Raw genomic sequence first — 115,343 nt, 5'->3', positions numbered from 1 at the left:
GGAATGGCGCCGTGCCATGGGCCCGCTCTTCGCCCGAACCGCTGATGGCGGAGCCAGCACCGTGCGCGAGGTCGCTGCCGCGAGCGCGCAAGCGGCGGGTTCGAACCGAGCCTCGCTCCCTGAACACCTCCGACGTGTGTTGGTGCGATTGACGTCGGTTCGAGCAGCCGTCCAGCACTCACCGGCGTTCGAGGCGGCGCTGGACGTCGCGATCGGGGAGCTCGGTGCCGTGCACGATGCATCGCGCCGGGCGCGCGGTGCGCGCCGCGCGGAGATGCTGGAGCGCCTCGTCGACGTCGACTCTCGCCTGATGGTGGCAGCACGCGCCGCGCTGCCGGCGTCGGAGAGCGCCCGGTGTGAGCAAGAGGCCGAGGCGCGGTTGGCCTCGCATCGGGATCACATGTCGGCCGAAGACTACCGACGATTGCGTGACGCGGCGGTGGAGAAGCTGGTGCGCGACCATCTGCAGCTGCCGCTGATCGCGCTGGGCTGACGACGCGGGAGCCTAAAGGCCCCGCGCTACGTACTCCACATTTCGTTTGTAGCGCGCGAATGTAGGAACTCCAGGGGCGCGGCTTTGGCCGCGCCAAATCCAAACTGTGCTGAAGCCGGGCGATCTCGTCGAGCTGACGATCCAGAAGCCTGTCGTGGGAGGCCGCATGATGGCGCGGTCTTCGGACGGCGTCGTGCTCGTTTCCGGTGCGATTCCGGGCGAGCAGGTGCTGGCGCGCGTCGAGCGCACTACGCGCGACGTTGCGCATGCCATGACCGTGCAGGTGATCGAGGCGTCCGCCAATCGGCGGCCGCTTGCCAGGGATCCCGCCTGTGGTGGGCTCTCGTATGCGCACATTGCCTATCCAGCGCAGGTCCAGCTCAAACGGGAGGTGATTGCCGACGCGCTGTGGCGGATCGGCCGCGTGCAGCTTGCAGATCCGCCATCGGTCACCCCATCGTCGGAGCAGGCGTACCGGCTCCGGGCGCGCTTTCACGTCCGTGGCGGACGGGCCGGCTGGTTTCGCGAGGGCACGCACGTTCTCTGCAGCGCGCGCGGCAGCGGCCAGATCATGGACCAGGCCCTCGACGCCGTCGATCGGTTGGTCTCACGCCTGCCCGCGTCGGTTCGAGACACCGTCGACACGATCGAACTTGCCGAGAACCTGCCCGCCACGTCGCGTGTATTGCACCTCACCCCGAGACGTGGCGCACGCTTCGGACCAGGGCTGGCGTGGCGTGAGGCGTCCGGACCGGACGTCACGGGAATCTCGTGGTCGCGCCAGCGGGACGACAGCGTCGAAGCGTTGTGCGGCGAGCCTTGGGTGGCGGATGCCATCGAAGCCATCGTGCCGGGCGCGACCAGCTCGACGGGGCTCGAGGTACGGCGTCACGCGCCGTCGTTCTTTCAGGCGAACCGTTACCTGCTGCCGGCGCTCGTGGACGCTGTGACGCGGTGGACAGGTGATGGTCTCCTCGTCGATCTCTATGCGGGTGTCGGGCTGTTTGCCCTGGCTGCCTGCGTGCGCGGGGCAGCGGAGGTGATTGCCGTCGAGGGTGATGCGGTGAGCGCGCGCGACCTCGAAGAGAACGCGCGCCCCTTCTCTCCTAAGCTGCGAGTGGTACACGACCCGGTCGAGCGCTTCTTCGCTGGCGCCCAGGGGCTCGGACCGCGTTCCACGCTCATCGTCGATCCGCCACGAACCGGCATCTCTCGGCCGGCCATGCAAGGCATCATCGCTGCCAATGCCCCGCGCCTCGTGTACGTGTCGTGCGATGTTGCAACCTTCGCGCGTGACGTGCGACGTCTCCTGGACGCCGGCTATGCGCTAGCCCACCTGGAAGGATTTGATCTGTTTCCAAATACCGGGCATGTTGAGGTCGTAGCGGCCCTCGAACGAGGTTAGACCGCTGCACGCCCGAACCTAAAGGTCGGGCCTACATGCGCATCGTCTGGTCAAATCAAGTGTAGGCCCGACCTTTAGGTCGGGCGTGCGGTTTCGTGGTTTTCACATGCGCGGCGGCACGGCGGCGCCCATCAGCTCGAGGGCGCGTGTCATTTGGCGCCGGAAGTAGCTGGCGGCGGCGGCGCGCCAGATGCGTCGTTCCGGTTGCTCTTCGTTGAGGATGGGATACTTGTGGTACCAGGCGTTGAACATCTGCGCGACCGAGAACGCATACTTCGCCAAGACCGAGAGCTCGAGCGTTCGTAACGCTTGCTCCACCACTTCGTCCAAGCGAGCAGAAGCGAGCACGAGATCCCACAGCTCGTCGGCCTCCGATCCGCTTTCCAGCACGGTGGCCGGCGTCGCCTGGATCGAATCGGCAATGTCGTCTTCAGTCACACCGTCCCGGTCGCGCAGCTTGTTGAAGATGTTGTTGGCCCGAACGACCGCGTACTGCACGTAAGGCCCGCTCTCACCCTCGAAGCTGAGCGCCTCGTCTATGTCGAACGTAATGATCTTGGTGCGCGAGAACTTGACCATGAAATAGCGCAGAGCCGCGACCCCGATGACCTCTGCAGTCCGCCGGACATCCTCGGCGGAGAAGCCGGGGTTACGTCGCGTTACTTCCTCGGCTGCTTTTTGAACGAGGCGATCGAGGAGGTCATCCGCTTTGACGCCCCGTCCTTTGCGGCCAGACACCTCGACGAATGGCTTGCCCTCGTCGCTGGCCTGGTAGCCGAGCTCGCGGGCCGTGCGGTGCGACAGCGCCACCATCTCATAGGCGAAATGAATGGACCGCTCCGCCTCCCGCACGTGCCCCATCGTCTTCAATGCTTGCTTGAGCAGCTTCTGCAGATAGGACTGACGCGTATCGATCACGTTGTATGCGATTGCTGCGCCACCAAACGATGGCGACGTGGCACCACTCGTCGGCGCTGTTGCCGTGGCCCACACCGTGCCGCTGTCGAGGCGGGAAGCGAATGGTCGATAGTTGAAGTCCGCTCCGAGCAGCCCGAACTTCCAGAATTGATACGCGATGTCCTTGCCGACATACGTGACGGTGCCGTCCGAGCGCACGATCACCTTCTCACGCGTCTCCGCTTCATCCTGAGCGTCGTCAACGCGAGCTTGGTCGGCGTAGAGGTCTGCCGCATCTACCTCGCCGGGGCTCACGTTCGTGTCGACGTCCTCGTCGATGCGCATGACCCAACAGCCGACAAGACGCCCCTCCTGCTGCAGGAAGATCACGCCCTCTCGTTTCAACGTTTCAAATGCGGTCGCCCAAAACTTCAGGCGCAGAATGTCGCCTTCCCACGTCAGCAGGTCATAGTCGACGCCGAGCCGCCCCATCGTCCGCAGGTGCGCACGGACAATGTGTTCCGCGATGAAGGCGGCCATGGCTGGCGCGTCACCCCCGCCGTGCTCGATGGCGTGAAGCGTGGCCGAGCGCTTCGCGAGGCGCGCGCGATCCTCCTCGTACCATTCGGTCACCCGCGCATAGAGATCCCAGCAGTAATAGTCGAACCGCGCTTCCTCCGCCAACCGGCGAACATCGACGAGCGTCTTCTGTTCCAGCTCACGAAAGCCGACGACGACATCTGCGACTTGTACGCCGGTGTCGTCGATGTAGTTGTGCACCTCGACGGGAGCACCAAGGAAGCGGAGGAGGCGCACGAGCGTGTCGCCAATTGCTGCGTTGCGGAGATGGCCGATATGGGCCGCCTTGTTGGGGTTGATGGACGTGTGCTCGACAATCGTCTTGACCTGGGGGACGGCGCTGGAGGACGAGGTGGGCTCCGTAGCGCTGGCCAGGCCGGCTCGCAGGAGGATGGCCCGATCGAGGAATACGTTCACGTAGCCGTTGGGTGCGGCGACAGCGCGGGCGATGCCGTCGAGGGGGCCGAGCGTATCGACGATCTCCTGAGCGATCACGCGCGGTGGCCGCTTGAGCCGGCGCGCCAGCTCGAATGCCACGGGCAGGGCAAGATCGCCGAACGCGCGTCGTGGCGGCGCTTCGATAACCAGCGCAGGAAGGTCGTTGGCGGAGAGCTCGTACCGGCGCCTGAGCAGTTCCGTGAGCCGGACGCGAATCTGCTGTTGAATCGGTAGGATCATGGAATCAGGAATCGGGAATCAGGATTCGGGAAACGGGAAACAGGAAACAGGAAACGGCCCTTCGAATGGTTTGACTCACGTTGCGTCATGCGGGTACGATGCCCGCCAATCAGGTCCGCACGCGGTCAAGGCGCGCGCGTAGTCGAACGGTGTGTTGACGTTGAGCAGGAGCACACCGTCCGGGTCATGCTTGCGAAGCGCCTCTGGCTCGAGCTCGTGGACCTGCAGCGAGCCGAGCAAATCGCGGAACGACAAGTGGCCAGCCTCGAGCAGCTCGCGGACCGTCTCGTGACATGTCCGCGCAATCGAGGCGCAGACGGGATAACGGCCGTCAGGCGCTCGAGGCACCGCGATTGGGGCATCGCGCCCGGCGCACATCAAATCCGCCACGAACGCGCTGTGGAGAAAGGGCATATCGCACGCCACGACGAGCAGCTGCGAGGCGTCGCTTGCCGCCAGCGCCGCCTCGATGCCGGCCAGCACGCCGCGGCCCGGCAGCCGGTCGGCAATCGCAGGCAGCCCCAACTCTGGATAGGCTCCCGGCACGTTCGTCACAATTGCCAGATGCCGAACGTGCGGGCCGATGGCCGCAACGAGTCGATCGATCACCCGCGTGCCGCCGACGAGCAGCTGCGCCTTGTCGCAGCCGCCGAGCCGACGGCTCCGGCCGCCGGCCAGGATCGCTGCGTCCCAGTCGTTTGTCGGGTGATCGCTGGGCCTGTCAACCAAGGGCGGATTGCCAGCAGCACATTGGTCTCGTACGTAGCGCGCGGCCCTCGAGCCGCGCGTGCGAGCGGGCCCTGAGCTTGTCGAAGGGGCCCCTCGCTACGTACTGTGGTCGTCGTAACACTATCAAAGAATGGGTGAAGGGAGAATCGACCGTCTCGTCGCGGCGAGCATCCACCAGGCGATCGCCGACTGCCTGCCGCTGCAGCTCGAGTTCTACGAGACCTGGCTGAAGCCCTTCAATTGGCGGAAGAGCGAGCTGAGCGTCGCTTCGGTCTCCGCCGTTCTGAGCTTTCTCCGACAGGAGGGACACGCGTACCGCGAAGTCGTGAAGACTGCCGGTCGGTACGCCGCCCAGTGGACCTACGATGATCTCCCTTGGTCGACGCGGGTCCTCGGCCAACGGCTGGTGCCGCGCGCGTTCCGCATTCGCAGGCTGCTGCGCCTGGCGAGTCAGCTCGTCGGAACGACCTCACGCGAAGGGCGCCTGACGGTTCGCATGCGTGGCCAGGTGCCGGTGATTGAGCTCGCCGGCTCGGTATTTTGCGAGGTGCGCCGCGTGTCCGGCGCACCCTTGTGCGCTTACTACGCCGACGCCATCGAGCATCTGTTTCGACTCGACCGTTTTCACTGCACCGTGTCCATCGTCACCTGCCGCGCCATGGGTGCCGGCTGTTGCACATTGACAATAACTGTCGGCGACCGTACGGCGACCGACGTGCCACGGCAGCAGCCTGCGGAGCACGGTCGTCTGATCCAAGCAGGGGAGAATGTTTCGTGATCCGGATTGGTAGAGTGGGCTCTCTTCGGACCGTCGCGAGCGCATTGGGGCTGCTTGCGGCCTACCTCGTCACGCCCGCCGGCACGTGCGCTCTTGCGGCGCCGAACCTAACTGTTCCGGCGGACATGGGCCACGACCTCGTCGTTGCCTTCGAGGGAGCGGGCGACGATCCCCGCCTCGTCTGGCTGGGCGAGGGGGTTGCCACGCTGGTCGCCGACGGCCTCAGGAGGGCCGGTCGACCGACGTACAGCGGGCGCGAACGGGCTCGCATCTTGGAGGGCATGCAGTTGCCGACGGGAGCGCGCTTGAGCTACGCCACCGTCGTGCGTGTCGCAGAGGTGGTGGGTGCCGCCAGTCTCGTCACCGGGACAATCGAGCTCGACCAGGAACGCTTGATCGTCCGCACCAGGAGCCTGGACGTTGACTCTGGTCGCGCAGAGCCGGAGATTGTCGAGCGGGGTCCGGTGTCAGACCTTTTCGCGATCACCGAGCGGGTGGTTCGACGGCTGGTTGGCCGGGCCGTGGAGCCGTCCATTACCCAGTCGTCAGGACCTGATGCACCGCCGCCGCTGGACGCGTTCGAGTCCTACATCAAGGGGCTGATTGCGGAGAGTCCCGAGACGCGCGCGAAGTTCCTCGAAGCGACGCTCAAGCGTCATCCCGGGTATGCGCGCGCCCAGATTGCCCTGTGGGACGTGTACACGGAGCAGCAGGATCACGAGCGCGCGCTCGAAACCGCCACCGCGGTGCCTGGCCACTCGCGGCTCGCCCGCCACGCTCGATTTCTGGCGGCCCGCTCCCTCATCTCGCTCTCTCGCTACGACGACGCCATTGGCGCGTTGAAGGACCTTCTGGGGGCGCAGCCCACGGCGGCACTCTATAACGACCTTGGCATCGTCCAGGTACGGCGTGAGACGCCTCCGCCCGAGACCGAAACGCCCACCGCATATTTCAGCAAGGCGGCAAAGCTCCAGCCCGAGAACGCCGACTTCTTCTTCAATCTAGGGTATGCCTTCTGGCTCGAGCGCGACATGCAGGCCGCCATCTATTGGCTGCGCGAAGTGGTCCGGCGGAACCCCGCCGACGGCGACGCCCATTACGTGCTCGCCGCGGCGTTGGACGAGAGTGGCCGAGCCACGGAGGCGGCGCGTGAACGGGAGCTTGCCCGGCAGCTGTCATCCACGTACGTCCAGTGGGAACGCCAGGCCAGTGGCGGGACGGGCAATCCCGTGCCAGGCGGTCTCGAGCGCCTGAGCGAAGGGCTCGACGACGTGCCGACGCGCCTCTTGGACAGCGTCGTGGTCCAGGCGAGTCAGGAGGAGCATGCCGAGCTTGCGCGCTTCCACCGCGATCGCGGGCGGCGCTTCTACGAGCAGCAGCACAATCGCGAGGCTCTAGCGGAGCTCCGGAAGGCGCTGTATCTGGAGCCGTACGAGGCCTCCACCCATTTGTGGCTCGGACGAGCGTTAACGCAGGCGGGCCGGCTGCGAGAGGCCATCGACAGTCTAAAGATTTCGATTTGGAGTCGCGACAGTGCGGCTGCGCGGATTGCGCTCGCCACGGTGCTCGTGGAGTCGGGCGACTCGGGCGGGGCGCGGGAGCACGTCGAGCGAGCCTTGCAGCTGGATCCCACCTCCGAGGAAGGCGCCGTGCTGCGCGCACGGATGAACCGCGCTAAGTGATAGAATAACGCGAGGTTTCGCGTATGGCGTACGACCCACAGGATGACGGCTTCCACGAGATTCAACTGAGCGGGAAGCAGCTCGTGTTCCTGTTCATGGCGACCACGGTCGTTTCGATCGTGATCTTCCTCTGCGGCGTCCTCGTTGGGCGCGGAGTGCCGGGAGATACCGAGGCCAGCGGCATGGCGTCGGACGCCGCGCTGCAGGCTGGCGGCGAGTCGGGCTCGTCGGCGGCAGGGGGCGCAGGTGGTGCCGCTGCCGATGCCTCGATACCCTCCCCGGCCGAGACGCAGCCAACGTCGGAGGCGGGGCTCAGCTATCCCGACCGTCTTGCCGACCCGCAGCCGCCAGCCGAGGAGTTGAAACCGCGCGCAGAAGTCAAGCCTGCGCCCTCGGAAGAGCCGGCCCCTGAAAAGCCGGCCCCTGAAAAGCCGGCGCCTGATAAGCCCGAGCGGGCCGAGTCGAAGCCCGCCGAGACACCCGCCACCGATGCCGAAGAGGAACCGGCGACGGAAGCGTCCGAGGAAGCGCCTTCACCCTCGACGCCCGCGACACTGGCTGACAGCGCCACCGGAAAATCGGCCAAGCCGGTCCCAACGAAAACATCGGCCGAGAGTGGGTCCGGCAATTGGACGGTCCAGGTCGCAGCGCTCAGCAAGCGCGACGAAGCGGAAGCCGTTGCTAAGCGTCTGCAATCCAAAGGGTATCTTGCGTTTCTCGTCGGACCTTCCGGTGGGGGCGCGCAAATGTACCGCGTACGTGTCGGGAACTACAGCGACCGGGCGGATGCCGAGCGCGTGATGCGTCGACTGGCCCAAGAAGAGCGGTTGAAGCCCTGGATTACGCGTTAGAGTCCCCTCCCGCTGAGCCGCGGCATGAGTTGCGGCCTCGGCATCCTTCTCCTACCCCAGCCAATCGCGCCCGGGGCGGCTCGATCCATGCGCGCACTCACTGGGACGCGGCGTTGGCCCTCCTGTCGGGCCTACTCCTGACACTCAGCTTCCCCAAGTTTGGTCATCCAGTCTTTGCGTGGATCGCCTTGACACCGCTGCTCGTCAGCGTGGCGTCGCCGGCGGTGTGGGCCCGTGAGTCCAGTCTGCGAGCGTGGATGTTGGGCCTCGTCACGGGCTTTGCGTACTTTGCGGGGACGATTTATTGGACTGCCGATGTGCTCGCCGTTTATGGCGAATTGTCACGGATCGTGTCCATCCTCCTTGCCGCTCTGCTCGTGGCCTATCTCGCACTGTTTCCTGCTGCGTTCGCGCTCATCGTCGCGCGAGTGGCTGTGGCGTCGGGCACAGCGGTAGCCTGTTTGACGGCGCCCGCCGTCTGGGTGGCCAGCGAGTGGATGCGAGGCGTCTTACTGAGCGGTTTTCCGTGGGTGCTGCTCGGCTATAGCCAAACCGACGTGCTGTCGATAGCGCAGCTCGCCAGCGTGACCGGGGTCTACGGCCTCTCGGGGCTGGCAGCCGCGAGTAGTGCGGCGCTGGCCTGGGTCGTCTGCTCACGGAAGCGCCACGCCTGGGCCGCTCTTGGCCTCGTCGGCGTCGTCGTCTTGTTCGTCGCACTCTGGGGACGGGCGCGCATCGCGTCCAATGAGTGGACCGCAAAGGGACAGCGGCTCATGGTAGGCATCGTCCAAGGCAACGTGCCGCAGGATCAGAAGTGGGACCGGGCTCATGCCGTGGAGATCTTCGATCGTTATCTCAGGATGAGCCGACAAGCGGTACGGGATGGCGCGACGTTGGTCGTGTGGCCGGAATCCTCGACGCCCTTCATGCTGGAGGAAGACCCCGTTGGGCGACGGCTGATCGCCGAGGTGGCGTCGGAGGGTGGCGCGGACATGCTGATTGGCAGTAGCGAGGTCGTGCGTGGCGACGGTACAACGCCCCGCTACTACAATGCGGCATTCATGGTGTCGCCGCGTGCCGTAAACGAGACGCCCGTCTATCGCAAGATGCATCTGGTGCCTTTCGGTGAGTACGTGCCCTTTCGACAGCTGCTCTTCTTCGCCCGTCCGCTGGTCGAAGGTGTCGGAGATTTCACACCGGGGGAGGCGGTAACGCTCCTACCGATCAGGAGGGGGCGGGTCTCGACCGCTATCTGCTACGAGATCATCTTCCCGCCGCTCGTGCGAGAGGCTGTTGTGCGCGGGAGCGAGCTCCTGACGACGATCACGAATGATGCGTGGTACGGCGACAGCTCTGCTCCCTATCAGCACTTCGAGCAAGCACGGCTGCGATCCATCGAGCAGGGACGGTATCTGGTCCGTGCCGCGAACACGGGTATCAGCGGAATCGTGGATCCGTACGGCCGCGTTGTGACGCGGACACCGCTCTTTCAGCCCAGAGTGGCTGTCGGCGAGGTACGCCTCATCACAGACAGAACGTTGTATTCGCGTATCGGCGACCTTTTCGCGTATGCTTGTCTGTTGCTCACGGCGCTCGTGGTCGTCATCAGCGTCAAGCCGCGCGCTGCGTACGGAGATTGAGAAAACGCGCTATCCCGAGGATTGCAATCATGCCTGTTAGTCCTGAAGATCTGGTTCGACGTTACGAAGAGCTCCTCACACGGGCCGCCGGTCTCAGGAGCTATCTTTGACGCTGCAAAGCTCGAGCAAGAGTTGTCGCGGTTAGAAGACCGCGTTGGCGTGCCCGATTTCTGGAAGGACCAAGCCGAAGCGCAGAAGGTGCTACAGCGCCGGCGTCGCCTCGAGCAGGATCTTGCGCTCGTGACGTCGCTGAAGAGGCGGAGTGACGACTTGGGCGTGCTGGTCGAGTGGCTCGAGCACGGCGAGGACGTGGGCGCCGATGTCGAGCGCGTCCTGGACGAGCTCGAAACCGAGGTCGAAGCGGGCGAAATCAAGAAGATGCTCGGCGGCGAGCACGACCGCAAGAATGCCATCATCAGCATTCACCCCGGCGCTGGCGGGACCGAGTCGCAGGATTGGGCGGAGATGCTGCTGCGAATGTACTTGCGCTGGGCCGAGCGGCGCGGCTTCACGCGAGAGGTGCTCGACCTGCAACCTGGCGAAGAGGCGGGTATCAAGAGCGCGACCGTGGCCATCACGGGAGAGTTCGCCTACGGTCTCCTGTCGGCCGAGGCAGGTGTCCATCGTCTGGTCCGTATCTCGCCGTTCGACGCCGCCGCGCGACGGCACACGTCATTCGCGTCGTTGTATATCTGGCCGGAGCTGCCCGAGGACGTGGGCATCGAGATCGACGAGAACGATCTTCGCATCGATACGTTTCGATCGAGTGGCGCAGGTGGTCAGCATGTCAATGTCACGGACTCAGCCGTCCGCATCACCCACTTTCCCACGGGCATCGTCGTCTCCTGCCAAAACGAGCGGTCACAGCACAAGAATCGTTCCTCGGCCATGAAAGTGCTGAAGGCCCGGCTCTACGATCTCAAGCTCAAGGATCAACAAGCGGAGCTCAGTCGGATCGGGGGAGAGAAGAAGGAGATTGCGTTTGGCAGCCAGATTCGCAGCTACGTCCTGCATCCATACCAAATGGTGAAGGACCATCGCACCAAGTACCAGGTCGGCGACGTGACGCGAGTGCTGGACGGCGATCTTGACGAGTACATCAAGTCCTATTTGATGGCGCGGGCTAGCGGGACGCTCGAGGCGGTAGGGGCTGGCGACGAAGACTAGGGATAACCACGAAGGACGCGAAGGATTTAACCAGGAAGGACACGAAGAAGATTCAACCACGAAGAACACGAAGAGCACGAAGTCTGACGAACACGAAGAGCATGAAGTCTTTGATTTGAATTTTCTTTCTTCGTGAGCTTCGTGTCCTTCGTGGTTGATCCTTCGCGTCCTTCGTGGTTAGCCTTGTCACCCGCCAGTTTCTCCGAACGCTGCGCCTGGCTGCGTGCCCGCGATGAAGGCTTCGCGGACGCCGTTATCGAGCTGAACGAACACGATGTTGCCCGGCGAGGCGAACGCTGGCTTGGGCTGGCCCTTGTGCCGTGCGACGTGTGCTTTCATCACATCGAGCCATATGGGCAGCGCCGCGACCGAACCGGTCATGGAGGCCCCGAGCTTCTTCTTGGCGTCGTAGCCCACCCAGACGCCAACCGTGATGTCGGGGTCGAAGCCAACCATCCAGGCGTCCGTATAGTCGTTGGTCGTTCCGGTCTTCCCTCCGAGCGGCCAGCCAAGCGATGAGGCGCGTGCCGCCGTCCCCCGGGCCGTGACGCCCTGGAGCAGGCTCAACATGACATACGCGGTGTCCGCCCGGATGGCGGCATGCGGCTCCGGCCGGTTCTCCTGCAGCACGCTTCCTGACCGATCGGCTATCCGCAGGACAGAGTACGGCTGCATGCGTACGCCCTGGTTGGGGAACACCGAGAACGCGTTCACGACTTCCAGCAAGGTCGCTTCACTCGACCCGAGCGCGCTCGAGAGATACGGGCGGACCTCTGACGCGAAGCCCAGCCGGCGCGCGTAGTCTGCCACCTGGCGCGGGCCGAGGTCGTGCATCAAGCCAACTGTCGGCACGTTCCGTGACTGCTCGATCGCACGGCGAAGCGTCACCACCCCCTCGTACTGGTGGTCGTAGTTCTCGGGAGCATAGAGCGGCTGTCCCGGGCCCACCATGTACCAGACGGGCTCATCTTTCAGCTGGGAACGCGCGGTATAGCCGCGATCCACCGCAGCGGTGTAGACGATTGGCTTGAAGGTGGATCCGATCTGTCGCTTGGCTTGAACGGCGCGGTTGAACTTCGTGCGATCGAAATCCGAGCCGCCAACCATCGCGAGCACCTGACCCGTGTCATTGTGCAGCGCGAGCACCGCGCCTTCAACGGCGGGATCCTTACGGCCCTTGTTGAGACGCGCGAGGCCGGCCCCGAGCGCTTGCGTCGCAGCCTCTTGGAGCTCCAGATCGAGCGACGTGTGAACCTGCAGTCCGTTTTCGTAGAGTTGCTTGGCGCCGTACTCTGCCTCCAGCGCTTGGCGAACCTCTTCCACGAAATACGGTGCAGGCGAGTCGGGCCGCTGCAGGCCGCCGCGTGTGACGATCGGCTTCTTCTTGCTCGCATCCGCTTGTGCGTGCGTGATGAACCCTTCGTCTGCCATGCGCTGCAGCGTGTAGTTGCGTCGCCACACGGCGGCCCGCATGTTCACGTAGGGGCTCTGGCGAACGTTTCCTTGGAGGATACCGGCAATGAGCGCCGCTTCTTCGAGGTTCAGATCTTTCGCGGACTTGTCGAAATACAGCCGCGACGCTTGCTCGACGCCGTGTGCGCCATGCCCGAAGTACATCTTGTTGCAGTACATCGTGAAGATTTCTTCCTTCGTGTACCGCTTCTCAATCTGAATGGCCAGGATGGCCTCTTTGATCTTTCGCTCCCAGGTCTTTTCGAGCGTGAGGAAGAGCTGTCGGGCAAGCTGCTGCGAGAGCGTGCTTCCACCGGCATACAGCTCCCGCTTGATGATGTCCCTGATGAGTGCTACGACGATGCTGGGGATGCTCAATCCGATGTGTGTGAAAAAGCCGGAATCCTCCGCGGCAACGATGGCGTTTCTGAGCACCGGTGGGATTTGGTCGTAGCGGACGATGACACGCCGTTCGGTGGCGAACTCGCCAATTACTTTGTTATCGGTCGCGTAGATACGCGAGATCGTTGGAAGCGCCTGGTCGTCGAGCGCCGAGATCTGCGGCAGGTCGCCTGCGTAGACGAAGAGAACGCCGCAGGCGGCGCCGAGGGCAATCGCAATCACGAACGCCAAAGCAATCGTCAGTTGACGCGCTGCACGAATGACGTGATTTGTCATCTCTTAATCAGGGATCAAGGGATCGAGGATCCCTTGATCCCTTGACCCTAGCCTCCTACCTCTTCCGCCGGACGGCCCGGCGTTCGCTGCCGCCCCGGTTGCCTTCCGCCTTGGACTGGCGCGGCGGAGCGGACCGCGCCCTTGCCGCCTCACGTGACCGCGGTGCCGAGCGCACCTGCGACGATCCCCGTGGCGACGGTGACGCCGAGCGCGCCCGCGACGATCCCCGTGGCGACGGTGACGCCGAGCGCGCCCGGGAGCGTGCCTCGACCCGCGTGTCTGGTGCGGCTCGAGGCACCGCCCGCCGCAGGCTACGCCGCTCAGAAGCTGCGCTGGGCCGATCGAGTCTGTCCGTGCCCCGCCTCTCACGAGACGACGGCGTCGGCGAGACCGTTCGGTCCGCCCTCGGGACGGCGCGACGCCGTGCGAGGTCCCGAGACTGCGAGCTGTCCATCCTGCGGGACCGTTCCAGTGTCGATGACACGGCGTTCGGCGCGCGTGGCTGTGCGCGGCGGCCGCTCACTACCGCCGACTCACGCGCAGCGCGCGTGCGCGCCCGCTCTGAGTTGCGCGGCGCGGCCACGTACGAGCCACGCGCGCTCGACCTGCGCGCGGCTGCAGAGGACGAGACGATCCGGTCACGACGGACAGCTGTTCCCGTGCCGCGGCGTACGGCCACCGAGCGCGATGCATAGCTTCGCGTGACCGCACGCGGCAACCGACGGCCTGCCGTCACGCGCGAGCGACTCCAATCGACGTCCGTCACCCGCACCGCGTACCGGCGATCCAAGCGCCGGTGCCCGAAGTGGTCCCAGCGGACGACGCTCCAGGCGTGCCGGCCGTCGAAGTATCCATCACGATATCCGCGCCGGTGCCCACGAACGTACCCGGAGCGCCACGAGCCAAACGCGTAGAGCGGCCGTCCGTTCCAGCCAAGCGGGCTCCAGCCGACATAGCTCGGTGTCCAGGCCCAGGAGACCCAAGCCCCCGACCAACGTCGCGCAGGAATCCAGAACCAGGCGCCGCCAACACCGACGCCCCAGCGTCCGTAGTGATGTGTGACCCAGCCCCACCGTGACCCAACGATCCAGGTCCACCCGTATGTTGGGTAATAGCGCCATCCACCATCGAAATACGGACGCCAACCGGAAGACGCGCGTGGGTACCAGACCGAGCCATATGTGGGGTCGCGGCGCCAGGTGCCGTGTGTGTCGAACGACGGCCCATAGGGTTCGAGCTCGGACGGCAGGTGCTCCGCCGAGGCACTGTCCTGGCGATTACGCTGGCGCGCATCCACCCACGTGTCGAAGGCGTCGAAGCGTGCCACGTTGTACGTCATGGGCGCCAGCGGCTCATCGGCACGCGCCACGACGCGCTCGCCAGCGATCAGCGTCACCTGATCGCCATCACGAACGACGTCGACTTCTCCGCGGAGCACCGCGACCATCGTTTCGCCGGCTCGCTCGTTCCCCGTTGCATCGATACGGTAGTCGCCCCCGTCCTGCATCTGGACGGTGACGTCAGGGGTATCGACACGGAACGGAGCGGCTCGCCCGTTCTGCTCGGTGCGGTCGCGTAGTGCGAGCTCCACGCGGAGGCCACCCGCGACCAGACGAACCAGATCGTCCGACAAGAGATCGACGCGAGAACCCTCGTCCAGCGACAGGATGCTGCCGTTCCCCCAGACAAGCTCGACGCGACCTCTGTCGGTCGCAATCGAGTCGCCGGCGAGCAACGGACTGCCGATGGACACCGACTCCTCTTCGCCGCGGCGCACCAGCCTCGCGCTGCCATCGACGTCTGAAACGGATGGCGGTGGCACATCCACGGACACCGGTTCCTGCGTGTACTCGTCCACACGAGGAACGCCGTCGCCCTGCTCGATTGCCCCGCTGTCTCGGAGCTGAGCGAAGGCTGGAGCCTCGAGCCCGAGCGCCAACAGGGCGGCCAGACAAACGACGGATCCTAGTGACAGAGATAGAAGGGCACGGGGACGCATGAAGCCCTCGACGTGTACTCAGGCAGGCTGACAGGTTCAGTGTAGCAGAAAAGCGAGAGCGTTCAGGGAAATCTCGTGCGGAGGACTGACGCTCGCCGAACGCGCCGTGCAACGGCCTGCCGCCGACGGTGGCCGTGGCGAGGGATGGCATTGACAGGATGACACTCATATTTTATGCTAGTCGCTATGTTAATGGGACCTCCGGTGAGCGCCCGAGGGCGTGGCCGGCCCACGCCCGAGCCTGCGCCGCGCCAACGGCGGGCACGCTGAGCCGTGCCTTCTCGGGTAGTCACAGAGGAGCGAGGATCAATAGCTATGAGCAAGATCATTGGCATCGACTTGGGTACAACCAACTCGGTGGTGGCGGTCATGGAGGGCGGCGAGCCGACCGTTGTCACCAATCAGGAAGGGAGTCGGCTGACCCCGTCGGTCGTGGCGTTCACCAAGTCGGGTGAGCGTCTCGTCGGCCAGGTGGCCAAACGGCAGGCGGTCACCAACCCGGAGAACACGGTGTTCTCCATCAAGCGCTTCATGGGCCGTCGGTACGACGAAGTCTCGGAAGAGATGAAGATGGTGCCGTACAAGGTGGCGCCCCTGGGGCAGGACGTGCGTATCGACGCTGGGGCTCAGAAGTGGGCGCCGCCGCAGATCTCGGCCATGGTGCTGCAGAAGCTGAAGCAGGCGGCGGAGGACTATCTCGGACAGCCGGTCGCGAGGGCCGTCCTTACCGTGCCTGCCTACTTCAACGATGCGCAGCGCCAAGCGACGAAGGAAGCCGGCGAGATTGCCGGTCTCGAGGTCGTACGGATCGTCAACGAGCCGACGGCCGCGGCGCTTGCGTATGGCCTCGACAAGAAGAAGGACGAGAAGATTGCGGTCTACGACTTCGGCGGCGGCACGTTCGACATCTCGATTCTCGAGGTGGGCGAAGGCGTTGTCGAGGTCAAGGCGACCAACGGTGACACGCACCTCGGCGGCGACAACCTCGACCAGCGCATCATCGATTGGATCATCACCGAGTTCAAGAAGGCCGAAGGCATCGATCTCGGCAAGGACCGTATGGCGCTCCAGCGATTGAAGGAAGCGGCCGAGAAGGCCAAGATGGAGCTGTCGACGTTGATGGAGACCGAGGTCAACCTGCCCTTCATCACGGCGGATCAAACCGGGCCCAAACATCTCTCGATGAAGCTCACGCGGGCGAAGTTCGAGTCGCTCGTCGATGACCTGCTGCAGAAGACGGTTGGCCCGTGCAAGCAGGCGCTGGCCGATTCAGGACTCCAGCCGTCCGCCATCGACGAGGTCGTCCTCGTGGGTGGCTCCACGCGCATTCCACGCGTGAACCAGATCGTCAAGGAGCTGTTCGGCAAAGAGCCACACAAAGGCGTGAATCCGGACGAGGTCGTGGCGGTCGGGGCGGGGGTCCAGGCAGGCGTCCTGGGCGGGGAGGTGAAGGATCTGCTCCTGCTCGACGTGACGCCACTGTCTTTGGGCATCGAAACGCTGGGCGGCGTCATGACGACGCTGATCTCGCGGAACACGACGATTCCGACTCGCAAGAGCGAGGTCTTCTCGACAGCGGCCGACAGTCAAACGAGCGTCGAGGTGCACGTGTTGCAGGGCGAGCGTCAGATGGCGCGTGATAATCGAGCGCTGGGACGGTTCATCCTGGACGGCATCCCGCCAGCGCCGCGTGGCGTGCCACAGGTCGAGGTGACCTTCGACATCGACGCGAACGGCATCGTCAACGTCTCGGCGAAGGATCGCGCGACCGGCAAAGAGCAGAAGATCACCATTACCGCATCGAGCGGCCTCAGCAAGGACGAGGTCGAGCGGATGCGCCAGGATGCGGAGCTCCACGTCGAAGAGGACAAGGCGCGGCGTGACGAGGCGGAGACCCGCAATCGTGCCGACCAGGCCGTCTATGTCGCCGAGCGCGCGTTGCAGGATGCGGGTGACAAGGTGCCCGCTGCGGATCGCGCGACGGTCGAAGCGGCCATCAACGACGTCAAGAAGGCGCTCGAGGCCAACGACGTCGCCGCGACGAACAAAGCCATGGAGCGTCTGACTCAGGCACAGCACGCGCTCGCGTCACATCTGTATCAGCAGACGGCCGGGCCGGCGGACACGCCTGGTGGTGATGCCGGCCCGGGTGCCGGCGGTGCCACAGACCGCGGCGATGGGGAGGTCATCGACGCCGAGGTCGTCGACGAGAAGTAGGCCCGACCCGAGTAGTGGTCAGTGGCCACTGATTGTCATGAACCTGTATGCCATCCTCGGGGTGCCGGCGGACGCAACGCTCACGGATGTGCGCCGGGCATATCGTCGGCTTGCTCGCCGGTATCATCCCAACATCAATCCGGGTGATGAGGCGGCGGCAGTGCGCTTTCGCGTCGTGACCCTCGCGTACGAGATTTTGAGCGATCCGAATCAGCGGCGCGAGTACGACCAGCGCGGGGACGCGATGTTGGCGCAGGCGGGCGGGGTGACGTTTGCGTTCGAGCGCTTCGACTTCAGCGCGTCGGCGGAGGGGATGGCAGCCTCGACGTTTGGTGAGCTGTTTGCGGACATGTTTCGGCCGCAGCAGCGAGGCTCTGCCAGGGCACCGGAGCGCGGGGCCGATCTGCACGTGGAGATCACCGCGCCCTTCGAGACAGCCTCCGCCGGCGGCCAGCACTCGGTCACCGTGACACGCCACGACCCATGTGATGCCTGCTTTGGTGCGGGCTGGATCGCGGTGCCCGAAGCCGTTTGCCCGAGGTGTCGTGGTGAGGGCATCGTCCGTGGGGCTCGTGGGCACATGGTGTTTTCCAAGACGTGCTCACAGTGCCATGGTGATGGGTACCAGCGAGCGGCGCGCTGCCAGGCGTGCCACGGCGAAGGTGTGATCACGCGCAGTCACGCGAGGGAGGTTCCCGTGTCGCCTGGCGTTGCCGACGGCGACGAGATCACCGTGAGCGCCCAGGGACATGCCGGGCGCTACGGTGGGCCGCGCGGTGACCTGCGGGTGCGCGTACGTGTCGCGCCGCACGAGCTGTTTCAGCGCGACGGGGACGATTTGGCGCTGGAGCTCGCGGTGGGCGTGCACGAGGCCGCCTTGGGTGCGCGCCTGGAGGTGCCCACACCGGACGGTACCACAATGCTGCGCATCCCGCCGGGCACGCAGGGGGGCCAGCGGTTTCGCGTGCGCGAGCGTGGGATGCACTCCTTGCGGCTCGGTCGCCGGGGGGATCTCATCGTGCACGTCCGACTCGTGCTGCCGCCGCTGGTCGATGAGCGTGCGCGTGCGCTCATGCGCGAGCTTGCGTCGATTTGGAACGAAGAGAGCAGGAAGGGGCATAGCACCTAGCTATGGCCAAACACGGCAAGGCGTACTACATGATTAGCGCGGTGGCGAAGCGGTACGATATTCACCCGCAGACCCTCCGTCTGTACGAGCGCGAAGGACTCCTCAAGCCGTCGCGGACCGAAGGCAATACGCGGCTCTATTCGGACGAAGACCTCGAGCGGCTCGAGACCATCTTGTCGCTCACGCGCGAGCTCGGCGTGAATCTCGCCGGTGTCGAGATCATCCTCAACATGCGCGAGCGGATCGAGCAGATGCAGCACGAGGTCAACGAGTTCATGGAGTACGTCAAGCGCGAGCTGGCGCGCGGTCTGGGTGACTGGGAGCAGCGGCTCTCGACGGCCCTTGTCCGCTCCACACCAACGACGCTCGTGCGCGCGTCGCACCCCCCACCCGCACCTCGCGCCGATCAATCGACGCAACCGACCATTGATGTCGAGACGGTCAGGACTGAGAAGTGACGAGTGACGAGTGACGAGCCGCGAAGCGCCGGCTCGTGACTCGTCACTCGTCACTGATTTTGATCTGCTGTATCATCGTCCCCATGGCGTGCCCACTCTGCGACGACACGGGTTGGCGGCCGATGGAAATCGACGGCGTGCGTCGCGTGATGCGATGCGAGTGCTGGAAGCGCGATGCCTCCATGCGGTTGCACGAGCAGGCGAATGTGCCGCGACGATATCAGCACTGTACCCTCGACAGCTTCACCCCGTACAATGAACGGCTGCGTGTCGCGCTCAAGCATGCGCGGACGCTCGTCGACCAGGGGCCGCTGGCTGAGAAGGGGTTGTTGCTACTCGGTCCCCCGGGTGTCGGCAAGACACACTTGAGCGTCGGTGTGCTTCGCGAGCTCGTGCTGCGCTACGGGTTGCGTGCAACCTTCTATGACACGCGCGATCTCTTGCGTCTCATTCGCAGCACCTACGGTTCGAGCGTTCATGCCACCGAGCCAGAGGTGCTGCGGCCGGTCATGGAGAGCCAGGTGCTCGTTCTGGACGACCTTGGCGCCGAAAAGACGTCCGAATGGGTCGACGAGACTCTCAATCTCATCGTCAACAACCGCTACAGTAACCAGCGACTGACACTCTTCACGTCGAACTATCCCGACACGGGCGATCTGGTCGATCCGGATTCGCTCCGCGCCCGTATCGGCTTCCGCATGTACTCGCGCTTGCTCGAGATGTGCGAGCCGGTCCATCTCGAAGGGCTCGATTATCGCGAGCCGCGTCCGCCCAATGCCGATGACGAGGAAAGCTTGCGGACGATGTGGGAGATGCGAAAATCGACGCTGAGACGATTGCCTTCGCGCACCAGCGCGCAAGTTCGGGCGCAGTTGCGCGCCACCCGCGCACAGCTACCGGCAGAGCCGCTGGACGTCAAGTGGCCAGGTGGCCGGGCAGGGTCGTAACGGGTGACAAGGTGAACGGGGTGACAAGGTGATGGGGGTTGTTTCAGCGTATGTGGGCTAGCGTCGAAAGCTGCGGTACCGCACACGACTTCAACCCCGCTCAGCGGATCGCCTCTCACCCGCTCACCTGGTCACCCCCTCACCTTGTCACCCCGTCACCGAATTGCCCCGTGCTCCCATCACCCTCGGGCCCCGCGCCTTTAGGGGCGTACATCCACGTCCCCTTTTGCAGCGCGATCTGTCATTACTGTAACTTCAATCGCGGTTTACTGGACGCGGCGCTCAAGGCGCGGTACGTGCGGGCGCTCGTTGACGAGATCCGTCGCGCGGGGGGGCCAGATCCGATCGATACGATCTACCTGGGCGGTGGCACGCCGTCCCTCTTGGAGCCTCATGAGCTCGAGGCGATTCTCGACGCATGCCGCCGTGCGTTTCGTGTCGCGGCCGACGCGGAGATCACGATCGAGGCGAACCCGGAAACCGTGTCGAAAGATCGTCTGGCGGCGTTCAAAGCGGCGGGCGTCACGCGCCTCAGCTACGGCGTGCAATCGTTTCGAGACGAAGAGCTGCGCCGGCTCGGCCGACTCCACGATGCCGCGCGAGCACGCGCCGCGTACGACACCGCGCGCGCGGCTGGGTTCGACAACATCAGTCTCGATCTGATGCTGTGGCTACCCCAGCAAACCGTCGCGCACTGGCTCGAATCGGTTCGTGCCCTCGTCGAGCTCGAGCCGGAGCACGCCTCGCTGTACTTGTTGGAGCTGTACCCAAATGCTCCGCTCAAGGAGGACATGGCGAGGGGCGGTTGGAGCCAAGCGCCGGACGAGGACGCCGCCATGATGTACATGGACGGCCTGGCTTACCTCGACGCCGCTGGTTACGAGCAGTACGAAATCTCGAACGTGGCACGGCCGGGCCGTGCCTCTCGCCACAATCTGAAGTACTGGACCGATGGCGAATGGCTCGCGTTCGGCTGTGGCGCACATGGAACGCGAGCGGGCACACGCTGGTGGAACGTCCAGTCCACCGCGGAGTACGTTCGGCGCGTGGAGGCGGGTCAGCCGACGGCCGTCGAGAGACGGGTGCTCGAGTCCGAGGTGGCGGGATCGGAAGCGATCATTACGGCCTTGAGGTTGACGAGTGGTGTAAACACCGCGCGAATCCGGGAACGTTATGGTATCGATGTTCAGCAACGCTACGCTGCGGCTCTGCAGCCGTTCCTCGAAATGGGTTATTTGCGCCTCGAATGGCCCTGCGTCCGGCTCACTCGCGCCGGCATGCTCATTGCAAACGAAGTCATGGAGCTGTTTGTGTAGCCTCTTGCGGCTGGGGTAGAGTGTCTCGCCCCCACGATCGCAACATCACCGTGTAGGAGGAAAACGAGAATGCGTTTGACCAATCACCCGCCGGCACGCCGCGTTGCCGGCACGTCCGTTGCCGTAACGCTGGGCCTACTACTAAGTGTGGGCACAATGGCACGGGCTCAGACGAATGACCAAGGACAGGATCCCGCCACCGTCCAGGCGCCTGACGGACAGGAGCCGCCGGCTGGTCAGGAGCCGCAGCAGCCTGCCCAGCCCACCGAGCCGGGGCAGGAGCCTGCGGCGCCGGCGGAGCCCGGCCAACAGTCTCAGGGCCAGGAAGGGGCGAAGCCGCCGCAACTGACGTTCAGTAGCGATACGGTGATGATCTTCTACCAGGTTCTAGCTGATAAGACACAGCAGTTCGAGCAGGTGCTCACCAAAGTCAAGGAAGCCATGCAGAAGAGCGAGAACCCGGCGCGGAAGCAGCAGGCCGAGGGGATGCGGTTGCTGAAGAGTGCCAAGCCCTCGCCGGACGGCTCGGTGCAGTACGCCGTCATTGTCCATCCGGTGATGAAGGACACGGAGTACGAGCCCGGGATGCTCGTCTATGAGGCGTTCCCGGACGAAGCGAACAAGCTGTTCTCGGACTTCGAATCGTTGGTGAAGAAGGACGGCATGACCGGCGTCATGGAGTTCGTTCCGGTCTTCGAGTTCGGCTCGGGCGCCGCCGGCGGAGGGAACTGAGGGCAGACAGGTCGGCGAGGCGTCGCTACCTTTCCCCGTCCGGTGGGAGGGCGCGTTCGGCGAAGGCACCCTCTGGTCCCCAGGCACGTTTTGGAGAAACGAGATCGCGAGTCGCACAGTCGTTCGGCCGGAGCAGGTCGAAGGCGACTTTCGCTCTCGTTTTTCTGTTTGTGGGGCGATTGGCCCGTGGCCAAGGTTCAGAGATCTTGCAGCGGTTTGTGTAAGATCTGACGTTGACGTAGAGTATCAACCTCGCACTGCGACTTCATGCTGTAGGAGGAGACAAGAATGCGTGTGACGACTAACTTGCGGTTGCGCCGTGCTGCCGGTACGTCCGCCGCTCTGACGCTGGGCCTGTTCCTGGGTGCGGGTCTTTCAGCACATACCGAGACGGGCGACCAAGCCCAGAGCACCAGTGCGGCTCAAACGCCGGATCAGGAGCCGACGCAGCCCCCGCAGCAGCCTGCCCAGCCGACCGAGCCGGGGCAGCCCGAGCAGCCGGCGTCCCCGTCGCAGCCTGGTCAGAAGGCGGGCGCCGATCAGCCGCCACAGCAAACGTTCACGAGCGACACGGCGATCATCTTCTACGCGGTTCTCCCGGACAAGGTGACGCAGTTCGAGCAGCTGATGAACAAAGTCAAAGAGGCGATGCAGAAGAGCGACAATCCGAGCCGGAAGCAGCAGGCGGAGGGGATGCGGTTGTTGAAGGCGAGCAAGCCTGGCCCTGACGGGTCGATTCAGTACACCCTCATCGTCCACCCGGTGGTGAAAGACACCGAGTACGCCCCCGGGATGCTGGTCTATGAGGTGTTCCCCTCAGAGGCCAACAAGCTCTTCGGGGAGTTCACGTCGCTCTTTAAAGAGGGCGGCCTGACCGGCGCCATGGAGCTCGAGTCGGTCCTCGAGTTCAGCAAGTGAAGGTTTGAAGTTCGAGGTCCGAGAACGAGGTCGAACCACGAAGGACGGAAAGGGCTGACCACGAAGGGGTACGAAGAATCAACCACGAAGAACACGAAGTTCACGAAGAAAACCATTGAGCTTTCTTCTTCGTGAACTTCGTGTTCTTCGTGGTTGATTCTTTGTGACCTTCGTGCCCTTCGTGGTTGAGCCGAGGCTTAGAAGCCTAGGTTCACGCCGGCGTAGACGCGGTGTGCGTGATCGTACAGCGGATCGCCGTGCAACGTGAAGTAGCGATAGTCGAGTCGTAGCCGGAGTGGGCCGGCAAGACCGACCTTCACGCCGCCGCCGATGTTCGAGGTCACGCTGGTCTCTTGGTGAAGCTTCGTGCCTTCGTCGTCATTTAGCCGTTCGCGATAGAAACCCCAACCGAGCGCGCCGTAGAACTGCATGCCGGCGATGGGAATCGGCGTCTGCAAGTAGACGTTGCCCGTCGTGGTGGTCAGTGAGGGCGCCTCGTCTTCGACATCTTCACTCGTTCTGCTGTATTCGATCTCCCAGCCGACGATTACGAATCCACCTCCAACCGCCGCCCCCCAGTTCGTTCTGGCGTTCGGAGTCGTGTTGGCGCCGAGAAAGATCGTGGCGTCGGCGCGCGCTGAGGCTTCGCTCGCAACCAGGAAGAAGAGCACCAGCGCAAACAAGTGTCGCAATTTCACGGTGGTATTATCACGCATGGTTGTCCTTTCCCCCGCCGCCAGCTGTAGAGACGGGGGTTGCTCTGCCGGCATGCAAGATTGAGGCCCCGCAGGAGAGGCGCCATGGCTGCGTCGGATACACACGCTGATGCGGCCTGAAACCGAATCCATGGATTTTCGCCTCAGTGACGAACAGCAGTTGCTACGCCGGAGCGTGCGGGAGCTCGGCGAAGCCGAGATTCGACCGCACGTGATGGTGTGGGATGAGGCCCAGGCCTTTCCGCCGGCGCTGTTCGGGCGGCTCGCAGAGCTCGGCTTGCTGGGGATCCAGATTCCGGAGGACTACGGCGGCGCTGGTCTCTCTGCCGTGGACTACTGCATTTGCATCGAAGAGCTCGCGCGTGTCGATCCTGCGATTGCGCTCAGCGTTGCGGCGCACAACGGTCTTTGCACAGCGCATCTGTTCCGATTCGGCACCGAGGCCCAGAGGCGCCGGTTCGTGCCTGCGCTTGCGCGGGGCGAGCGGCTCGGCGCGTGGGGGCTGACCGAGCCGGACGCAGGAAGCGATGCCGCCGGCATGCGTACGGTGGCCTCGCGTGACGATGATGGCTGGGTGATCAACGGCGCCAAGACGTTCATGACGCACGGCGCGATCGCCGGTCTCCTCGTCATCATGGCGGTCACCGATCGTGCCCTCGGTAATCGCGGCATCTCGGCGTTCATCGTCGAGCGAGGCGCGCCAGGGATGGCCGCCGGAAAGAAGGAGAACAAGCTGGGCATGCGCGCCAGCGATACGAGCGAGGTCGTGTTCCAGGCCTGCCGCGTGCCGCACGATCACCTCCTGGGCGAGCAAGGCGAGGGCTTCATCAACGCCCTGCAGGTGCTCGACGCCGGTCGCATCAGCATCGCCGCCCTGTCGGTCGGCCTGGCGCAGGGCGCGTACGAAGCCGCGCGTCGCTACGCGCTCGAGCGCCGACAGTTCGGTCGCGCGATTGCATCCTTTCAGGCCATTCGGTGGAAGTTGGCCGACATGGCCACGCGCATCGAGGCGGCGCGGCTGCTCACGTATCGGGCGGCATGGCTCAAGGACAGGGATGCCAGGATGACGCGCGAAGCCGCGATGGCCAAGTTGTTCGCCAGCGAGATGGCCGTCCGCGCCGCCGAGGAGTGCGTGCAGATCCACGGGGGCTACGGCTTCGTCAAAGACTATCCGGCCGAGAAGTACTATCGCGACGTCAAGCTCCTCACAATTGGCGAAGGCACGAGCGAGATACAGCGGCTCGTCATTGCTCGGCAGCTCCTGACGTGAGTGACTCTCTCTTCGAACGGCTGATCAGCGGAGACGCGCGTGCGCTCGCGCGGGCGATTAGCCTCATCGAAGACGAAGCCCCGGAGCGTGATGCGCTGATCCGGGCGGTGTTTCCTCACACGGGACGCGCCTACTTGATTGGCGTAACGGGCCCACCGGGCGCCGGGAAGAGCACGCTGGTGGATCGACTCACGGAGGTGCTGCGGCAGCAGGGCCAAACGGTCGGCATCATTGCCGTCGATCCCACCAGCCCCTTCACCGGCGGCGCCATCTTGGGTGACCGTGTGCGCATGCAACAGCATGCCGGTGACCCTGGCGTGTACATCCGGAGCATGGCCACGCGCGGACACCTGGGCGGTCTGGCGCGCGCGACGAGTGACGTGGCGCTTCTCTTGGACGGCTCGGGGCGTGACCTGGTGCTCATTGAGACCGTGGGCGTCGGACAGGATGAAGTCGACGTCGTCCGTACGGCCGATGTCTCGCTCGTGGTCGTCGTGCCGGGGGCCGGCGATGACATCCAGGCGCTCAAGGCTGGGATCATGGAAATTGGCGATATTTACGTCGTGAACAAGGCCGACCGAGAGGGCGCGGATCGCACCGTGGCCACGATCGAGGCAATGCTTGGCCTACAGTCCTTCGGTCCGCGCGACTGGCGTCCGCCCGTCGTCACCACTGAGGCTGTTACCGGACGCGGCGTTGCGGAGCTGGCACAAACGGTTGAGCGATTCCGCGCACACACGGCTGCACAGGCGCCGGCGCGCGCCCGCGCTCGTGCGGCCTTTCGGCTGCGTGACCTGCTTGGGGATCGCTTGCGGCAGCATGTCGAGCACGATGTGCTGGAGCCCAACGAGCTGGATCGATACGTGGAGCGAATCGCCGAGCGGACACAGGATCCGTACGGCGCCGTGGACGAGATCGTGCAGCGGGCGTTGAGCCAACGCCGTTCGTAATGTCCTCGCATGAAAGCAGTCCTTGACCACGTCGGCATTGCCGTCCGCGATCTGGAGCAGGCCTTCGCGTTCTTCCGAGACACGCTTGGCCTGGAGCTCGAGCTCTCCGAGGAGGTGCCGCCGCAGGGTGTGCGCGTCCATTTCTTACGAGCCGGATCCGCTTCGTTGGAGCTCGTCGAACCTCTCGGGCCGAGCTCACCGGTGGCGGGCTTTCTCGAGAAGCGCGGACCAGGCATGCACCATGTTGCGCTACGGGTGGACGACATCCGCGCGACGCTGGCCGACCTCCGGAGCCGCGGCGTGCGTCTGATTGACGAGGAGCCGCGACCTGGTGCCGGTGGCGCGCTGATTGCCTTCATTCACCCGTCGAGCACGCACGGGGTGCTGGTGGAGCTCAAGGAGGGAAGGACGGGTGACAGGGTGACAGGGTGAAGGGGTGACAGGGTGAAGGGGTGAAGGGGGTGACGGTGGTTGACGTTGCCGCGGCGTTCGACGTTAGCCACACACGCTGAAACTGCCCATCACCTTGTCACCTTGTCACCTTGTCACCTTGTCACCTTGTCACCCCTTCACCCTGTCACCCTGTCACCCCTTCACCCCTGTCACCCTGTCACCCCGTCACCCTGTCACCCTGTCACCCTGTCACCCCCTCACCCCCTCACCCCCACCCGCTCACCCTGCGGTATGGTATAGTGCCTGTCGATTTGGCCTTACCGACCCCCCGCGGAGCACGAACGAACGTCCCATGACAGTCGAGATTGGAATCATTGGTGGAAGTGGTCTGTACGAGATGCCGGAGTTGGTGGATCGAGAAGAGGTGCCAGTCGAGACACCGTTCGGGGCACCATCCGGACCCTACATCCTGGGCACGCTCGCCGGGCGTCGCGTCGCGTTCTTGTCTCGGCACGGCGTTGGTCATCGGCTCCTGCCGTCGGAGCTCAACTTTCGGGCGAACATTTATGGCTTCAAGACGCTCGGCGTGCAGGAGATTCTCTCCGCGAGTGCCGTTGGCAGCCTGAAGGCAGAGTACAAGCCGCTCGATCTCGTGCTGCCAGATCAGTTCTTCGACCGGACGAAGGGGCGTGTGAGCACCTTCTTCGGTGACGGCTTGGTTGCTCACGTGGCGTTCGCACACCCGATCTGTGACCGCCTCGCCCGCGTGGTCGAGGGGGCGGCGTCCGCCATGGACGTGACGACACACCGCGGGGGAACATATGTCTGTATGGAGGGGCCACAATTCTCGACGCGCGCAGAGTCGCTGTTGTATCGCTCGTGGGGAATGGATGTCATCGGCATGACCAACCTCCAGGAAGCCAAGCTCGCGCGTGAGGCGGAGATCTGCTATGTGACGATTGCGCTGGTCACGGACTACGATTGTTGGCATCCCGACCATGACGCGGTGACCGTGGACATGGTGGTGGGCAATCTGCTGCAGAATGCGCGCGTGGCCCAGAAGGTCATCGCAGGTGCCACCGAACGGCTCGCTACCGAGCCGCGCACGTGTGGCTGCGGCACCGCGCTCGCTTCGGCGATCATTACCCAGCCGAGTGCTGTGCCTCCAGAGACGAAGGCCAAGCTCGCGCCGATCGTGGGAAAGTATCTTCAACAGTGATCACTGGCCACTGGCCACTGACCACTACTCATAATGAAAATCATTGTTACCGGCTCGATCGCGTACGATTATCTGATGTCGTTTCCCGGCAGCTTCACCGAGCACTTCCTGCCGGAGCACCTGTCCCGAGTCAGCTTGAGCTTTCTCGTCGATCGCATGGACAAGCGACGCGGCGGTTGCGCGCCCAACATTGCGTATACCCTTGCGCTGCTCGGTGAGCGGCCGATGCTGATGGGCACCGCAGGCCAAGACTTCGAAGAGTACCGGCAATGGCTCGACGCCGCAGGTATCGAGACCTCGCTCATCAAGCAGATTCCGGGCAAGTTCACGGCATCGTTCTTTTGCAGCACGGACCGCGAGAACAATCAGATTGCGTCGTTCTATACGGGGGCGATGGCCAACGCCGGCGAGCTCTCATTTCGCACGGCACGCGACTGCGACCTGGCGATCATCTCGCCAAATGATCCAGACGCGATGATTCAGTACGCCGAAGAGTGCCGAGCGCTCGGGATCCGTCATATCTTCGACCCAGGCCAACAGTGCGCTCGATTGAGTGGAGAGCAGCTCAAGGCGGGCCTCATCGGCGCGAGCATCGTCATCTGCAACGACTACGAGTTCGAGCTCATTCGGCAGAAGACCAGCCTCGGTGAGGCGGAGATCCTGGAGAAGAGCGAGGCCCTGGTGATCACGAAGGGAGCGAAGGGGTCGAGCATTCATCTGCCGGATCGGGTCTTGGACATTCCCGCGGTTCCCGAGGAACGTGTGGTGGATCCCACGGGCGTGGGCGATGCGTTTCGTGGAGGCCTGATGAAAGGGCTTGCCATCGGGGCGTCGTGGGAGGTGAGTGGACGGCTGGCCAGCGTCGCGGCAACCTATGCGCTCGAGCACCTCGGCCCGCAGAGTCATGCGTACACGTGGCAGGATTTCAAGACGCGTTACGAGGCACACTTCGGGCCGCTTTCAATGTGAGTTCGCCTTATGTGGCGCCGCACAGCGGTCGCGCTCTTGCTCGTGACATCCATAGCGTGGGCCGCGGCGATTGTCGCGGCGCCGCTCCTGCTCACGCGTGGCGGAGACGGGGAGACAGTCCCCCGCCTCGTTCCTCTCATGGTGTACGTCGTTGGGAGCTTCGTCTGCCACCAACGGCCAGAGCGCTCGTTTCACGTGCATGGATCACCCGTGCCGGTCTGCGCGCGCTGCTTGGGACTCTATGCGGCGGCGCCGATTGGCTTGGCGGCCGCCCTGGGTGGCTTGGGTCTCGGGTTGGCTCGCGTATCGCCGCGCGCGGGCTTGCTCCTCGCAGCCCTGCCGACAGTGGCCACGCTCGCGGTGGAGTGGGCGGCGATAGCCGAGCCGGGCAACGTCGCGCGATTCGCGGCCGCGCTGCCGCTGGCAGCCGTCGGCGCCTACCTGATCGGACGCGGCCTGCTGGCGGAGTGCTAGACTGGCGGGGCGATGGTAGCGACGACGACACGTGATGAGGCTGGTCGCACGCAACTGCTCCTCCTGTGCCTGGCGGCCTGGCTCCTGCCGGGTAGCGGGCACCTGCTGCTGGGCCGGCGGCAAAAGGGTGCGGCCCTCTGCCTGGTGCTGCTCTTCATGTTCGTGTTCGGCTTGGGGCTGAGCGGCCGGCTGTTTCCCTTCCACGTCTTCGAGCCGCTCGTCGTGATGGCAGCGATTGCCGATCTGGGGTTGGGCCTGCCGTGGGTGGTCGCCAAGCTCCTTGGCTATGGTGCCGGCGATGTCGTCGCCGTGACCTTCGAGTACGGTAACACGTTCCTGATTGTCGCCGGGCTGTTGAACATGCTCGTCGTGCTCGACACGTACGACATCGCGGTGGGACGGAAGGAGGGCGGGGCGTAGGGCATGGCGGATCATCTTCTCCTGCTCGTCGTCTTCGCCTCGTGCGTGTCTACTGTGCTGGCGGTGCTGCAGCGCGATACGCCGGGCGCACAGGTACGCTTCGGTCTGTGGCTCGCCGGCGCATTCGTCGGGTCCGCGCTCATCCTGGGCTGGTTGATGTACCCCTTCCCGTTGTAACGCATGCAGGGTCGCTTGCGAATTCCTGTGTGTCTGTGGTCTACCTCCTTGTCACCTTCGGACGTCATGCGTGCTTTCGTGTCGTGGATCTGGGTCGTCGCGTGGGCGGCAGTGATTTTCGTGCTCTCCTCGTTCTCGGAGCTGCCCAAGATACCCTCCGATTCCGGCGACAAGTACGCGCACTTCATTACCTATGCCGTGCTGGCGTCGCTCACGGCGCATGCGCTTGCGTCGGGCATCTGGGGCGCCGTGAGATGGCGGCATGCCTGCCTCGCGACCGGATTTGCCGTGCTCTACGGTTTGACCGACGAGCTGCACCAGGTGTTCGTGCCGGGGCGCCACCCGTCGTGGAGTGATCTGGCCGCGGATGCGGCTGGCGCCCTCATTGGCGTAGGGCTCCTGTGGGCGTGCGCTATAATCGCTGCCACCCGGCGTCGTTCGTCCTGACGCGTCAGTCGGACACCATCCAGGATCGCCTCATGGCGTACGAGCATGTGCTGGTCGCGCGCGAGGGCGCGACGGCAACGATCACCGTCAACCGGCCCGCTGTGCTCAACGCGCTCAGTCGCGCAACGCTCGAGGAGATCGAGACCGTCGTAGGCGAGCTCGGCGCGGATGACGCCGTCCGCGCGGTGATCGTGACCGGCAGCGGCACCAAGGCGTTCGTTGCCGGGGCTGACATTCGTGAGCTCGCCGATCTCTCGCCGGTGATGGGCTGTGCGTACGCGCGGCGCGGCCAACGCGTCTTCGAGGCGCTCGAGCAGCTCGGCAAGCCGGTGGTCGCCGCAATCAACGGCTACGCGCTCGGCGGAGGGCTCGAGCTGGCGATGGCCTGCACCTTCCGCCTGGCGGCGGACACGGCCAAGCTTGGCCTGCCGGAGGTGACACTCGGCCTGATCCCTGGCTACGCCGGCACGCAGCGGTTGACGCGGCTCGTCGGACGCGGCCGTGCGCTCGATCTGATCCTCACCGGACGGCAAGTGACCGCGGAGGAGGCGTTGGCGATGGGCCTGGTGACCCGGGTCGTGTCGGCCTCTCGCCTCCTCGACGAGGCGCAGCAGCTCGCGGCTGACCTGGCGAGCCGCGCTCCGGTCGCGCTCCGCTGTGCCATGGAGGCCATTCTCCGCGGCGGGGACCTGCCGCTCGCAGACGCGTGCGCCTACGAAGCGACACTGTTTGGCCTGGTTGCCTCGACCGACGACATGAAGGAAGGCACACGAGCCTTCCTGGAGAAGCGCCCGCCGCGGTTCGAGGGGCGGTAAGAGATGGCTTCTTGAGCATTCTGCATTCCGATCCCCGGGCCATGCCTCCGCTGGAGCAGGCGCGCGGCTTGCGCGTTGCCCTCGTGGTGTCGCGCTTCAACGAGTTCGTGACTGATCGGCTGCGCCTCGGGGCGCTCGAAGCGTTGAAGGCGGCCGGCGTCGGCGCAACACAGGCGGAGGTCTTCGAGGTCCCGGGTGCGTTCGAGATTCCGTTTGCGGCTCGTCTCGTGGCGGCCACCGGCCGTTTCGACGCCGTGGTGTGCTTGGGATGCCTGATCCGCGGTGAGACGCCACACTTCGAGGTCATCGCGTCTGCGGTGGCGCACGGGATCACGGAGGCATCGGGGGCGACCCATGTCCCGATGACCTTTGGCGTGCTGACCACGAACAGCGCGGACGAGGCCTTGGCGCGCGCGGGCCAGGGCCCGGCCAACAAAGGCTATGAAGCGGCCGCCGCCGCAATCGCCGTTGCGTTGCTCGTGCGCCGCGTCGGCGGCCGTGAGCTGCCGCTGCAGGGCCAGGGCGGGTGACCGCTGGCGCGCCCGATCCGCGGTCGCAGGCGCGCCGAAGCGCTCTGCAGATGCTCTACGGCTGGGAGCTCGGCCGTGTCGATCTGGCCGACGCGATCGACGGCTACCGGTTGCTGCAGCTCGAGCCGCCGGACGAGAAACGCGATCACCTGGCGCGAGCGCTCGTCCGTGGCACCGTGGCGGCGCTCGATCGCCTGGACGCGCTCATCGCCGAAGCCGTGCACAACTGGCGCATCGAGCGGCTGTCGATTATCGATCGACTCATTCTCCGGCTCGCCGTCTACGAGCTGGTCGCGCGGCCCGAGGCGCCGGCACCTGTCGTCATCGACGAGGCGCTCGATCTGGCACGGGCCTTCAGCACCGAGGACGCCGTGAAGTTCATCAACGGCGTGCTCGACGCGATTCGGCAGCGGCTCGAATCAAAGAGTGACGAGTGACGAGTGACACGCCCGACCTAAAGGTCGGGCCTACATGCGGATCGTCGAGTGGTCGTGTAGGCCCGATCTTTAGGTCGGGCAAGCTCCGTAGATCAGACGTTCGCGTATCGATCTTCTATGCATGAATCGGATCAAGTAGCGCAGCGCCGTGCGAAGCTGCAGGAGTTGGAACGACTCGGCGTGCCGGTCTACCCGCATCGTTTCGACCAGACGCATACGGTGCATGCGCTCGTCGACACCTGTGGGACGCTCGACGGCCCGACGCTCGACACGCGGCAGGTGCAGGTCGCGACGGCGGGCCGTATTCTCGGCGTGCGGACGTTTGGGAAGGCCAACTTCTTGGTGCTCTCCGATGGTCTGGCGCGCATTCAGGTGTACGTGCGCCAAGACTCCGTGGCCGCGCGCGATTTCGAGATGCTGAAGCAGCTCGATTTCGGGGACATGATCGGTGTCGAGGGCCACATGTTCCGCACCAAGACGAACGAGCTCACGATCTGGGCTTCGCGGATCGAGTTCCTCGTCAAATGTCTTCTGCCGCTCCCGGAGAAGTGGCATGGCCTGCAGGACGTCGAGATCCGCTACCGGCAGCGGTATCTCGATTTAATCGTCTCGAGCTCTTCGCGCCGTGTATTCGAGATACGCAGTCGAGTCATCAAAGCGATTCGGAGCTTCATGGAGGCGCGAGACTTCCTCGAGGTCGAGACGCCGATGATGCAGGCGGTCGCAGGCGGGGCGCTGGCGAGGCCGTTCGTCACGCATCACAATGCGCTCGACATCGATCTGTACTTGCGCATTGCGCCGGAGCTCTATCTCAAGCGCTTGGTGGTCGGCGGCATGGAGCGTGTCTACGAGATCAGCCGCAATTTCCGCAACGAGGGGATCTCGACGCAGCACAATCCCGAGTTCACGATGCTGGAGTTCTACCAGGCGTACGCGGACTATCAGTCGTTGATGGTGCTGACCGAAGAGATGCTGGCGTTTGCGGTGCGTGAAGCCACCGGTGGCACTGAAGTCACGTTCGAGCCGCATCAGATTTCCTTTGCGTCCCCCTATCGGCGGCTCGCTCTCCGCGCGGCAGCAGCCGAGCGTGCCAGTGAGCGTCTTGGTCGACCGGTGACCGAGGCGGAGCTCCGATCGGCGGAAGGGGCACGGGCCGTCGCCGACCATCTCGGGCTCGACGTGCCACGTGACCAAGGGGCCGGCAAGACAGCCCAAGCGATCTTCGAGCACTTGTGGGAGGCAGAGCTGATCCAGCCCACCTTCGTCTACGACCTTCCCACGGAGGTGTCGCCCTTTGCCAAACAGAAACCTGGTGAGCCGGAGACGGTCGAGCGTTTCGAGCTGTACGCCGGAGGGTTCGAGCTGGCGAACGCGTTCAGTGAGCTGAACGATCCCGCGGAGCAGCGCCGCCGGTTCGAGGCGCAGCTGGCCGAACGGGCGAAGGGAGACCATGAGGCGCACGCCATGGACGAGGACTACATTCGCGCGCTCGAGTATGGGCTGCCGCCGACCGGCGGCGAGGGGGTGGGTATCGATCGTCTGGTGATGGTCCTGACCAACAGCCCGTCGATTCGCGACGTCATTTTGTTTCCGCAGATGCGACCTGTGAAGGGTGACAAGGTGAGGGGTGACAAGGTGACAAGGTGACAAGGTGAACGGGGTGCTTCCGAGTGCGGTGGGAACGTCGGCTGCGTCTGTAACTTCGTTGGCGATGTTCGAAACGAGACGAGAAGACGACTACTAGTGTGTTGTGGCCTTCATGGCGTGAATGCGGGCGAAATCGCCCTAACGCTGGACGGTCACCTAGACCAACGGAGTAACCACCTTCACCCTGTCACCCGGTCACCCCATCACCCGGTCACCTACCAACCATGCCCTTCGAGCTGTACATTGCCCTCCGCTACCTGCTTGCCCGCCGCAAGCAGGCGTTCATCTCGCTCATCTCGTTCATCTCGACCCTGGGCGTTGCGGTGGGCGTTATGGCTCTCATCCTGGTGCTTGCGCTCATGACCGGCCTGCAGGATGAGCTGCGACGCCGCATTGTCGGCTCGCAACCACACATCTACGTGTACAGCATGGCTGGCGCTACCGATCCGGCCGCGGATCTGGCGAGACTCGAGCAGGTGCCTCATGTGACCGGTGCGGCGCCTGGTGTGCTTGGCAAAGCGATCCTGAGATCGGACGTTGCTGACGCGGTTGTCACGCTCAAGGGGATCGACCCGGATCGTGAGAGGCAGGTCACGGATCTGGAGGGCGCGATGCAGGCTGGCGAGCTGAACGGGTTGACGCCGCGCGGCGACGGCTCACTGGACGGCGTGGTGATTGGCGATGCGCTTGCCGAGACGCTCGGGGTCGACGTGGGGGAGACGGTGACAATGCTGACGATGCCGGGGTCGCTGTCGCCGATGGGCGTGATGACCGGCTTCAGACGGCTCCGGGTCGCCGGCATCTTCGAGTTGGGGTATTTCGAGTTCGATTCGGCGTGGGCGTTCCTCGCCATGCCCGTGGCGTTGCGTGTCGTCGGCCGCGAGGCGCAGCCGTTCGTGCAGCTCCGGGTCGACGACATGTTTCGTGCGCCCCAAGTAGCCGCTGACATCGTCGGACGGTTCGGCGTGCAGCGGTATATTGCTCAGAATTGGGCCGAGGTCAACGAGTCCCTCTTCTCGGCACTGTGGCTGGAGAAGACCGCCTTTGCGATCGCCGTTGGTCTCATCGTGATTGTCGCGGCGCTCAACATCGTGGCCTCGCTCGTCCTCTTGGTCATGGAAAAAACACGTGACATCGCCATTCTCAAGACCATGGGCGCATCGAAGCGGAGCGTCACGTGGATCTTCATCCTGCAGGGCCTGGTCATTGGCGTGACGGGCACGCTGGTCGGTGCCGTGGGAGGCGTGGGCATGGCGCGGGTGCTCGATCGCTACCGGCTCATCACGATCCCATCGGACGTCTATCAGGTATCGTACGTGCCGTTCGAGGTGCAGACCGGCGACCTCCTGGTCGTGCTCTGCGGCGCGGTGCTCGTCTGCTTCCTCGCGACCATCTATCCCTCGCGGCAAGCAGCACGACTCGACCCGGCGGAGGCGCTGCGCTATTCCTGATTATGTCGTTCATCCAGGTTTCTGCCCTTTGTAAGGGATATCCGACCCCGACCGGCCGCATCGACGTGCTGCGCGAGCTCGACGCGGAGGTCGCAGCGGGCGAGCTGGTGGCGGTCGTGGGCGCCAGCGGCGTCGGCAAGAGTACGTTGTTGCACGTGCTCGGCGGGCTGGACAGGGCGGATGCGGGGCGGATTCTCATCGAGGGCACCGACGTGGCCGTCATGTCGGACCCCGAGCGGGTGGCGTTTCGCAACCGACGGATCGGCTTCGTGTTCCAATTTCACCACCTCTTGCCGGAGTTCAACGCGCTCGAGAACACGGAAATGCCGCTCCGCATCGCGCGCTTGCCGTTGGGTGAGGCACGGGCGCGCGCCGAGCGGCTCTTGCGCCGCGTCGGCCTCGGCGAGCGTCTCACCCACCGGCCGGGGCTGCTGTCCGGGGGGGAACAGCAGCGCGTGGCCATCGCGCGGGCGCTGGTGATGGAGCCACGGTTGCTGCTGGCCGACGAGCCGACCGGCAACCTCGACGAGCACACGGCCGATGCGCTCCACGATCTGCTCCGAGAGATGCAACACGAGCAGGGTGTGACCTCGCTCATCGCCACACATAACCCGCGCCTGGCCGCCGTGTGCGATCGCGTGCTGCGTCTCGAGGACGGCCGACTGCACGCCGCTTGATACTGCATCCGATTTCTCGGATCTCGGATGGCGGATGCTCGGTTGCTGGCAGGTGGAGCTGAACCTCGAGCAGGGGTGAGGCGTTCGGACGGACTCGCGACGAAAATGTCTCCCCGCTGCCCGTTCCCTTTTTCGACGCGACAATCCTGCACGATTCGAGTGAAAGGAATGCCAGGCCGTCCTGCCATCGCTCGAGGTCGCACCCGTGTGCGGCTCGAGGCATTCGGTTGGGGGTCGCGGCATCGTTTGTGCAGTACAGGGCCGCATGAACGGCGCACGTGTCTGCGACGAGTCACGCCTCGGCGGCGCGTGTGCCAGGCGCAGAACCTGGCGGGTTGGATGGTCATCGGTTCCGCCGTATAATGTGAACATCGTGCGAGCAACGTTGACGGCGGATCACGACTGACGTAGGAACGCGGATGTTCGAACGGTACACGGAGCGGGCGCGCCGCGTGCTCTTTTTCGCACGCTACGAGGCGAGCCAGTTGGGCAGCGTCTCCATCGAGACCGAGCACCTTCTGCTCGGGCTGATCCGCGAAGGTAAGGGGCTGACGAGCCGTATCTTTCAGCGGAGTCACCTCTCGCTTGAAGGCATCCGGAAAGAGATCGAGGGCAGGGCAGGATTTCGCGACAAGGTCTCGACGTCGGTCGAGATCCCGTTCAGCGCGGAAACCAAGCGTGTCCTCACGTTCGCCGCGGAGGAGGCCGACCGGCTTCTTCACAACTACATCGGCACCGAGCACCTCCTCTTGGGGCTCCTGCGCGAAGAGCGGTCAGTGGCGGCCAACATCCTGATTGAAAAAGGGATGCGGCTCAACACCGTTCGCGATGACGTCATCGCCCTCCTGAACGAAAAAACGACACTCACACGCGGCAACAAGGAAACGCCGCTTTTGTCCGAGTTCAGCCGCGATTTGACGGAGGCGGCGCTCAAGAACCAGCTCGATCCGCTCGTTGGGCGTGAGACGGAGGTGGAGCGGGTCCAGCAGGTGCTCTGCCGCCGCACCAAGAACAACGCGGTGCTCATTGGCGAGCCTGGCGTCGGCAAGACCGCCATCGTCGAGGGGATCGCCCAGAAAATCGTCTGTGGCGATGTGCCACACTTCCTCGCCGACAAGCGCATCCTTGCGCTCGATATCTCGCTCATCGTTGCCGGGACCAAGTATCGCGGCCAGTTCGAGGAACGCCTCAAGGCGATCATGAAGGAGCTGGTCGAGAACCCGAACATCATCGTGTTCATCGACGAGTTGCACACGCTGGTAGGTGCCGGCTCCGCCGAGGGCTCGCTCGATGCGGCCAACATCCTGAAGCCTGCGCTCTCGCGCGGTGAGATTCGCTGCATCGGGGCGACCACGCCGACCGAATACCGGAAATACATCGAAAAGGATCGCTCGCTCGAGCGTCGCTTCCAGGCGGTCAGGGTCGAGGCGCCAGCCCCGGAGGAGACACTCGAGATCCTCATGGGCGTCAAGGACCGCTACGAAGGGTTCCACAACGTCGACTACACGCGGGACGCGATCGAGGCCGCTGTCTATCAGTCCAGCCGCTACATCACCGACCGCTTCCTTCCCGACAAGGCCATCGACCTCATCGACGAAGCCGGTGCGCGGGCCAAGCTGCGTGAGGCGGGCTATAGCGAGGAATTCGGCCAGATCAACAAGAACATCCGCATTGCCACCGAGCAGATGGAACATGCGGTCGCCCAAAAGGACTTCGAAAAGGCCCAGTTCTATCGCGACCAGGAGCTCGTGGCCCGCGAGAACCTCCAATACGTCCGCGAAAGGTTCGAGGTCCCTGGGCGCCGGATCGTTGTCGTTCGCCAGGACATCGATGAGGTGGTTTCCAAGTGGACGGGCGTCCCCATCACGTCCATTAATGAGGACGAGGGGAGCAAGCTCCTACGGATGGAGGAGGAGCTGCACAAGCGGGTCGTCAGCCAGGAGCGGGCGATCTCGGCGCTCTCGCGAGCGATTCGCCGCTCGCGCGCCGGCCTCAAGAACCCGAACCGGCCCGTGGGGAGCTTCCTGTTTCTCGGTCCGACCGGCGTCGGCAAGACCGAGCTGGCCCGCGCGCTGGCGAGCTTCTTGTTCGGCAGCGACAACGCGCTGATCCGCTTCGACATGTCCGAGTACATGGAAAAGCATTCGGTGTCGAAGCTCATTGGCTCGCCGCCGGGTTACGTCGGTCACGAGGAAGGCGGTCAACTGACCGAAAAAGTGAAGCGGCACCCGTACTCTGTCGTACTGCTCGACGAGATTGAAAAGGCCCATCCGGACCTGTTCAACATCCTCCTGCAGGTGTTCGAAGACGGGCATCTGACCGATGGCCTCGGCAATCGCGTGAACTTCAAGAACGCGATTATGATCATGACGTCGAACATCGGCGCACGCTACATCCAGAAGAAGGCGGCCGTCGGCTTCCAGGCGGCCGACACCCGGGAGATCACGAAGTCGGTGTCGGAAATGGTCCTGGGTGAGGTCAAGCGAACGTTCAACCCGGAGTTCATCAACCGTCTCGACGAGATCATCGTCTTCGAGGCGCTGACCGACGAAGACCTCCAGAGAATCGCGCAGTTGCTCGTCGAGCAGATCAACATCAACCTGGCCGATCGCCAGCTTCGCATCGAGCTCACGGGAGACGTGGTGGACTGGGTGATTCACATCACCTGCAACGACCGGACGTATGGCGCCCGACCGCTGCGTCGAGCCATTCAGCGCTTCATCGAGGATCCGCTGTCGGAAGAGCTGATCCGTGGACAGCTCAAGCAGGGTACCAAGGTGGAGGTGTACCTCGAGGATGGCGTCTTGGCCTGGCGCCCCTCCGGCAGCACCGAGGTCGGGCGGAAGCTGCCGGCCCGGAACTAGGACTAGGGTGACAGGGTGGGGGGGTGACAGGGGGGTGACAGGGGGTTTTTCGGAGCTTGGGCAAGCACATCTCATGAAATGGGAGCGTCGCCCCGGCCCATCCTCTCCCGAGGCCCGATCACCCTACCCCTGCCAGCGCCTCACCCCCTCACCAGGTCACCTTGTCACCGTTCACCATCTTCCCCGGCGCCCGTTCCTTCCCTGCCCTCGGCCACGGCCTGTTCAGGAACGTCTAACATCCTGTAGACTGAACGCTTGGCTGGCTCCCTAAGGAGTCCTGTATTTTCGGACGAGTCCTGGGGGCGGTCTTGTGAGTCTTGGCGCCTCCAGCGGCTTGCCGTGAGCACGGTCGCGCGCGGGCGGCTGTGCAGCCCGAGGGCGTGAAGGCGTGTACGCAGACACTTTTTTTCTTGAAATCCGCTGGGAGTCCGCCGAGGCGCGAAGTGCGAAGGTGGGCGTTGCGGATAGGATCTCACGATGTTGAGACGGGTCGAGGTGGTGCTGGCGGCGGTCGGCTTGTTCTTGGCAGCCGGCCTCGCTAGCGCCCAGACACAGCAAGCGCCGCCGACCAGTCAGGGGCAATCCCAACCCCAGCCCACGCAGGAGTCCCCGCCCACGGAGCCGGCCGCCTCTCAGGGCCAGGTGGTGCAGGTCAAGGGGCCGGTCAACATTTGCGGCCAGAAAGCTATCCCGCCGGACAACCTACCGCCGGCCGGATCACCGCCGGTCTTCTGGCTGATCGTCCCCTGCTTCGAGGCGCAAGGGGGGCAGCCTGTGGTCGACGCGCAGACGTACGTCTACTACATCCAGAGCCTCGGGAAGATCAGTCGGCCTTCGCAGAACCAGTGGACGCCCTGGAGTGAACAGATCGAGCAGAGCCTCATTGGCGACTTCCGCCGTCTGTGGGGGACCAACTTTCTCGACAACCTGGCAGTCGAGGTCCGCGACTACGCGTTCGAGAATGGGGTGGTGGGGAAGGTCGCGCTCATTCAAATGGAGGAGCGCCAGCGGGTGAAGATTGTCGACTATCAGGGCACCGAGGCGCTCAACAGCACGGACATCGACGACAACCTGCGTGAAGCGGGCGCGATGATTCGGCTGGACACCTTTCTCGATGAGGGGGGCATCCGGCGCGTCGAAGGCCTCATCCGCAGCATGCTGGCGGAGAAGGGACACCTGGATGCGAAGGTGACCCACAGCCTGACGCCGTTGAAGACCGGGCCGAAGCTCGTGCACCTGACGTTCAGCATCGAGGACGGCCCGAAGGTCAAGATCGACCGCATTACGTTCCTCGGCAACGAGGCCGTGTCCGACCGGAAGCTCCGGGGCAAGATGGAGCACAACAAGCAACCGGGCTTCTTCCGGTTCATCGGCATCGGCGGGGGCACCTACAAGGAAGAGCAGTTCGAAGAAGACGCCCAGCGGATCATGGCCTACTATCGCGAGGAGGGCTATCTCAAAGCGAGCGTCGGGCAGCCCGAGATTCGATCGCTCAGCGCCTCGAAAGATGGGAACAAGCGCTCGGTCGAGGTGCGGATTCCGATCACGGAGGGCCGACGCTACCGCGTGGGCAAGTTCGACTTTGCGGAGAACAAGGTCGTCAAGCAAGATGCGCTGCGGTCGCTCTTTTCCATCGACGAAGGCGACTACTACGACGAGGACCGAATCCGGAAAGGGTACGAGCAGGCGACCGAGCTCTATGGGTCCGGTGGCTACTTCGAGTTCACAGCCTATCCAGAGTTCAGCTACGAGGACACGAAGGATCCGAACGCCGCGCCGGTCGCAGCGAACACGGACGAGAGCAAGCCAGCCGTCGTCGATGTGACGATGCACATCGAGGAAGGCGAGCAGTACTTCATCAACAAGATCGCGTTCCAGGGCAATACGACGACGCGCGACCACGTCATTCGGCGTGAGATGCGGCTGTTGGAGAGTGGCGTCTTCAACACGGCGGCGCTGAAGCACAGCGTCAGGCGACTGAATCAGCTTGGCTACTTCACACCGCTCGAAGAGCAGGAGGACATCGAGGTCGAGAAGACGCCGAACGAGAAGAACAAGGTCGACGTCACGCTCAAGGTGGAGGAGCAGAACCGCAACCAGATCACGTTTGGTGCCGGCGTGTCGCAGTGGGAGGGTGTGTTCGGTCAGCTCCAGTTCCAGACGGCCAACTTCATGGGACGCGGTGAGACGCTCTCGCTGATGCTTGCGGCCGGGTCGCGATCGGCCAACTACCAGCTTGGCTTCACCGAGCCGTTCATGTTCGACCGGCCCATCACGGCCGGCTTCGAGCTCCACAGTCGTTACGTCCAGTACATTGGTGCGTTCACGCAGCGATCAACGGGCGGCAACGTGAGCTTTGGCTTCCCGGTCGCCGACTTCACGCGGACGTTCTTGACGTACAGCTACGAGCGAATTCGCGTCGTCGATCTCAATCCGCTCTACGAGCAGTTGGTCGCAAACAACCCGTTTCTCGCGGAGGCTCTGCTGCTTGACGATGAGGGGACGCGCGTGGTGAGTCAGATCACGCCAACGATCCGGTTCGACACCGTCAATCACCCCATCTTTCCCACCATGGGAGCGCGGTTCCAAGCTGGGGTCGATGTTGCCGGCATCGGCGGGAACGTGAACTTCATCAAGCCGGTGCTCGAGGGTACGTGGTGGATTCCGCACACGAGCCGCACTTCGATTGGCGTGCACGGGCAAACGCAGTTCATTGCGCCGTACGCGGGCACGGAGTCGCTCCCCATCTTCGAGCGGCTCTGGCTGGGCGGTGAGTACAGTGTGCGTGGCTTCGACTACCGTACGATTGGCCCACGTGATCAGGCGACCGGCGCGGTCCTGGGCGGCAACAAGAGCCTGCTGTTCAACGCTGAGTATGCGATCACGATCGCGGAACCCGTCCGCCTCGTCTTCTTCTATGATGCGGGTCAGGTGCGGGACTCCAACGAGACATTTCGGATGGATGAGTTCAAGACGTCGACCGGCGCCGAGGTGCGGTTCTTCATGCCGGTCCTGAACGTGCCATTTCGGCTCATCTTCGCTTACAATCCGCAGCGGGATGGTGTGCTCGACAACAACAACGAGCCGCAGCGCGAGTTCCAGTTCCGCTTTGCAGTCGGGTCTACTTTCTGACGATGAGTAGTGGTCAGTGGCCAGTGATCAGTGGCCGGCCGGTGCACCACCGTCTGGGGGTTGACGTCGATTGCCGACGAAAGGACGCCGCGAGCCCCCGACCGGAGGTAAACCGGCTGACCACTGGCCACTGACCCCTGACCACTGTGAAAGGACGCGTGTGCATGAAGAGCGTGTTGACGACAGTGGCTCTCAGCCTGACGCTGACGGCCACTCCTTTGTTTGCCGGAACCAGCCCGCAAGAGACCGATCAAAAGCCGGCGGCCGAAAAGCCGGCTGCCGAGAAGCCGGCGGCCGAACCGCCGCAGCAGCCTGTCGAAGCGCCAGCGATTGAGCCGCCCGTCCGGCCGAGCCAGCCACCACGCCCATTCCCTGAGGGGTCGAAGGTGGCCTATGTAGATGTGCAGGCAATCGTCAGCGAGTCCGCGGAGGGCAAAGCGGCGTCGGGTCAGATTCAGTCGTTTGCTGACAAGATGAATACCCAGCTGCAACCAAAGACGAAATCGCTGCAGGACACCGAGCAAAAGCTCGAACAGGGCGGATCGGTGCTGAGCGAGGAGGTGCGCGCGCAGTTGCAGCGGTCCGTGGAACAACAGCGCGTCGAGCTGCAACGCGCTCAGCAGGACGCACAACGGGAGTTGCAACAGCTCAACGCCGACATCCAGCAGAAGTTCATCCAGAAGCTGCTGCCGGTTATTGGGAAGGTGGCTCAACAGAAGGGGCTTCACTTCGTCTTGAGCCTCACCCCAGACGTGCTGTTTGCCGATAGCGGTCTCAACATCACACCGGATGTCATCAAGGCGCTCGATGCCGCGGCGGGAACCAACACGCCGCCGAAGAAGTGAGCAGCGCCGGGCACGTGGTGAGCCCGTACACACGGTATCCGGAGAGTGCTCGGAACCACGAGACCGTGTCGATCGATATCCCGCAAGTGCTCGAGCGGTTCTGTTACCGGTATCCCTCGCCCCTGGTTGATGCCGTCACAGAGTTCCGGCCCGGTGAGCGCGCCGTGGCGGTGAAGAACGTCACCGTCAATGAGGAGTTCTTTCAAGGACACTTTCCCGGGGCGCCGCTGATGCCGGGAGTGCTGATGATCGAAGCGCTGGCGCAAGTAGCGGCGTTGCTCCTGCTCGGCGGTAGGGCGGGTTCGCCGAACGCGCCGTCTGGACGCCTCGGCGAGGCGTCCCTACCTGAAGCTACAGCGAAGGTCGGCGAAGCCATGCGACGCCGGGCCCATCTGCGCGGCGTCAACCGCGCGAAATTCCGCCGCCAGGTCGTGCCGGGTGATCAGGTGCACCTCGAGGTCACCCTCGTCCGTGCGCGGCGGAGCCTCGCGAAAGTATTTGGCGCTGCCCATGTGGGCTCACAGCTCGTGGCCGAGGCGGAGCTGCTGCTCGGCCTCCAGGCCGAGCCGGTGCAGATTCACCCAGCAGCGATCGTGCACCCGAACGCGCGCATCGGCGAGGGCACGATCATCGGGCCGAACGCGGTGATTGGCGAGCATGTCGAGATCGGCCGCTCCTGCCGCGTGGGTCCCAACGCCGTGATCGAGGGCTGGACAGAGCTTGGCGATCACAGCGAGGTCTTCCACTCCGCGTCGATTGGGCTCATCCCGCAAGACTTGAAGTTCAGCGGCGAGCAGACGCGGCTCGTGATAGGGGTCAACAACGTCTTCCGCGAGTTCGTGACGGTCCACCGCGGAACGCGCGGCGGTGGCGGCGTCACCTCGATCGGCGACCACAATGTCTTCATGGCCTGCGCCCACGTGGCGCACGATTGCCACGTCGGCAATCACACCATCTTCGGAAATGGCGCAACGCTCGGCGGACACGTGCTGGTCGAGGACTTCGCGACCATTAGCGCCTATTCCGGCGTGCACCAGTTCTGCCGCGTGGGGCGTCACGCGTTCATTGGCGGGTATTCGGTCGTCACCAAGGATGCGCTGCCCTACGGGAAGACGGTAGGGAACCGCGCGCGATTTTACGGCCTGAACACGGTCGGTCTGATTCGTCGCGGCTTTCAGGAGGATGTGATCGCGCGGCTCAAGCGGGCGTATCGCTATCTCATGCTCTCGAAGCTCAACGCATCCCGCGCGCTCGCGCAGATCGAGCAAGACGGGCTGGTGGAGTGTCCCGACGTGCGGTATCTCGTCGAGTTCATCCGCGACTCGAAGCGAGGTGTGATCCTTCGCCGTCCGACTCGGCGGGTCGAAGAGATGCTGGTAGAAGAGTGACCACGAGGTTCGCGTGCTTCGTGGTTGAATCTTTGTGATGCTCTTCGTGGTTTTGCGACGCTGCTGGCCTTTGACGCAATCTCGCTGACCGCCAACCTCGGCATACGATGACCATCGGTCTAATCGCCGGAAACGGGCGGTTCCCATTTCTCGTGCTCGAGGCCGCCCGGGCGCTGGGGCACCAGGTCGTCGTGGTGGCCGTCAAGGAGGAGGCAGCGGCGGAGCTCGAACAGGCCGCGCAGGGCTGCGGCGCCTCGCTGCACTGGGTATCCCTGGGACAGCTCGGGCGGGCGATTCGTATCCTCGAAGGCGCGCGTGTCCAACAGGCGGTGATGGCCGGGCAAGTCAAGCACGTCAAGATCTTCTCTGACATCGTTCCCGATTGGACGCTGTTGCAGGTGCTGGTGCGGCTCAAGGCGAAGTCGACCGACGCGCTGATCGCTGCGGTAGCGGATGTGTTGCGCGATCACGGTATCGAGCTGCTCGACTCGACGACGTTTCTCCAGCCGCTCATGGCGGGCCCGGGGACCCTCAGCCGACGAGAACCCAGTAGCGAGCAGCAGGACGATCTTGCCTTTGGCTACCGCATGGCAGACGCGATCGCCGGCCTCGACATTGGCCAGACCATCGTCGTGAAGAACTGTGCCGTCGTGGCGGTCGAGGCCATGGAAGGGACCGACGAAACCATCGTGCGCGCGGGCCGCCTGGCTGGACCTGGGACCTGCGTCATCAAGGTACGCAAGCCACGCCAGGACATGCGCTTCGACGTGCCGGTCGTTGGCGTGCGGACCGTTGCGAGCATGGCGCAGGTGGGTGCAGAAGTGTTGTCCGTGGACGCGGAGAAGACGCTCGTCTTGGATGGCGATGAGTTCTACCGCGCCGCGGATGCTGCCGGCATCGCGGTGGTCGGACGCCCACACGGGGGTGCGGGATGAGCGCAGACATCCGGCGCGTGCAGGTGGCTGTCGTTGGCGTTGGCGCTCTGGGCCGCCATCATGCACGCATTCTCGCCGCGCTCGATGATGCGGTCCTCGTGGCTGTTGTCGACTCGAACGCAGCACGGGCAGCGGAAGTAGCCGAGGCGTACGGCACCCGAGCCTTCACGGATGTCGCGGCGTTGACCGATGTCGACGCTGTCACGATCGCAACGCCAACCGCATCACATCACGACCTGGCGCGCCACTTCCTGGATCGTGGAACCTCGGTGCTGGTGGAGAAGCCACTCGCGCGCACCCTGGCCGAGGCTGAAGAGCTCGTAGCGGTAGCAAGCCGTCGCGGCGTGCCGCTTGCGGTTGGCCACACCGAGCGCTTCAATCCTGCTGTGGACGCCGCGCTGCCGTTTCTCACGCGGCCTCGCTTTGTCGAGGTGCATCGTCTCGGCACCTTCAGTGAGCGAAGCCTCGATATCGATGTGGTCTTCGACTTGATGATTCACGACCTCGACCTGTTGCTGGCCACGCTCGGTGACGAGGTCGTGAGCGTCGACGCGGTGGGCATCCCGGTACTCAGCAATCGAGTGGACATCGCGAACGCGCGGCTCCGGTTCGGCTCCGGATGTATCGCCAACGTGACGGCGAGCCGCATTAGCAGGGAGAAGGTGCGCAAGATCCGGTTCATGGAGCCCGCGGCCTACGTCTCCATCGACTACGCGAGCCAGGAGGTCGAGTGCTGGCGGCTCGTGCGCCGTGATGGTGGCCGTCCCCAGATCGAGGGCGGTAAGATCGATGTGCAGCGAGAGGAACCGCTCAAGCGCGAGCTAGCGGACTTCGTAGCGGCCACCCGCGATGAGCGGTCTCCTCGTGTTACGGGCGAGGATGGTCGCCGTGCGCTCGCCCTGGCCGATCGCATCAATCGCGAGATGACCCGTCATGGCCACTGAGATTTTGTCGGAGCTGGCGGCGAAGGTGGCAGCCGGCGCTCGCTTGACCGTCGACGATGGTCGCGCTCTCTTGGAGACGCGGGATCTGATTCAGCTTGGCATGCTGGCGAGCGACGCGCGGAGCCGGCGCCATGGCGCGCGTGCGACGTTCGTTCGCGTGTGTGACGTGCCTCTTGCGCACGCCGGGACCGCAGCGCTGCCACTGGCAACGGCGGGCGAGCTGCGCTTGGTGGGTGAGCCAGCGAGCGCTGCGGAGTCCCTCGCAGCGGTGCATGCCCTTGTGGAGCGCGCGGGCGAGGTGCCGGTCACTGGATTTGCCTTGCATGTGCTCGGCGGTCTGGCTGGGAGCGACCGAGCCCTGACCGAGTTGCTCGTCTCGCTGAAGGACGCCGGGCTTGCCGCCGTCGCAGAAGCCAGTGCCGAGCGTCTGAGCGACGGAGGCGCCGCACTCGCGCCGCTAGTCGATGCGGGCGTGCTCCTCGCACGCCTGGTTGTCGAGCATCCCCTCGACCCGACAGGCGCGCCGGCCTGGCTGGACGGCCTGCGACGCCTGCAGGAAGAAGCGGGTGTCATCCGTGCTATGGCGCCGCTGGCGCGGCAGCAGCCGCCTGACGCGCCGACGACAGGGTACGACGATGTGCGCGTGGTTGCGCTGACGCGATTGCTCTTGGACAACGTCGAGAGCATCCAGACCAACTGGCGCCGCTCGAGTGCAAAGCTCGCGCAGGTGACGCTGATGTTCGGGGCCGATGATCTCGACGATGTGCCGGCGCAGGATGTGACTGACCTGGGCCCGCGCCGCAGCTCACTCGAGGAAGTCCGGCGTAACATCCGTGCCGCGTCGCTCGAGCCCATCGAGCGCAACGCCCGTTTCGAAAGGCTCATGCGATGACGCGCGTCCGGCTAGGCGCGGTCGGCTATCTCAACGCGCGCCCGCTCGTCCACGGTCTTGACGATCACGCCAGCACCTTCGACCTGCGCTTCGACCCGCCGGCCGTGTGCGCTGATCTGCTACACGCAGGGCGGATCGACCTTGGCATGATTCCTTCGTTCGAGTATCTGCAGCGGCCCGAATACCGCGTCGTCCCAGAGCTTGCGATCGGCTCGGACGGTCCGGTGAGCTCGGTCGCACTGTTTACAACACGCCCCCTCCACCTGGTGCGATCGATTGCGCTCGACACGAGCTCGCGCACATCGGTGGTGCTCGTCCAGCTTCTGTGTCGACACCACTTCGGCATCCAACCGACATTCGACGCGCAGGCCCCGGATCTCGCGGCCATGCTCGCTCATTGTGACGCCGCCCTGTTGATTGGCGACCTGGCGCTCTTTGCCGAGCACGAGCGGCTCGGGGCGGCGAAGATCGACCTGGGTGAGGCGTGGACGACCATGACCAGGCTACCGTTTGTCTGGGCCTTCTGGGCTGGGCCGGAGACGGGCCTGATCTCTCCTCAGGTCTGCGGGCGCTTACGCGAGGCACGCGCTCTCGGCGTCGCTGCCGTCGATGAGATTGCGCGTGACTTCAGCCAGGGGAACGGGACGCGCTGCGCCGTTGCGGCAACATATCTGCGCACGCACATTAAATACGGCCTCGGCCCGGAGTACTTGGAAGGTTTGCGCAGATTTCATACGCTGGCGGTGGAGGGCGGATTCGCGCCAGAATTGAGACCGGTACGCTTCTTCTAAGGGGGAAAAGGGACCCGGTCCTTTTTCCACACGGCGCGTTCGGCGAACGCGCCCTACCCAGCAGGTAGGGACGCCTCGCCGAGGCGTCCACTTCGGGTTCTCGAGGGTTCGAAGGGTGACGATGACCGTTCGGTCAATAGCCGAGAAAGCCGCCGCGGGCGGCCGTGTCACGCCAGACGAGGCGCTGCGCGTGTATCTCGAAGCACCGACGTGGCTGCTTGGCCAGGCGGCGGACGAGATTCGTGCGCGCAAGCATCCTGGGGGAATTGTCTCCTACATCATCGACCGCAACGTCAACTACACCAACGTGTGCGTGGCGCGCTGCAACTTCTGCGCCTTCTACCGCACGGTGGGATCGTCCGAGGGCTATGTCCTCTCGTTCGACGAGATCTTTCGGAAGATCGATGAGACGATTGCCGTCGGCGGCGTGCAGATGCTGCTTCAAGGTGGCCACAATCCGGACCTCCCGCTGGAGTGGTACGAAGATCTCTTCCGAGCGGTCAAGCAGCGCTACCCTCTCTTCAAGCTGCACGCGCTCTCCCCGCCGGAGATCCTGCACATCAGTCGCATGTCCCGGCTGCCTGTCGAGCGAGTCATCGACCGGCTGGTGACTGCCGGCTTGGACAGTGTCCCGGGTGGTGGAGCTGAGATTCTCGTCGACCGCGTGCGACGACAGCTCAATTGCTATGGCAAGGCCACGGCCGACGAGTGGATCGACGTCATGCGCCACGCTCATCGAGCCGGGCTCCGCACAACTGCGACGATGATGTACGGGAGCGTCGACACGGAAGCGGAGCGGATCGAGCACTTGATACGGCTGCGCGATTTGCAGGACGAGACCGGCGGCTTCACCGCATTCATTACCTGGAGTTATCAGCCGGACCACACGGAGCTCGGCGGATACGAGCGGACGGGGCTCGAATACCTTCGCACGCTTGCTCTTTCGCGGATCGTCCTCGACAATTTCGACAATCTGCAGGCGTCCTGGGTGACGCAAGGCGGGAAAGTCGGGCAGCTCAGCCTCCTCTTTGGCGCCAACGACATGGGGAGCGTCATGATCGAGGAGAACGTCGTTCGTGCAGCCGGCGCCAGCTATTGCATGGACGAGGTCGAGATCGTCCGTAACATCGAGAACATCGGCTTCGTGCCGAAGCGCCGCAACATGCACTACGACATGCTCGGCGATCCGCTGTTTCGTGAGCAGCGTATTCCGCGTCGTCGAACGCTGGACACGGCCAAGGGTGACGACGATCCGCTGATTCCAGACGAGCTCGCTCACTATCCGGCGCGCAGCCGCGCGGGCCGCGTAGGTCGGGGGCAGGTTTAACCCGGCGCGTTCGGCGAACGCGCCCTACCATCGCGGTAGCCGGGGCCATCGCGGTAGGGCCGCCTCGCCGAGGCGTCCGTCGTAATCGACATGCCATTGCCGGCCGACCAAGACAGGCCAGCGTGCGTCCGATGGCGAGCCGCCTGTGTCCTGCCTATCGTCGAGCCGCCGATTGCCGACGGTTGGCTCGACGTTGCCGATGGGCGCATCCTGCGTGTCGGACGTCCTGGCGATGAGCCGCCGGACGTCGTCGTTGACGACGAGCGGGATCTGGGTAGGGCCGCGATTCTGCCTGGTCTCGTCAACGCGCACACACATCTCGAGCTTTCGTTCTTGCGAGGCCGCGTGCCGCCGGCGCAATCGATGCCGGAGTGGGTCCGCGTGCTGATGCGCGAGCGCGCGGCGGCACAAGACGATCCGACACCCGCGATCCGGGCGGCGGTGGAGCAGCTCGAGCGCGCCGGCACCGCGGCCGTTGGCGACGTCGGTAATACGCGCGGAGCCGTGACGGTGCTCCTGGAAAGCACGCTCCACGCGTTGAGCTTCCACGAGCTGCTTGGATTCCGCGGAGACGCACGCGCGATCGTGACTGACGCCCGTTCCGGCATGCGGCTGGTCGATGCGAGAGGAAGGGTGCGTGAGGCACTCGCGGCTCATGCGCCGTACTCCTCGTCTCCGGAGCTCTTCGTCGCAATCGAGCAAGCGAGTCGGGCGGAGCCGGTCGGTCGCCTGAGCGTGCACTTGGGTGAATCGCCGGAAGAGGTCGAGCTGCTTTATACCGCTGGGGGGAGCTGGCGAGATCTGTTGGAGGATCTGGGCGCCTGGCCTGAGAGCTGGCGGGCGCCAGGATGCCGACCGGTCGAGTTTCTGGCCCAGCTGGGATGGTTGACGCCCAGGACGATCGTCGTGCACGGCGTACAGCTCGAGGACACCGAGCTGAGGATGCTGGCGAAAGCGGGAGCGACGATGGTCACCTGCCCGCGCAGTAACCAATGGGTGGGCGTGGGGCCGCCCCCGATCGAGCGGTTCTGGGCCAGCGGTGTGCGGCTGGCGGTGGGCACGGATAGTCTGGCGAGCGCGCCGGATCTCAACCTCTTCGCGGAGCTCGCCGAGGTGAGACGCTTGGCGCCCAGCGTTCCCGCCGCAGAGCTGCTGCGGTGGGCGACGCTGAACGGCGCGTGTGCGTTAGGCTTCGATCATTTGGGAGCGATAGCCCAGGGACTCGCGGCGCGCCTGATCTCGATCGAGCTTCCGGCCGAGATCGACGGTGTCGAAGAATGCTTGGTTCGGGGCGTGTCATCCGACCGCATTCGGTGGATTGCGTAGGTCAGGGAGTGGCAATCATGCGTTGGGCAACCCGCATCCGTACGTACCTGTCGTTCGTGCGGGTCAGCCACTCAGTATTCGCACTGCCGTTCGCGTTGGTTGGCGCGCTGCTGGCGAGTAGGTACGAGCCGCTGACGTGGCACCGTGTGCTGTGGATCGTGGTGGCCATGGTTGGCGCGCGCAGTGCCGCCATGGCGTTCAACCGCTTGGTCGACGCTCGCTTCGATGCCCTGAACCCGCGGACGTCGATGCGGGAGCTGCCAAGCGGCGCGCTGTCGTGGGCCGAGGCTAGCGCATTTCTGGCCGTGGCGACTGGTGTGTTCGTGTACGCTGCGTGGCAGCTTGGCCCCATGTGTCTTGCGCTCTCGCCGTTGGCGCTCGCCATCGTCTTCTGGTACTCGCTCGCGAAGCGATATACGTGGGCGACGCAGCTCTTCCTGGGATTGGCGCTTGCCGTTGCGCCGGTAGGTGGTTGGATCGCCGCCGGTGGGCACATGGCGTGGGAGCCGCTGCTGCTTGCGCTCGCCATCGGCGCCTGGGTGGCGGGCTTCGACATCTTGTATGCGTGCCAGGATCTGCAATTCGACCGCACTTACGGTCTCCATTCAATCCCTGTGCGCTACGGCATCCGGACCGCTTTGCAGATCTCCCGAGGGCTCCACGTTGTTGCCGTCCTTTTCCTCGGCGTGCTCGGCGTGGTGACTCAACTGGGTCCCATCTACTTTGCCGGCGTGATCGCGGTCGGCCTGCTGCTGGCCTACGAGCAATCGTTGGTGTCGATCGATGACCTCTCGCAGGTAAAGCGGGCCTTCGATCTCAACGGCTACGTCGGAATCCTGTACTTGCTCACGACGGGTGTTTCCCTCTATGTCCACTAACATCGCGGTCGCCATCACGGGTGCCAGCGGAGCGCTCTACGGCGTGCGCACGCTTGCCGCGCTACTCGAGCGTGGCTGCGCCATCGATCTCATCGTCACCGATTTTGGTCGGCGGCTGCTACGGGACGAGCTCGGCGATGAGGCGGCCGTGGATCGTCTCGCGGCATACCTCGTGAGTCGGTACGGCGAACGGGTGAACGACGGCGGGCTGACCTTGCACAGTAACAAGGATCTCGGCGCACGCATTGCGAGCGGCAGCGGCGGCGCAGAGGCGATGGTCGTCGTTCCCTGCTCGATGAAAACGCTCGCGGGCATCGCCCACGGTCTGTCGCGCAACCTCGTCGAACGTGCTGCGGACGTCATGCTGAAGGAGCGCAGGAGGCTGGTGGTGGTTCCGCGGGAGACGCCGCTCAGCCTGCCGCAGTTGCGAAACATGCTCCTGTGCGGTGAGGCGGGCGCGCTGGTGCTCCCGGCCATGCCGGCCTTTTATCAGCTTCCGCGCACGCTCGACGATCTCGCCGATTTTATGGCTGGCAAGGTGCTGTCGGCGCTCGGCTTCGATCACGATCTCTATCCGCGCTGGGAGCCACGATGACTGCCGCCGTGGGGCAGGGGAGGGGGACCGGTGGGGACCCATCAGCAGCGAGTCCCCTGCTCGGCAAGAAGCCCCGTGAAATCGCTCGCATGTTCGATGCGATCGCGGGGCGGTACGACCTGCTGAATCATCTGCTCAGCGGCGGCCTGGACCTCTATTGGCGCGCGCGCGCCGTCGGCGCCCTGCAGCTCACGGGTCATGAAGTCGTGCTCGATCTCTGCACGGGCACGTGCGACCTGGCGCTCGGCCTGTGCCGCCGTGGTCGCGCGCGCCGTGTCGTGGGCGTGGATTTTTCCGCGGAGATGCTACGTGTGGGCCTGGGGAAAGTACGCGCGAAGCGGGAGGAGCGCCGCGTGCCGCTCCTCCGCGGTGATGCCATGCGCATTCCCCTTGCGGACGCGAGCGTCGACGCGGTGACGATGGCGTTCGGTCTGCGTAACGTGGAGGTGCCGGCGACCGCTCTGGCGGAGGTGGCCCGGGTGCTGCGTCCGGGGGGGCGGATCGCCATTCTCGAGTTTGGGGCGCCACGCATGCCGGTCGTGCGATCGCTGTATTTCTGGTACTTTCGGCACGTCTTGCCGCGCATTGGTCGGTTGGTGTCCCGCCATCGCAACGCCTACACGTATCTGCCGGCGTCGGTCGACGCCTTTGTTCCACCTGAAGAGGTGGCTGCGGCAATCGAGTCGCAGGGCCTGTCAGCAGTTCGTATCGTCCAACTGAGTCTTGGCGTCGTCTATATGTACGCCGCGGCGAAGTTAACCGCCGAACCACGCGCTGCCTGATAGTTTCCTGCTCGAGCGGCCAAAAGGGGACAGTCCCCTTTTGGCCCTTCCGCGTCCTTCGCCACAAACGCGCTAGAGGGAGGGTCGCCGTGTTCCCGGCGCCGTTTTTGCATTTATACTCGCGTAAGTACCTCTGTGCACCTAATCATTGACGAGTTTCGTCCGGAGCCGGAATCGCTCGAGAGCGCAATCTCGCGCCGCGAAGGGGTGCTTCTCTCGATCATTTTCCACCTCCTGGTGCTCGTGGCGGTCCTGCTGGGCCCGCGACTGCCGTGGGTGCAGGCCCTGCTGAAAGAATCGGCCGAGGCCCGTGCACAGGCCGTCGAAGAGGCGGAGAAGCGTTTGGCACAGGCGCCGCGCTTCGTCTTTCTCACGCCGCGCATCCCCGAGACGCCGCCAAAGCCACCGCCTGATTCGATGCTCTCGGATAGTGACGGTGAAGCACGGGCGCCGGAACGGGCCGAGCGTCCTGCCAACGAGCTGCCGTTCTCGCGCGGCAACTCGCCCGATTTCGTCGATGAACGACCTGCGGAGGCGCCTCGCCGAGAGGCGGACACGGCGCCGCCCGCGTCACCGGCTGAGCCGCCACAGCGCGCCGAGAACGAGACCAACGGCGCCACGCCACTGGAGTTGCCGGAGCGTGAGCGTTCCGAGCCAGTGCCGCAGCGCTCCGACACGGCGCCGGCGGTCAAGCCGCAGGCGCGCAACTCACCCGGCGATGTGCTTGGGCGCGCGCTGGAGAACCTCGAGCGATACGTACCCGAGGAGACATTCGAGAATCCTGACGGCGGCGCGGGGCGCTACGGTCAGGACTTCGATTTCGACCGGAAGGGCGTCGAGTTCGGCCCGTGGATCCGTTTCTTCCGCGCGCAAGTGCGCTCCAATTGGCTGGTGCCCGAGGCCGCGGCGGTGATGAAAGGGCACGTCGTCATCACACTCAACGTCTGGAAGGACGGCCGTATCACTGACATCGGTGTGGTGAAGCCCTCCGGTGTCGATGCCTTTGATCGAGCCGCGGTCAACGCGCTGCGCTGGTCCAGTCCCACGAGGCCCCTTCCACCGGCGTACCCGGACGACAGGGTCTTCTTCACCGTGACCTTCTACTACAACGAGTGGCCATCGTCGCAGTAAGGTGATCTGCTCACGATGTCGGGGCCGACACGTTCGCAGCAGCTTGGCCTGCTGATCCTGCTCGCCGGATTGCTGGCGCTGGCAGTAGTCCGGTGGTGGTGGTAGCGCACGTGCCGCTTCTCGTCGCGATCCTCGGCACCACGGCTACGGGAAAGAGCAAGCTGGCGCTCGATCTCGCCGAGCGGCATCAAGGCGAGATTGTGAACTGTGATTCGACTGCGATCTACAAGTATTTCGACATCGGCACCGACAAGGTGCCCGTGTCGGGGCGGCGCGGCATTCCGCATCACCTCATCGACATTCTCGAGCCGACCGAGACCTATTCTGCTGCGCAATTCGCCCGTGATGCGGCGGGCGTGATCCGCGAGATCACCGCACGGGGAAAGCTTCCCATTCTGGTTGGTGGAACGGGGTTTTACTACCGAGCGCTGACACGCGGCCTCTTCGAAGGCCCCGGCCGTAGCGAGGACCTGCGCGCGCGGCTGCACGCCATTGGGGCACGGCGCGGCGTGCCGTTCCTGCATCGGATGGTCGCCCGCCTCGATCCAGCGTCGGCGATGCGTATCATGCTGCGAGACGAGAAGCGCCTCGTCCGCGCGCTGGAAGTCTATTTCTTGACGGGCCGGCCGCTGTCGGCGCACTTCGCCGCGACCCGGCCGGCGCTCACCGGGTATCGCACGCTGGCGCTTGGCCTGAGGCTGCCGGCGGCGCGTATTGCTGAGCGCGTCGCGCGACGTGTGGACGAACAGTTCGCACGCGGCCTGGTCGACGAAGTACGGCGTCTGCTGGCGGCCGGCGTGCCGGAGCGTGCACACCCGTTCAGTGGCCTCGTCTACCGCCAGATCCTGGAGATGCTTCACGGCGTACGGGATGAGCCCGCGACGCGCGCGCTGATCGTTCGGGAGAACAAGCGGTATGCGCGGCGACAGTTGATCTGGTTCCGGAAAGAGCCTAATCTACACTGGCTGGACGGTGCGGGTGAGTGGCCGACGACCTTTGAGGCTGCTGAGGCCGTGCTGGACATTTGGAGAAGGCACTGATGGCACAGACTCGCGAATCTCGGGCGTCGTCGCCGCCGAACATTCAGGACGTATTCCTCAACCATGCTCGCCGCGAGCGGTTGGTTGTCGCCATCCGACTCATGGACGGTCAGGCGCTGGAGGGCCGCATCAAGAACTTCGATCGGTTCGCCATCATTGTCGAGTTGGAGGGTGCTGACCACATGATCTTCAAGCACGCCATCTCGACCATCAGGTCGGGCCGCACGCTCACCAACTATTTTGGCTCGCACGACTCCTAGTGTCCTGTCCGCGTGCGCCGAGCGCGCCCGACCATCGTGACGGGAGAGACGCCTCACTGAGGCGTCCTGACCTGGCGTTCATGACTGCCCCGTGACAGGTGACCCCCACAACCGAACGCGTGGCTCCTGAGGCCGCCGCTCGCCGCTTGCCATGGCGGCGTGCGATTCTCATCGTGCTCGATTCGGTCGGCATCGGTGAGTTGCCGGACGCCAGCCGATACGGGGACGCTGGCAGTAACACGCTCGGTAACATCTCCGCATACGTCCAGCTCCAGATCCCAGTGCTCTGCAGTCTCGGACTTCGGCACCTGGTCGTCTTGCGCGGGATCGAGCCTCCACCGCAGCCGGCGGGAGCGTTCGGACGCCTGCGCGAGGCGTCGCCCGGCAAGGACTCGGTGACGGGCCATTGGGAGCTCGCTGGCGTCGTTTTGGACGAGCCGTTTCCGGTTTTTCCTCACGGCTTCCCGCGCGATGTCATCGAGATGTTCGAGCGACGAATCGGCCGCGCGACACTGGGCAATCATTCAGCCTCCGGTACGGAGGTCATCGAGCGCTATGGCGTGGAGCACCTCCGCAGCGGCCGACCCATTGTCTACACGTCGGCCGACAGCGTCTTCCAGATCGCCGCGCATGAGGAGGTGACGCCTGTCGACGAGCTCTATCGCTACTGCGAGATTGCATTCGACCTGGTGGCGAAAGGGCTCGGCGTCGGGCGAGTCATCGCGCGGCCGTTCTTGGGCAGCCCGGGTCAGTTCCAGCGCGATTCGGCTCGCCGGCATGACTTTGCCCGCACGCCGCCGAGCGAGACGCTCCTGGATCACCTGGCGCGGGCCGGCTGGCCCGTGGTGGCTATCGGTAAGATCAGCGATCTCTTCGGTGGCCGCGGCATCACGACCGACGTCCCGACGGGCAGCGATGACGAAGGCATGGATGCGATCGAGCATGCCTTCAGAACAGTGGACCGTGGCCTGGTCTTCGCGAATCTCGTGGACTTCGACACGCTTTACGGTCACCGCAATAATGTGGAAGGCTACGCTCGCAACCTGGAGCGGTTCGATGCGCGGTTGGCCGACCTCGTCTCGCGCTTGCGTCCCGACGATCTGCTCGTAATTACAGCCGATCACGGCAACGACCCGACGACGCCGTCAACCGATCACTCGCGCGAGCACGTCCCGGTCCTTCTCGTGGGTGCGGGTGTGCGGCCCGTCGACCTCGGGGAGCGCACGACCTTCGCAGACCTGGGGCAAACGCTGGCGGAGGGCTTCGGGGTAGCGCCGCTCGACCACGGGGTCAGCTTTCTCCGTCTTCTTTATGGGCCAGGCCCAGACGCCGTGGGTGAGGCGTCCACTGACCACTGAGCGGGAACGAACGATGACCGTGTATGTCCTCCATTCGCGAAGATCTCGAGCTGCGTGAACGCGAGTTCCTCGCGCCGACGGCTGCCAAGAGCGCCGAGACCAAAGGGCGCGCGCGGCCTGAACGGGAGGATCCCATCCGGCCCGCCTTCCAGCGCGACCGAGACCGCATCGTTCACTGCAAGGCGTTCCGACGCCTGAAGCACAAGACGCAAGTCTTCTTCTCGCCGACCGGCGATCACTATCGCACGCGCCTCACGCATACGCTGGAGGTCTCGCAGATCGCGCGCACCATTGCCAAGGTGCTGCGCCTGAACGAAGATCTGACCGAAGCCATCGCCCTCGGCCACGACCTCGGCCACACGCCCTTCGGCCACGCGGGCGAGCGTGTGCTCGACGAGCTCGTGCCTGGAGGCTTTCGCCACCACGAGCAGAGCCTGCGGATCGTTGACGTGCTGGAGCAGAATCGACAGGGCCTCAATCTCACGTGGGAGGTTCGTGACGGGATTGCCAAGCACTCGAAGGGCAAGGCGGGACTCCCGGTTGGGGCACCGGTCGAAGATCGCGCCGCGACGCTCGAGGGGCAGATCGCCCGCGTCGCGGACATCATTGCATACGTCAATCACGACATCGATGACGCCATGCGCGCAGGCCTCCTGAGGGAATCGGATCTCCCAGCGGGGCCCATTGCCGTATTGGGGCGGGGCTCGTCCGAGCGCATCGGTTCCATGGTCACCGACGTCGTGCTCGAGACGATGAAGGCAGGCTTGACGCAGGTGCAGATGAGCGACACCCTGTTCCAGGCGACGCTCGAGTTGAGGAGCTTTCTCTTCAGGACCGTCTACGAGAACGAGGCAGCCACGGCGGAAATCGCGAAGGCCTCCGGCATTCTGGGCGGCCTCTGGGAGCGGGTTCAGGAGCGGCCGTACCAATTCGTCGACCCGGGCACGCTGGGGGTCGAAGGGCTCGATGCTGCCACGCGTGACTTCATCGCTGGGATGACGGACCGGTTCGCGGTCCGGCTCTACGAAGAGCTCTTCATCCCTCGGCCGTGGGTCAAGCTGGAGGAGAGGGACGAAGGTTAATCAGGAATCAGCGCTGCGCCTTCGACCCGTCGGCGGGCTCAGGGTCGTCTCGAGCGAAGTCGAGAGACGACAGGCTCAGGGCTGCGCGGGGCGAGGGTAAACCCTTTATCTCGTGGTCCTTGGACCCAGATTTCCGACTCCTGATTCCTGAATCCTGGTTCCTGAGCCTGCTATACTTACAGGTTTGGGCGTCTGCGCGGAGCGACGCCGAGAGACGATGCCGCAGCTCGAGCTGAAGACGATTTCGGGGGACCAGGTTCATGAGGCGCGCACCTGGCGCGCGGAGGCCTTCGCCGGCATCGAGCAGGAGGAGTTCCATTTCGTCGATGAGGTGCAGCTCGACTTCGACGTGCACAAGGCGGCCGACGAGTATCGGTTGGTGGGGCGCCTGGTCACGAACCTGGACGTTCCATGTAGCCGCTGCCTGGAGCTGTTCCGCTTCCATGTGGAGATGCCGTTCGACGTGCTGTATCTCCCGCAGAACCGGAACCGCGGCGACGGCGAGCGAGAGATTGACGAGGAGGAGCTGGGCGTCGCCTTCCACCAAGGCGACGCGATTGATCTTGGTCAACTGGTACGCGAACAGAGCTACCTGGCGCTGCCGATGAAGCCACTCTGCGAGGAGGCTTGTCACGGCCTCTGTCCGCAGTGCGGGACAAACCTCAACGTCACGGTGTGCAGTTGCGAGCCCGTTTGGACCGATCCGCGGCTCGAGCCTCTCAAGCAATTACGAAGTGATCAGTGATTTATGCCAAATCCAAAACGTAGACATTCCAAGACGCGCACGGCCAAGCGACGCACGCACGATGCGTTGAAGCCGGTCGGTGTCGGCGTGTGCCCTCAGTGCCAGGAGCCAAAGCTGCCGCACGTGGTGTGCCCCACCTGCGGGTATTATCGCGATCGTCAGGTCCGTGAGGTGCCCGAGGATTAGCCGGGGTCGGGCCGCCTCGCCGAGGCGTCCGTGACGCTATGCGCATAGCCATCGACGCAATGGGGGGCGACTTCGCGCCCCGCAGCCCCGTTCAGGGCGCCGTAGCGGCGGCGCGAGAATCGGGAAGCCACCTGCTGCTCGTGGGTGCGCGTGCGGAGATCGCGCGCGAGCTGGCGTCGCTCGACGCCACGGGGCTGAACATCGACCTGCTGGACGCCCCTGATGCCGTGGCGATGCACGAGGAGGGCACGACCATTGCGCGCCGTCGGCGACCCACGTCGATTCGGCTGGCGGTCGAGGCGCTGGTGCGCGGTGAGGTGGCGGCCGTCTTGAGCGCCGGCCACACGGGTGCGGCGGTCATGACCGCCTGCTCCGGGCTCGGCATGTTGTCCGGCGTGGAGCGGCCAGCGCTTGCCGCGGCGTTACCCACGCTGACGGGGATGACGGTGCTCATCGATGCGGGTGCCAACGTCTCCTGCCGACCGACCCATCTCCTGCAGTTCGCCGTGATGGGAAGCGTCTATGCCAGCGTGGGACTCGACATCGAGCAGCCGCGCATCGGCCTTCTCTCGATTGGCGAGGAGGAGGGCAAGGGGAACGAGCTCACGCGCGAGACGCACCAGCGACTCAAGATGGGAACGCTACCGTTTGTCGGCAATGTCGACGCCGATGACATCTTCACCGGGCGGGCCGATGTCATCGTGTGCGAGGGCTTTACAGGCAATATTGCGCTGAAGGTCAGCGAAGGCTTGGCAGAAGCCGCGCGGACGCTCCTCGATCGCGAGCTCGCGCAATCCACGGCGGGTCGGGTCGGGGCCGCGCTGTCACGGCCGGCGTTCGAGCGGCTGTGGCGGCGCATGGACCCGTCGGCGTATGGCGCGGCGCCACTCGTGGGCGTTGCGGGTCTCCTGCTCGTTGGTCACGGCCGCTCGTCGCCCCGAGCTGTGCAGAACGCGATCCGCCTCGCCGAGCGGCTTCACGAGTCGGGCTTCGTGAGCCGGCTCGAACGCGAGATCGCGCTCGCGCCGGTCCCGCCGCTGACCATCTCATGATCGCCTTTCTGTTTCCCGGACAGGGCTCACAGGTTGTCGGCATGGGCAAAGCGCTCGCGGAGGCGTTTCCGGAATGTCGCGCGCCCTTCGACGAGGCAGATGCGGCGCTGGGCATGTCGCTCTCGCGGCTCTGCTTCGACGGCCCGGAAGAGGACCTGCGGCTCACCGAGCACACGCAGCCCGCCCTGCTCACCGTGAGCACGGCCGCGGACCGCTTGCTGGCATCGCGCGGCTTCAGGCCGGCCTTCGTCGCCGGCCACAGTCTGGGCGAGTACTCGGCGCACGTGGCGGCAGGTACGTTATCCTTCGCGGACGCTGTCCGCACGGTGCGGCTGCGCGGCCGCTTCATGCAAGAGGCGGTGCCCGTGGGCGTCGGCGCGATGGCAGCCATTCTCGGGCTTGATGCGGATCTGGTGGCACAGGCGTGCATCGAGGCTGCCACGGAAGGAGAGGTCGTGAGCCCCGCGAACGTGAACTCGGCCGCGCAGGTGGTGATTGCTGGCCACGCGTCCGCGGTGGCACGTGCGGGCGAGCGCGCCAGAGCGCTGGGTGCGAAGCGGGTCATGCCGCTCAACGTGAGCGCGCCGTTTCATTGTGCGCTGATGAAGCCGGCGGAAGAGCGGCTCACGCCGGTGTTGCGCGCGCTTGGGACGTCTGAGCCCGCGGTGCCCGTTGTGGCGAACGTCGACGCGGAGATCAAGCGTGACGCCAGCGCCGCGATTGAGGCGCTCGTACGGCAGGTCTCCTGCACCGTGCGTTGGGAGGCGGTCGTGCGGCGTCTTGCATCGGAAGGCGTCCGCACGTATGTTGAGATAGGTCCGGGCAGCGTTCTGTGCGGCCTCGTCAAGAAGATCGACCGCGACGCTCGCACGCTGAGCTTTGGCGACCCCAGCGGCTTGCCGGCTATCGAAGCACTGTTTGCAGGCCTGCACCACGAGTCTTAAACCACGACGACTGTGACGCTCGACTTCTCTGGAAAGGTGGCCTTGGTGACAGGTGCCTCGCGCGGGATTGGCCGCGCGACGGCGCTCGCGCTCGCGCGTGCGGGCGCCGCGGTCGTCGCGGCGGCACGGGCCGATCACGCGACCGCGGTGGCCGACGAAATCGCAGAGACGGGCGGCCGCGCGCTGGCCGTGACGGCAGAGGTGACCGACGAGGCGGCGGTGCGGGCGATGATGGATCAGACCGTGGACGCCTTCGGCCGCCTCGACGTGCTCGTCAACAACGCCGGGATCGCGCGCGATCAGCTGCTGCTCCGCATGAAGCGCGAGGACTGGGATGCGGTTCTGGCCACGAACCTCACTGCGGCGTATATGTGCAGCCAAGCGGCGCTCAAGCCCATGATCAAACAGCGCGGGGGACGGATCGTCTCCATCGGCTCGGTGGTCGGCCAGAGTGGCAACGCGGGACAAGCGAATTACGCGGCAACGAAGGCAGGCCTGATGGGCTTCTCGAAAGCGTTGGCGCGCGAGGTGGCGTCACGCAACATCACGGTGAACGTTGTCGCGCCCGGTCTGATCGACACGGATATGACCCGGTCGATCAGGATGGACGCACAGACCGACTGGGCGGCCCAAATCCCGCTCGGCCGGCTCGGCACGCCGGAAGACGTGGCGGCGGCGGTGTGTTTTCTCGCGTCAGATGCCGCCGCCTACATCACGGGACAGGTGCTGGCCGTCAACGGTGGCATGTACATGTAGGAGGAAGCGGATGTCTTCTGTCTCAGAACGTGTAAAGGCGATCATCGTCGAGCAGCTCGGCGCCGACGAGGAAGAAGTAACCCCAGATGCCTCGTTCGTCGATGACCTCGGCGCCGACTCGCTTGACACGGTGGAGCTCGTCATGGCGTTCGAAGAGGAGTTTGGGATCGAGATCCCCGACGATGACGCCGAGAAGATCACCCGCGTCAAGGAGGCGACCGAGTACATCGAGAACCACGTCAAGGAGAAGGGCAAGTAGCGCAGGCCTTGAGGTCTGCCCGTCGCGCGCGGCCTTCGAGCCGCGCGGTCAAGGGGCATAGCGGCGTCGACGGTCGTCGTGCTAGCGAGGGGTCCAAAGACCCCTCGCGACGTGACCGTGACCGAACCAATCGTGCTGCCCTCTGTCGCGAGCACGTGGAGGAGCTTGTTGAGTAGGCGGGTCGTCATCACGGGCGTGGGGCTCGTATCATCCCTCGGCATCGGCACCGAGGCCAACTGGGATGCCCTCTGTGCCGGTCGAAGCGGGATCGGCTGCATCACGCGCTTCGACGCGTCACAGTTCGCCACGCGGATTGCCGGTGAGGTCCAGGGATTCGACCCACTCCAGTTCGTGGAGAAGAAGGACGTCAAGAAGATGGACGTCTTCATCCAATACGCGATTGCGGCAACACAGTTCGCGATGGATGACGCGCAGCTGGTCGTCTCGCCCGCCTTCGCACCTCGCCTTGGTGTATTCATCGCCTCTGGTATTGGTGGATTCGGCACGATCGAGCGTGAGCACCGCGCATACTTGGAGTCGGGTCCGCGCAAGATCTCACCCTTCTTCATTCCCTCGGCGATTATCAATCTCGCGGCTGGACAGGTGTCCATTCGCTTCGGCGCGAAGGGACCGAACTCGGCCACCTGCACGGCATGCTCGGCGTCGGCGCACGCCATTGGCGATGCCTTCGAAGTCATCAAGCGTGGCACGGCCGACGCGATGATTGCCGGCGGCTCGGAGGCCGCCATTACGCCCATGGGGATCGGCGGATTTGGTGCCATGCGGGCGTTGTCGACGCGCAATGACGAGCCCGCCCGCGCCAGCCGGCCATTCGACCGCGACCGCGACGGCTTCATCATCGGTGAGGGCGCCGGGGTCGTGATCCTGGAGGCGCTCGACGTGGCCGAGCGACGGGGCGCGCCCATCTATTGCGAGCTGGTCGGCTACGGCATGTCCGCCGACGCCTATCACATCACATCACCCTCGCAAGACGGCGAGGGGGCGGTGCGCGTGATGCAGCAAGCGCTCGAGGCAGGCGGGCTCCGTCCGGACGCCGTCGACTACATCAATGCGCATGGCACGTCGACGCCGCACAACGACCGGTTGGAGACGCTTGCCATCAAGCGCTGCTTCGGGGATCACGCCCACCGTGTGATCATTTCATCTACCAAGTCGATGCATGGCCACCTGTTGGGCGCGGCCGGTGGTCTCGAGGCGGGTATCGCCGCCCTCGCCCTCAAGCACCAACACGTACCGCCGACGATCAATCTCGATCACCCGGACGACGACTGTGACTTGGACTACGTGCCCTGGAAGGCGCGCTCCGCGAGCCTGACCTACGCCCTGTCGAACTCGTTCGGCTTCGGTGGCACGAACGCCGCGTTGCTCTTCCGGAGGTTCGAGCAGTAACCAGCCAAGGCGCTCTGCCCCTTGGCATCGGCCGCCACTTACGTGGATGCACTCGGGGGCAGAGCGCTGTGAAGGGACGATGAAGATCGCCGTTTGTGTCAAGCAGGTCCTGTCGCGCGAAGCCGCTGTCCGGGTGAACGACCAGGGCACTTGGATACGCGATACGGATGCGCAGTTCGAGATGAACGAGCCGGACCAATACGCCCTCGAGGAAGCGCTCCGGCTCAAAGAACAGCAGGGTGGTGAGGTCATTGCCGTGTCCGCGGGGCCCGCGCGCGTGACACAGGTGTTGCGCGAAGCGCTCGCCCGAGGTGCTGATCGCGCGATCCACGTGAGCGGCGATGCGCTCGTCCAGGCGGACCCGTTGGTCGTGGCCGGTGCGCTGGCCGAGGCGGTTCGCCCAGAACAGGTCGACCTCGTGCTGGCCGGTCTCCAGTCAGATGATCACGGCTTCGGTCAGGTGGGCGTCGTCATGGCGGAGCGGCTCGGCATGCCCCATGCCACCATCATCATGGACGTGTCGGTCGTGGATGGTGCGCTGCGGGTCAAACGGGAGCTCGAAGGCGGTTGGTTCCAGTGGGCGACGTTGCCGCTCCCGACGTTGCTGACGATTCAGAGCGGTATCAACCAGCTTCGCTACGCGACGCTCAAGGGCATCATGGCGGCGAAGAAGAAGGAGATTCGCACCGTGGACGCGAACTCGGGCGTATCGCGGCAGCGCATTACCCGCCTGTACGTGCCTGAGAAGAGCAAGCAGACGCGGCAGCTCGAGGGCTCGCCGGCAGAGATTGCCAAGGAGCTCGTTCGTGCACTGCGCGACGCGCGGGTGATTTAGGCGCAGCGCTGTTCGCTTCGCGCCAGTATGTACGTACGGCGTACGAAAGGCCTAAGCCCAGCTCATTCTCATGATCCTAGTCATTGCCGAGCAACGAAGCGGCCAGCTGAATCGGGCGACGTGGGAAGTCGTGGCGGCGGCCCAACAGACTGGCCAGCCCGTCAAGGTGGTCGTCGCTGGTCACGACTGCGACGGTGTCGCGGGCGAGCTCGCGACCGCCGCCGTCGACGAGGTGATCGTCGTTGACCACGCGGCGCTCTCCACGTACACGGCAGATGGATACACGGCGGCGCTCGTGCCGATTGTGGAAGCGGCGGCGCCGGCGTTGGTGGCCGTGGCACACACGTACCAGGCTCGAGACTTCGTGCCAAAGCTCGCGGCTCGCATGGAGCGCTCGCTCGTTGCAGACTGCGTCGGCTTCAAGCCACACGGTGACGACTGGCTGTTCGTTCGACCCATGTTTCAAGCCAAGCTCGCGGCAGACGTCGTCGTGGACGGGCCGGCGCCACACTTCGTCAGCGTGCAACTCGGGTCGTTTCGGATCGATCAGGTGCAGCGCGGCAGCTCGCCTGGGCCGGTCCGGCGCCCGGCAGTGACGATCGACGAGTCTCAAATCCGGCAACGGTCGGAGGAGCCGTTCAAGGAAGCGAAGCAGGCGGTCGATCTCACCCAGGCGGACCGGATCGTGTCGGTGGGCCGAGGCATCAAGGGACCGGAGCACCTCGCGCTGGCACAGCAGCTCGCCGAGGCGCTTTCCGCGGAGCTCGCGGCGTCTCGCCCCATCTGCGACGCGGGATGGTTGCCGATGGACCGGCAGATAGGCAGCTCGGGACAAACCGTCGCGCCAAAGCTGTACCTCGCGCTCGGCATCTCCGGCGCCATTCAACACGTCGTCGGCATGAAGGGCGCCCGGACGATTGTGGCGATCAACAAGGATCCGGAGGCGCCTATCTTCGAGCTGGCCGACTACGCCATCACTGCCGATCTCTTCGACGTCGTTCCGGCCATCATCGAGGCGCTGAAAGCCTGAAACTGAATGTCCCTGCTCGAAGTCTGGACGTTTCGCGTCCTCGTCATTGCAGCCGTCGCGCTCTTCGGTGTGCAGATGGCCACGCGGATTCGGCTGGTGGCCGATGGGCCGCGAAACCTGAGCGCAGATCGGCTCCCAGAGCGTGTCCGTCGGTTCGTCGTCGACGTTCTCCTTCAAGCACGTGTGATTCGATCGAAGCCGTGGGTGGGCTTTGCTCATCTGTTCGTGTTCTGGGGCTTTGTCGCGTTTGCCGGCTTCACGCTCGTCGAGTCGTTGCGCGGTCTCGGCATCATCGACCTGAGCGAGACCGGCTGGTTCCACGCGTACCGCATCGTGCTCACGCCGTTTGCCGTGGCGGTGCTCATCGGCATCCTGTTCTTGCTGGGCCGCAGGGTCATCGTTCGTCCGCCTGCGCTGGGACGGACCGTCTCGAAAGAGTCGGTTCTGATCGGCCTCTTCATTGCCGCGTTGATGGCGACCTTCTTGCTCGATCTCCGGCTGGAGGGCGTCGAGGCGCGCGTGAACTGGTGGGCGCACATGGTGGTCATTCTCGCGTTCCTCGTCTTGATTCCAGACTCGAAGCACCTGCATCTGATCCTGTCGCCGATCACGGTGTTCCTGAAGTCGCCCGTACTTGGGGACGTGCCGAACCTGGATTTCGAACGTGAGGAAGTCGGGTTCGAGGCGGTGAAGGATCTCCCGGCCAAGCAGCGGCTCGACGCGTTCACCTGCGTCGAGTGCGGCCGCTGCCAGGAGGCCTGCCCCGCGTTCGCGACCGGGAAGCTACTGAATCCCAAGAAGCTGATCCTCGATGCCGAGCGTGCAATGCTCGCGGGTCGCCTCGACGCGAAGCTCGTCGACCTGTTCGACGAGAACGTGCTGTGGCAGTGTACGACGTGCGGTGCGTGCGAGAGCCAGTGCCCGGTGGGCATCGAGCACCTGCCGCTGATTATCGGCGCGCGACGCGGGCTGGTCTCCAATGGTGAGGCGCCAGGCTACCTGGGGCCGGTCTTCAACGGCCTCGAACGGCGCGGGAACATCTGGGGCCTGACCTATGATCAGCGCGACAAGTTCCTCGCATCGACGGGCGTCGAGACGTTCGACCCCGCCCGTCACACGTATCTGGTGTGGCTTGGGTGCGCCGGCGCATTCGAAGCGGACTATCAAAAGGCGCTGCGCGCGCTGTTCGAGCTGTTGCGCGCACACGGCGCCACGTTTGGTGTCCTGGCCAAGGAGCGCTGCAACGGCGACCCGGCAAAGCGTACCGGCAACGAGTACATGTTCCAGGAGCTCGCGACCCAGAACGTCGAGGAGCTGCAACGCGCCGGCGCCACGAAGATCGTCACATCCTGTCCCCATTGCCTCAAGACGCTGGGCGAGGACTACCGTGCGTTTGGCTTCAACGCGGAGGTGGTGCACTCGGCCGTGCTCATGGCGGAGCTGACGCGGGGCGTGCAGCTGGCGACCGACGATGAGGTCACGTTCCACGATCCGTGCTACTTGGGACGTTACGGCGGACACACCGAGGAGCCGCGTGCCCTACTGCAGCGTGTGGGAGCCAAGGTCAGAGAGCCTGTCCGCAGCCGCGACAACCCGTTCTGCTGTGGCGCTGGAGGCGGTCTGCTGTTCGAGGAGCAGGAGCCAGGCAAGCGCATCAGCCAGGAGCGGCTCGAGCAGCTGCAGGCGACAGGGGCGGGAACCGTGGTGATGGCCTGCCCGTTCTGCTCGATCATGTTGAAGGGAGCACGAGCCAGCGCGCAAGCGTCGACCGAGATGGTCGATCTCATGAGCTATGTGAATGGCAAACTCAGGGATCAAGGGGTCAAGGGACCCAGGGATCGAGGGTAAGCGCCGTGGCGAGGCGATAAGGCGTAGCCTTGTTCGTCCCCGCTGAGCCAGAGTCACCCGCCCTTGATCCCTCGACCCCTTGACCCCTTTGTCCCTGTTTATGTGGCAAGTCTCCCCCTGGAAGCGTCTACAGATTGCGGCCATCGCCGGTGTTGGCGCGCCGCTGGCGGGCCTGCTGGGACGGACACTCCGGTGGCGCGCCGATGGGGCGGAGGCGTACGGCGAGGTGCTCGCCGGCGGGCGCCGGCCGATCATGGCGTTTTGGCATGGCCGCATCCTGCCCGCGACGCTCTTCTTTCGTGATCGGGGCATTGTCGTCATCACGAGTGAGAATTTCGATGGTGAATGGATTGCCCGGATCATTCGGCGTTTCGGTTACGGAGCGGCGCGTGGCTCCAGCTCGCGTGGCGCAGTGCGTGCGCTGGTGCAGCTCAAGCGCTTGATGGCGGCCGGCAAGCCAACGGCGTTCACGGTGGACGGTCCGCGGGGGCCAGCCCGCGTCGCGCAGCCTGGCGCGCTTTGGCTGGCGAAGGCCACGGGCAATCCCATCCTTCCGTTCCATATCGAAGCCGCGCAATATTGGACCGTGCGCAGTTGGGATCGCACACAAGTGCCGCGGCCATTCAGCGATGTGGCGGTCGCCATCGGCTCACCCTTTTACGTCGCCGCCGACACCGACAACGACGCCCTCGAGGTGAGGCGGCGGGAGCTCGAGAAGGAGCTCCGCCGTCTAGAGGAGCGGGCGCTCGAGATGATCCGCGGATAGGCAGGCAGGAAGTTAGGATTCGTCTAGTTATTTCCAGACGAGCCTTAGGCCCCACGGAAGGGCTGAGGAGATTACACAGTCGTGGGATGTCTGCTGGTTAGTAGCGAACGATTCCAGGATCACGTCACGCCGCCGGGGCACCCCGAGTGTGTGGAGCGTGGCGAAGTCATGTCGCGCGTTGCGGCGCGATGGCGCGAAGAGGGACACAGTGTGGTCGCGCCGCGGCCGGCGACCGACACGGAGCTGGAGCGGGTCCATGACGCCGGCTACATCGCAGCGCTTGCGGAGACGGGCGGGCAAGCGGTGAAGCTCGACGCCGATACGTACACGTCGCCGCAGTCGTACGAGATCGCGCGTCTTGCGGCGGGCGCGGCCTGCCAAGCCGTGGAGCATGCGCTCGGACAGGACTCGGTCGCCTGCGCGTTCGTGCGCCCGCCGGGCCACCACGCCGAGCGTACGCGTGCCATGGGTTTCTGCCTGTTCAACAACGTGGCCGTCGCAGCGGCCCATGCGATGGCGCGCGGCGTCTCGCGCGTGGCGATTGTCGACATCGACGTCCACCACGGCAATGGCACGCAGTGGATGTTCTATGACGAGGCGCGGGTGCTGTATCTCTCCATGCACCAGTCATCCTTTTATCCCGGGACGGGTGCGGCCGATGAGATCGGCCGTGGTGCCGGCGCAGGAACAACGGTGAACCTGCCCCTCGAAGCAGGGGCGACGGACGCCGATTACGGACGCGTGTGGGCGGATGTGGCCGATCCCGTGCTGGAGGCGTTCCGACCGGAGCTCCTCCTCGTATCGGCAGGCTTCGATGCCCACGTCCGCGATCCGCTGGCGTACATGCGCCTATCGACGGCCGGATTCGAGGCCATCGCTCGGGCCCTGTGGTACCGTGCGCAGGCAGCGTGCCATGGGCGCATGGCCATCATCACCGAAGGTGGCTACGACCTGGAAGCGCTCGAGGAGTCGCTCTCGATGGTGCTGCGAATCGTCGGCAACCCGGCAGAAGCGGCACCGTGGGCGCACGATGGAGCGCCCTCGCCGCGCGGCGATGCGGCAGTAACTGCTGTTCGCGCGGCCCTTCGGGCCTATTGGCCTACGTTATAATTTCTCTAAAATCGTGGCTGACTACATACCGCACGAGCTCGATCGAAAATGGCAACAGCGCTGGCAAGAGACTGGCGTGTTCGAGGTGACCGAGGATCCCTCGAAGCCGAAGTTCTATTGCCTCGAGATGTTCGCATACCCGTCTGGGGCTGCGCACGTCGGGCACGTGCGCAACTACATGATTGGCGACGCGGTGGCCCGCCTGAAGCGGATGCAGGGGGCGAACGTCTTGCATCCGTTCGGCTGGGATGCGTTCGGTATGCCTGCGGAAAATGCCGCCATTCAACGCGGCGTGCACCCGGAGAGCTGGACACGCGAGAACATCGCGCACATGAAGGGACAGCTCCAGCGCCTCGGCATCAGCTACGCGTGGGGGCGAGAGATCGCGACCTGCGATCCGGAGTATTACCGCTGGAACCAGTGGCTGTTCACCCGAATGTTCGAGCGCGGTTTGGCCTATCGCCGGCGCGCGACCGTCAACTGGTGTCCGAACGATGCCACGGTGTTGGCCAACGAGCAGGTCATTGACGGCACCTGTTGGCGTTGTGGGGCCACCGTCACGACGCGCGAGTTGGACCAGTGGTTCCTTCGAACTACGGCGTACGCGCAGGAGCTGCTCGATGGTCTCGAGCGTCTCACCGATTGGCCCGAGCGGGTCGCCACGATGCAGCGGAACTGGATCGGCCGATCGGAAGGCGTTCAGGCGAGGTTCCCGCTGTGCGACACACAGGGGCGTCCGGTCGAGCGCTCAATCGAGGTGTTCACGACGCGCATCGACACGATTTGTGGCGCAACCTTCGTCGTGCTCGCGCCGGAGCACGAGCTGGTGGAGCAGTTCGCCAGCGAGTCACCGCAGCCGGCGGCGTTCAGGGCCGAGGCGGGGCGCTTTCGCACGCAGGATCGCATCGCGCGGCTCTCGGGCGAGATCGAGAAGGAAGGCTTCGACACGGGCCGCACGGCAACGAACCCGTTCACGGGACAGCCGGTGCCGATCTGGGTGGCCAACTTCGTGATCGGCGGCTATGGCACGGGAGCCATCATGGCCGTGCCCGCGCACGATCAGCGCGATCTCGAGTTTGCACGGAAATACAGCCTGCCGGTCAAGGTCGTTGTACAGCCACGGGGCGACGACCCGCTCGTCGCCGAGACCATGCCCGAGGCCTACACGGCGCCGGGCGTGATGGTGGACTCGGGCGAGTTCACAGGGCTCGACTCGGACGAGGCGTGGACGCGGATGGCCGACCATGCCGAGGCGCGTGGCATTGGGCAGCGGGCCGTCCAATTCCGGCTCAAGGACTGGGGCGTCTCACGCCAGCGGTACTGGGGGACCCCCATCCCAATCGTGCACTGTTCTCGGTGCGGGCTCGTCCCGGTGCCGGACGACCAGCTGCCGGTCGTATTGCCTCGGCTGGTCGAGTTCACCGGCCGGGGCCAGTCGCCGCTCGCGCAGATGCCGGAGTTCCTCAACGTGAAGTGTCCGGCATGTGGAGGCGACGCGACACGCGAGACGGACACGATGGACACGTTCGTGGACTCATCGTGGTACTTCTACCGGTTCTGCGACCCGCGCAACGACAATGTACCCTTCGACCCCGCAAAGGCCCGCTATTGGACACCAGTCGATTTCTACAGCGGTGGCGTCGAGCATGCGATCCTCCATCTGATCTACTCTCGGTTCTTCTGCCGGGTATTTCGTGACCTCGGCATGCTGGAGCACGACGAGCCGTTTTCACGCCTGCTGACACAGGGCATGGTGCTCAAAGATGGCCTCGTCATGTCCAAGTCGAAGGGCAACGTCGTCGATCCGGACGAGATGGTCGGCCGATATGGTGCGGATGCCTTGCGCCTCTACGTGATGTTTGTCGCGCCGCCGGAGAAGGAGGTGGAGTGGACCGACGCCGGGCTCGAAGGGAGCTTTCGCTTTCTGGCGCGCGTCTGGCGCCTGGTCGATCCGCTCAGTCGCGTGCTTCTCGACCTACCCACCCGTGAGCTCGAGCCTGCAGCGCTCGAGCCTGCCGAGCGCCAGCTTTGGCGCAAGACACACCACACCATCCAGCGGGTTACCGAAGATCTGTATCCGCGTGTTCATCTCAATACCGCAATCTCGGCACTGAGGGAGCTGGTGAACGGGATCTACACTTTCTCTGATCAGGCAGCGGTGTGGTCGCCAGTCCGGCGCGGTGACGAGGCGGTGGCCACGCTGCCCGCGCGGCCCGAGACGCTCATCGTGCTCAGAGAGGCGGTTGACGCGCTCGTGCGCATGCTCTCCATCTTTGCCCCACACACGGCAGAGGAGCTGTGGGAGCGGCTCGGCCACGAAGGCGGCTTGGCGGCCGCCGCTTGGCCGGTCCTGAACGCTGATGCCGCCAGGGCCGAGGAGATTGTCGTGCCGGTGCAGGTGAACGGCAAGGTCCGCAGTCGCATTACCGTGCCGGCGGATAGCTCCGAGAAGCATCTCGAGGAGGCCGCACTGGCGGATCCTGCTGTGCAAGCCAGGGTCGCCGGCAAGAGCCTCCAAAAAGTCATCGTCGCCAAAGGCAAGCTGGTGAGCCTCGTCGTCAAATAGAGGAAGGGTGAATGGTGTAGTGTGCAAGGTGTGGGTGTAACGTGGGAGTGTTTGACGTGGCGTGTTGGGGCGAGGAATATGCGTATCCGCCGCCTGAAATCGATCGTGATAGTGCTACTGACGGTCATCTGGGTGCCCGGGTGCGGCTACTCGTTGGCTGGCCGCGGCAGCTATTTGCCGGCGCACATCCGCACCATTGGGATCCCGGCGTTCGTCAATCGTACGTCGGTGTTCAATGTCGACCAGGTGCTCACCGAGCGCGTGCGCCAGGAATTCAACAGCCGCGGCAAATACAAGGTGGTTCCGAGCGCCGCCAACGTTGACGCGGTGCTGACCGGTGAGATTTTGCGCATCGAGACGGTCGCCACGGCCTTCACGCAGGAGCAGCAGGTCTCGCGCTATGCCTTCCGCTTGATCACCAAGCTCGAGCTGCGAGATGTCCAGTCGAACACGGTCGTCTGGCAAGATCCTGCCCGGACGTTCAGTGAGGAGTACGACCTGACGTCCAGCCGTGGCACGGTAGATCCTGACGCACTGCTGGGCTCCGATGCCACGGCGCTGGACCGCATCGCCAACGACTTTGCTCGCAGCACTGTCAGCGCAATTCTGGAAGCTTTCTAGGGACGAGGGGCGAGGGGCGAGGGGCCTGATCCTCGAACCCCGAGCCTTGAACCTGAACCTGAACCTGAACCTGAACCTTGAACCCCGTGCCCTGTCTCTCATGCCAACGCTGACCTTGCCTCAGCTCGACAACGCGATAAGCCTCGCGTCCGTGCCGCCAATTGTCGTTGTGATTGGGGACGACGAGGTTGGCAAGGATGAGGTCGTCAGGCGCTTCGACACGTTGGTCGAAGAGGGGCTCCGCCCGTTCAACGCTCAACGTTTCTATGCCACCGACGTTCGGCCCGATGCGGTGGTGAATACCGCGCGGACCTTTCCTTTCATGGGCGACCGGCGCCTGGTCGTTTATCTACGCATCGACGAGCTGTTCAAGACTCGTGGCCGTGCGTCGAGCCCCGCAGGGGACGCTGACGCCGAGGAAGCGGAGGCCTCGAGTCGCCACCTCCAAGGACTGGAGGAATACGTCGCCGCGCCCGAGGCGCGCACCTGCTTGGTGCTGGTCGGTGCCGACGTGAACCGGGCGACGCGACTGGGTAAGCTGCTCGTCACGCATGCCGCTTTCGTGGAGTGTTGGGGCCTCAAGGGCCAGAAGGATGCACGGGGCGCAGGGACTGACCGCGCGCTTCAGAATGCGGCCCGCTTCGTTCTGGACCGGTTCAAAGCGGCGGGGAAGCGCATCGAGCGCGACGCGGTCGCCGCGCTCGTCCAGCACGCGGGCACAGAGATGGGACGCCTGCGAGGTGACGTCGAGCGCCTGTTGTTGTACGTTGCCAACCGCCCGACGGCGACGCTCGAGGATGCGCGGGCTGTCGTGGGCCGTGAGACCTCGATTGATGATTGGGGAGTGACCAACGCCATTCAGGCGAATGACGCTGCGCAGGCGCTCCGGCAGCTACGCCTAGCGCTCGACGGCGGTGCCGTTCCCTACATGGTGTTGGGGCAGCTCGCGTGGTTCGTACGGGCGCGTCTCGTCGAGTCTGGCCCGGGTCGAGTCCCCGCCGCCGTGGACGCGGTCTTTCGCGCTGACGGCGCACTCAAGGGCTCAGCCGCGAGCCCGGACGCGATCCTCGAGCGCCTGGTGGTGGAGCTTTGCTCAGGCCGTAGAGCGGAACGCGCGAGATGAACGGACGCCTCGGCGAGGCGTTCCTACCTACGCCTGGAGCGCGCTGAGCCGCTTCACGAGCCGCGACTTGTAGCGAGCGGCGGCGTTGGCGTGAATGATGCCCTTGCTGGCCATCTTGTCGACGATTGAGGTGGTCGGGCCCAAGCTCTGTTTGACCTCCTCGGCGTTGCCCGCGGCAAGCGCCTTGTGAATGGCTTTGAGCGATGTGCGCAGCCGCGAGCGGTGGACGCGGTTTCGCTGTCGTCGCTTCAGATTCTGGCGGTGGGCCTTGAGGGCCGATGAGTGATTTGCCACAGATCCTGGTCCTTCTCCGTTCGGGTGGTGTCGCGACGTGCCTTGACTAGCTCAGCCTGCGACCCGCAAACGAGAAATTTTACCACAACGGGCAGTGGCAGTCTTCTTCGGCCAGTCTTGTCTGGCAGGGTTATCCGGAAGCGTTGTCCGGTAGGGGGCTGGAGCGACGTCATCCCCGCTCCTTGGCCCTCCGCAGCCGGCGCCGCTCGCGCCGGTCCGGCGCCACAGCCGGAGTCTGCGAGCGTGCCGCGCGCAGAAGGTCCCGAACGACGGTCTCCTCGGGTGTTGGCGGTGGGGTGACGTCCTCGTACAGCTCGCGTGCCTCCGCCTTCGGCAGATGGACGTCCGAGGTTGCGCGGACCACGACCTGCTGCCGACGACCGTCGCCTCGCGTGATGGCAATTCGCTCGCCGGCGCGGATCTCCCGGTGTGGCTTCGCGCGCACGCCGTTCACGTGCACCTTGCCGCCTTTGCAAGCACGCTGGGCCTCCGACCGGGTCTTGCACAGACAGGTGACATCCAGCCAGACATCGAGGCGAACGGATGCGGACCGGGCGTCCATCGATTTGCTGTCGGTCATCGATGGTCGGACTCTCGTTGATGTGCCAGAGTGTATGGATGAGGACCAGTGATGATTAACACGCTACTCCGCCGGTTCCTCGGTGAAGAGGAGGAGAGCGCTCCCTCCGCGGGAGTGCTCGATACCATTTCCGCGGCACTCGACCGCCTCGAGCCGCGACACGCGCGCATCGTGGCGGCGTTCGCCTACCTCCTGAGCCGCGTTGCTCACGCGGATCATGAGGTCACACCGGAGGAGACAACCGCGATGGAGGCCGTCGTGCGCGAGGTCGGCGGGCTCCCCGACGAGGAAGCGGCACTCGTCGTGCAACTTGCAACGCTACAGCACGTGCAGCATCGAGGGACAGAGGACTATCTCGTCGCGCGCGAGTTCAACGAAGTCGCGACACCGGAGGAGAAGCGACGGTTGGTGAGCTGTCTATACGCGGTCTCCGCGTCCGACCAGCAAATCGTGACCGCCGAGGACAACGAGATTCGCCAGATTGCGCGCGTCCTGCGAATCGAGCACACCGAGCTCATTCGCCTCCGCACGGCGCACCGGCGCCATCTCGCCGTTCTGCGGCGCAAGGGGTGAGGTCAGCTGAGCGCTGCCATCCGTTCCACCACGTGCCGACTTTCTTCGAGTAAGGCGTCGATCTTGCCGGGATCCCTGCCACCTGCCTCCGCAAAGTCAGGGCGCCCGCCCCCGCCGCCGCCGACAATCGGCGCCAGCTCCTTGACGATCGCACCCGCACGAAGACGGCTGGCCAGATCCCGTGTCACCGACACGACGAAGGCGACCTTGCCTTCATGCGCCGTTGCCAGGATGACGACGCCGCTGCCGAGACCTCCTTTGAGCTGGTCAGCCAGGTGACGGAGCGCGCTGCGGTCGAGCTCGTCCACGCGTCGCACGATCAGCCTCACACCCGCGACATCCTCCGCGGTGCCCGCGTGCGCGTCACGCTGGCCGCCATCGGCTCCAGGCGTGGCGGCTTGGCCAAGTGCCGCTTTGAGGCGTGCCTGCTGCAGCTCGCGCGACAACCGCTTCACGTCGGTTTGGAGGCGGGCGACCGCCTCGGCGGCCTGGTCCGGCGCCACCTTCAGCTCGTCGAGCACGCGCGTGAAGCGATCGCGACTTGCCTGGACGTGAGCGAGTGCTCCTTCGCCGGTCAGTGCTTCGATACGGCGCACACCCGCGGCGATGGCACCCTCCGATACGAGCGTAAAGTAGCCAATGTCGCCGGTGGCGGCGCAGTGCGTCCCCCCACAAAGCTCGAGGCTGAAGTCCGGGATGCCGACCACGCGCACGCGATCGCCGTACTTCTCACCGAACAGTGCCGTCGCACCGGCCGCCATCGCCTCCGCCGTCGATTGAACCGTCGTCTGGACGGTGACGTTACGCATGATCTGCTCGTTGACGAGCCGCTCGATGGCGTCCAGGTCGGCCCGCGAGATCGCCGCCGGGTGGACGAAGTCAAAGCGCAGGCGATCCGGCGCGACGAGCGACCCGGCCTGCTTCACGTGCGAGCCGAGCACGCGCCGTAGTGCGGCGTGCAGCAGGTGCGTCGCCGTGTGATTGCGGCGGATGGCGTCGCGACGCGCTCGGTCGACCACGAGCGCCACGCGATCGCCCTCCGCCAGGCTGCCGGTGAGGACCCGCACGCGGTGTGCGCGTGGCGCGCCGGGACCGATCCGCACGAGGCCGATGACGTCGGCTGCGGCCGGGCCCGGCGCGTCGCCCGATGCTGTGATGGTGCCCGTGTCCGAGACTTGTCCGCCGGCCTCGTGGTAGAACGGCGTGCGCTCGGTGACGACGAAGCCCAACGCACCCTCGTCGAGCTGCTCGACCTGTCCACGCTGTTCGTCGAACACGGCGAGGATCGGGACGTCCTCGAGCGCAGTCGCGGCGTAGCCCTCGAAGCGATCGCCGGCGTGCTCGATCGCCTGCTGCCGGTCGTCTGACTCGAAGGTGAACGTGGTGCCCTTCTTGTGCTCGAACGCGCTGCTCGCGCGGGCGCGCTCGCGCTGAGCCTCCATAGCACGATCGAAGCCGGTGCGATCGAACGTGAGCTGCCGTTCGCTGGCGAGATCTTCGATGAAGTCCACCGGCATGCCGAGCGAATCGTACAGCCGGAACGCCTCGTCTCCGGGCACGGTGCGCGACGCGGAGGCGCCGACGCGCTCCAGTAGCTGCTCGAGTCGAGGCAGTCCGCCGGTAAGGACGGAATCGAAACGATCTTCTTCGCCGCGCACGATCTGCACGACGGTGTCGCGATTGGCGGGCAGCTCTGGGTAGGCAGTTCCCATCAGAGCCACGACGACGTCGACGAGCCGGTGCAGGAACGGCTCCTCGATCCCGAGGCGCTTGCCGTGCCGCATCGCGCGCCGCATGATCTTCCGCAGCACGTAGCCGCGCCATTCGTTCGATGGCACCACGCCGTCCGCGATCAGGAACGTCGTCGCGCGGACATGATCCGCGATGACGTGCATCGAGATGTCCGTGGCCTGAGCCTCCCCGTGGCGCACGCGCGCGAGCTCCTCAATCGCCGCGAGGATGGGCGTGAAGAGATCGGTGTCGTAATTCGAGAACGTCCCCTGGATGACACCGGTGATCCGCTCCAGGCTCATGCCGGTGTCGATCGACGGCGCTGGCAGCGGCACGAGCGTCCCGTCAGGCTGCCGATCGAACTCCATGAACACGTTGTTCCAGACCTCGAGGAGGCGGTCGCTCTCCGGGCAGCGTGGATCGTCGCTCCGGTCGACGTAAATCTCGGAACAGCGCCCGCACGGGCCAGTGTTGGCCATCTGCCAGAAGTTGTCGTCCCCGCCAAGCTCCTGAATGCGCTCAGCCGGCAGGTACTGCCGCCAGACGCGATACGCCTCCTCGTCGCGCGGCACGTTGGCGTCACCGGCGAAGATCGTCGCGCTGAGCTTGTCGGGTGGCAGGTTCCAGACCTCCGTCAGCATCGTCCAGGAGAACTGGATCGCCTCCTCCTTGAAGTAGTCGCCAAAGGAGAAGTTGCCCAGCATTTCGAAGAACGTGTGGTGTCGCAGCGACGGTCCCACGTTGTCGAGGTCGTTGTGCTTGCCGCTCACGCGCATGCACTTTTGCGAGCTCGTCGCCCGTCTGTAGTCGCGACGCTCCCGTCCGAGGAACACATCCTTGAACTGGTTCATCCCGGCGTTGGTGAAGAGCAACGTCGGGTCATCCGCTGGCACGAGCGACGAGCTGGGCACGATGCGGTGGCCGTGCTTTTCGAAGTAGGCGAGGAAACTGCGCCGAATCTCCCGAGACGTCATAACCTTTCATTGTACCCTGCCGAGACCGCGGCACCTCGGACAGGACACTAGTCGTCGATGAGGTCGCCCCCGCGCCGGCGGAGGGCGAGAAGTGCCTGATCGGAGGCAAATCCTCGTCGAATCAGATATCGATAGAGGCGGTCGAAGTGTCGGCGGTCGGCGATCGGTCCACGCAGTCGTGCGGACAAGGCGCGTTCAATGAGCTCGGTCTCGTTGATGGCGCCGAGGACCTCTTCGACGACCTCCGCGGCGATTTCGCGATCGACGCCCAGCCGATCCAGCTCTTGTCGAACGCGCCAGCGGCCGTGTCGCTTGATCTCCACGGCAGTCCGAACGGCCGCCGCGGCAGCGCGGCGATCATCGAGGGCTCCCTCGGTCCGAAGCCTGACGAGCACCTGCTCGATGGTCGTCGGATCATACCCACGTCGCGTGAGCCGGTCGGCGAGCTGCGCGCTGGTCAGCTCGCGGCGGCCCAGCGCCGTCAGCGCGTATATATACGGGTCGACTCGCTTGCCAGCAAGACGGGGCATCGGAGGTTCGAGGTGCGAGGTTCCTGCCTTCGCTCGCCTCCGGCGAGCTACGGGGAGGCAAGCCCGTTTCCTGCTTCCTGAATCCTGATCCTACTGTGCTTCGCCGCAGAACGGGCAGCGGCCAGCACGAGCATGGAGCGGCTTGCCACAGTGCCAGCAGGTGCGCGACGTCGGTGTCTCGGCGCGGCTCTGCAATCGCCGCTGGACACCCGCGCGCTCGAGTGTGGCCTGCTCACGCGCCGTTGGCCGTGTCGTCGCGACCTCCTCCACACGGGTCGGCGTATGACCCAAGACGAGGGGGCGTGTCGACAGCAAGTCATCGAGCAGGTCGCTCGCACGCTGATATCGCTCGGGTATATCTGGGGCCAGCGCGCGGAGTACGATCTCGCAGAGTGGCTTCGGGAGGGCGCTGTTCTTGAGACGCGGCGATCGCAGGAGGCTGCCGTCGAGCAGCTTGTGCCAGCTCGCCGGTGTCGGCGGATCGTAAGGAAGCTCACCGATCAGCATCTGATACATGGTGACGCCAAGGGAGTAGAGATCCGACGCAAAGACCGCCTTGCCTTGGAACTGCTCCGGCGCCATGTAGGCGGGACTGCCGATCACGGTGGTGCCATGCGCGGCGATCTCGAGAAAGCGAGACGTGCCGAAGTCCGCCACCTTGAGCACGCCGTTCTCCGAGACCAGCACGTTGGCTGGGCGCAGGTCGCGGTGCAGAACGCCTTGTCGATGTGCGTGATCGACACCGTTGCAAATCTGCACGGCGTAATCGAGTGCACGGCGTAGATCGAGCGCGCCGTCCCGGACGAGAATGCCCTCGAGCGTTTCCCCTTTCACGTACTCCATCACAATGAAGAAGACCTCGTCTTGCTTTTCCGCGGTCGTGATGGAGACGATGTTCGGATGGCTCAGGCTGGCCAGTAGCCGCGGCTCGCGCAGCAGCTCGCCAAAGCTCTGGTGCTGTCGGTGCGGTACCTTGATCGCAACTTCTTTGTCGATCCAGGTATCGCGCGCCAAGTACACAGTGCCAAAGCCGCCGCTGCCGAGCGACGCCAGGATCTTGTACTTGCCCAGCTCCTGACCTTTGAACAGCATGCCGAACGTCGAGTATACACGGTAGAGTGCTTGGTGCTTGGCCCCTGGTTCTTGGTGCGCGCGACTACTGCCCGAGGGGAGCATCAGCAGATTCGGGCGCCAACGGGCGGCACAGAGCGCAAAACTCAGAGCTCAGAACTCAGAACCATGTTTCGGTTCTTTGCACCTGACATCCAAGCCGAGCGTCCGACGGTCACCTTGTCGGTCACCGAAAGCCAGCACCTCGCGCGTGTGCTGCGGCTGGAGGTCGGCGTCCGCGTCCGCGTCTTCGACGGTCGCGGTACGGAATACGAAGCGGCGATCGAGGTGGCTGCCCCTCGGGCCGCGGTGCTGCGCCTCGAGCGAGCAGTGAGCCCCCTGGCGGAGTCGCCCGTCCAGGTCACTCTGGCACAGGCACTGCTCAAGGGCGACGGCATGGACGGCGTGATTCGGGATGCCACGATGCTCGGCGTGAGGCGGATCGTGCCAATCATCACCAGCCGCACCAACGTATCGACGCGGCTCGTGGCGAGTGGGAAGGCACATCAGCGCTGGCACCGTGTGGCCGTTGCCTCTGCCAAGCAGTGCGGGCGTGCCTGCGTCCCGCTGATCGGACCCACACGGTCGCTTGACGCCGTCTTGACGTCCGCGACAGGCCTCCGGCTCTTGCTCGCAGAGCCTGGGCTCCACGCACCGGCAGCCCGCCCCTCGCAGCCTGGTGCGGAAGCTGCCGCGCTGGTCGTCGGTCCCGAAGGGGGCTGGGCGCCCGAAGAGATCGAGCTCGCCGACGCGCACGGGTGGACGCGCTGGTCCATCGTGCCCTGGACCCTGCGCGCCGAGTCGGCGGCTGCCGTGGCGCTCAGCGTCCTGCAGCACGAGTGGAATATGCGCGGCGCCTGATGCCGCCCGACCTAAAGGTCGGGCGTGGGCGGGCCCTTTAGGGCCGCCAGCAGCGGGTTAGCGATGCGTGAAGATGAGCGCAGCCCAGTCGTGTTCCTCGAGTTGGGCCTCGAGCCTGACGTGTGAGTAGGCATCCGCAACGAGTGGCGCCTCGGCAGAGGTGAAGCCGCTCAAGATGAGGGTGCCGCCCGCTTCGACCAGCCGTTCGGCTTTCGCGGCTTCACGCCGCAGCAGCGCACCGGTGAGATTGGCGATCACGACCGAGGCCTGCCCGAGAGAAGGATCGCCGAGCGCGGCCTGACAAGCCACGACGTGATCGCCGACCCGGTTCCGTGCCACATTGTCGCGTGCGGCTCTCACGGCATCTTCATCTGGGTCGATTGCGACGACGCGCGCCGCGCCGAGCATTGCTGCCGCGATAGCCAAGACGCCTGAGCCGGTCCCGACATCCAGCACGCTCCGCTGCGCCAGAGGAAGCCGCTGCAGCGCACGCAGGCAGAGCCGCGTCGTCTCGTGATGGCCCGTGCCAAACCCCATCGATGGCTCGATGATGATGACCACGGGCTGGGAAAAAGGGGACAGCCACCTTTTCGGGGACTTACACCGACGAAAAGGGGACAGCCCCCTTTTTCCCGCCGCCTCCCACGGCGGGGCGACAATGATGTCATCGACGCGGACAGAGGTGAGCTCACGCTGCGTTCGGCGGGCCCAATCATCGTCTGGAACGTCTAGCAGCTCGACATCCAGGGTGGGACGCCACGATGCGTCCTCCAGCGCTGCACGTGCGGCATCGCGGGAGGCAGATGTCGAAAAGAAGACCGTCCAAGTGGGTCCGTCTTCGTCAATTGCGCGGACTTCGAAGTCGTCGAGCAGGAAGAGCAACGGGTCGGTGAGCGTCGACGGCGGACTGCCAGGCTCGGTGAACGCCAGCCGCAGGGCCGGCCATGGGGCGAGCCCCGCCATCAACCGAAGATGTCCTTGACCCGCTCGAAGAACGGCTTGTCCTGATCCTGCTCGGCGCGCGCCCGCGGCTCGATTGGCGGGTTCGGCCACACACTGGCCAGGTCCTCGATGGCTCGACGTTGCTCGCGGGTCAGCTTGCGGGGCACCGCCACGCGAACGCTGACGAAGAGATCGCCCTTGCTTCGGCCCATGACCGCGGGCAGGCCCTTTCCGCGAAGGCGGAAGACTGTGCTCGCCTGCGTACCGGCTGGGATGTCGAGCTCCTCCGGCTCGTCGAGCGTCGGGATCGGTATGCGCCCGCCCAGCACCAAGGTGGGATATGGCACGGTCACCTCGCACTGGAGGCTCTCTCCGTCGCGCTTGAAGAATGGATGTTCCTCCACGTGCACGACGACGTAGAGATCGCCGGGCGGACCGCCGGCGGCGCCATGCTCACCCTCACCGACGAGTCGCAGCCGCTGGCCAGTGTCGATGCCCGCCGGGATGCGTACCGTGAGCTTGCGGTCGTGAGCGATGCGGCCCGCGCCGCGACACGCCGGGCACACCCGCGTGACGATGCGCCCACCGCCGTGGCACCGGCCACACGTCCGCGCGACTGTGAAGAAGCCTTGCTGGTAGCGCAGCTGACCCTGACCTCGGCACTGGGGACAGATCTCCGGCGTGCTTCCGGGAGCCGCACCAGAGCCACGGCACTCCTCGCACAGCTCTTCACGTGGAATCTGCACACTGGTCTCGGCGCCACGAGCGGCCTCCTCGAACGTGATCTCCAAATCGTACCGGAGATCCGAACCGCGCCGCGCGCCGCCGCGCCGGCGGCCGCCGCCAAAGAGATCGCCAATGCCGAAGATGTCCCCGAGACCAGCGAACAGGTCGCCGAAGTCGGCGAAGATCGTCGGATCGATCGAGGGGCCACCACCGGCGCCAGACGCGACGCCGGCATGACCGAAGCGATCGTACATGCCGCGCTTCTGCGGATCCGCCAACACGGCGTACGCTTCGGCCGCTTCCTTGAAGCGCTCTTCGGCCGCCGTGTCGCCGGAATTCCGGTCGGGATGATACTTGAGCGCCAACTTGCGATACGCGCTCTTGATCTCCTGGTCCGTTGCGGCGCTGGAGACCCCCAGCACGTCATAGTAGTCGCGCTTACTCACGCGAGGCCACCTTCACGAGAGAGGCGCGGAGCAAGCGATCCGCGATCTTGTATCCCTTGCGCAACTCGGTGATCACTTCACCGTCGCGGTGCGTGCTGCTTGGCTCGTGCGCAACCGCATGATGAACGTGCGGGTCGAAATCGGCGCCCAGCGCCTCGATCGGCGTGACGCCACGCTTCTTCAGCACGTCGAACAGATGACGGTAGATGAGCTCGACTCCCTGGCGATAGCGCCCGACGTTCTCGGTGTCGTCAGCAGCCGAGAGTGCTCGCTCGAGGTCGTCGACAATTGGAAGGATCTCACGGAGCAGGTCGCTCGCGACGTGGTCGACGAGCTCACCGCGCTCGCGTGTGACGCGCCTGCGATAGTTGTCGAAGTCGGCGGTCGTGCGCAGCAGGCGGTCCTTGTACTCATCACGCTCGCGAGCCAAGGCGGCCACGTGTGACTCTTCGTCGGCTGGCTCGACGTTGCTCGCCACAGCCCGCCCAGCGTCGCTCGCTGAAGGCTGTTCGGCGTCGCGAGCCGCGCGCGCCGTCTCGGGTGCCTCCGGTTGGGAGACGCTCATCCGCTCCCCGTCACTGGACGCGGACAGATCGACAGCTTCAACAGAACGGTCAAATGGGTGTTTCATAATTTACGAAGCTCCCTCAGCGGGGCCTGCGCCAGTGACGAGCAGTCGGCTGACGGCCTGCGACGCTCGATCGACGGCAGCAATTGCCCGTGAGTAGCGCATGCGCGTTGGGCCGATGACCCCCACCGCGCCGCTCCGGTCTCCGCCCACGAATGTGGAGCAGACGAGGCTGAAGCGCTGCAGCGTCGGGTCCGTGTGCTCTGTTCCAATGACGACGGTCAGCCCAGGGGTATCGATGTACTGGTCGAGAATCCGCAAGAGCCGGTGCTTCTCCTCCATGATCACGATGAGGGCGCGCAACGCCTCGAGCGTCAGTCGTGAGCTCTGCAAGAGCGACTCGTCGACGAGCGATGATGCCCCGTGAATGAACACCGCCCCTGGCAGGGTCAGTTCCGCCAACGAGCTCTGCGCCAATCGCAACGCCCGCGCCAGCAGCCGATCGTAGAGCACGCGCTCGCGTGCGAGCCGCTCGAGGACCGCTTGGCGGATCTCCACGAGCGTGTGCCCCGCAAACTCCTGATTCAAGTAATTGGCGGCTTCGACGAGCTCGGAGGGCGACACCTGCTCCTCGATCTCGAGCAACGTGTGCGTCACCTGTCCGTCGGCGGCCACCAGCACCACGAGCACGCGCGCGGCGTCGAAGGCCACGAACTCGATGCGCCGCAACCTGGTCGTCTCACTGTCGGGCGATACCGCGAAGCCGACGCCATGCGCCACGCGCGAGAGCTCGTGTGAGACTTCCGAGAGCACGTGATCGACCGAGCCCACGCGCCGCAGCCGGGCCTCCGCCTCTGGGACGTCGCGGAGCGGCCGCCGTGCATGGAGCAGCAGGTCGACGTGGAACCGGTACCCCTGATCCGTCGGAACCCGACCAGCCGACGAGTGCGGTTGCTGCAGGTAGCCGAGCCCTTCGAGTTGGCCGAGCATGTTGCGCACTGTTGCCGACGAGAGGCCGAGACGGCTCTCGCGTGCCAGCCACAGCGATGACACCGGCTCGCCGCGCTCGATATACGTGCGCACGAGCAGTGCGAGGAGCCGTTGGAGCCGTTCGGGAAAATCCAAGGCGGGCGGTGACCCGCCGCGCGTTCCTGCAGACGAGGTCATTAGCAATCAAGGCACGCAAGTGCCAGCCTCCATTATACTCAGAGCCTTGCCCGTGCGACCAGTGCCCGCACTTCCCGCCGCGCATCGTCGACGACCGCATGCTCGTCCATCGTCGACAGCGTGAAATCGTCGACCAGCACCTCGCCGTCCACGAGCACAGTGCGGACGTCAGTGCCGTGGCATGCGTAGACCAGCGTCGAGTACGGGTCGTCACCCGGGGCGAGGTGCGCGCGATGGGTCTCCACGACGATCAGGTCGGCACGCTTGCCGGTCTCGATCGATCCAATCTCCAGCTCGAGACCGAGCGTCCGTGCCCCCGCACGCGTTGCCATCCAGACGACGTCACGCGCAGCCAACTGTCCCGGCCCTGCCCGGAGGGCCTGGAGCGTCGCGGCCAGACGCATCTCGTCGAACATGTCGAGACGATTGTTGCACGCGGCGCCATCGGCGCCGAGTGAGACGGTGATACCGCGGGCACGCAGGTTGGTGACCGGCGCAATGCCAGATCCGAGCTTCGCGTTCGAGCCGGGACAATGCAGCACTTTGACATCGTGTTGGGCGAGCAGTGCTTGCTCGGTCTCGTCCACCCAGACGCAGTGCGCCAAGCAGAGCCGTGCGCTGCCGAGGCCGACGTCGACGAAGTACTCGACATTACCCAGGCCGTTGGTCAGCTTGCGCACGAGATCGACCTCGTCGCGCTGCTCGGCCGCGTGGGTGTGAACGAGCAGTCCGGAGCCATGGGCCACGTCGGCAACGGCTTCCAGCATCTCGCGCGAGCACGACAGCGCAAACCGCGGCGCCAGCGCCACGCGGATGCGCCCGCGCGCGGCGCCGTGCCAGCGCCGATGCAGCGCGAGCGCCTCCTCGATTCCCGGTGTGACGGCCTGCTGCATGCGTGCGGGGGCAATGGCGTCACGGTCCATCAAGCACTTGCCGACCGTTGCCCGTATACCACTCTCGGTGAGCGCTTCGAGTACGGCCTCGGTGTCGTGGACCGTCTCCATCGTGAGGATCGTGGTGGTACCGGTCCTGAGCAGCTCGGCGACGGCGAGGCGGGCCGACGTCTGCAACGAGGCTGGCGTGTGCGCCGCCTCCAGTGGGAACACTCGCTGACGGAGCCAATCGAGCAGCCGCAGGTCGTCAGCGAGCCCGCGAAAAATCGTCTGACAGAGGTGAACGTGCGTTTGGACGAAGCCCGGGAGGAGGAGACCGCCGCGGGCGTCGATCACTCGTTCGGGCGTCGTACCATGGCCAGCGCGCGGGCCGATTCCGACGATGCGGCCGTCCTCGATGGCAACGTCGCCATCGACGACGTCCCAACGGTCGTTCATCGTCAGGATCCGCGCGTTGCGGATGAGGAGCATGGGAGGGAAGGGATCTAGGGATCTAGGGATCTAGGGATCTAGATAAAGACTTCCACCTTGCCCTTTGCCCGCAGGGCTTGGACGAGCTGCACGGCGAGCTCGCGGCGGCGTCCCATTTGCAGGACCTCTTCGATGCGTCCTTGCAACGTGTCGTCCAGCGGCATGAGCGCAGCGGCCTTGTGGTCAGTCACCTTGATGATGTGATAGCCGAACGGTGTTTCCACGACGTCGCTGAGTTGGCCAACGTCGAGGGCGAAAGCCGCGTCCTCGAACGGCTTGACCATCTGACCACGCGGAAAGTAATCGAGATCGCCGCCTGACGAGGCGCTGCCATCCTCCGAGTGCTTGCGTGCCAGAGCCGCAAAATCCGCGCCCTTCTCGAGCTGCTCGCGGAGATCCGTTGCACGAACGCGGGCGGCCTGCTTCGTGCTCTGGTCTGCCTTTGGATCCACCTTGATGAGGATATGACTCGCACGAAGCTGCTCCGGCGTGCGGAAGCGCTCTGGGTTCTCCTTGTAGAACGTGGCAGCTTCTTGTGGCCCGAGGCTGACCTTGGGATCGACCGCCTGTTGCAAGACCTTGTCGGCCACCAATTCGCGCCGGGTCTCGGCCTCGAGATCGGCCGGCGACAGTTGGCGCTGCTTCAGCGCCGTCAGGAATGCGCTCTCGTCGGGAAACTGCTTTCGAAGTGTCTCGACTCGCGCCTGAACCTCCTTGTCGGTGACGGTGAGCTTGCGCGATTGCGCTTCTTGCGAGAGCAGCTCGAACGCGATGAGCTGATCCAAGACACCGCGATACACACGGTCGCGCTCGCCGGCCGGGAGCTTCTGGCCGCTCGACGCTTCCATGTTATGAATCGCGCGCTCGAGGTCGGCCTTGCCGATGGCCTCGCCGTTGACACGTGCCACGATGGCAGGCAGTTCTGCGGGAACCGGCTTGACGGGCTCCGCCTCCGGCGACGCATCGCCTGCGGCTTGCTCGGTGCCGGGCGTCTGGGCAGGCTTCTGGGCAGGCTTCTGGGCACTCTGGCCGGTTGGGCTGCTTTGCTCGTCGGGGCGAGATTGGGCGCTCTTGTCGTTGTCTGGCGCGTCGGTCACGACCGCGGGATCCGAGCTCGGGGTTGCGCCGGCCGTGCCTGCCGCGGGTGCTCGTTGGCAGCCGCAGGCCAGAGACACACTTACGATGATTCCGAAGAGGTGAGCAAATCGCACATTGGCAGTATAGCAATCGTGTCGGTAGGGACGGGCCACCCCAACGCGGCTGCCGCGTTGGGGACCCCGGCGCCTCGCCGAGGCGTCCGGCGACCCTACCAGAAATGTGTGGCGAGGACGTCGGGTGGGCCGGCGGCCCCGTCCATGACGCGGGTCGTGAGCACGATTTGCAGATTGCCCCGATGCCAGTCACCCGGCGCTTTACTCAGGGCCCGCTCCATGGCGTCTGGGCTCGTGAGCAGCTCGAGGGCGGCCGTGGTGCCAAACGGTGTGATGCCGGCGCCGATCACCACCATGTTCCCCGTCGTTGGATCGAGAACGCGCGACACCAACGCGTAGTCACGGGCGACATCCAGCGCAGGCCAGGGGCGTTCGAGCTGCCAGTTGGCTTGCTCGGGGTGCTGCCGGTCCTGAATGAGGATCCGCTCGCCGTCCGGCGTTGGGAACGGGATGTATCTGAACTCGGATCCGAGCTCGAGTGTCCACGCGTTCGAGAACATGCCCACGAGGATGGTCGGCGACGCCCGCAGATCGCCGAACGATGTCGCCCGATTCTCACGAACGTGGTACGGCGTGCCATGTTCGTGGAGGAGCGCGGTGAGCCGGGCGATCGCGACTGCGTCCGCCACCGAGACGAAACGAGTGCCCACCCGCTGCACCTCGTCTGGCTGCACGGTGAGCGGCTTGCCCGCGCTGCCCGTGAGCGAGGCGGTATCGACCGCCTGCCGCAAACGCTCCGACAACTCGTAAACTTCGTTGCTGCCGGTGCAGACGAGCACCGGCACCTTCGAGTGAACCAGCGGTGCCCAGAACTGCTCGAAGGTCGTTGACCTGGCGCCAGAGCCGGACGCCAGTATGCTGCTGATCAGTGCCGCACCAGCCAGGCAGGCCAAGGCCACCCCGAAGAGACGCGACGATGGTCCGAGGCCGACGCGCGACCGCGCCATGGTCGCCGTTGTCTCCGGTCCCTCACCGGAGCCGGTCTGTTCGCCGTTCGCAGACGGCCAGGTGAAGGTCGGTGTGTAGCTTCCGGCTGGGAGCTCTATGCGGAGCTGACGCTGGTGAGCCGGCTCGGCGTAGTACTGGCCAAGGCGCCGGCGGATTTCGCCGGCGGTGACGCGGACGACGGGATCGGCTGCCGTATCGTAGCTCGGCTGGCGACCAAAGACCTTCATGCCGAGCACCCGCTCCTTGAGCGGGCCGGGCGACTCGGCAAGCGACTGTTCGATGACGTGCTCGAGAAAGAGGCGGCAACGCTTGCTGCTGCGAAAAGCTGGGCTCTCCGCCAGACGCTGCACCTGAACTCGTATCGCAGCCTGTTGGTTGCTGTCGAACAGAGGGGTGGCCCGAAGCGGGCGCTGTGCCGAGCGCTCTCGCTCGTCGAGCACCGGCCGTTTACTGATCATGAATCCAATGAAGTCTACCACACTTGAGGTTTATTTGGTACCAAGGCAACGACTTGGCGGTGGTAGCAACGGTCCGTGCTCCTCGGCGGGCCTGATCCGCAAAGAACCGTAAAGTACCTCTGCCATCGACCGGAAAGCGCCACGGGTAGATCAGATGCTACGATACAGCCGTTACGGTGCGCAAAGACGATGTCAGGTGGCAGAAACCCGGGGGCGCGACCACCTTGCGCGATGTCATGTGACAGCACGCGGCGCAAGGTCCTGCGCGGTCTCGCCGCAGTGGGCGTGTCCGCCCTCGTGCCGGCGACGCTGCTGCCACGTTCGCCTTCGCCGTCTCGCCGCTTCGGCCAGATCGCTCCGGTGTCGCGCGGCGGGCTCGACAAGGCGCTGTTCGTTGACGTCCCGCCTTCGGAGAGCGGCGTCCGCTGGGTCCACGACAACGCCATGTCCAAGGCGCGGTATTTGCCAGAGACCTGTGGCGCCGGCTGTGCATTCGTCGACTTCGACGGCGACGGCTGGATGGACATCTACCTGGTCAACAGCGGTCCATCCGACTTCTTTCACCCGACCAAACCAATCAGCAACGCGCTCTATCGGAACAACCGCGACGGCACCTTCACCGACGTCACGGCAAGCGCGGGTGTGCCCGGCGGAACGTTTGGCATGGGCGTGGCGGCGGGCGACTATGACAACGACGGCTATCCGGACCTGTTCGTCACGGCGTACGGACGCTGCACCCTGTATCACAACAACGGTGACGGCACCTTCACCGACGTGACCGACAAAGCGGGCGTCGCCGCGCCCGGGTGGACGACGAGCGCGGCCTGGTTCGATTACGACAACGACGGCCGCCTCGATCTCTTCGTGTGCAGCTTCGTCGACTTCTCCGTCGAGAACAACGTCTTCTGCGGCGACAACAAGCTCGGGCGTACCTATTACTGCATCCCTCGTGTGTTCAACCCGACACCGAGTCTCCTGTTTCACAACAATGGCGATGGCACCTTCACGGAGGTCAGCAAGGACACCGACATCGCACGTGCGCTCGGCAAGGCGTTTGGCGTTGTCGCCACCGACATCAACGGTGATGGCCGCATGGATCTGTTCGTCGCGAACGACACCGTGCAGAACTTCCTCTTCGTGAACCGCGGCCAGAGCCGCTGGGAGGAGATTGCCTTGCCCGCGGAGGTCGGTTTCAGCGCCAACGGTCAGCCACGCTCCGGAATGGGCGTCGACGCCGCGGACTTCGATCAGGACGGCCTCGAAGATCTCTTCGTCGCGAACATCGACCAGGAGCTGTTCTCTCTCTACAAGAATCGGGGTGACGAGTCATTTGCCGACGTCGCGCATGCCAATGGGGTGGCCCAGGCCACGCGCCTCATGTCCGGGTGGGGGCTCAAGTTCTTCGACTACGACAACGACGGCAACCTGGATCTCTTGCTGGCGAACGGCCATCCGGACGACATGATCGAGCGCTACTCGACGCACGTGACCTACAAGGAGCCGCTGCTGCTGTTCAGGAACGACGGCTCACGCCTTCACGATGTCAGTGCCAGCGCCGGGCCGGCCTTCACAGAACGCTACCCCGCGCGCGGTCTGGCCGTCGGCGACTATGACAACGACGGGCGCCTGGACGTCCTGGTGCTCAACAACGGCGCGGCTCCGCTGCTGTTGCGGAACACCAGCGTTGATGACCATCACTGGGTCGGCCTGTCGCTGGAAGGGACGACGTGCAACCGTGATGCGGTCGGTGCACGGATCACGTGGTCGGCCGGCGGCGTCGAGCGGAGACGCCTCAAGACGGCCGGCGGCAGCTATCTCTCCTCACACGATCCGCGCGAGATTCTCGGGCTGGGTGCTGCGGTGAAAATGGACTGGGTCGAAATCAAATGGCCCGCGCCAAGCAATCGTGTCGAGCGTTTCGCGGATCTCCCGGTCGATCGCTATAACCGTATCGTGGAAGGGAAGGGGAAGGGGAAGGGCGGTGACAAGGTGACAAGGTGACAAGGTGACAGGGTAATTTGGATGCACTGGGGTGGAAGCGGGGTGACGCTTCACATCGGTCTACGCTTTCCCGTCGCTCGATGTGGGCCTGATGTGCTGCGAGCCACCCGTTCACCTTGTCACCCTGTCACCTTGTCACCTTGTCACCCTGTCACCCTGTCACCTTATCACTCCCTCACCCTGCTCTGACCCCACCGGCAACGGCTGCGGCACCCAATGGTGATGCACCTGGCAGATCGTGGTTGGCTCGGTGCCTTCGAGGAACACTTCGTTGATGCGCGTGGGGCAGAGTGGGCCTGCCCGCTCGCCAGTTTCCGGATCGATGTCCGCGAACGCAATGTCGTCCGGTACCGGAAACGATACGCGCTCGTGCCCGGACAACGCGCGCTGCATGAAGCGCGTCCAGATCGGTAGCGCGGCGCTCGAGCCGCTGAGGCCGACCGGGGTGTTGTCGTCGAGCCCGACCCAGACAACGGTGAGCAGCTCGGGCGTGAAGCCGACGAACCAGGCATCGCGCAGGTCGTTCGTGGTGCCCGACTTGCCGGCCGCATCCGGCTGGAACCCTGCCGCGCGCGCGGCCGCGCCGGTGCCTTCGTCGAGCACGCTGCGCATCATGCTCGTGACCAGGAACGTCGCTTGCGGCGAGGCGACGGCGCGAGTGCGAGGCTGGCGTGGCGTGCGTATCTCCCGATTGTCGAGCATGAGCCGATCGATCACGCGCAGTGGCCGCACCTCGCCGAGGTTGGCAAACAGCGTGTAGGCTTCGGCGATCTCCAGCGGTGTGACCTCGAACACGCCGAGCGTGATGGCGGGATAGGGGCGCGGAGAGGCACGGCTGCCCACACGACGCCAGACCTCCGCCACGCGATCGTAGCCGGCCATCTCCGCGACCTTGATTGTCGCAATATTGCGTGATCGCGCGAGCGCTCGGCGTAACGTAATCGGCCCGTCGTACTCGTTCTCGTAGTTGGCCGGCGTCCAGGTCTTGTCGCCATCGACAAAGGTGGTCGGCTCATCGATGACCACGGTTGCTGGCGTCAGGTCTGTGCGCCGCTCGATCCGTGCGCGCTCGAACGCGGCGAGGTAGACGAAGGGCTTGAAGATCGATCCCGGTTGGCGGCGGGCGCTCACGGCTCGGTTGTACTGCGACGAGTTGTACCACCGCCCTCCAACGAGCGCGAGGACGTCGCCGGTGCGCGGATCGACCGCCACCAGGGCCGCTTGCGCAGCGCCACGCCGGGTCCGACGCCGTGCCAACGCGCGATCGACACGCTCGAGGCCGGAGGCAACGGCCTCTTGCGCCAGCCGCTGGAGATGCAGATCCAACGTCGTCTGGATGGTGATCGCGCGCGAGCTGGGTGCCGTCAGGCTTTGGCCCACCAGTCGCATGACGTAGTCGACGAAATACGGCGCCTCGGCATCGAGCGCGCGTGCCTGGACGATGAGCGGCTCGGCCGCCGCGCGCTCGCCGATGTCCCGCGTGATGAAGCCGGCGTCGACCATCGCGCGCAGCACGACATTGCGGCGAGTACGCGCGCGGGCCCGGTGCCGGAACGGTGAATAGTGATTCGGGCTCTGAATGACGCCGGCGATCGTGGCGGCCTCGCTCAACGTGAGATTCTTCACGTCCTTTTCGAAGAAGAGCCGCGCGCCTTCGGCGACACCGCGAAGCGCGAACGATCCCCAGTGTCCGAGGTAGACGTCGTTCAGGTAGAGCTCGAGTATCGCTGGCTTCTCCAAACGTCGCTCGAGAACAACCGCCAGCACGGCTTCCTGGAGCTTCCGCCAATAGGACTTCTCCGGCGTGAGGAAGGAGTTCTTGACGAGCTGCTGCGTGAGCGTGCTCGCACCGACCAGGTATGGACGATCGCCGCGCACGTTTGTGACCGCCGCGGCGATCGTGCGCACCACATCGAGGCCAGGATGCGAGTAGAACCGGCGATCCTCGATGGCGAGCACCGCCTGCTGCATGCGTTCGGGAATCTGGGCAAGCGTTACCTGCCGCCGTTTCTCGCGGGCGCCGCTCGCCACCGCCGTGAGCAGCGGCGCATCGAGCGTGAGGGTGGGCATCGTGCCGGCACGAAGGAGCTCGATCCGCTGCACGCGCCCGGACGTTCCCTGCGGTGCCTGTTGGAAGACCACGCGGACGATGCGCCCCCGATGATCACCCGTGCGAGGCACGAGCGCCACGGCCTGGCGACCAATGGCGAACTCGCCCGGGTTCGCGACAGGCGCGCGTTGCGAGTAACCGAGGTCATTGAGCCGCTCCACGAGCTGGCGATCGGTCAACGACTGACCACGCTTCACGGTGAACGCGCGTGCGTACACGTGCGGGAGCGCGCGTGACTGACTGCCGGTGACGAAGCGGTCGACCTCGCGGGACACGGTCACGAACAGATAGGCGAGCACGAGCCCCATGACCAACAGCGGGCCGACCAAGCCCACGAGCCCGAGCACCCACCAGTTGAGACGGGATCGGCGCCGAGACCGGCGGCCTCGGCGCAGCTCCGCCCTGGTGCGCCGGTTGTATCGCCGGGGCGAGCGTCGAGGAGCGCCGGGCACTACGGTGTCAGCACCCAATGCTGCCGCGCATCGAGCGGCAGATCGGCCCGCAGCTGGTCGACGAGCGCGGGACCATAGCGGTTCAGGAAGTAGACGAAGCCAAGAGCACGCTCCTGGGGCTGGCCGCCCGGGAAGGCCTGAGCGCGTGTGCGGGTGAACTGGCGGCGGAGCGTGTCATCGCGGCGCTTGGCTGCTTGAATCACCTTGGCGTGCAGGGTCTGCAGCTCACGATCCATCTTCGTGAGCGTCGTTCGCGCTGCCCCCTCGAGCGTCGGATCGACAGCGGGGACGGCACGAATCAGCTCACCCAGACGCTCCTGCAACGTCGCTGACGCGTGCGCGAAGCCCTCTTCCACCGTGGCGGGCAATTGTCCTTCGAGCAGCCGGTTGAGCAGCGATTCATCCTGGGCACGCAGGTCGTCGAGCTTGAGCGTGTGGCGTGCGAGAAAGCGTGTCCCGGCCGAGTCCAGGATCGTCGCGCTCGGACGAGGCACGATGAGCGGCATCGGCAGGTCGAAGTGTGCGTAAATGTCGCGTAGTTGACCGAGATACACGAGCTCGCTCGGGCCAGCCATGTACGCAGCGGTTGGCACGAGCGTATCCTGCACGATCGGCCGCAGCAGCACGTTGGGGCTGAAGCGCGCGGGATCGCTGCGGATCTCGCGAAGGAGATCTGCGTTCGAGCGGGTCGCCTCACCTATGGTGAACGCGTCGTCACGGTGCCGAATCGGTAGGCGCGACTGGCCGTGATGGAACAGCGCCGGTTGTCCGGCTTGCGGTGTGACCTGCGCATGATAGCCAAGCGCCTCGAGCGCGGCGCCGGCACGCGCGGCCAGGTCCGCCGTGTGTCCAATCGTGTCGAGCTCGCGCTCGAAGACATGCCTGACAAGTGGCTTGGCCGCCGGATCCGCCGCGTCGAAGACCACCAAGCCGTGGGGAGCGAGCAGACGTTCCAGCCATTGCGCGAACGCGGCAGCCATGCCAACGCCACCGCGATAGATACTGCGGAGATCGCCGAGGAGGGCGTCGGTGAACTCGGTCGGTGCGAGGTGCACACCCAGTGCGTCGATTGCGGTGTGGACAGCGGGTGGCAAATCAACGCGCGCGACCGGGAGCGTTCCAGCGCCATCGGGCTTCGGGACGTCGACTCGCTGGGGGAGGAGCTCCCGATCGAGCACCGAGCAGCTACTCACTTCATCCCAGTCGTGATCATCGGCATCGATCCAGAAGAAGGGGACGGCCGGCACGCCGTGCTCGCGCGAGATCTGCTCGGCGAGGCGTATGGTTGCAATCGCCTTGAGCAAGGTGTACAACGGGCCTCCAAAGAGACCCGCTTGCTGTCCCGTGACGATAGCAATGCTGGTAGGGTCTACCAGTGTCTTTGCCGCGTCGCGCGCGGCCGCGGGTGTCTCGCGTGAAGCCTGCTGGGCGGCCAGAACCGCGACGAGCTCGGTGCGCGGCCGAACGTATCGCTGCGCACGCGCGATCGCCTGCCGCCACGCGTTCGGAGACGCGGGATCGCCGGCGAAGAATGCTGCGAGCGACTCGAAGCGGTGGAGATAATCGATGTTCAGACGCCGTGCCGCGGACATCTCCCGTATGTCGATGCCGCGGCGGACGATAGCAGAAGTGCTCGAGTCCAAAGGCACAGATAGGCTAATGTCTCAGAGCATTGTGAACCCTGTCAAGCTGCTATAATGCAATCGATGTGCGTGTGACCATCGTTGGAAACGATTCCTCTCACGCGTACTAGTAGATGAGCGTCATTGGCCGAGTTGCCCTCATTCCTCGGTTCGTATCGCGTGCAGCATCAAATCGGTGTCGGCACGCTGGGGCCGGTGTTTCTCGCCTCGGATGAGGTGCTGCACGTAACGGCCGCCGTCAAGGTCTTCGACGTCGACGCGACGCCCGACGAGATCGCAGCGCTCGTGCAGCGTCTCAACGCGACGGCGGCGCGCTTGTCCTCACATCCAGGCATCATCAAGCTGTTCGAAGCGGGCGTGGCGAATCACTTGGCTTACTTGGCCACGGAGCACGCCGAAGGGATGGCGCTCGATGCGCGTCTCCGCGAGCGCGACGCGGCGCTGCCGAGCGAGTCACTCGGCTGGCTCGAAGCGATGGCGGAAGCCATCGACGCCATTCACGCCGACGGTGTGGATCATGGCTCGTTGCATCCGCGGGACGTCGTGTTGACGCTCGATGGCCCTCGGATCAGCGGGTGTGGTGTCGCGCGCAGCGTCGAGGAGGTCGGCCTCCGCGCTCCGGTGCGCTTGCCTTACACGGCGCCCGAACGTGCAGCAGGACCCTCGTGGGGGCCCGCGGCGGATGTCTTCTCACTCGCCGTGATTGCGTTCGAGTGTCTGGCTGGCGCACGGCCGGCCGGGACGGGACGCGTGGCGGCGAGGCGGCTTCCGCCGACGGTGAGTCCGGAATACGACCGGGCGCTCGTTGACGTCTTCGCGCGGGCGTTGAGCGCGGATGCGGAGCGGCGGCCCGCTAGCGCGCGCGCGTTCGTCCAGGGCCTGCTCGACGCGGGGGCCGCGTATGTCTACGGTGGCGATGCCAAGCGCGGTGCGGTGCACCACCGTGCTGGTGTCGGACAGCGGCCGGCCGTCAAGCGCGCCGCGGCGCGAACCGGCGCCGGTGAAGGGGCCACCGAGGATGGGGAGTTGGCGCGGTTTACACGCGACGGCGTGCTGCCAGAAGCGGCGCGGCCACCCCGAGCGCGGCGCCGAACGTCGGTCCCGGGCGCCGAGAGCCGAGCGGCGGAGCCCAGCGACGCATCTGATCCGTTGACACTCTTCCAGCCCGAGTCGGACGAGCCGGCGGAGATGCGCCCTGCAGACGACGCAGGAAGTCGGGGAGTCACGGGGAAGCGAACACGGAGCGCGAACGGCTCACCCTCCCCGACCATCGGCGAGACGGGAGGCGCTGCCGATGCCGCGGCTCCTCTGCCCACAGCGGTGGATCTTGACCGAGCGGCCAGCGGCGAGGAGACGGAGACCACGTCTGATGCGCACCCTCTGGACGCGGAAGGCGAGTCCAGGACTGAGATGATGTTCGCGCCCGGTGGGCTCGAATCAGTCTCGGCGAGGCCTGCAGATCACGAGCTCCAGCCTGAGGCCGAGCTCTTCGACCCTGCTCAGGGCGAGGAGTACGAGGGTGCCACGAGCGCGGACAGCGCCGCCGCCGAGCCCCCCACATCTGCCGATGCGCGAGGGGAGTCCGAAGGCTGGCTGGCATCGACGATGGCGGTGCCGCTGGTCGACGCGCAGGAGGAGGTGGAATACGCGTCGCCCATGGCAGACTTCGCGGCGGACCAGGGCGCCGACAGCCCGGCGCCGGACGGCCGTTTCTTGGACGTCGACGATCCGACGGGCCATGGTGGCCAGCACGAGGGACCGAGCGAGCTGGGTGGGCGTGTAGCCGGGCGCAGTCCCGAGATCGCCGAGGGCATGACGGATGCCGCTGGGGAGCTGACACGCTCGCTCGAAGTGGAGCCGAATGGCCGCGACGTCGACTGGCCGCTGGACGATCGCGCGTCAGCGGCGGGCACGGCGCCCGTCGGCGCTGCCACGTTGTTTGCCGATGATGCGGACGAGTGGGATGACGAGGCGGACCGCCGGCGCAGGCGTCGCTTCCTGCTTCCGCTGTTACTTCTGCTGCTTGCGGTGGCGGCTGGCGCCTGGTTCTACGGGGCGTGGACGCTGCCACAGAATGCAATCCTCCCGACCGAGCGAACGACGGATGCCGATGCGGTGAGCGCTCCGCCATCTGCTGATGAGACGTCAGACGCGACGGCGGCCGGCAGCAGCGCACCCACAGAGTCGGCCGAGGGCGCCGCGGTTGCCCCGGTACCCGAAACCCCCCGAGGACAATCGGCTCGCCAGGAGCGGCCAGTTGATCCTCGACAGGCTCCGGAGGCCCCGACCCCTTCGACGCAGCCGCAAGCTGCCCCGGAGCGGAGTCGAGGGACGAGGACGTCGAGCGCCGCGTCTGGCCGGGGCACGACGGGGGCTGATGAGCGTCCCGATCGCGGCCGGCTGCTCGTGCGCACGTCTCCTTCAGCAACGGTCACGGTCGACGGGGTCCCGCGCGGTAGCTCGCCGGTGGCCGTGTATGCACTCGACTGGGGGGCGCACACCGTCGTTGCCAGTCGACCAGGTTACGAAGACGTCACCCGCCGGGTGATGATTGCGCCCGATTCTCCAGCCGCGGCGGTGACGATTGATCTCCGCGAGGACACGGCAGGTGCGGCGACAGGCTCCCAGGGCTCGACGGCAACAGCGCCAGCCGAGCCCGCTGCCGCGCCAACCGAGCCGACAGAAACGACGAGCGGCGCCACCGGTGGGATCGTCACGCTCACGCGTCCGACCGGCGCGCAGATCTTGGTCGATGGACGGTCCGTGGGGCGGACGCCGGCGACAATTCCCAACGTGCCGAGCGGCTCGCACACGGTACGCTTCGAGCTGCCTGGTTACCGTGCGTGGGAGACGCGCGTCACGGTCGAGGCCGGGCAGCAGGTGCGCATTGCCGCCTCGCTGGATAGAGATCGCTAGACGAGACAGATCGACGGACGCCTCGGCGAGGCGTCCCTACCGCCACCATGGTAGGGCGCGTTCGCCGAACGCGCCGTGCTGGATGTTGCACCCGCGATACGGGACGCAATCGTAGGACATTCATACCCCATGAAGGCGATTCTCGCCCTTGAAAGCGGCCGAGTGTTCGAAGGGGTCTCGATCGGTGCATCGGGCGAGACCAGCGGCGAGGTCGTCTTCAACACGAGCCTCACCGGTTACCAAGAAGTGCTCACGGATCCGTCGTACGCGGGCCAGATCGTCACGATGACCGCGCCGCTCATCGGCAACTACGGCGTCACGAGTGAAGATGTCGAGTCGGGCCATCCGCAAGTGGCGGGCTTCGTCGTGCGTGAGGCTTCAGCGATCGCCAGTAACTGGCGTGCCGACAGTACGCTGCGCGAGTACCTCATTGCCAACAACCTGATTGCGATTGGCGATGTCGACACGCGGGCGCTCACGCGAGCCCTGCGCAGCGCAGGCGCCATGCGCGGCGTGCTTGCGACAGGGCAGGAGCTTTCGCCGGACGACCTGGTGGACAAGGCGCGCGCGATTCCGCGTATGGAGGGGCAAGACCTGGTCCGTCGCGTCACCTGTGCCGTGCCCTTCGACTACGAGCCGGCTGGAGATGAGACGCTCACCGACGCCCGGGAGCTCATTCACATGCCGTCGCGCCGTGCTGCGCGCCGCATGCGCGTGGCCGCATACGACTACGGCATGAAGTACAACATCCTGCGCCGCTTCGATCTCCACGGCTGCGACGTCCGCGTGTTTCCAGCCACCGCGCCGGCCGCTGAGCTGCTGGCCATGAAGCCGGACGGCATCTTCCTGAGCAACGGCCCCGGCGATCCGGCGGCGGTGGACTACGCTGTCGCAAGCGCCCGGGAGCTCACGCGCGAGGAGGTGCCGATCTTCGGCATTTGTCTCGGGCACCAAGTGCTGGCGCTTGCCCTCGGTGCGAAGACCTTCAAGCTGAAGTTCGGCCATCGCGGCGCGAACCATCCCGTGAAGCATCTGGCAACCGAGCAGGTGGAGATCACCTCGCAGAATCACGGTTTTGCGGTCGATCCAGAGGGCATGCCCGAGGCGATCGAGGTCACACACGTGAATCTGTACGACGGCACCATCGAGGGGCTCCGGCACCGCACCAAGCCGACCTTTTGTGTTCAGTACCATCCCGAAGCGTCGCCCGGTCCGCACGACGCAGACTACCTGTTCCGCCAGTTCCTCGACGCGATGGAGGAGCAGCGGTAACGATGAAACGAACCGACATCCACCGCGTCCTCGTGATCGGCTCAGGGCCAATCGTCATTGGCCAGGCGTGTGAGTTCGACTACTCGGGAACGCAGGCTTGTAAAGCGCTCAGGGCGGAGGGGCTCGAGATCGTCCTCGTCAACAGCAACCCAGCCACCGTCATGACCGACCCAGAGCTGGCGGATCGGACGTACGTCGAGCCGCTGACACCGGAGATCCTCTCGACGATCATCGAACGCGAGCGGCCGGACGCACTGCTCCCGACGGTCGGTGGCCAAACAGCGCTCAACCTCGCGGTGGCGCTCGCCGAGCAGGGCACGCTTGCGCAGTATGGGGTCACGCTCATTGGCGCGTCGGTCGACGCGATTCAGGTGGCCGAGGATCGCCTGCGCTTTCGCGACGCGATGCGGGAGATCGGCATCGACGTCCCACGGTCTGCGGTCGTGAGCTCCCTCGAGGCGGCGCTGGCGGCCGTCCAAGAGATCGGATTTCCAGCGATCCTCCGTCCCTCGTTCACGCTGGGGGGGATCGGCGGCGGCATTGCGTACAACCTCGAAGAGTTCCGCGAGATCGCCGAGCGCGGCATCAGTCTCAGCCCGGTCCACGACATCCTCGTCGAAGAGTCGGTGATCGGCTGGAAGGAGTTCGAGCTCGAGGTGATGCGCGACAGCGCCGATAACTTCGTGGTGATCTGCTCCATCGAGAACGTCGATCCCATGGGCGTTCACACCGGCGATAGCATCACCGTGGCACCAGCGCTGACCCTCACGGACAAGGAGTACCAGCGGATGCGTGACGCGGCACGGCGTGTCATCCGCAGGGTCGGCGTCGAAACGGGCGGCTCCAATATTCAATTCGCCATCAACCCGGACGACGGTCGGATAGTGGTGATTGAGATGAACCCGCGTGTGTCGCGATCATCGGCGCTGGCGTCGAAGGCCACAGGGTTTCCCATCGCGAAGATCGCGGCCAAGCTTGCCCTCGGATATCGACTGGACGAGATTCCCAACGACATCACCCGAGTGACGCCTGCCTCCTTCGAACCCACCATCGACTACATCGTCGTGAAGATTCCACGTTGGGCCTTCGAGAAGTTTCCGGAAGCGGATACGACCCTGACGACCCAGATGAAGTCGGTGGGGGAGGTGATGGCGATTGGCCGCACCTTCAAGGAGGCGTTCCTGAAGGGTGTCCGATCGCTCGAATTGGGCCGGAGCGGTGCCTCTCTCTTCGGCCAGCAATTCGAGGCGGACGAAGCGGGCATGGGCGCGCTGCATCGGCAGCTCGTCGTTCCGAGCGACCAACGCATGTGGGCCATCTTTCGGGCGCTCGAGGCCGGGTGGTCGGTCGACCAGCTTCATCAGCTCACGCACATCGATCAGTGGTTCTTGAGCCAATTCGCGTCGATCGCCGAGCTGGCACGCATGGCGGGCGATCTCGGCTTGCGCGAGATGTCGCCCGATTTGCTGCGCACGCTGAAGCGCTCCGGGTTCTCCGATCAAGACCTTGCCATCATCTGTGAGACGCGGGAGGAGGCCGTGCGCGCCCGGCGCGAAGAGCTCGCGCTGACGACCAGCTACAAACGGATTGACACCTGCGCCGCGGAGTTCGAGTCTTTCACGCCATACATGTACGGCAGCTATGAGGAAGAATGCGAGGCGGATCCGACGAGCCGACCCAAGGTGGTGATTCTCGGGAGTGGGCCGAACCGGATCGGCCAGGGGATCGAGTTCGACTACTGCTGTTGCCACGCCGCCTTTGCCCTGCGTGACGAGGGGTACGAGACGGTGATGATCAACTGCAATCCCGAGACCGTCTCGACCGACTACGACACGGTCGACCGCCTCTACTTCGAGCCGCTCACCTTCGAGGACGTGCTCGCCATCATCAAGCGCGAGGAGAGCGCGGGCGGCGATGTGTCGTGCGCCGTGCAGTTTGGCGGCCAGACACCGTTGAAGCTCGCACTGGCGCTGCAGGCGGCAGGCGTGAAGATCATCGGCACCTCGCCGGACTCCATCGACCTGGCCGAGGATCGCGAGCGCTTCGCGAAGCTGCTCTGGGATCTCGCGATTCCGCAGCCCGCCAACGGCATGGCGGCCTCGCGCGACGAGGCGCGCGACGTGGCTCGGCGTATTGGGTTCCCGTTGGTGGTGCGGCCCTCCTACGTGCTCGGCGGCCGGGCGATGGCGATCGTCTACGATCCGGGCAGCCTCGACCAGTACATGGCGAGCGCCGTGGACGTCTCGCCCGAACACCCGATTCTCATCGACAAGTTTCTCGAGGATGCGTTCGAGCTGGACGTGGACGCCGTGGCCGATGCGGCGGGGAACCTCGTCATCGGCGGCATCATGGAGCACATCGAGGAGGCTGGCATCCACTCGGGTGACAGCTCGTGCGTGGTGCCGCCCTACCTGGTGCCCGAGCGCCACCTTGCGACGATCCGCGACTATATTCGCCGCATCGCACGAGCACTGGGTGTTGTGGGCCTGATGAACGCGCAGTTCGCGCTCAGAGATGACACGGTGTTCGTGCTCGAGGTCAATCCGCGCGCGTCCCGAACGGTGCCCTATCTGTCGAAGGCCACCGGGGTGCCCCTCGCAAAGGTGGCGGCCCGTGTGATGGCTGGCCGCACCCTGCCGGAGCTCGGCCTGGTTGGCGATCTGGAAGGCACGGGCGTGTTCGTCAAGTCGCCCGTCTTCCCATTCGTGCGCTTCCCGGGTGTTGATACGTTACTCGGGCCGGAGATGAAGTCGACGGGCGAAGTGATGGGGGGCGGGACGTCGTTTGGCGTCGCCTATGCGAAGGCGCAGATCGGGGCCGGCCACAAGCTTCCGCTCTCTGGCACCGCGTTCATGAGCGTCAATGACAACGACAAGCGAAACGTGCTGCCGCTGGCCCGTGAGCTCCACGAGATCGGCTTCAAGATTACGGCGACGCGCGGTACCGCGGCTCACCTGCGGGCGCACGGTCTGCCAGCCGACGTCGTGTACAAGATCAACGAGGGGCGTCCGCACGTCGGTGACCGCATCTTGAACAAGGAGATTCACCTGGTCATCAACACGCCTCTCGGCCGCGAGTCGTTCTTCGATGATCGCACTGTGCGGCGCATCGCGATGCTGCACGGTGTCCCCTGCATCACGACACTCACCGGTGGCGCGGCGACGATTGCCGCGATCCGCGCCCTTCGCGACCATGGCCTCGACGTTCGGAGCCTGCAGGAGTACCACGAAGCGGTCAAGGTTCTTGGTTCTTAGGAGCCGGGCCAGAAGACATATGAAGCCGTGCAGACACGGCTCGGGATCGCAGAAAATCCACTCTGTACGGCGATGCTGATCGCCGGAACTGCAACAGCGCCCGCAGGCGCTCATCCGGCTCGCTTCGCAACCCGCGAAATTGCAGCGATTTCCGCTCCCCTTTCGTTCACGCCGACCTGTAACTGATCTTGCACGGCTTCTTTCACATGGGAGCCGTGGCCGTGCTACCCGCACTGGCGCTGCTGGCCGGTGCTGCTGTCGGAGCGACGTGGGCCGTGCCACAGCTGGCGCCGATCGGTCTGGTCGGCGGGTTGGTGGCCTGGCTCGTGGCCGCGTGGCGCTTTGTACGCGGTGGCGTGACCGGGTGCGGTGTGCTCCTTGCGGCTGGCTTCGCAGTGGCCGGTCTCTCGCTTGGCGGGGGAGCGGCGCGTCGGGCCTGGGCACCGCCGGGACTTGAGCCATGGCACGCGGATGCGGAGGCCGCTTCGGCCGAGGGCGCCGAGAGCTCGGTTCCACCGCCGATTGTTCTCGAAGGCTGGATACGTGCCGATGCGGAACAGACGCCGTATGGGGCGTCGTTCGTGCTGGATTTGCGTGCCGTCGACGTTGGCCGTCGGCGGGCCGCAGCCCAGGGTGGCGTTCGCGTGCACGTGGGGGGCCGATTCGTCGAGACACGCTACCGCGACTGGCGGGCCGGGCGGCTCGTTCGGCTACCGGCGACGCTCCGTCGCCCGCTGCCGTATCGCAACTTCGGCACCACTGATCAAGAGCTGGCACTGGCGCGGCGCCAGGTGAGGCTTCTGGCGTCGGTCAAGAGCGCGCTGCGAGTGGAGATCGTTCGGCGTGGACATCTGGCGGCCGAGATCGCGGCCAGCCTCCGTGCGCACGTTCGCCGCGTCGTCGCAGCGACGGTAGGTCGTCACGACCCGACGAGCGGCGCCATTGTCGTGGCGGTGCTGATGGGAGACCGAGCCGGTCTCGGCCAGGAGATCGAGGATCGCTTACAGCGCGCTGGCACGTATCACGTGCTCGCTATTTCCGGCGGGAACATCGCGCTACTGGCCGCGCTGCTCTTCTGGCTGCCAAGGCGACTCGGTGTGCCCGAGCGTGCCACGGCCCTGGCCGTCATCGTCCTGCTCGCTGGATATGCCGAGACGGTCGAGGGCGGGGCTTCGGTGCCGCGCGCTACGATCGTCGCCATTGTGTACTTGAGCGCACGCTTGTGGGACCATCGCACCAGTCCGATGAACGCGCTGGCGGTCGCGGCCGCGCTGCAGGCCGCGTTGACGCCGCTGGCGCTGTTCGACGCCGGCTTCGCGCTGTCGTTTGGCGCCACGGTCGGGATTCTGCACATGGCGTCGCTGGTGCGGGCGGGATGGCCGCGGATGAGGGAGCGCTCCACGCGGGCGGGGTGGCTCTGGCGCGCAGCGTTCTGGTTGCTCGCGTCGACCATTGCCGCGGAGATCGTGCTCATGCCCGTCAGCGCGCTCGTGTTCGCGCGGGCAACCCTCGCCGGACTGCTGCTCAACTTCGTTGCGATCCCGCTCATGGGGGTCGTACAGATCGTGGGGCTCGTGACCGTCGTGCTCGGCACCTTGAGCGTCGGGCTCGGAACCCTCACCGGCCTTGTTGCCCACATCGCGGCGCTGGCGATTGTCGAGAGCAGCCGGCTCGTCGACGTGGTGCCCTGGCTCGTGCGGGATGTCCCGCCTCCTTCGTGGGGCGCGCTGGCGGTCTACTACGGCGGTCTGCTGGGTGCCGTTCAGCCACCGAGGCACCGTTGGCGTCGACCAGCGCTCGCGTTGTGGGCGGCGTCCGCGGTCTGGATCGTGACGGGGGGCGTCCATGCGCCACGGCCCAAGCCCTGGACATGGCACGCTGGTGCGGGATCGCACCTCGCCGGTGAGGCGCACTCCTGGCTCACGGCGACGTTTCTCGATGTCGGACAGGGGGACGCAACGCTCCTCCAGCTGCCCGACGGCACAACGCTACTCGCAGACGCAGGCGGCACGCAGTTCGACGCGGCGTTCGATGTGGGAGACCGTGTGGTCTCACGCGCCCTGTGGGCCCTGGGCCTGCGACGGCTCGATCGGATGGGCATTACGCATGGCGATGCCGATCACGTAGCAGGCGCGCCGATCGTGGCGCGGCGATTCAATCCACGTCTGTTCTGGGAAGGCGTACCCGTCGTCGGACATCGAACGCTGGAGATGTTGAAGCGCCTGGCGCGCGACCGCGGCGCGGTCTGGCGGCAGCTCCGACGCGGCGAGGTCATCACGCGCGGCATGGTCTCTTTCACCGTCCTGCATCCGGGAGAGCCGGAGTGGGAGCGACGGCGCGCACGAAACAACGATTCGCTCGTGCTCGATGTGCGCTATGGCGATGTGTCGTTCCTCTTGCCGGGCGATATCGAGCGCGCGGCAGAAGAGGAGGTCTCCGCGCATGTCGCACCCTCACGGCTGCGTGTGCTCAAGGCGGCGCACCACGGTAGCCGTACGTCGACCACCACGCGCTTTCTCCACGCCGTAGCCCCGCGGGTCGTCGTGTTCAGTTGCGGGCGAGAGAATCGGTACGGTCACCCAGCAGCGGATGTAGTCACGCGTGTCCAGCGCACCGGCGCCTCCATTTTGCGAACGGATCGGGAGGGCGCTATTCAGCTTGCGACCAACGGCCGCGTGATCGTCGGCCGAACGATGTCTGGTAAGACGTTTATGGTGCGGTAAGGCGCTTGGCAGCGTTCCAGGCGGCGTCCATCTCGTCGAGCGTGACCTCATCCATCGCCTTGCCGCCCTCGGCCAACGCCTGCTGCATTGCCTCGAAGCGTTGCGTGAATTTGTCATTGGCGGCGCGCAGCGCCGCTTCCGGCTCGACGCCGAGCTTGCGCGCGAGGTTCACCACGGCGAACAGCAGGTCGCCGAGCTCTTCGGTGGTCTGCGGCTCGTCGCCGCGCGCGGCGGCTTCCTCGACCTCCGACATCTCTTCACGCACCTTCGCAACGACCGCCGCCGGATCCGGCCAGTCGAAGCCCACCGTCGCCGCCCGGGCGCTCAAGCGATACGCGCGAAGCAGGGCGGGCAGCGCGCGAGGGACACCGTCTATCACGCTGCGTCGCGTTTGTCCCTTTCGGTCGCGCTCGCGGGCCTTGATCTCCTCCCAGCGCACCTTGACGTCATCTGGCGTGGTGATGCGCACCGCCGTGTCGTCCGTCTCCCGTGCGAAGACATGCGGATGCCGGCGTATCAGCTTGTCGCCAACATCCTCGAGCGCATCAGCCAACGTGAAGAAGCGGCTTTCGGCGCAGAGCTGGGCGAGAAAGACGCCTTCGAAGACGAGGTCGCCGATCTCGCCGCGCAGCTCACCCATATCGTTGCGCTCGATCGCCTCGACGACCTCGTACGCCTCCTCGATGACATATGGCGCGAGGGTCTTGAGGGTCTGTTCGCGATCCCACGGGCAGCCGGTGGGCGACCGCAAGCGGGCCATGATGCCCGCCAACCGCTGAAGCGCAGCACCGGCGCGCTGGTGATCGGCAGGACGAGTCTCGCGCGTGGGCTCGGACATGGGCATGAACGGGCGCTCGGCCCTATGCTAGCATTCTCGAATGGCGGAAGCGCCGCCCTCGACCGTCTCTTTCACGGCGTTCGTGCTGTCGCTGGCGCAGGCGGCCGCCGTGCATTTTGGGGACCGGCCGGATTCCTCCACCGGTCAAAAGACCACCGATCTCGATGCGGCACGTCAGATGATCGACACACTAGCCATGATCGACGAGAAGATTCGTGGGAACTTGATTATCCAGGAGCGCCAGCTCATCGAACAGCTGCTATACGAGCTGCGGATGAAGTACGTCGAGATGACGCAGCGTTAGAGGTTCGAGGTTCAAGGTTCGAGGTTCAAGGTGGGGGCGTATCGACGTTGGTTGGTGAAAGCCCACGCGCCGTTGAACGTGGATCCTTCCACCTCGTCCGCCATCACCTTCGTGAGCAGGCAGTGCTGACCTCCGACCTTCCATCCCCGACCTTGAACCTCGAACCTCGAACCTTGAACCTTGAACCTCGAACCTCTGACCTCGAACCTCCTATGCGTGTTCTCTTCCTCGGCACGGGCACCTCACATGGGGTCCCGGTGATTGGTTGTCGCTGCGACGTCTGTCGATCCGACGACCCGCGCGACAAGCGCTGGCGGACGTCCATTCTCGTGACCCAGGACGATGGTCTACAGGTGTTGGTGGACACCTCGATCGACCTGCGTGCCCAAGCGCTGCACTTTGGTATCACGCGGGTCGACACCATCGTCTACACGCACAGCCATGCCGATCATGTGTTCGGCTTGGACGAGTGCCGGCGATTCAACGTCCTCAGCGGCGAAGCGCTTCCCCTGTACGCGGATGAATTGACGATGCGGGACCTGCGGCGGATCTTCGACTACGCGTTCGAGGCGCCGCCAGAGTTGGCGGGAGGCGTCCCATCGCTTGCGCCGCAGACGATTGACGGGCCATTCATGGTTGGGTCGACTCGCTGGACACCGATTCCCATTTTCCACGGCCGGCGCCTCATTCTTGGATTTCGGGTCGGACCGTTTGCGTACCTCACGGATTGCAGCGCCATCCCCGACCAGTCCTGGCCGCTGCTCGAGGGTGTCGACATGCTCGTGCTCGATGCACTTCGCGATCGCCCGCACCCCACGCACTTCTCGCTTGGTGAGGCCATCGAGGCGGCGCAGCGTGTCGGCGCCTCCAGCACACTTCTAGTCCACATGGCGCACGAGATCGGCCATGCGGCGACCTGCGCGCGTCTGCCGGCCGGGATCGAGCTAGCATATGATGGACTGGTCATTGACGTGCCGCCAGCCACCCAACAATCGGCATGACGACGCAACCGACAACGGGTCGGGTCAGCTTGGACATCCGTTACTTTCCGGATGATCCCTCGCCCGCCAATTGGCCGTACCCCGTGGTCGCGTTGGGCAACTTCGACGGCCTCCATCGCGGGCACCAGAAGATCATCGATCGCGTCGGTCGGCAGGCGCGCGAGCACGGCGGCACGGCGCTGGTCATGGCGTTCGAGCCGCACCCGCCGCGGGTCGTTCGGCCGGACAAGGCACCGCCATTGCTGATGACGCGTGCGCAGCGGCTGGAGGCGATTGCCCGCGCCGGCATCGAGGGCGTGGTCATCGTGCGGTTCACACCCGAGCTCTCGCGTTGGGAGCCGGAGCACTTCGTGCGCGAGGTGTTGATCGACTGGCTGCGCGTGGCGGAAGTGTGGGTGGGTGGGAACTTTCTCTTTGGACGCGACCGATCCGGCAACTTCTCGCTGCTGCGTGCGCTCGGTCAAGACCATGGCTTCAAGGTCGAGAAGATCGATCCGGTCCGCTACAAGGACTTCATCGTCAGCAGCACGCGCATCCGGCGTCTCGTTGCGGAGGGGCGGGTAGACGAAGCGGGCGCGCTGTTGGGCCATCATTACTACGTCGACGGCCTCGTGGTGCCTGGCGCGGGCCGCGGCCGAGGACTCGGGTTCCCGACGGCGAACCTGCAGACGGAGAATGAGCTATTGCCTCCACACGGCGTGTATGCGACGACAGTCACCATCGACTCGGCGATTCACGCGGCCGTGACCAATGTGGGCCTGCGCCCCACGTTCGGCGATCTCACGACGCCCATTGTGGAGACGCATCTCCTCGACTTCGATCGAGATCTCGCCGGCGCGCGTGTTCGCCTCGCGTTCGTGCAGCGGATGCGGCCAGAGAAGGCGTTCGCGAACGTGGAGGCGCTGCGAGCGCAGGTGACGGCGGACTGCGCAGAGGCGCGCGCCCTCTTCGGCCGGATTTCGCTATAGAATGCTTCCAGTCATGGCGGAGCCCACGACAGCTGCGCTGTCCAGGCGTGGCGTGTCAGTTACGTTGAGCGTTTCCGCGGACCAGCGGCACCTCGGGCTCCTGCGTGACATGACGAAACGGCTGGCCGCCTACGCTGGTGCGGAGGAGCCGGACGCCGCACGGCTGGGTGATGCCCTGGATCACGCCGTCGGCTGGCTGTTGCCGTATCTCGAGGAAGAGCCGGCGGGCACGGCCATCGAGGTTCAGTATGCCAGCACGCGTGAGGCGATGACGGCGCGCGTCAATTGCCGCCAGACATCCGTGGTGCAGGATCCCATCGAGTCGGCTCTCACCCAGAGCCGCATGGCGATGCTCGGTGACCTCGTCGATCGCGTCGACGTGGGACGCGACGGGCGCACCGCGTTCTGCCGGTTCACCTGTCAGCTGCCCTCGCACAAGCGGTGAGCTCCCGTACTGGGTTCCGCTGAGCGGCACAGCGTGCAATGCTGCCAGCGCAGCAGGGATCTCCGGCCGACAACATTCCGACATGCGTCTCTACAATACACTCACGCGCCAGGAGGAGGAGTTTGCGCCCGCACGCGGGAATGTCGTGCGCATGTACGCCTGCGGCTTGACGGTCTACGCGCGCGGCCACATTGGCAACTTCCGCACGTTCGTTGCGGTGGACTTGTTGCGTCGCATGCTGCGGCACGTCGCCCGCTATCAGGTGCGCTATGTGAGCAACTTCACAGACGTTGACGATCGGACGATTATCGAGTCGCGCAATGCCGGCATGTCCCTGCACGACTATACCGACCGGTACATCGCGACGTTCCGCGAGGATGCCGATACTCTGGGGATCGCACCACCTGACGAGTCGCCGCGTGCCACGGAGGATGCCAATCTCCAGGCGATGGCCGAGATGATCACGGCGCTCGAGCAGCGCGGTCACGCGTACCGAGGGGACGGATCCATCTACTTCAAGATCGCGTCGCTTCCCGACTACGGAAAGCTCGCGCAGCTCGACCATGCCGGCATCAAGCCTGGCGCCCGCATCGACGCCGACAAGTACGACAAAGAGAACGCGCGCGACTTCGTCTTGTGGAAGGCTGCGCGGCCCGGAGAGCCGACATGGGACCCCGGTCTCGGGCCAGGGCGGCCCGGTTGGCACATCGAGTGCTCGGCGATGGCCCTGCACTGGCTCGACGGGCCGCCCATCGATATTCATTGTGGCGGTGTGGATCTCATCTTTCCTCATCACGAGAATGAGATCGCGCAGGCCGAGGCGGCGACCGGGCAGCCGTTTGCGCGCTACTGGTTTCACGTCGAGCACCTGCTGCTGGAACGAGAGAAGATGTCGAAGTCGGCCGGCAACGTGTATACGATTCCCGACGTGCTCCGGGAAGGCTACCGCCCGTCGGCCCTGCGGTACGCGCTGCTTGCCGTCCACTACCGCAAGCAGCTCCGCTTTTCGTGGACGGTGCTGCAACAAGCGGAGGAATCGTTGCGGCGGCTGATGGCCTGTCTGGCGCGGCTCGACCTCGTCACGCGCGAGGCCGCCAGCCCGAGATTCGCAGAAGAGCTGGCAGAGAAGCGAGACCGCTTCCGCCGCTGGCTGCTCGACGACCTCAATGTGCCAGGGGCGCTTGGTGCGGTCTTCGACCTGGTGCGGGCGGTCAATGCCGCCGTAGATGCCGGCGAGCTCGGACGCCCGGACGCCGATCTCGTCCGTCGCACGTTCGACGAGTTCGACGACGTGCTGGGTGTGATGGCGCTGCGGCGGCGCGAGGAGGCGGCATTGCCGATGGCCGTCGACGAAATCGAGCGGCTCGTGGCCGAGCGCCAGAGCGCCCGCCGACGGCGCGACTTCGCGACGGCCGACCGAGTCCGCGGCGAGCTCGACGCCCGCGGCATTGTCGTCGAGGACACGCCAGCCGGGCCGAAGTGGAAGCGGAAGTAGCGCAGGCCTTTAGGCCTGCCGACTGGGATTTCGCGCCACGATTGGCAGGCCTAAAGGCCTGCGCTACGAGGATTCAAAACTCAGTGCTGTGAGACTGACCGTGATATCGAAGCCCCAGATCAAGACTCGGTTGCCGGGTCCGAACGCCAGGGCCATCATCGAGCGCGACGCCAGATTCGTCTCGCCATCCTACACACGCGGATATCCGCTCGTCATCGCGCGAGGCGAGGGGGCGATGGTCGAGGATGTCGACGGCAACTGCTTCCTGGACTGTGCGGCAGGCATCGCCACCAACTCCACCGGCCACTCACATCCGGACGTCGTCAGTGCGATAACGGAACAGGCGCATCGCTACCTGCACATGTCCGGCACTGACTTCTACTACGACCCGCAGGTCACGCTGGCAGAAACGCTCGACCGGATCGTGCCCATCGCGGGGCCGACCAAGTCGTTCTTTGGTAATTCTGGCGCCGAGGCGAACGAAGCGGCGCTCAAGCTCGCGCGCTATCACTCCAAGCGGAGCTTCGTCGTTGCGTTCTTCGGTGCGTTCCACGGCCGCACGATGGGTGCCCTTGGTCTCACTGCAAGCAAGGCGGTGCAGCGGGCAGGCTTTGGTCCGACGACCACGCCCGGCGTCTTTCACGCGCCGTATCCGGATCCGTATCGGCACCCACGTGGTCCCGAGGCGGCCGTCGACGAGTGTTTCGAGTATCTCGAGGATCGCCTCTTCGCCCAGTTGGTGCCACCCGACGAAGTTGCGGCCATTGTTGTCGAGCCCATTCAGGGTGAGGGTGGATACATCATACCGCCCACATCGTTCTTTCAACGCTTGCAGGCGCTGGCCAGTAAGCATGGCATCCTCATCGTCGCGGACGAGGTGCAGTCTGGTATGGGACGCACGGGGCGCATGTTTGCCTGCCAGCACTTTGGTCTCCAGCCTGACATGGTCACGATGGCGAAGGGTATTGCATCGGGGATGCCGCTTGGCGTTGCCACGGGTCGCGCCGCGCTCTGGGACTGGGCGCCTGGCGCGCATGCGAGCACGTTCGGGGGCAATCCGGTGTCCTGCGCGGCCGCGCTGGCGACTATTCGTTTGCTCGAGGGTAGCCTCATCGAGAATGCCACACGTGTAGGAGCGTATCTCCTCGATGGACTACGCGCGCTGCAGGAGAAGCACTCCCTGATTGGCGATGTACGTGGGCGGGGCCTGATGATTGGTGTCGAGCTCGTTCGCGATCGCCAGACCAAGGAGCGGGCCGTTGAAGAGCGCGATCAGGTCGTCGAAGAGGTGTTCAAACGCGGCGTGCTCCTCCTGGGCGCGGGGCGCAACGTCATTCGGTTCTCGCCGCCTCTGCTGCTGACGACCGATCAGGCGGATATGGCTCTCGCGGCGCTCGACGAAGCGCTCGGCGTCGTGGGGCGTGTGCGCGGCCAGGGCGCCACGGTGCGACGCTGAGGCATCAGGCCGTTCCCAGAGCTCTCGAGAACCACAAACGGACGCCTCGGAGAGTCCTCCCAGCCACGATGGTAGGGCGCGTTCGCCGAACGCGCCGTCGGCGTCGCCGGCTACCACGCGTCGGCCTCGAAGGCATTTTCGATGATCTCGATGGTCGGGCGCTGACCCACCGGCCAGAGAACCGTCACGACGTCGAAACGGCAAGCCCGATCGCCGAGGCGCCGATGGGACAGGTAGTCGCGTGCCATGGCTCGGAGACGCCGGCGCTTGATCCAGGTGACCGCCTCGGCCGGTTGGCCAAAGCTCACGGTGCGTCGCGTTTTGACCTCGACGAAGACGATTGTGCGCCGATGCTCGGCGACGATGTCAATTTCGCCACCGCGGGTGCGGTACCGCCGTTCAAGAATTGCGTACCCGTGGCGTACGAGCTCACGGCAGGCGAGGATTTCGCCCGATTCCCCGAGGGTTCCGCGCGGGTCGGCGGCCATACGGCGGATCGCAACAGCAACTTTCGGGCCGTCGTCACCGGGAGGTAAGCGGACGCGTACGCCGAGGGATCGACAGAGGCAGGCTCGTCACTCACGCCCCAGGCAGCTGGCTGAAACCTGCTTCAGCGTCTGGGGCTGCTTGCGCGGCGCGGACGTGCTGTGGTACGTTGTAAAATTGTCGCTTGGCGGAACGAGCGGGAATAACTCAGTGGTAGAGTGCGACCTTGCCAAGGTCGAAGTCGCGGGTTCGAATCCCGTTTCCCGCTCCATCCTCTTCCTGATTCAAGGAGCCGCGCACAGCGGGCCTCCCACCTAGTTCTCGGCGCCGTAGCCAAGTGGTAAGGCAGAGGTCTGCAAAACCTCCATCCCCGGTTCAAATCCGGGCGGCGCCTCCAATCACAAGCCTAGTGGACGTTGGCACTTGCGGGAGACGACTGATCCGCGATTGCCGGCGAGCTCAGTCCAAAACCGTCCATCTCGCCAAACGACCGCTCTTCGACCGCCTCGACGGCCTGACGGTGCGAGGCATCGATGAGTGCAGGTACAAAACAGGGACAGCACAAGGGTCACAATACCGTAGCAGGCGCACCCGTCGTGCTGCTCCCTGTGGTTGGGGTGTTCGACGAGTCGGCATAGGTGCAGACGACGAAACGCCCGCTGACCCGCACAGATGTGACGTGCATGCGAGCGGACAGGGTTGCGTCGAGTATCCTTCAGCGCGTGGCCAAGCTTCAGGCGGTCTACTATCGGGCGCCAGATGGCTCCGAGCCAGTCAACGACTTCATCGACCGGCTACCGGTCAAGCGTCAGGTGGTCTTGGACAATCAAATTGACCGCCTGAACATGCTCACGAGGTCCAACCCACCCCTTCCGTTTCCCCACAGCTCGCAGATCGAGGGCGAACTGCGCGAATTGAGATGCCACTGCGGCCGGGAACTCTACCGCATCTTGTATCAGAGATCTCGCAACCTGATCGTCCTCCTGCATATCTTCCGCAAGGACGGCGGCCAGGTGCCCGAGTCGGAAATCGCGACCGCCAAGCAACGTTGGAGAGATTTTCGGGCGCGGATGGATGCACCGACCCGCCGGCCCCCGCGGGCGGCGGGGCATGATGCGCCTTGATCGCGGCTTACCAAAAGTGATAAGCTGTGTGGCGACTCTGGAGGTGCGTCAGTGAATATCAGCCGCCCCGTAGGAAGCACCACCCAGCAGGCACAACGTCGGCGGGCGCGCGCAAGTGCCGCCTACCGTGCCGAGCAGCGTCGCCTCGCCCCATTCGAGGAAGTAGCCCGACTCGTGATCAGGCGACGCGCGGCCTTGGGCATCTCCCAGCAGGAGCTCGCGCGCCGCGTCGGGACCAGTCATTCGGCAATCTCCAGGCTCGAGAGCGGCCGCCACAAGACCAGCGTTGAGACGCTCCAGCGGGTGGCCGAGGCGCTCGGTGTGCGCTTGGTGCTCGGCTTCGAGAGCCGTTCTGAGGACACTCCAGTGCGCGAGCTGGTAAGCGTGTAGCCACGGCCTGCTGAGGAGCTTCGACAGCTAAACGAGATCCGCGGTCTCATCGTTCGGAATGACAACGCCATGATCGAGTCTTGGTATGAGCACTGTGGTCAGGTGTTGAAACGCGAATCGACGACATCGAGGCGACCGACGACGTCATCACGGCACGCCTGGTCGACGGACGCGTGATCAGTGTCCCATTGGCGTGGTCGTGGCGGTTGTCCGACGCAACGCCCAAGCAGCGGGCGAACTGGACGTTGATCGGCGACGGCCACGGCGTTCACTGGCCGGACATTGATGAGGACGTGAGTGCCGAGGGAATGCTTCACGGAATCCCGGCTCGTCGTCCTCGAGGTCGGCCGACGCGTCACCGTAGGCCTGCCTCCAGTGTGGCAATGCCGGCGAGCCGCGTGTCTTCCAGGGCGCTGCCGAAACGGCGTGCACGAGCAGCCCGGTCTGACCGTCAAGCGTGAACGCCGCGCCGCGTCATCTCGTGCGTCGCGGCCTCATGGTGGCTTCGTACAGCCCGGCCTCCTCGCCTGCTGTGGACATCTCGTCCAGTAGCTGGCGCCGCCGACGTTCACTGCGGCTTGTGAGCAGATCCAGCGGGATGTTGTCGAACATCTAGTTCATGCCGGTGCAGCGCTACCAGCAGCGTCTCATCCTGGGCGCCCGTCGCGCTCATCGTGCCCACGGTCGTCATCGTCGTGTGGGCAGATGCCGCCGTCGTCGGCCGGCCGCGCCGGACGCCGGTCGCTGGGCGGCGGTGTCGCGCGCCGAGAAGCTCATCGGCGTCGCGTGGGCCGGGTCCATGCTCGCGGCGACATGCGCGCGACTCTCCCTTCCGGATGGACCGCGTTCGACAGCATCGCGCTGCGCGTCGGCTTCACGGCGCTCAGTGTGGTCGTCGCGCTCGTCGCGATCGCTCATACCTTCATCACTCTGTCGGCGCTGGCCGCCGCGCTGCCGCTGCACCTCACTATTGGACGACATCCTCATTCAATATCGATCAAAGGGCCACAAAGAAGGTCTGAGACGAACAACTCTAGTCCGGCGGAAAGAGCGTCTACCTCGTCACGACTCGGAAACGGCAGCACGCCATGGACCAGGTTGCTCCGGACCGTATAGCAGTTCGAAAAGAACTGACCGGGTGACTTGTTCTGGTACTTCCGGGCGCCGAGTCTGCTCTCAGCAAGACGCTTTCCTGCGCGACTTATGGACTCCTGCTTCAGCCAGCGCAGCGAACCCAGGATAGAATGCCGCTCGGCCGGGGGTCAGCGACGGTTCAGCCTGTGTTGCAGCAATTAGCGACTCGACGTGCTGGCGCGCCGCGGCGTCGCGCGGACGCGGCTCGAGCAGTGCCTCGATTGCCATGACGCGCAGTAGGAATCGCGCATCAGCCGACGGCTGAAAGAAGGAGGCATTAAATACTTCGAACGCTATCCGCTCCTTCGGCGTCAGCTCCACGTCGTCTCGAGTGCCCGGCGGAACGTGCGCTCGAAGCGGTCCGGAGGAACGCCGCGAAGAGCAGTCGCTGATGTCGATGCGAATCGTGGCCATGGATCGGCAGCGAAGACCATCATTCCATGGACGTCGTTGAGGACCCTCTCGCCACGTTGAGCCTCCAGCCACTGCAAGCCGTACGTCGTGAATGCTCCCTTGGGTGCCCTGTCTCCAAAGTCAGCACCGACGCGGACGTGAGCCATCGTCCGCAGAAGCACGCGCCAATACAGGTCACCCGCACGTGTTGCCGTTTCCTCGGAAGCGAATCCCTCACCAATGAGGACGAGGCGCTCGCTGTCCTTAACGGCCTTGTCCTTGTCCCACGCCCGCAACTGAACACGATCACCTGGCGCTAGGGACGGGAGGTCCACAGTCGGCGCCTCGATGTTGATGCTGTCGGTGGGCGATCGATGAAAGCGGATTCGGAATGCGTAGCGCACTGCTGCTCAATATCCGTCCAACGCAATCGCGATGAGCCGCGGCGCAGGGCTCGTCAGCCGAGCCGACAGCTCCATCGCATGTTAGGCCGTTCACACATTCTTACGCGGCATGGTCGATGACTTCGAGCACCTGCCGGTGCCCAAGTCGAAGGTCGCCGACGAACGCGACGGTCTACCCGACGTACTCCGACCGCATGTGCTTGTGCGCGTGGATGTTAACACGAATGCCATCACAGCGATCATGAACGTGGTTGGCTGCGAACACCGCGTTGGCCGCCGCGCTCGCGGCCAACCGTGTGAGCATGATCACCGCGCAGCGGTCAACCCACTCCAGATCAACGAGTTCGCACCGTCGGCTGAACACGCGCGGGGGTAGTTGGCGGTGCGATCTGCTGTGCCGCGGGGAGATCATCGAGGTCGGCCAGGGGACTTTCGCGGTGGGCGGGGTTGACCTGACGCCACATGCGATAGCGCTGGTCATAGTCGTCGCGGTGAAAACGGACCTGATCTGCCCGATGCTCGTCGAGGTCCTCGATCCGCAGGCTTTTCAGTGTGCTTCGTCTCGAGCCCGTTAACCTTCCGATAGGCCCTTCATCCGTCCTATCGTCCACGAGCGCAACGGCGGCGGCAGACACGAAGACACCAACGCTAACCGGCGCCAGTCCATCGGCTGGATCAAGCCCGCCTCACTCGACCCTCCTTCCAAGAACCGTTGCAGCCGGCTTTCTCGATCAAGTGACCCGCAATCGTGCGGTAGGCGATGCCCAGTACCTGGGTCAGGATTTCGGATCGGGTTGATTAGCCGTTAAGGTTGGACGTTAAGCGCGTGGGAAGCCGACCTCGGCTAACATGCAGCGCGGTGGGCTTGATGTGCGTCGACGCGCTCAGAGAATACCGCGCACGGCGAGAAACAGCACCGACGGCGCGAGCAGGCAGCCGACGCCGGTGTAGAACGTCGCCGTCATCGCGCCGTAGGGCACGAGCTTCGGATCGGTGGCGGCGAGTCCGCCGGCGACGCCGCTGGTCGTGCCCATCAGGCCGCCGTAGATCATGGCGGCGTGCGGGTTGTCGAGGCCGATCCGGCCGGCGACCAGCGGCGTGCCGACCATTACCAGCACCGACTTCGTGAGCCCCGCCGCCACGCTCAGGGCGATCACGCCGGACTCGGCGTCCAGCGCCGTCCCGGTCACCGGGCCGACGATGTATGTGGCCGCACCCGCGCCGATCGTGCTGACCGACACCGCGTCCGTGTACCCGAATGCCAACGCCACGATCGCGCCGACGACGAACGACAGCACGACGCCGATGACGATCGAGGCCGCGCCAACCGCGCCCGCTTTGCGCAATTCGTCGAGATCGGCGCCGAACGCGGTCGCGACGATCGCGAAATCCCGAAACATCGCGCCGCCCATCAGGCCGAGGCCGGCCAGTACCGTGAAATCCGCGAGGCCCTGCCTGCCGCCGGTCACCGCGCCGCCGATGTACGCCAGCAGCAGGCCGATCGTGATGGCGATCGCCGAGCCGTGCACCCTTCCGCGCGTCAGCTTCGACGACAGCCAGTACGAGAACCAGACGAGGATGCCGACGAAGACGAACGCCGTGATCAGCGCGCTCTTCGCGAGGACCTGCGCCAGCGCATCAACCAGCATCGCGGCTGCCTGTACCGAAGCGCGCCAGCACCGGGATCATCGCGAAACTCGCCGCGACCGCGGCAACGCCGGCCGTAACCGCCATCCAGCCGCTCGAGACCGCGGCGGCGACGTCCTGCCGGGCCGCCATTGCGACGACGATCGGGATGTACATCGCGTTCCAGAAGTTGACGCCGCTTGCCGTAAGCGGGCTCAGCCGGAGGCGCTGGTGCGAAAGATTGGACAACAGAATCAGCAGGAGCAT

Annotated in this window: 102 protein-coding genes and 2 tRNA genes (1 of these 104 running past the window's edge); 79 read left to right on the top strand and 25 right to left on the bottom strand. The window is 65.1% G+C overall.

Annotated features, from left to right (window positions below):
• On the top strand, positions 1-493 hold the 3' portion of the coding sequence (locus GEV06_01235) for a hypothetical protein (protein MPZ16528.1). It extends 281 nt beyond the left edge of the window; 493 of the gene's 774 nt are visible here — the last part of the coding sequence; its start codon lies beyond the left edge, outside the window; it ends in the stop codon at positions 491-493.
• 106 nt (positions 494-599) lie between these two features.
• Positions 600-1,898: a hypothetical protein gene (locus GEV06_01230; GenBank protein MPZ16527.1), complete on the top strand. Its 1,299-nt coding sequence runs from the start codon at positions 600-602 to the stop codon at positions 1,896-1,898.
• A 102-nt stretch (positions 1,899-2,000) separates the two neighbouring features.
• Here the strand turns inward: GEV06_01230 and argS are convergent, their stop codons facing one another.
• Together argS and GEV06_01220 are read right to left on the bottom strand one after the other, a co-directional pair.
• A complete protein-coding gene (gene argS / locus GEV06_01225) occupies positions 2,001-4,052 on the bottom strand; it encodes an arginine--tRNA ligase (GenBank protein MPZ16526.1) in 2,052 nt (683 codons plus the stop codon).
• 75 nt (positions 4,053-4,127) lie between these two features.
• Positions 4,128-4,781 (bottom strand): NTP transferase domain-containing protein, encoded by a 654-nt coding sequence (locus GEV06_01220; protein ID MPZ16525.1) that lies wholly within the window; start codon positions 4,779-4,781, stop codon positions 4,128-4,130.
• 130 nt (positions 4,782-4,911) lie between these two features.
• Here GEV06_01220 and GEV06_01215 point away from each other — a divergent pair, with 130 nt between their 5' ends.
• The 5 genes from GEV06_01215 to GEV06_01195 all read left to right on the top strand — a co-directional run bounded on the left by GEV06_01215 (position 4,912) and on the right by GEV06_01195 (position 10,899).
• Positions 4,912-5,559, top strand: coding sequence for a hypothetical protein (locus GEV06_01215; GenBank protein MPZ16524.1), 648 nt, complete (start codon positions 4,912-4,914; stop codon positions 5,557-5,559).
• Between the two features lie 14 nt (positions 5,560-5,573).
• A complete protein-coding gene (locus GEV06_01210) occupies positions 5,574-7,241 on the top strand; it encodes a tetratricopeptide repeat protein (GenBank protein ID MPZ16523.1) in 1,668 nt (555 codons plus the stop codon).
• 23 nt (positions 7,242-7,264) lie between these two features.
• The gene (locus tag GEV06_01205) at positions 7,265-8,092 is read left to right on the top strand and encodes a hypothetical protein (GenBank protein MPZ16522.1); all 828 of its coding nucleotides are present in this window, start codon (positions 7,265-7,267) and stop codon (positions 8,090-8,092) included.
• A 113-nt stretch (positions 8,093-8,205) separates the two neighbouring features.
• Entirely contained in the window at positions 8,206-9,732 is a 1,527-nt protein-coding gene (gene lnt / locus GEV06_01200; GenBank protein MPZ16521.1) for an apolipoprotein N-acyltransferase, read from the top strand.
• A gap of 29 nt (positions 9,733-9,761) precedes the next feature.
• A protein-coding gene (locus tag GEV06_01195; protein MPZ16520.1) for a peptide chain release factor 2 occupies positions 9,762-10,899 on the top strand; the annotation gives its coding sequence in 2 pieces (ribosomal slippage) (positions 9,762-9,836 and positions 9,838-10,899; 1,137 coding nt in all).
• 186 nt (positions 10,900-11,085) lie between these two features.
• On the opposite strand, the gene GEV06_01190 is transcribed toward GEV06_01195, so the two are convergent.
• Both GEV06_01190 and GEV06_01185 read right to left on the bottom strand, forming a co-directional pair.
• Positions 11,086-13,029, bottom strand: coding sequence for a PBP1A family penicillin-binding protein (locus GEV06_01190; protein MPZ16519.1), 1,944 nt, complete (start codon positions 13,027-13,029; stop codon positions 11,086-11,088).
• Between the two features lie 55 nt (positions 13,030-13,084).
• Positions 13,085-15,028 carry a hypothetical protein gene (locus tag GEV06_01185; GenBank protein MPZ16518.1) on the bottom strand — a complete coding sequence of 648 codons (1,944 nt, stop codon included), beginning with the start codon at positions 15,026-15,028 and terminating at the stop codon, positions 13,085-13,087.
• A 315-nt stretch (positions 15,029-15,343) separates the two neighbouring features.
• Here GEV06_01185 and dnaK point away from each other — a divergent pair, with 315 nt between their 5' ends.
• From dnaK to GEV06_01150, 7 genes are all read left to right on the top strand, one after another.
• A complete protein-coding gene (gene dnaK, locus GEV06_01180; GenBank protein MPZ16517.1) occupies positions 15,344-17,245 on the top strand; it encodes a molecular chaperone DnaK in 1,902 nt (633 codons plus the stop codon).
• Positions 17,163-18,374: a DnaJ domain-containing protein gene (locus GEV06_01175; GenBank protein MPZ16516.1), complete on the top strand. Its 1,212-nt coding sequence runs from the start codon at positions 17,163-17,165 to the stop codon at positions 18,372-18,374. Before dnaK ends, GEV06_01175 begins: the two co-directional genes overlap by 83 nt.
• Before the next feature lie 2 nt (positions 18,375-18,376).
• Positions 18,377-18,832 carry a MerR family transcriptional regulator gene (locus GEV06_01170; GenBank protein MPZ16515.1) on the top strand — a complete coding sequence of 152 codons (456 nt, stop codon included), beginning with the start codon at positions 18,377-18,379 and terminating at the stop codon, positions 18,830-18,832.
• An 83-nt stretch (positions 18,833-18,915) separates the two neighbouring features.
• Entirely contained in the window at positions 18,916-19,779 is an 864-nt protein-coding gene (locus tag GEV06_01165; protein MPZ16514.1) for an AAA domain-containing protein, read from the top strand.
• A gap of 50 nt (positions 19,780-19,829) precedes the next feature.
• Entirely contained in the window at positions 19,830-21,095 is a 1,266-nt protein-coding gene (gene hemW, locus GEV06_01160) for a radical SAM family heme chaperone HemW (protein ID MPZ16513.1), read from the top strand.
• A gap of 156 nt (positions 21,096-21,251) precedes the next feature.
• The gene (locus tag GEV06_01155; protein MPZ16512.1) at positions 21,252-21,827 is read left to right on the top strand and encodes a hypothetical protein; all 576 of its coding nucleotides are present in this window, start codon (positions 21,252-21,254) and stop codon (positions 21,825-21,827) included.
• 288 nt (positions 21,828-22,115) lie between these two features.
• Positions 22,116-22,745, top strand: coding sequence for a hypothetical protein (locus tag GEV06_01150; protein MPZ16511.1), 630 nt, complete (start codon positions 22,116-22,118; stop codon positions 22,743-22,745).
• A gap of 197 nt (positions 22,746-22,942) precedes the next feature.
• On the opposite strand, the gene GEV06_01145 is transcribed toward GEV06_01150, so the two are convergent.
• Positions 22,943-23,593, bottom strand: a complete 651-nt coding sequence (locus GEV06_01145; protein MPZ16510.1) for an outer membrane beta-barrel protein — start codon at positions 23,591-23,593, stop codon at positions 22,943-22,945.
• On the opposite strand from GEV06_01145, the gene GEV06_01140 reads away from it, so the two are divergent.
• The 47 genes from GEV06_01140 to GEV06_00910 all read left to right on the top strand — a co-directional run bounded on the left by GEV06_01140 (position 23,592) and on the right by GEV06_00910 (position 72,158).
• Positions 23,592-24,731 carry an acyl-CoA dehydrogenase gene (locus GEV06_01140; protein ID MPZ16509.1) on the top strand — a complete coding sequence of 380 codons (1,140 nt, stop codon included), beginning with the start codon at positions 23,592-23,594 and terminating at the stop codon, positions 24,729-24,731. The two genes, GEV06_01145 and GEV06_01140, sit on opposite strands and share 2 nt — an antisense overlap.
• Positions 24,728-25,681, top strand: a complete 954-nt coding sequence (gene meaB, locus GEV06_01135) for a methylmalonyl Co-A mutase-associated GTPase MeaB (GenBank protein ID MPZ16508.1) — start codon at positions 24,728-24,730, stop codon at positions 25,679-25,681. Before GEV06_01140 ends, meaB begins: the two co-directional genes overlap by 4 nt.
• Positions 25,682-25,690: 9 nt before the next feature.
• The gene (mce, locus tag GEV06_01130) at positions 25,691-26,113 is read left to right on the top strand and encodes a methylmalonyl-CoA epimerase (GenBank protein MPZ16507.1); all 423 of its coding nucleotides are present in this window, start codon (positions 25,691-25,693) and stop codon (positions 26,111-26,113) included.
• Between the two features lie 313 nt (positions 26,114-26,426).
• Positions 26,427-27,293 (top strand): S-methyl-5'-thioadenosine phosphorylase, encoded by an 867-nt coding sequence (gene mtnP / locus GEV06_01125; protein MPZ16506.1) that lies wholly within the window; start codon positions 26,427-26,429, stop codon positions 27,291-27,293.
• 33 nt (positions 27,294-27,326) lie between these two features.
• Positions 27,327-28,262 carry a carbohydrate kinase family protein gene (locus GEV06_01120; protein ID MPZ16505.1) on the top strand — a complete coding sequence of 312 codons (936 nt, stop codon included), beginning with the start codon at positions 27,327-27,329 and terminating at the stop codon, positions 28,260-28,262.
• Between the two features lie 9 nt (positions 28,263-28,271).
• The gene (locus GEV06_01115; GenBank protein MPZ16504.1) at positions 28,272-28,736 is read left to right on the top strand and encodes a DUF2085 domain-containing protein; all 465 of its coding nucleotides are present in this window, start codon (positions 28,272-28,274) and stop codon (positions 28,734-28,736) included.
• A gap of 12 nt (positions 28,737-28,748) precedes the next feature.
• On the top strand, positions 28,749-29,156 hold the full coding sequence (locus GEV06_01110) for a hypothetical protein (protein MPZ16503.1): 408 nt from the start codon (positions 28,749-28,751) through the stop codon (positions 29,154-29,156).
• A 180-nt stretch (positions 29,157-29,336) separates the two neighbouring features.
• On the top strand, positions 29,337-29,780 hold the full coding sequence (locus GEV06_01105; protein ID MPZ16502.1) for a teicoplanin resistance protein VanZ: 444 nt from the start codon (positions 29,337-29,339) through the stop codon (positions 29,778-29,780).
• Between the two features lie 32 nt (positions 29,781-29,812).
• The gene (locus GEV06_01100; protein ID MPZ16501.1) at positions 29,813-30,595 is read left to right on the top strand and encodes an enoyl-CoA hydratase; all 783 of its coding nucleotides are present in this window, start codon (positions 29,813-29,815) and stop codon (positions 30,593-30,595) included.
• A 41-nt stretch (positions 30,596-30,636) separates the two neighbouring features.
• Positions 30,637-31,125, top strand: coding sequence for a 6,7-dimethyl-8-ribityllumazine synthase (locus GEV06_01095; GenBank protein ID MPZ16500.1), 489 nt, complete (start codon positions 30,637-30,639; stop codon positions 31,123-31,125).
• Positions 31,122-31,562, top strand: a complete 441-nt coding sequence (gene nusB / locus GEV06_01090) for a transcription antitermination factor NusB (GenBank protein ID MPZ16499.1) — start codon at positions 31,122-31,124, stop codon at positions 31,560-31,562. The genes GEV06_01095 and nusB overlap by 4 nt, the downstream gene beginning before the upstream one ends.
• A 117-nt stretch (positions 31,563-31,679) precedes the next feature.
• Positions 31,680-33,209: a lysine--tRNA ligase gene (gene lysS, locus GEV06_01085; protein MPZ16498.1), complete on the top strand. Its 1,530-nt coding sequence runs from the start codon at positions 31,680-31,682 to the stop codon at positions 33,207-33,209.
• A gap of 224 nt (positions 33,210-33,433) precedes the next feature.
• Positions 33,434-34,660 (top strand): FtsX-like permease family protein, encoded by a 1,227-nt coding sequence (locus tag GEV06_01080; protein ID MPZ16497.1) that lies wholly within the window; start codon positions 33,434-33,436, stop codon positions 34,658-34,660.
• A gap of 2 nt (positions 34,661-34,662) precedes the next feature.
• Positions 34,663-35,337 carry an ATP-binding cassette domain-containing protein gene (locus tag GEV06_01075; protein MPZ16496.1) on the top strand — a complete coding sequence of 225 codons (675 nt, stop codon included), beginning with the start codon at positions 34,663-34,665 and terminating at the stop codon, positions 35,335-35,337.
• A gap of 419 nt (positions 35,338-35,756) precedes the next feature.
• On the top strand, positions 35,757-38,201 hold the full coding sequence (locus tag GEV06_01070; GenBank protein ID MPZ16495.1) for an AAA domain-containing protein: 2,445 nt from the start codon (positions 35,757-35,759) through the stop codon (positions 38,199-38,201).
• A gap of 477 nt (positions 38,202-38,678) precedes the next feature.
• Entirely contained in the window at positions 38,679-41,333 is a 2,655-nt protein-coding gene (bamA, locus tag GEV06_01065) for an outer membrane protein assembly factor BamA (GenBank protein MPZ16494.1), read from the top strand.
• Between the two features lie 164 nt (positions 41,334-41,497).
• On the top strand, positions 41,498-42,178 hold the full coding sequence (locus tag GEV06_01060) for a hypothetical protein (GenBank protein ID MPZ16493.1): 681 nt from the start codon (positions 41,498-41,500) through the stop codon (positions 42,176-42,178).
• On the top strand, positions 42,175-43,566 hold the full coding sequence (lpxA, locus tag GEV06_01055; protein ID MPZ16492.1) for an acyl-ACP--UDP-N-acetylglucosamine O-acyltransferase: 1,392 nt from the start codon (positions 42,175-42,177) through the stop codon (positions 43,564-43,566). The genes GEV06_01060 and lpxA overlap by 4 nt, the downstream gene beginning before the upstream one ends.
• Before the next feature lie 107 nt (positions 43,567-43,673).
• Positions 43,674-44,501: a DUF1009 domain-containing protein gene (locus tag GEV06_01050; protein ID MPZ16491.1), complete on the top strand. Its 828-nt coding sequence runs from the start codon at positions 43,674-43,676 to the stop codon at positions 44,499-44,501.
• Entirely contained in the window at positions 44,498-45,445 is a 948-nt protein-coding gene (locus tag GEV06_01045) for a gfo/Idh/MocA family oxidoreductase (GenBank protein ID MPZ16490.1), read from the top strand. The genes GEV06_01050 and GEV06_01045 overlap by 4 nt, the downstream gene beginning before the upstream one ends.
• On the top strand, positions 45,435-46,337 hold the full coding sequence (locus GEV06_01040; protein ID MPZ16489.1) for a hypothetical protein: 903 nt from the start codon (positions 45,435-45,437) through the stop codon (positions 46,335-46,337). Before GEV06_01045 ends, GEV06_01040 begins: the two co-directional genes overlap by 11 nt.
• Entirely contained in the window at positions 46,334-47,128 is a 795-nt protein-coding gene (locus tag GEV06_01035) for a hypothetical protein (protein MPZ16488.1), read from the top strand. The genes GEV06_01040 and GEV06_01035 overlap by 4 nt, the downstream gene beginning before the upstream one ends.
• 121 nt (positions 47,129-47,249) lie before the next feature.
• Entirely contained in the window at positions 47,250-48,455 is a 1,206-nt protein-coding gene (gene mqnC / locus GEV06_01030) for a dehypoxanthine futalosine cyclase (protein MPZ16487.1), read from the top strand.
• 90 nt (positions 48,456-48,545) lie between these two features.
• Positions 48,546-49,781: an amidohydrolase family protein gene (locus GEV06_01025; GenBank protein MPZ16486.1), complete on the top strand. Its 1,236-nt coding sequence runs from the start codon at positions 48,546-48,548 to the stop codon at positions 49,779-49,781.
• Between the two features lie 8 nt (positions 49,782-49,789).
• Entirely contained in the window at positions 49,790-50,659 is an 870-nt protein-coding gene (locus tag GEV06_01020; protein ID MPZ16485.1) for a 4-hydroxybenzoate octaprenyltransferase, read from the top strand.
• Entirely contained in the window at positions 50,649-51,254 is a 606-nt protein-coding gene (locus tag GEV06_01015; protein ID MPZ16484.1) for a UbiX family flavin prenyltransferase, read from the top strand. The genes GEV06_01020 and GEV06_01015 overlap by 11 nt, the downstream gene beginning before the upstream one ends.
• Positions 51,251-52,036, top strand: coding sequence for a bifunctional demethylmenaquinone methyltransferase/2-methoxy-6-polyprenyl-1,4-benzoquinol methylase UbiE (gene ubiE / locus GEV06_01010; protein ID MPZ16483.1), 786 nt, complete (start codon positions 51,251-51,253; stop codon positions 52,034-52,036). Before GEV06_01015 ends, ubiE begins: the two co-directional genes overlap by 4 nt.
• Before the next feature lie 135 nt (positions 52,037-52,171).
• Positions 52,172-53,167 (top strand): TonB family protein, encoded by a 996-nt coding sequence (locus tag GEV06_01005; protein MPZ16482.1) that lies wholly within the window; start codon positions 52,172-52,174, stop codon positions 53,165-53,167.
• A 68-nt stretch (positions 53,168-53,235) separates the two neighbouring features.
• A complete protein-coding gene (miaA, locus tag GEV06_01000) occupies positions 53,236-54,207 on the top strand; it encodes a tRNA (adenosine(37)-N6)-dimethylallyltransferase MiaA (protein MPZ16481.1) in 972 nt (323 codons plus the stop codon).
• On the top strand, positions 54,207-54,467 hold the full coding sequence (hfq, locus tag GEV06_00995; GenBank protein ID MPZ16480.1) for an RNA chaperone Hfq: 261 nt from the start codon (positions 54,207-54,209) through the stop codon (positions 54,465-54,467). The genes miaA and hfq overlap by 1 nt, the downstream gene beginning before the upstream one ends.
• Positions 54,468-54,613: 146 nt before the next feature.
• On the top strand, positions 54,614-55,825 hold the full coding sequence (locus GEV06_00990) for a phosphopentomutase (protein MPZ16479.1): 1,212 nt from the start codon (positions 54,614-54,616) through the stop codon (positions 55,823-55,825).
• Between the two features lie 23 nt (positions 55,826-55,848).
• Positions 55,849-56,907, top strand: a complete 1,059-nt coding sequence (locus tag GEV06_00985; GenBank protein MPZ16478.1) for a deoxyguanosinetriphosphate triphosphohydrolase — start codon at positions 55,849-55,851, stop codon at positions 56,905-56,907.
• Between the two features lie 217 nt (positions 56,908-57,124).
• Positions 57,125-57,652: a hypothetical protein gene (locus GEV06_00980; protein MPZ16477.1), complete on the top strand. Its 528-nt coding sequence runs from the start codon at positions 57,125-57,127 to the stop codon at positions 57,650-57,652.
• 3 nt (positions 57,653-57,655) lie between these two features.
• Entirely contained in the window at positions 57,656-57,838 is a 183-nt protein-coding gene (gene rpmF / locus GEV06_00975; protein MPZ16476.1) for a 50S ribosomal protein L32, read from the top strand.
• Positions 57,839-57,876: 38 nt separating this feature from the next.
• Complete coding sequence (gene plsX / locus GEV06_00970) at positions 57,877-58,890, top strand: phosphate acyltransferase PlsX (protein MPZ16475.1); 1,014 nt, start codon at positions 57,877-57,879, stop codon at positions 58,888-58,890.
• On the top strand, positions 58,887-59,834 hold the full coding sequence (gene fabD / locus GEV06_00965) for an ACP S-malonyltransferase (protein MPZ16474.1): 948 nt from the start codon (positions 58,887-58,889) through the stop codon (positions 59,832-59,834). The genes plsX and fabD overlap by 4 nt, the downstream gene beginning before the upstream one ends.
• A 12-nt stretch (positions 59,835-59,846) precedes the next feature.
• Positions 59,847-60,590 carry a 3-oxoacyl-ACP reductase FabG gene (gene fabG, locus GEV06_00960; GenBank protein ID MPZ16473.1) on the top strand — a complete coding sequence of 248 codons (744 nt, stop codon included), beginning with the start codon at positions 59,847-59,849 and terminating at the stop codon, positions 60,588-60,590.
• A 10-nt stretch (positions 60,591-60,600) separates the two neighbouring features.
• The gene (locus GEV06_00955) at positions 60,601-60,849 is read left to right on the top strand and encodes an acyl carrier protein (GenBank protein ID MPZ16472.1); all 249 of its coding nucleotides are present in this window, start codon (positions 60,601-60,603) and stop codon (positions 60,847-60,849) included.
• Positions 60,850-61,017: 168 nt separating this feature from the next.
• Positions 61,018-62,259, top strand: a complete 1,242-nt coding sequence (gene fabF / locus GEV06_00950) for a beta-ketoacyl-ACP synthase II (GenBank protein ID MPZ16471.1) — start codon at positions 61,018-61,020, stop codon at positions 62,257-62,259.
• A gap of 79 nt (positions 62,260-62,338) precedes the next feature.
• Positions 62,339-63,094, top strand: a complete 756-nt coding sequence (locus tag GEV06_00945; GenBank protein ID MPZ16470.1) for an electron transfer flavoprotein subunit beta — start codon at positions 62,339-62,341, stop codon at positions 63,092-63,094.
• 70 nt (positions 63,095-63,164) lie between these two features.
• A complete protein-coding gene (locus GEV06_00940; protein MPZ16469.1) occupies positions 63,165-64,124 on the top strand; it encodes an electron transfer flavoprotein subunit alpha/FixB family protein in 960 nt (319 codons plus the stop codon).
• A gap of 6 nt (positions 64,125-64,130) precedes the next feature.
• Positions 64,131-65,972, top strand: a complete 1,842-nt coding sequence (locus GEV06_00935) for a 4Fe-4S dicluster domain-containing protein (protein ID MPZ16468.1) — start codon at positions 64,131-64,133, stop codon at positions 65,970-65,972.
• A gap of 100 nt (positions 65,973-66,072) precedes the next feature.
• Complete coding sequence (locus tag GEV06_00930) at positions 66,073-66,738, top strand: DUF374 domain-containing protein (GenBank protein ID MPZ16467.1); 666 nt, start codon at positions 66,073-66,075, stop codon at positions 66,736-66,738.
• Between the two features lie 81 nt (positions 66,739-66,819).
• Positions 66,820-67,848, top strand: a complete 1,029-nt coding sequence (locus GEV06_00925) for a histone deacetylase (protein ID MPZ16466.1) — start codon at positions 66,820-66,822, stop codon at positions 67,846-67,848.
• A 10-nt stretch (positions 67,849-67,858) separates the two neighbouring features.
• The gene (locus GEV06_00920; protein ID MPZ16465.1) at positions 67,859-70,414 is read left to right on the top strand and encodes a leucine--tRNA ligase; all 2,556 of its coding nucleotides are present in this window, start codon (positions 67,859-67,861) and stop codon (positions 70,412-70,414) included.
• Positions 70,415-70,492: 78 nt separating this feature from the next.
• Positions 70,493-71,035 carry a hypothetical protein gene (locus tag GEV06_00915; protein MPZ16464.1) on the top strand — a complete coding sequence of 181 codons (543 nt, stop codon included), beginning with the start codon at positions 70,493-70,495 and terminating at the stop codon, positions 71,033-71,035.
• The gene (locus tag GEV06_00910) at positions 70,962-72,158 is read left to right on the top strand and encodes a hypothetical protein (GenBank protein MPZ16463.1); all 1,197 of its coding nucleotides are present in this window, start codon (positions 70,962-70,964) and stop codon (positions 72,156-72,158) included. Before GEV06_00915 ends, GEV06_00910 begins: the two co-directional genes overlap by 74 nt.
• A 27-nt stretch (positions 72,159-72,185) precedes the next feature.
• Here GEV06_00910 and rpsT read toward each other — a convergent pair whose 3' ends face one another.
• Together rpsT and GEV06_00900 are read right to left on the bottom strand one after the other, a co-directional pair.
• Entirely contained in the window at positions 72,186-72,452 is a 267-nt protein-coding gene (gene rpsT / locus GEV06_00905) for a 30S ribosomal protein S20 (protein ID MPZ16462.1), read from the bottom strand.
• A gap of 169 nt (positions 72,453-72,621) precedes the next feature.
• On the bottom strand, positions 72,622-73,032 hold the full coding sequence (locus GEV06_00900; GenBank protein ID MPZ16461.1) for an RNA-binding protein: 411 nt from the start codon (positions 73,030-73,032) through the stop codon (positions 72,622-72,624).
• 51 nt (positions 73,033-73,083) lie between these two features.
• On the opposite strand from GEV06_00900, the gene GEV06_00895 reads away from it, so the two are divergent.
• Positions 73,084-73,605 (top strand): hypothetical protein, encoded by a 522-nt coding sequence (locus tag GEV06_00895; protein ID MPZ16460.1) that lies wholly within the window; start codon positions 73,084-73,086, stop codon positions 73,603-73,605.
• A 2-nt stretch (positions 73,606-73,607) separates the two neighbouring features.
• Here the strand turns inward: GEV06_00895 and alaS are convergent, their stop codons facing one another.
• From alaS to GEV06_00880, 3 genes are all read right to left on the bottom strand, one after another.
• Entirely contained in the window at positions 73,608-76,310 is a 2,703-nt protein-coding gene (alaS, locus tag GEV06_00890; protein MPZ16459.1) for an alanine--tRNA ligase, read from the bottom strand.
• A 47-nt stretch (positions 76,311-76,357) separates the two neighbouring features.
• Positions 76,358-76,840 carry a hypothetical protein gene (locus tag GEV06_00885; GenBank protein ID MPZ16458.1) on the bottom strand — a complete coding sequence of 161 codons (483 nt, stop codon included), beginning with the start codon at positions 76,838-76,840 and terminating at the stop codon, positions 76,358-76,360.
• A gap of 90 nt (positions 76,841-76,930) precedes the next feature.
• The gene (locus tag GEV06_00880) at positions 76,931-78,016 is read right to left on the bottom strand and encodes a protein kinase (GenBank protein MPZ16457.1); all 1,086 of its coding nucleotides are present in this window, start codon (positions 78,014-78,016) and stop codon (positions 76,931-76,933) included.
• Positions 78,017-78,079: 63 nt separating this feature from the next.
• Between GEV06_00880 and GEV06_00875 the strand changes: the two genes are divergently transcribed.
• The gene (locus GEV06_00875) at positions 78,080-78,811 is read left to right on the top strand and encodes an RsmE family RNA methyltransferase (GenBank protein ID MPZ16456.1); all 732 of its coding nucleotides are present in this window, start codon (positions 78,080-78,082) and stop codon (positions 78,809-78,811) included.
• Positions 78,812-78,868: 57 nt separating this feature from the next.
• Here the strand turns inward: GEV06_00875 and GEV06_00870 are convergent, their stop codons facing one another.
• The 7 genes from GEV06_00870 to GEV06_00840 form a co-directional block, all read right to left on the bottom strand.
• The gene (locus GEV06_00870) at positions 78,869-79,774 is read right to left on the bottom strand and encodes a methyltransferase (GenBank protein MPZ16455.1); all 906 of its coding nucleotides are present in this window, start codon (positions 79,772-79,774) and stop codon (positions 78,869-78,871) included.
• A complete protein-coding gene (gene dnaJ / locus GEV06_00865; GenBank protein ID MPZ16454.1) occupies positions 79,774-80,925 on the bottom strand; it encodes a molecular chaperone DnaJ in 1,152 nt (383 codons plus the stop codon). The genes GEV06_00870 and dnaJ overlap by 1 nt, the downstream gene beginning before the upstream one ends.
• Positions 80,918-81,556, bottom strand: coding sequence for a nucleotide exchange factor GrpE (gene grpE / locus GEV06_00860; GenBank protein MPZ16453.1), 639 nt, complete (start codon positions 81,554-81,556; stop codon positions 80,918-80,920). Before grpE ends, dnaJ begins: the two co-directional genes overlap by 8 nt.
• Before the next feature lie 3 nt (positions 81,557-81,559).
• Positions 81,560-82,660, bottom strand: coding sequence for a heat-inducible transcription repressor HrcA (gene hrcA, locus GEV06_00855; protein MPZ16452.1), 1,101 nt, complete (start codon positions 82,658-82,660; stop codon positions 81,560-81,562).
• A gap of 38 nt (positions 82,661-82,698) precedes the next feature.
• Positions 82,699-84,024 carry a 5'-deoxyadenosine deaminase gene (locus tag GEV06_00850; protein MPZ16451.1) on the bottom strand — a complete coding sequence of 442 codons (1,326 nt, stop codon included), beginning with the start codon at positions 84,022-84,024 and terminating at the stop codon, positions 82,699-82,701.
• A 38-nt stretch (positions 84,025-84,062) separates the two neighbouring features.
• Complete coding sequence (locus GEV06_00845) at positions 84,063-85,121, bottom strand: hypothetical protein (GenBank protein ID MPZ16450.1); 1,059 nt, start codon at positions 85,119-85,121, stop codon at positions 84,063-84,065.
• 209 nt (positions 85,122-85,330) lie between these two features.
• Positions 85,331-86,641, bottom strand: a complete 1,311-nt coding sequence (locus GEV06_00840) for a hypothetical protein (protein MPZ16449.1) — start codon at positions 86,639-86,641, stop codon at positions 85,331-85,333.
• 231 nt (positions 86,642-86,872) lie between these two features.
• Here GEV06_00840 and GEV06_00835 point away from each other — a divergent pair, with 231 nt between their 5' ends.
• Complete coding sequence (locus GEV06_00835) at positions 86,873-88,642, top strand: CRTAC1 family protein (GenBank protein ID MPZ16448.1); 1,770 nt, start codon at positions 86,873-86,875, stop codon at positions 88,640-88,642.
• 159 nt (positions 88,643-88,801) lie between these two features.
• On the opposite strand, the gene GEV06_00830 is transcribed toward GEV06_00835, so the two are convergent.
• Both GEV06_00830 and bshC read right to left on the bottom strand, forming a co-directional pair.
• Complete coding sequence (locus GEV06_00830) at positions 88,802-91,222, bottom strand: PBP1A family penicillin-binding protein (protein MPZ16447.1); 2,421 nt, start codon at positions 91,220-91,222, stop codon at positions 88,802-88,804.
• Positions 91,204-92,847 carry a bacillithiol biosynthesis cysteine-adding enzyme BshC gene (gene bshC, locus GEV06_00825; GenBank protein ID MPZ16446.1) on the bottom strand — a complete coding sequence of 548 codons (1,644 nt, stop codon included), beginning with the start codon at positions 92,845-92,847 and terminating at the stop codon, positions 91,204-91,206. The genes GEV06_00830 and bshC overlap by 19 nt, the downstream gene beginning before the upstream one ends.
• A gap of 123 nt (positions 92,848-92,970) precedes the next feature.
• On the opposite strand from bshC, the gene GEV06_00820 reads away from it, so the two are divergent.
• The 4 genes from GEV06_00820 to GEV06_00805 all read left to right on the top strand — a co-directional run bounded on the left by GEV06_00820 (position 92,971) and on the right by GEV06_00805 (position 103,012).
• The gene (locus tag GEV06_00820) at positions 92,971-95,763 is read left to right on the top strand and encodes a PEGA domain-containing protein (GenBank protein MPZ16445.1); all 2,793 of its coding nucleotides are present in this window, start codon (positions 92,971-92,973) and stop codon (positions 95,761-95,763) included.
• Positions 95,764-95,892: 129 nt separating this feature from the next.
• Positions 95,893-97,035 (top strand): glutamine-hydrolyzing carbamoyl-phosphate synthase small subunit, encoded by a 1,143-nt coding sequence (carA, locus tag GEV06_00815; protein MPZ16444.1) that lies wholly within the window; start codon positions 95,893-95,895, stop codon positions 97,033-97,035.
• Positions 97,036-97,037: 2 nt separating this feature from the next.
• Complete coding sequence (carB, locus tag GEV06_00810) at positions 97,038-100,289, top strand: carbamoyl-phosphate synthase large subunit (GenBank protein MPZ16443.1); 3,252 nt, start codon at positions 97,038-97,040, stop codon at positions 100,287-100,289.
• A gap of 188 nt (positions 100,290-100,477) precedes the next feature.
• A complete protein-coding gene (locus tag GEV06_00805; GenBank protein ID MPZ16442.1) occupies positions 100,478-103,012 on the top strand; it encodes a DUF4131 domain-containing protein in 2,535 nt (844 codons plus the stop codon).
• On the opposite strand, the gene mazG is transcribed toward GEV06_00805, so the two are convergent.
• Positions 102,999-103,850 carry a nucleoside triphosphate pyrophosphohydrolase gene (gene mazG / locus GEV06_00800; GenBank protein MPZ16441.1) on the bottom strand — a complete coding sequence of 284 codons (852 nt, stop codon included), beginning with the start codon at positions 103,848-103,850 and terminating at the stop codon, positions 102,999-103,001. The two genes, GEV06_00805 and mazG, sit on opposite strands and share 14 nt — an antisense overlap.
• Positions 103,851-103,890: 40 nt before the next feature.
• Here mazG and GEV06_00795 point away from each other — a divergent pair, with 40 nt between their 5' ends.
• The 6 genes from GEV06_00795 (at position 103,891) to GEV06_00770 (ending at position 109,519) form a co-directional block, all read left to right on the top strand.
• Entirely contained in the window at positions 103,891-104,154 is a 264-nt protein-coding gene (locus GEV06_00795; GenBank protein ID MPZ16440.1) for a DUF1844 domain-containing protein, read from the top strand.
• 212 nt (positions 104,155-104,366) lie between these two features.
• Positions 104,367-105,155, top strand: a complete 789-nt coding sequence (locus GEV06_00790; GenBank protein ID MPZ16439.1) for an MBL fold metallo-hydrolase — start codon at positions 104,367-104,369, stop codon at positions 105,153-105,155.
• Positions 105,152-106,123, top strand: coding sequence for a bifunctional riboflavin kinase/FAD synthetase (locus GEV06_00785; GenBank protein MPZ16438.1), 972 nt, complete (start codon positions 105,152-105,154; stop codon positions 106,121-106,123). Before GEV06_00790 ends, GEV06_00785 begins: the two co-directional genes overlap by 4 nt.
• Positions 106,124-106,232: 109 nt before the next feature.
• A complete protein-coding gene (locus tag GEV06_00780) occupies positions 106,233-106,568 on the top strand; it encodes a hypothetical protein (protein ID MPZ16437.1) in 336 nt (111 codons plus the stop codon).
• Between the two features lie 82 nt (positions 106,569-106,650).
• Positions 106,651-108,063 (top strand): cysteine--tRNA ligase, encoded by a 1,413-nt coding sequence (locus GEV06_00775; protein ID MPZ16436.1) that lies wholly within the window; start codon positions 106,651-106,653, stop codon positions 108,061-108,063.
• A 103-nt stretch (positions 108,064-108,166) separates the two neighbouring features.
• Positions 108,167-109,519, top strand: a complete 1,353-nt coding sequence (locus GEV06_00770; protein MPZ16435.1) for an acetyl ornithine aminotransferase family protein — start codon at positions 108,167-108,169, stop codon at positions 109,517-109,519.
• A gap of 110 nt (positions 109,520-109,629) precedes the next feature.
• Here GEV06_00770 and GEV06_00765 read toward each other — a convergent pair whose 3' ends face one another.
• A complete protein-coding gene (locus GEV06_00765) occupies positions 109,630-110,007 on the bottom strand; it encodes a YraN family protein (GenBank protein MPZ16434.1) in 378 nt (125 codons plus the stop codon).
• Between the two features lie 194 nt (positions 110,008-110,201).
• On the opposite strand from GEV06_00765, the gene GEV06_00760 reads away from it, so the two are divergent.
• The 5 genes from GEV06_00760 (at position 110,202) to GEV06_00740 (ending at position 111,980) form a co-directional block, all read left to right on the top strand.
• Positions 110,202-110,276 (top strand) — tRNA-Gly (locus GEV06_00760).
• A 52-nt stretch (positions 110,277-110,328) separates the two neighbouring features.
• Positions 110,329-110,402 (top strand) — tRNA-Cys (locus GEV06_00755).
• A gap of 241 nt (positions 110,403-110,643) precedes the next feature.
• On the top strand, positions 110,644-111,129 hold the full coding sequence (locus GEV06_00750; protein ID MPZ16433.1) for a hypothetical protein: 486 nt from the start codon (positions 110,644-110,646) through the stop codon (positions 111,127-111,129).
• A gap of 51 nt (positions 111,130-111,180) precedes the next feature.
• Positions 111,181-111,519, top strand: coding sequence for a helix-turn-helix domain-containing protein (locus GEV06_00745; protein MPZ16432.1), 339 nt, complete (start codon positions 111,181-111,183; stop codon positions 111,517-111,519).
• A 92-nt stretch (positions 111,520-111,611) separates the two neighbouring features.
• Entirely contained in the window at positions 111,612-111,980 is a 369-nt protein-coding gene (locus GEV06_00740; GenBank protein MPZ16431.1) for a DUF2442 domain-containing protein, read from the top strand.
• Positions 111,981-112,206: 226 nt separating this feature from the next.
• On the opposite strand, the gene GEV06_00735 is transcribed toward GEV06_00740, so the two are convergent.
• The 4 genes from GEV06_00735 to GEV06_00720 form a co-directional block, all read right to left on the bottom strand.
• On the bottom strand, positions 112,207-112,500 hold the full coding sequence (locus tag GEV06_00735; protein ID MPZ16430.1) for a hypothetical protein: 294 nt from the start codon (positions 112,498-112,500) through the stop codon (positions 112,207-112,209).
• Positions 112,501-112,964: 464 nt separating this feature from the next.
• The gene (locus tag GEV06_00730; GenBank protein MPZ16429.1) at positions 112,965-113,450 is read right to left on the bottom strand and encodes a hypothetical protein; all 486 of its coding nucleotides are present in this window, start codon (positions 113,448-113,450) and stop codon (positions 112,965-112,967) included.
• A gap of 884 nt (positions 113,451-114,334) precedes the next feature.
• Complete coding sequence (gene madM, locus GEV06_00725) at positions 114,335-115,099, bottom strand: malonate transporter subunit MadM (protein ID MPZ16428.1); 765 nt, start codon at positions 115,097-115,099, stop codon at positions 114,335-114,337.
• The coding region (locus tag GEV06_00720) for a malonate transporter (GenBank protein ID MPZ16427.1) at positions 115,089-115,343 on the bottom strand (255 nt) is incomplete at its 5' end. The genes GEV06_00720 and madM, both read right to left, overlap by 11 nt.

The sequence above is a fragment of the Luteitalea sp. genome (genome assembly GCA_009377605.1).
Classification (GTDB): domain Bacteria; phylum Acidobacteriota; class Vicinamibacteria; order Vicinamibacterales; family Vicinamibacteraceae; genus WHTT01.
This window is presented reverse-complemented; position numbering and strand designations above follow the sequence as displayed.

Excerpts from the sequence above, each read along its gene's own strand:
- carA (MPZ16444.1), top strand. The coding sequence starts at position 95,893 with ATGAAGGCGATTCTCGCCCTTGAAAGCGGCCGAGTGTTCGAAGGGGTC.
- GEV06_00870 (MPZ16455.1), bottom strand. The coding sequence starts at position 79,774 with ATGGCGGGGCTCGCCCCATGGCCGGCCCTGCGGCTGGCGTTCACCGAG.
- GEV06_01025 (MPZ16486.1), top strand. The coding sequence starts at position 48,546 with ATGCCATTGCCGGCCGACCAAGACAGGCCAGCGTGCGTCCGATGGCGA.
- GEV06_01140 (MPZ16509.1), top strand. The coding sequence starts at position 23,592 with ATGGATTTTCGCCTCAGTGACGAACAGCAGTTGCTACGCCGGAGCGTG.
- GEV06_00910 (MPZ16463.1), top strand. The coding sequence starts at position 70,962 with ATGCCACGGCGCTGGACCGCATCGCCAACGACTTTGCTCGCAGCACTG.
- GEV06_00775 (MPZ16436.1), top strand. The coding sequence starts at position 106,651 with ATGCGTCTCTACAATACACTCACGCGCCAGGAGGAGGAGTTTGCGCCC.
- GEV06_01145 (MPZ16510.1), bottom strand. The coding sequence starts at position 23,593 with ATGGATTCGGTTTCAGGCCGCATCAGCGTGTGTATCCGACGCAGCCAT.
- madM (MPZ16428.1), bottom strand. The coding sequence starts at position 115,099 with ATGCTGGTTGATGCGCTGGCGCAGGTCCTCGCGAAGAGCGCGCTGATC.
- mtnP (MPZ16506.1), top strand. The coding sequence starts at position 26,427 with ATGACAGTCGAGATTGGAATCATTGGTGGAAGTGGTCTGTACGAGATG.
- GEV06_00945 (MPZ16470.1), top strand. The coding sequence starts at position 62,339 with ATGAAGATCGCCGTTTGTGTCAAGCAGGTCCTGTCGCGCGAAGCCGCT.
- GEV06_01105 (MPZ16502.1), top strand. The coding sequence starts at position 29,337 with ATGCAGGGTCGCTTGCGAATTCCTGTGTGTCTGTGGTCTACCTCCTTG.
- GEV06_01155 (MPZ16512.1), top strand. The coding sequence starts at position 21,252 with ATGGCACGGGCTCAGACGAATGACCAAGGACAGGATCCCGCCACCGTC.
- ubiE (MPZ16483.1), top strand. The coding sequence starts at position 51,251 with ATGACTGCCGCCGTGGGGCAGGGGAGGGGGACCGGTGGGGACCCATCA.
- GEV06_00980 (MPZ16477.1), top strand. The coding sequence starts at position 57,125 with ATGCCGCAGCTCGAGCTGAAGACGATTTCGGGGGACCAGGTTCATGAG.
- fabD (MPZ16474.1), top strand. The coding sequence starts at position 58,887 with ATGATCGCCTTTCTGTTTCCCGGACAGGGCTCACAGGTTGTCGGCATG.
- GEV06_00885 (MPZ16458.1), bottom strand. The coding sequence starts at position 76,840 with ATGCCCCGTCTTGCTGGCAAGCGAGTCGACCCGTATATATACGCGCTG.
- GEV06_01095 (MPZ16500.1), top strand. The coding sequence starts at position 30,637 with ATGCCTCCGCTGGAGCAGGCGCGCGGCTTGCGCGTTGCCCTCGTGGTG.
- argS (MPZ16526.1), bottom strand. The coding sequence starts at position 4,052 with ATGATCCTACCGATTCAACAGCAGATTCGCGTCCGGCTCACGGAACTG.
- GEV06_00835 (MPZ16448.1), top strand. The coding sequence starts at position 86,873 with ATGTCATGTGACAGCACGCGGCGCAAGGTCCTGCGCGGTCTCGCCGCA.
- GEV06_00935 (MPZ16468.1), top strand. The coding sequence starts at position 64,131 with ATGTCCCTGCTCGAAGTCTGGACGTTTCGCGTCCTCGTCATTGCAGCC.
- GEV06_01070 (MPZ16495.1), top strand. The coding sequence starts at position 35,757 with ATGTTCGAACGGTACACGGAGCGGGCGCGCCGCGTGCTCTTTTTCGCA.
- mazG (MPZ16441.1), bottom strand. The coding sequence starts at position 103,850 with ATGTCCGAGCCCACGCGCGAGACTCGTCCTGCCGATCACCAGCGCGCC.
- GEV06_01080 (MPZ16497.1), top strand. The coding sequence starts at position 33,434 with ATGCCCTTCGAGCTGTACATTGCCCTCCGCTACCTGCTTGCCCGCCGC.
- GEV06_00735 (MPZ16430.1), bottom strand. The coding sequence starts at position 112,500 with ATGTCGTCCAATAGTGAGGTGCAGCGGCAGCGCGGCGGCCAGCGCCGA.
- GEV06_01015 (MPZ16484.1), top strand. The coding sequence starts at position 50,649 with ATGTCCACTAACATCGCGGTCGCCATCACGGGTGCCAGCGGAGCGCTC.
- carB (MPZ16443.1), top strand. The coding sequence starts at position 97,038 with ATGAAACGAACCGACATCCACCGCGTCCTCGTGATCGGCTCAGGGCCA.
- GEV06_01215 (MPZ16524.1), top strand. The coding sequence starts at position 4,912 with ATGGGTGAAGGGAGAATCGACCGTCTCGTCGCGGCGAGCATCCACCAG.
- GEV06_00780 (MPZ16437.1), top strand. The coding sequence starts at position 106,233 with ATGACGAAACGGCTGGCCGCCTACGCTGGTGCGGAGGAGCCGGACGCC.
- GEV06_00785 (MPZ16438.1), top strand. The coding sequence starts at position 105,152 with ATGACGACGCAACCGACAACGGGTCGGGTCAGCTTGGACATCCGTTAC.
- bamA (MPZ16494.1), top strand. The coding sequence starts at position 38,679 with ATGTTGAGACGGGTCGAGGTGGTGCTGGCGGCGGTCGGCTTGTTCTTG.
- GEV06_00940 (MPZ16469.1), top strand. The coding sequence starts at position 63,165 with ATGATCCTAGTCATTGCCGAGCAACGAAGCGGCCAGCTGAATCGGGCG.
- GEV06_01060 (MPZ16493.1), top strand. The coding sequence starts at position 41,498 with ATGAAGAGCGTGTTGACGACAGTGGCTCTCAGCCTGACGCTGACGGCC.
- GEV06_00790 (MPZ16439.1), top strand. The coding sequence starts at position 104,367 with ATGCGTGTTCTCTTCCTCGGCACGGGCACCTCACATGGGGTCCCGGTG.
- hfq (MPZ16480.1), top strand. The coding sequence starts at position 54,207 with ATGGCACAGACTCGCGAATCTCGGGCGTCGTCGCCGCCGAACATTCAG.
- GEV06_01115 (MPZ16504.1), top strand. The coding sequence starts at position 28,272 with ATGTGGCGCCGCACAGCGGTCGCGCTCTTGCTCGTGACATCCATAGCG.
- rpmF (MPZ16476.1), top strand. The coding sequence starts at position 57,656 with ATGCCAAATCCAAAACGTAGACATTCCAAGACGCGCACGGCCAAGCGA.
- GEV06_01170 (MPZ16515.1), top strand. The coding sequence starts at position 18,377 with ATGGCCAAACACGGCAAGGCGTACTACATGATTAGCGCGGTGGCGAAG.
- GEV06_00840 (MPZ16449.1), bottom strand. The coding sequence starts at position 86,641 with ATGATCAGTAAACGGCCGGTGCTCGACGAGCGAGAGCGCTCGGCACAG.
- GEV06_01205 (MPZ16522.1), top strand. The coding sequence starts at position 7,265 with ATGGCGTACGACCCACAGGATGACGGCTTCCACGAGATTCAACTGAGC.
- mce (MPZ16507.1), top strand. The coding sequence starts at position 25,691 with ATGAAAGCAGTCCTTGACCACGTCGGCATTGCCGTCCGCGATCTGGAG.
- GEV06_01110 (MPZ16503.1), top strand. The coding sequence starts at position 28,749 with ATGGTAGCGACGACGACACGTGATGAGGCTGGTCGCACGCAACTGCTC.
- GEV06_00900 (MPZ16461.1), bottom strand. The coding sequence starts at position 73,032 with ATGACCGACAGCAAATCGATGGACGCCCGGTCCGCATCCGTTCGCCTC.
- grpE (MPZ16453.1), bottom strand. The coding sequence starts at position 81,556 with ATGAAACACCCATTTGACCGTTCTGTTGAAGCTGTCGATCTGTCCGCG.
- GEV06_00850 (MPZ16451.1), bottom strand. The coding sequence starts at position 84,024 with ATGCTCCTCATCCGCAACGCGCGGATCCTGACGATGAACGACCGTTGG.
- GEV06_01185 (MPZ16518.1), bottom strand. The coding sequence starts at position 15,028 with ATGCGTCCCCGTGCCCTTCTATCTCTGTCACTAGGATCCGTCGTTTGT.
- GEV06_01100 (MPZ16501.1), top strand. The coding sequence starts at position 29,813 with ATGGCGTACGAGCATGTGCTGGTCGCGCGCGAGGGCGCGACGGCAACG.
- GEV06_00795 (MPZ16440.1), top strand. The coding sequence starts at position 103,891 with ATGGCGGAAGCGCCGCCCTCGACCGTCTCTTTCACGGCGTTCGTGCTG.
- GEV06_01075 (MPZ16496.1), top strand. The coding sequence starts at position 34,663 with ATGTCGTTCATCCAGGTTTCTGCCCTTTGTAAGGGATATCCGACCCCG.
- GEV06_01150 (MPZ16511.1), top strand. The coding sequence starts at position 22,116 with ATGCGTGTGACGACTAACTTGCGGTTGCGCCGTGCTGCCGGTACGTCC.
- GEV06_01050 (MPZ16491.1), top strand. The coding sequence starts at position 43,674 with ATGACCATCGGTCTAATCGCCGGAAACGGGCGGTTCCCATTTCTCGTG.
- GEV06_00985 (MPZ16478.1), top strand. The coding sequence starts at position 55,849 with ATGTCCTCCATTCGCGAAGATCTCGAGCTGCGTGAACGCGAGTTCCTC.
- alaS (MPZ16459.1), bottom strand. The coding sequence starts at position 76,310 with ATGACGTCTCGGGAGATTCGGCGCAGTTTCCTCGCCTACTTCGAAAAG.
- dnaK (MPZ16517.1), top strand. The coding sequence starts at position 15,344 with ATGAGCAAGATCATTGGCATCGACTTGGGTACAACCAACTCGGTGGTG.
- hrcA (MPZ16452.1), bottom strand. The coding sequence starts at position 82,660 with ATGACCTCGTCTGCAGGAACGCGCGGCGGGTCACCGCCCGCCTTGGAT.
- GEV06_01190 (MPZ16519.1), bottom strand. The coding sequence starts at position 13,029 with ATGACAAATCACGTCATTCGTGCAGCGCGTCAACTGACGATTGCTTTG.
- mqnC (MPZ16487.1), top strand. The coding sequence starts at position 47,250 with ATGACCGTTCGGTCAATAGCCGAGAAAGCCGCCGCGGGCGGCCGTGTC.
- plsX (MPZ16475.1), top strand. The coding sequence starts at position 57,877 with ATGCGCATAGCCATCGACGCAATGGGGGGCGACTTCGCGCCCCGCAGC.
- GEV06_00875 (MPZ16456.1), top strand. The coding sequence starts at position 78,080 with ATGTTTCGGTTCTTTGCACCTGACATCCAAGCCGAGCGTCCGACGGTC.
- GEV06_00895 (MPZ16460.1), top strand. The coding sequence starts at position 73,084 with ATGATTAACACGCTACTCCGCCGGTTCCTCGGTGAAGAGGAGGAGAGC.
- hemW (MPZ16513.1), top strand. The coding sequence starts at position 19,830 with ATGTGGGCTAGCGTCGAAAGCTGCGGTACCGCACACGACTTCAACCCC.
- GEV06_01045 (MPZ16490.1), top strand. The coding sequence starts at position 44,498 with ATGAGCGCAGACATCCGGCGCGTGCAGGTGGCTGTCGTTGGCGTTGGC.
- GEV06_01165 (MPZ16514.1), top strand. The coding sequence starts at position 18,916 with ATGGCGTGCCCACTCTGCGACGACACGGGTTGGCGGCCGATGGAAATC.
- GEV06_01035 (MPZ16488.1), top strand. The coding sequence starts at position 46,334 with ATGACGCGCGTCCGGCTAGGCGCGGTCGGCTATCTCAACGCGCGCCCG.
- GEV06_00955 (MPZ16472.1), top strand. The coding sequence starts at position 60,601 with ATGTCTTCTGTCTCAGAACGTGTAAAGGCGATCATCGTCGAGCAGCTC.
- GEV06_00765 (MPZ16434.1), bottom strand. The coding sequence starts at position 110,007 with ATGGCCGCCGACCCGCGCGGAACCCTCGGGGAATCGGGCGAAATCCTC.
- GEV06_01040 (MPZ16489.1), top strand. The coding sequence starts at position 45,435 with ATGGCCACTGAGATTTTGTCGGAGCTGGCGGCGAAGGTGGCAGCCGGC.
- GEV06_01120 (MPZ16505.1), top strand. The coding sequence starts at position 27,327 with ATGAAAATCATTGTTACCGGCTCGATCGCGTACGATTATCTGATGTCG.
- GEV06_00930 (MPZ16467.1), top strand. The coding sequence starts at position 66,073 with ATGTGGCAAGTCTCCCCCTGGAAGCGTCTACAGATTGCGGCCATCGCC.
- GEV06_00880 (MPZ16457.1), bottom strand. The coding sequence starts at position 78,016 with ATGCTCCCCTCGGGCAGTAGTCGCGCGCACCAAGAACCAGGGGCCAAG.
- lysS (MPZ16498.1), top strand. The coding sequence starts at position 31,680 with ATGCATGAATCGGATCAAGTAGCGCAGCGCCGTGCGAAGCTGCAGGAG.
- GEV06_00915 (MPZ16464.1), top strand. The coding sequence starts at position 70,493 with ATGCGTATCCGCCGCCTGAAATCGATCGTGATAGTGCTACTGACGGTC.